The sequence below is a fragment of the Syntrophotaleaceae bacterium genome (assembly GCA_041390365.1).
In the GTDB taxonomy this organism is placed as follows: domain Bacteria; phylum Desulfobacterota; class Desulfuromonadia; order Desulfuromonadales; family Syntrophotaleaceae; genus JAWKQB01.
In genome coordinates, this window is record JAWKQB010000001.1 from 1 (window position 1) to 114,282 (window position 114,282).

Annotated in this window: 105 protein-coding genes, 1 tRNA gene, 1 CRISPR repeat array and 2 riboswitches (1 of these 109 only partly in view); of the genes, 55 read left to right on the forward strand and 51 right to left on the reverse strand. The window is 58.3% G+C overall.

Features of this window, described 5'->3' with window-relative positions; genetic code table 11:
• Position 1 precedes the first annotated feature (1 nt).
• Positions 2-233: a CRISPR direct-repeat array (repeat unit 32 nt; unit sequence GTCGCCCCCCGTGCGGGGGCGTGGATTGAAAC).
• A gap of 337 nt (positions 234-570) precedes the next feature.
• On the reverse strand, positions 571-819 hold the full coding sequence (locus R2940_00005) for a DUF378 domain-containing protein (GenBank protein MEZ4598156.1): 249 nt from the start codon (positions 817-819) through the stop codon (positions 571-573).
• A 221-nt stretch (positions 820-1,040) separates the two neighbouring features.
• On the opposite strand from R2940_00005, the gene R2940_00010 reads away from it, so the two are divergent.
• Entirely contained in the window at positions 1,041-1,289 is a 249-nt protein-coding gene (locus R2940_00010; protein ID MEZ4598157.1) for a hypothetical protein, read from the forward strand.
• A gap of 67 nt (positions 1,290-1,356) precedes the next feature.
• Here R2940_00010 and R2940_00015 read toward each other — a convergent pair whose 3' ends face one another.
• The 4 genes from R2940_00015 to corA form a co-directional block, all read right to left on the reverse strand.
• Positions 1,357-1,983 carry a LysE family translocator gene (locus R2940_00015; GenBank protein ID MEZ4598158.1) on the reverse strand — a complete coding sequence of 209 codons (627 nt, stop codon included), beginning with the start codon at positions 1,981-1,983 and terminating at the stop codon, positions 1,357-1,359.
• Positions 1,984-2,044: 61 nt separating this feature from the next.
• Positions 2,045-2,578 (reverse strand): type 1 glutamine amidotransferase domain-containing protein, encoded by a 534-nt coding sequence (locus tag R2940_00020; protein ID MEZ4598159.1) that lies wholly within the window; start codon positions 2,576-2,578, stop codon positions 2,045-2,047.
• A gap of 130 nt (positions 2,579-2,708) precedes the next feature.
• Positions 2,709-4,199: a deoxyribodipyrimidine photolyase gene (locus R2940_00025; protein ID MEZ4598160.1), complete on the reverse strand. Its 1,491-nt coding sequence runs from the start codon at positions 4,197-4,199 to the stop codon at positions 2,709-2,711.
• 15 nt (positions 4,200-4,214) lie between these two features.
• Positions 4,215-5,312, reverse strand: coding sequence for a magnesium/cobalt transporter CorA (gene corA, locus R2940_00030; protein ID MEZ4598161.1), 1,098 nt, complete (start codon positions 5,310-5,312; stop codon positions 4,215-4,217).
• Between the two features lie 84 nt (positions 5,313-5,396).
• Between corA and R2940_00035 the strand changes: the two genes are divergently transcribed.
• The 5 genes from R2940_00035 to R2940_00055 all read left to right on the forward strand — a co-directional run bounded on the left by R2940_00035 (position 5,397) and on the right by R2940_00055 (position 10,512).
• Complete coding sequence (locus R2940_00035; GenBank protein ID MEZ4598162.1) at positions 5,397-6,344, forward strand: DUF523 and DUF1722 domain-containing protein; 948 nt, start codon at positions 5,397-5,399, stop codon at positions 6,342-6,344.
• Positions 6,345-6,484: 140 nt separating this feature from the next.
• Positions 6,485-7,519 carry a histidine kinase dimerization/phosphoacceptor domain -containing protein gene (locus tag R2940_00040; protein ID MEZ4598163.1) on the forward strand — a complete coding sequence of 345 codons (1,035 nt, stop codon included), beginning with the start codon at positions 6,485-6,487 and terminating at the stop codon, positions 7,517-7,519.
• Positions 7,516-8,826 carry a diguanylate cyclase gene (locus R2940_00045; protein MEZ4598164.1) on the forward strand — a complete coding sequence of 437 codons (1,311 nt, stop codon included), beginning with the start codon at positions 7,516-7,518 and terminating at the stop codon, positions 8,824-8,826. The genes R2940_00040 and R2940_00045 overlap by 4 nt, the downstream gene beginning before the upstream one ends.
• A gap of 171 nt (positions 8,827-8,997) precedes the next feature.
• Positions 8,998-9,624 (forward strand): 4Fe-4S binding protein, encoded by a 627-nt coding sequence (locus R2940_00050; protein MEZ4598165.1) that lies wholly within the window; start codon positions 8,998-9,000, stop codon positions 9,622-9,624.
• Positions 9,625-9,738: 114 nt separating this feature from the next.
• On the forward strand, positions 9,739-10,512 hold the full coding sequence (locus R2940_00055) for a hypothetical protein (protein MEZ4598166.1): 774 nt from the start codon (positions 9,739-9,741) through the stop codon (positions 10,510-10,512).
• A 75-nt stretch (positions 10,513-10,587) separates the two neighbouring features.
• Here R2940_00055 and R2940_00060 read toward each other — a convergent pair.
• Positions 10,588-10,664, reverse strand: a tRNA-Met gene (locus tag R2940_00060).
• Positions 10,665-10,798: 134 nt separating this feature from the next.
• Between R2940_00060 and R2940_00065 the strand changes: the two genes are divergently transcribed.
• Positions 10,799-10,978, forward strand: coding sequence for a hypothetical protein (locus R2940_00065; protein MEZ4598167.1), 180 nt, complete (start codon positions 10,799-10,801; stop codon positions 10,976-10,978).
• A 27-nt stretch (positions 10,979-11,005) separates the two neighbouring features.
• Here the strand turns inward: R2940_00065 and ald are convergent, their stop codons facing one another.
• The 3 genes from ald to R2940_00080 form a co-directional block, all read right to left on the reverse strand.
• Positions 11,006-12,130 (reverse strand): alanine dehydrogenase, encoded by a 1,125-nt coding sequence (ald, locus tag R2940_00070; GenBank protein ID MEZ4598168.1) that lies wholly within the window; start codon positions 12,128-12,130, stop codon positions 11,006-11,008.
• A 47-nt stretch (positions 12,131-12,177) separates the two neighbouring features.
• Positions 12,178-13,785, reverse strand: a complete 1,608-nt coding sequence (serA, locus tag R2940_00075; GenBank protein ID MEZ4598169.1) for a phosphoglycerate dehydrogenase — start codon at positions 13,783-13,785, stop codon at positions 12,178-12,180.
• 132 nt (positions 13,786-13,917) lie between these two features.
• Positions 13,918-14,544: an arylesterase gene (locus R2940_00080; protein ID MEZ4598170.1), complete on the reverse strand. Its 627-nt coding sequence runs from the start codon at positions 14,542-14,544 to the stop codon at positions 13,918-13,920.
• A gap of 280 nt (positions 14,545-14,824) precedes the next feature.
• Here R2940_00080 and R2940_00085 point away from each other — a divergent pair, with 280 nt between their 5' ends.
• From R2940_00085 to R2940_00095, 3 genes are read left to right on the forward strand one after another with little or no spacing between them, the layout of a single operon-like run.
• Positions 14,825-16,702: an ATP-binding cassette domain-containing protein gene (locus tag R2940_00085; protein ID MEZ4598171.1), complete on the forward strand. Its 1,878-nt coding sequence runs from the start codon at positions 14,825-14,827 to the stop codon at positions 16,700-16,702.
• On the forward strand, positions 16,699-17,508 hold the full coding sequence (locus R2940_00090) for a pseudouridine synthase (GenBank protein ID MEZ4598172.1): 810 nt from the start codon (positions 16,699-16,701) through the stop codon (positions 17,506-17,508). Before R2940_00085 ends, R2940_00090 begins: the two co-directional genes overlap by 4 nt.
• A 12-nt stretch (positions 17,509-17,520) precedes the next feature.
• Positions 17,521-17,949, forward strand: a complete 429-nt coding sequence (locus R2940_00095) for a DUF2721 domain-containing protein (protein MEZ4598173.1) — start codon at positions 17,521-17,523, stop codon at positions 17,947-17,949.
• A gap of 7 nt (positions 17,950-17,956) precedes the next feature.
• Here the strand turns inward: R2940_00095 and R2940_00100 are convergent, their stop codons facing one another.
• The 3 genes from R2940_00100 to gap all read right to left on the reverse strand — a co-directional run bounded on the left by R2940_00100 (position 17,957) and on the right by gap (position 19,952).
• Positions 17,957-18,253, reverse strand: coding sequence for an isoamylase early set domain-containing protein (locus R2940_00100; GenBank protein ID MEZ4598174.1), 297 nt, complete (start codon positions 18,251-18,253; stop codon positions 17,957-17,959).
• A 126-nt stretch (positions 18,254-18,379) separates the two neighbouring features.
• Positions 18,380-18,742 carry a sulfite exporter TauE/SafE family protein gene (locus R2940_00105; protein ID MEZ4598175.1) on the reverse strand — a complete coding sequence of 121 codons (363 nt, stop codon included), beginning with the start codon at positions 18,740-18,742 and terminating at the stop codon, positions 18,380-18,382.
• 142 nt (positions 18,743-18,884) lie between these two features.
• Positions 18,885-19,952, reverse strand: a complete 1,068-nt coding sequence (gene gap, locus R2940_00110; GenBank protein MEZ4598176.1) for a type I glyceraldehyde-3-phosphate dehydrogenase — start codon at positions 19,950-19,952, stop codon at positions 18,885-18,887.
• A gap of 358 nt (positions 19,953-20,310) precedes the next feature.
• Between gap and R2940_00115 the strand changes: the two genes are divergently transcribed.
• Positions 20,311-20,718 carry a bacteriohemerythrin gene (locus tag R2940_00115; protein ID MEZ4598177.1) on the forward strand — a complete coding sequence of 136 codons (408 nt, stop codon included), beginning with the start codon at positions 20,311-20,313 and terminating at the stop codon, positions 20,716-20,718.
• Between the two features lie 125 nt (positions 20,719-20,843).
• Positions 20,844-22,886 (forward strand): hypothetical protein, encoded by a 2,043-nt coding sequence (locus tag R2940_00120; protein MEZ4598178.1) that lies wholly within the window; start codon positions 20,844-20,846, stop codon positions 22,884-22,886.
• 50 nt (positions 22,887-22,936) lie between these two features.
• Here R2940_00120 and R2940_00125 read toward each other — a convergent pair whose 3' ends face one another.
• On the reverse strand, positions 22,937-25,474 hold the full coding sequence (locus R2940_00125) for an EAL domain-containing protein (protein ID MEZ4598179.1): 2,538 nt from the start codon (positions 25,472-25,474) through the stop codon (positions 22,937-22,939).
• A 284-nt stretch (positions 25,475-25,758) separates the two neighbouring features.
• A complete protein-coding gene (locus tag R2940_00130; protein MEZ4598180.1) occupies positions 25,759-26,229 on the reverse strand; it encodes a VOC family protein in 471 nt (156 codons plus the stop codon).
• Between the two features lie 206 nt (positions 26,230-26,435).
• Between R2940_00130 and R2940_00135 the strand changes: the two genes are divergently transcribed.
• Genes R2940_00135 through R2940_00145 form a run of 3 tightly spaced genes read left to right on the forward strand, consistent with a single transcriptional unit; the run spans position 26,436 to position 29,624 of the window.
• Positions 26,436-27,611 (forward strand): hypothetical protein, encoded by a 1,176-nt coding sequence (locus R2940_00135; GenBank protein MEZ4598181.1) that lies wholly within the window; start codon positions 26,436-26,438, stop codon positions 27,609-27,611.
• Positions 27,559-28,647: a polysialyltransferase family glycosyltransferase gene (locus tag R2940_00140; protein MEZ4598182.1), complete on the forward strand. Its 1,089-nt coding sequence runs from the start codon at positions 27,559-27,561 to the stop codon at positions 28,645-28,647. Before R2940_00135 ends, R2940_00140 begins: the two co-directional genes overlap by 53 nt.
• An 11-nt stretch (positions 28,648-28,658) precedes the next feature.
• Positions 28,659-29,624: a glycosyltransferase family 2 protein gene (locus tag R2940_00145; GenBank protein MEZ4598183.1), complete on the forward strand. Its 966-nt coding sequence runs from the start codon at positions 28,659-28,661 to the stop codon at positions 29,622-29,624.
• A 235-nt stretch (positions 29,625-29,859) separates the two neighbouring features.
• Here R2940_00145 and R2940_00150 read toward each other — a convergent pair whose 3' ends face one another.
• From R2940_00150 to R2940_00165, 4 genes are all read right to left on the reverse strand, one after another.
• The gene (locus tag R2940_00150; GenBank protein ID MEZ4598184.1) at positions 29,860-31,158 is read right to left on the reverse strand and encodes an ammonium transporter; all 1,299 of its coding nucleotides are present in this window, start codon (positions 31,156-31,158) and stop codon (positions 29,860-29,862) included.
• A 449-nt stretch (positions 31,159-31,607) separates the two neighbouring features.
• Positions 31,608-32,366, reverse strand: coding sequence for a succinate dehydrogenase/fumarate reductase iron-sulfur subunit (locus R2940_00155; protein MEZ4598185.1), 759 nt, complete (start codon positions 32,364-32,366; stop codon positions 31,608-31,610).
• Positions 32,366-34,276: a fumarate reductase/succinate dehydrogenase flavoprotein subunit gene (locus tag R2940_00160; GenBank protein ID MEZ4598186.1), complete on the reverse strand. Its 1,911-nt coding sequence runs from the start codon at positions 34,274-34,276 to the stop codon at positions 32,366-32,368. The genes R2940_00155 and R2940_00160 overlap by 1 nt, the downstream gene beginning before the upstream one ends.
• Before the next feature lie 10 nt (positions 34,277-34,286).
• On the reverse strand, positions 34,287-34,964 hold the full coding sequence (locus tag R2940_00165) for a succinate dehydrogenase cytochrome b subunit (GenBank protein MEZ4598187.1): 678 nt from the start codon (positions 34,962-34,964) through the stop codon (positions 34,287-34,289).
• Positions 34,965-35,354: 390 nt separating this feature from the next.
• Between R2940_00165 and R2940_00170 the strand changes: the two genes are divergently transcribed.
• The 6 genes from R2940_00170 to R2940_00195 are packed head-to-tail and all read left to right on the forward strand — an operon-like array spanning position 35,355 to position 39,508.
• Entirely contained in the window at positions 35,355-36,176 is an 822-nt protein-coding gene (locus R2940_00170; protein MEZ4598188.1) for an MlaE family lipid ABC transporter permease subunit, read from the forward strand.
• 49 nt (positions 36,177-36,225) lie between these two features.
• Positions 36,226-37,026 (forward strand): ATP-binding cassette domain-containing protein, encoded by an 801-nt coding sequence (locus tag R2940_00175; GenBank protein MEZ4598189.1) that lies wholly within the window; start codon positions 36,226-36,228, stop codon positions 37,024-37,026.
• Positions 37,013-37,459 (forward strand): outer membrane lipid asymmetry maintenance protein MlaD, encoded by a 447-nt coding sequence (gene mlaD, locus R2940_00180; protein ID MEZ4598190.1) that lies wholly within the window; start codon positions 37,013-37,015, stop codon positions 37,457-37,459. Before R2940_00175 ends, mlaD begins: the two co-directional genes overlap by 14 nt.
• Before the next feature lie 9 nt (positions 37,460-37,468).
• Positions 37,469-38,335 carry a VacJ family lipoprotein gene (locus tag R2940_00185; GenBank protein ID MEZ4598191.1) on the forward strand — a complete coding sequence of 289 codons (867 nt, stop codon included), beginning with the start codon at positions 37,469-37,471 and terminating at the stop codon, positions 38,333-38,335.
• Between the two features lie 43 nt (positions 38,336-38,378).
• Positions 38,379-39,026, forward strand: a complete 648-nt coding sequence (locus R2940_00190; protein ID MEZ4598192.1) for an ABC transporter substrate-binding protein — start codon at positions 38,379-38,381, stop codon at positions 39,024-39,026.
• Positions 39,023-39,508 carry a cyclic nucleotide-binding domain-containing protein gene (locus tag R2940_00195; GenBank protein MEZ4598193.1) on the forward strand — a complete coding sequence of 162 codons (486 nt, stop codon included), beginning with the start codon at positions 39,023-39,025 and terminating at the stop codon, positions 39,506-39,508. Before R2940_00190 ends, R2940_00195 begins: the two co-directional genes overlap by 4 nt.
• 72 nt (positions 39,509-39,580) lie before the next feature.
• Here R2940_00195 and R2940_00200 read toward each other — a convergent pair whose 3' ends face one another.
• The 19 genes from R2940_00200 to R2940_00290 all read right to left on the reverse strand — a co-directional run bounded on the left by R2940_00200 (position 39,581) and on the right by R2940_00290 (position 62,953).
• Positions 39,581-40,423, reverse strand: a complete 843-nt coding sequence (locus R2940_00200; protein MEZ4598194.1) for an energy transducer TonB — start codon at positions 40,421-40,423, stop codon at positions 39,581-39,583.
• 46 nt (positions 40,424-40,469) lie between these two features.
• The gene (locus R2940_00205) at positions 40,470-42,380 is read right to left on the reverse strand and encodes a TonB-dependent receptor (GenBank protein MEZ4598195.1); all 1,911 of its coding nucleotides are present in this window, start codon (positions 42,378-42,380) and stop codon (positions 40,470-40,472) included.
• Between the two features lie 133 nt (positions 42,381-42,513).
• A riboswitch (cobalamin riboswitch) is annotated at positions 42,514-42,697 on the reverse strand.
• A 104-nt stretch (positions 42,698-42,801) separates the two neighbouring features.
• Positions 42,802-43,026 (reverse strand): MoaD/ThiS family protein, encoded by a 225-nt coding sequence (locus tag R2940_00210; GenBank protein ID MEZ4598196.1) that lies wholly within the window; start codon positions 43,024-43,026, stop codon positions 42,802-42,804.
• A 109-nt stretch (positions 43,027-43,135) separates the two neighbouring features.
• On the reverse strand, positions 43,136-44,866 hold the full coding sequence (locus R2940_00215; protein MEZ4598197.1) for an aldehyde ferredoxin oxidoreductase C-terminal domain-containing protein: 1,731 nt from the start codon (positions 44,864-44,866) through the stop codon (positions 43,136-43,138).
• Between the two features lie 37 nt (positions 44,867-44,903).
• Positions 44,904-45,023, reverse strand: a riboswitch (molybdenum cofactor riboswitch).
• A 249-nt stretch (positions 45,024-45,272) separates the two neighbouring features.
• Positions 45,273-46,286 carry a VWA domain-containing protein gene (locus R2940_00220; GenBank protein ID MEZ4598198.1) on the reverse strand — a complete coding sequence of 338 codons (1,014 nt, stop codon included), beginning with the start codon at positions 46,284-46,286 and terminating at the stop codon, positions 45,273-45,275.
• Positions 46,287-46,294: 8 nt separating this feature from the next.
• The gene (locus R2940_00225) at positions 46,295-47,107 is read right to left on the reverse strand and encodes a hypothetical protein (GenBank protein MEZ4598199.1); all 813 of its coding nucleotides are present in this window, start codon (positions 47,105-47,107) and stop codon (positions 46,295-46,297) included.
• Positions 47,108-47,110: 3 nt separating this feature from the next.
• Entirely contained in the window at positions 47,111-48,223 is a 1,113-nt protein-coding gene (locus R2940_00230) for a VWA domain-containing protein (GenBank protein MEZ4598200.1), read from the reverse strand.
• A 9-nt stretch (positions 48,224-48,232) separates the two neighbouring features.
• Entirely contained in the window at positions 48,233-49,921 is a 1,689-nt protein-coding gene (locus R2940_00235) for a hypothetical protein (protein MEZ4598201.1), read from the reverse strand.
• A 35-nt stretch (positions 49,922-49,956) separates the two neighbouring features.
• On the reverse strand, positions 49,957-50,823 hold the full coding sequence (locus tag R2940_00240) for a DUF58 domain-containing protein (protein MEZ4598202.1): 867 nt from the start codon (positions 50,821-50,823) through the stop codon (positions 49,957-49,959).
• Positions 50,820-51,833 (reverse strand): AAA family ATPase, encoded by a 1,014-nt coding sequence (locus tag R2940_00245; protein MEZ4598203.1) that lies wholly within the window; start codon positions 51,831-51,833, stop codon positions 50,820-50,822. Before R2940_00245 ends, R2940_00240 begins: the two co-directional genes overlap by 4 nt.
• Before the next feature lie 57 nt (positions 51,834-51,890).
• On the reverse strand, positions 51,891-52,955 hold the full coding sequence (locus R2940_00250; protein ID MEZ4598204.1) for an iron ABC transporter permease: 1,065 nt from the start codon (positions 52,953-52,955) through the stop codon (positions 51,891-51,893).
• On the reverse strand, positions 52,948-54,063 hold the full coding sequence (locus R2940_00255) for an ABC transporter substrate-binding protein (GenBank protein MEZ4598205.1): 1,116 nt from the start codon (positions 54,061-54,063) through the stop codon (positions 52,948-52,950). The genes R2940_00250 and R2940_00255 overlap by 8 nt, the downstream gene beginning before the upstream one ends.
• On the reverse strand, positions 54,005-54,781 hold the full coding sequence (locus R2940_00260; GenBank protein ID MEZ4598206.1) for an ABC transporter ATP-binding protein: 777 nt from the start codon (positions 54,779-54,781) through the stop codon (positions 54,005-54,007). Before R2940_00260 ends, R2940_00255 begins: the two co-directional genes overlap by 59 nt.
• Positions 54,778-55,611 (reverse strand): hypothetical protein, encoded by an 834-nt coding sequence (locus tag R2940_00265; protein MEZ4598207.1) that lies wholly within the window; start codon positions 55,609-55,611, stop codon positions 54,778-54,780. Before R2940_00265 ends, R2940_00260 begins: the two co-directional genes overlap by 4 nt.
• Positions 55,608-56,396 (reverse strand): sirohydrochlorin cobaltochelatase, encoded by a 789-nt coding sequence (locus R2940_00270; protein MEZ4598208.1) that lies wholly within the window; start codon positions 56,394-56,396, stop codon positions 55,608-55,610. Before R2940_00270 ends, R2940_00265 begins: the two co-directional genes overlap by 4 nt.
• 224 nt (positions 56,397-56,620) lie before the next feature.
• On the reverse strand, positions 56,621-58,888 hold the full coding sequence (eutB, locus tag R2940_00275) for an ethanolamine ammonia-lyase subunit EutB (GenBank protein MEZ4598209.1): 2,268 nt from the start codon (positions 58,886-58,888) through the stop codon (positions 56,621-56,623).
• 75 nt (positions 58,889-58,963) lie between these two features.
• Complete coding sequence (locus R2940_00280) at positions 58,964-60,103, reverse strand: ABC transporter substrate-binding protein (GenBank protein ID MEZ4598210.1); 1,140 nt, start codon at positions 60,101-60,103, stop codon at positions 58,964-58,966.
• A gap of 83 nt (positions 60,104-60,186) precedes the next feature.
• On the reverse strand, positions 60,187-60,939 hold the full coding sequence (locus R2940_00285; GenBank protein MEZ4598211.1) for a TorF family putative porin: 753 nt from the start codon (positions 60,937-60,939) through the stop codon (positions 60,187-60,189).
• Between the two features lie 316 nt (positions 60,940-61,255).
• Positions 61,256-62,953 carry a DUF4080 domain-containing protein gene (locus R2940_00290; GenBank protein MEZ4598212.1) on the reverse strand — a complete coding sequence of 566 codons (1,698 nt, stop codon included), beginning with the start codon at positions 62,951-62,953 and terminating at the stop codon, positions 61,256-61,258.
• A gap of 173 nt (positions 62,954-63,126) precedes the next feature.
• Here R2940_00290 and R2940_00295 point away from each other — a divergent pair, with 173 nt between their 5' ends.
• The 6 genes from R2940_00295 (at position 63,127) to R2940_00320 (ending at position 69,396) form a co-directional block, all read left to right on the forward strand.
• Complete coding sequence (locus tag R2940_00295; protein MEZ4598213.1) at positions 63,127-64,458, forward strand: radical SAM protein; 1,332 nt, start codon at positions 63,127-63,129, stop codon at positions 64,456-64,458.
• A 141-nt stretch (positions 64,459-64,599) separates the two neighbouring features.
• Positions 64,600-66,066: an ATP-binding protein gene (locus tag R2940_00300; GenBank protein MEZ4598214.1), complete on the forward strand. Its 1,467-nt coding sequence runs from the start codon at positions 64,600-64,602 to the stop codon at positions 66,064-66,066.
• On the forward strand, positions 66,060-66,593 hold the full coding sequence (locus tag R2940_00305; protein ID MEZ4598215.1) for a hypothetical protein: 534 nt from the start codon (positions 66,060-66,062) through the stop codon (positions 66,591-66,593). The genes R2940_00300 and R2940_00305 overlap by 7 nt, the downstream gene beginning before the upstream one ends.
• 4 nt (positions 66,594-66,597) lie before the next feature.
• Positions 66,598-67,965: a sigma 54-interacting transcriptional regulator gene (locus R2940_00310; protein MEZ4598216.1), complete on the forward strand. Its 1,368-nt coding sequence runs from the start codon at positions 66,598-66,600 to the stop codon at positions 67,963-67,965.
• Between the two features lie 409 nt (positions 67,966-68,374).
• Positions 68,375-68,608, forward strand: a complete 234-nt coding sequence (locus tag R2940_00315; GenBank protein ID MEZ4598217.1) for a hypothetical protein — start codon at positions 68,375-68,377, stop codon at positions 68,606-68,608.
• Positions 68,609-68,724: 116 nt separating this feature from the next.
• Positions 68,725-69,396, forward strand: a complete 672-nt coding sequence (locus R2940_00320; GenBank protein MEZ4598218.1) for a TIGR04211 family SH3 domain-containing protein — start codon at positions 68,725-68,727, stop codon at positions 69,394-69,396.
• Positions 69,397-69,507: 111 nt separating this feature from the next.
• On the opposite strand, the gene R2940_00325 is transcribed toward R2940_00320, so the two are convergent.
• Together R2940_00325 and R2940_00330 are read right to left on the reverse strand one after the other, a co-directional pair.
• Entirely contained in the window at positions 69,508-70,086 is a 579-nt protein-coding gene (locus tag R2940_00325; GenBank protein ID MEZ4598219.1) for an ACP phosphodiesterase, read from the reverse strand.
• 39 nt (positions 70,087-70,125) lie between these two features.
• Positions 70,126-71,484: a peptidoglycan DD-metalloendopeptidase family protein gene (locus R2940_00330; protein ID MEZ4598220.1), complete on the reverse strand. Its 1,359-nt coding sequence runs from the start codon at positions 71,482-71,484 to the stop codon at positions 70,126-70,128.
• A 180-nt stretch (positions 71,485-71,664) separates the two neighbouring features.
• On the opposite strand from R2940_00330, the gene R2940_00335 reads away from it, so the two are divergent.
• From R2940_00335 to R2940_00405, 15 genes are all read left to right on the forward strand, one after another.
• A complete protein-coding gene (locus R2940_00335) occupies positions 71,665-72,000 on the forward strand; it encodes a hypothetical protein (protein ID MEZ4598221.1) in 336 nt (111 codons plus the stop codon).
• Between the two features lie 63 nt (positions 72,001-72,063).
• The gene (locus R2940_00340) at positions 72,064-73,200 is read left to right on the forward strand and encodes a M20/M25/M40 family metallo-hydrolase (protein MEZ4598222.1); all 1,137 of its coding nucleotides are present in this window, start codon (positions 72,064-72,066) and stop codon (positions 73,198-73,200) included.
• A gap of 128 nt (positions 73,201-73,328) precedes the next feature.
• Positions 73,329-75,863, forward strand: coding sequence for an ATP-dependent helicase HrpB (gene hrpB / locus R2940_00345; GenBank protein ID MEZ4598223.1), 2,535 nt, complete (start codon positions 73,329-73,331; stop codon positions 75,861-75,863).
• Between the two features lie 69 nt (positions 75,864-75,932).
• Entirely contained in the window at positions 75,933-77,096 is a 1,164-nt protein-coding gene (locus R2940_00350) for an MFS transporter (GenBank protein ID MEZ4598224.1), read from the forward strand.
• Positions 77,097-77,664: 568 nt separating this feature from the next.
• Positions 77,665-79,065, forward strand: coding sequence for an FIST N-terminal domain-containing protein (locus tag R2940_00355; protein ID MEZ4598225.1), 1,401 nt, complete (start codon positions 77,665-77,667; stop codon positions 79,063-79,065).
• A gap of 72 nt (positions 79,066-79,137) precedes the next feature.
• Entirely contained in the window at positions 79,138-79,917 is a 780-nt protein-coding gene (locus R2940_00360) for a DUF4388 domain-containing protein (GenBank protein ID MEZ4598226.1), read from the forward strand.
• Between the two features lie 12 nt (positions 79,918-79,929).
• A complete protein-coding gene (locus tag R2940_00365) occupies positions 79,930-80,445 on the forward strand; it encodes a hypothetical protein (GenBank protein ID MEZ4598227.1) in 516 nt (171 codons plus the stop codon).
• A gap of 18 nt (positions 80,446-80,463) precedes the next feature.
• A complete protein-coding gene (locus R2940_00370) occupies positions 80,464-81,042 on the forward strand; it encodes a hypothetical protein (GenBank protein ID MEZ4598228.1) in 579 nt (192 codons plus the stop codon).
• A gap of 42 nt (positions 81,043-81,084) precedes the next feature.
• The gene (locus tag R2940_00375; protein ID MEZ4598229.1) at positions 81,085-81,900 is read left to right on the forward strand and encodes a ParA family protein; all 816 of its coding nucleotides are present in this window, start codon (positions 81,085-81,087) and stop codon (positions 81,898-81,900) included.
• On the forward strand, positions 81,872-82,465 hold the full coding sequence (locus tag R2940_00380) for a hypothetical protein (GenBank protein ID MEZ4598230.1): 594 nt from the start codon (positions 81,872-81,874) through the stop codon (positions 82,463-82,465). Before R2940_00375 ends, R2940_00380 begins: the two co-directional genes overlap by 29 nt.
• Before the next feature lie 278 nt (positions 82,466-82,743).
• Complete coding sequence (locus R2940_00385; protein MEZ4598231.1) at positions 82,744-83,523, forward strand: inositol monophosphatase family protein; 780 nt, start codon at positions 82,744-82,746, stop codon at positions 83,521-83,523.
• A 155-nt stretch (positions 83,524-83,678) separates the two neighbouring features.
• Positions 83,679-84,647, forward strand: a complete 969-nt coding sequence (locus R2940_00390; protein ID MEZ4598232.1) for a D-2-hydroxyacid dehydrogenase — start codon at positions 83,679-83,681, stop codon at positions 84,645-84,647.
• 213 nt (positions 84,648-84,860) lie between these two features.
• Complete coding sequence (locus R2940_00395; GenBank protein ID MEZ4598233.1) at positions 84,861-85,733, forward strand: tetrahydrofolate dehydrogenase/cyclohydrolase catalytic domain-containing protein; 873 nt, start codon at positions 84,861-84,863, stop codon at positions 85,731-85,733.
• Positions 85,734-85,849: 116 nt separating this feature from the next.
• A complete protein-coding gene (locus tag R2940_00400; protein ID MEZ4598234.1) occupies positions 85,850-87,295 on the forward strand; it encodes an SH3 domain-containing protein in 1,446 nt (481 codons plus the stop codon).
• A gap of 33 nt (positions 87,296-87,328) precedes the next feature.
• The gene (locus tag R2940_00405; GenBank protein MEZ4598235.1) at positions 87,329-87,982 is read left to right on the forward strand and encodes a glutathione S-transferase family protein; all 654 of its coding nucleotides are present in this window, start codon (positions 87,329-87,331) and stop codon (positions 87,980-87,982) included.
• Between the two features lie 10 nt (positions 87,983-87,992).
• Here the strand turns inward: R2940_00405 and mnhG are convergent, their stop codons facing one another.
• From mnhG to mbhE, 7 genes are read right to left on the reverse strand one after another with little or no spacing between them, the layout of a single operon-like run.
• On the reverse strand, positions 87,993-88,367 hold the full coding sequence (gene mnhG, locus R2940_00410) for a monovalent cation/H(+) antiporter subunit G (protein ID MEZ4598236.1): 375 nt from the start codon (positions 88,365-88,367) through the stop codon (positions 87,993-87,995).
• Complete coding sequence (locus tag R2940_00415) at positions 88,364-88,633, reverse strand: monovalent cation/H+ antiporter complex subunit F (GenBank protein MEZ4598237.1); 270 nt, start codon at positions 88,631-88,633, stop codon at positions 88,364-88,366. Before R2940_00415 ends, mnhG begins: the two co-directional genes overlap by 4 nt.
• Positions 88,630-89,112 carry a Na+/H+ antiporter subunit E gene (locus R2940_00420; protein MEZ4598238.1) on the reverse strand — a complete coding sequence of 161 codons (483 nt, stop codon included), beginning with the start codon at positions 89,110-89,112 and terminating at the stop codon, positions 88,630-88,632. The genes R2940_00415 and R2940_00420 overlap by 4 nt, the downstream gene beginning before the upstream one ends.
• Positions 89,109-90,620, reverse strand: a complete 1,512-nt coding sequence (locus tag R2940_00425; GenBank protein ID MEZ4598239.1) for a Na+/H+ antiporter subunit D — start codon at positions 90,618-90,620, stop codon at positions 89,109-89,111. Before R2940_00425 ends, R2940_00420 begins: the two co-directional genes overlap by 4 nt.
• Positions 90,617-90,964, reverse strand: coding sequence for a Na+/H+ antiporter subunit C (locus R2940_00430; protein MEZ4598240.1), 348 nt, complete (start codon positions 90,962-90,964; stop codon positions 90,617-90,619). Before R2940_00430 ends, R2940_00425 begins: the two co-directional genes overlap by 4 nt.
• A gap of 3 nt (positions 90,965-90,967) precedes the next feature.
• Positions 90,968-91,375 carry a Na+/H+ antiporter subunit B gene (locus R2940_00435; GenBank protein MEZ4598241.1) on the reverse strand — a complete coding sequence of 136 codons (408 nt, stop codon included), beginning with the start codon at positions 91,373-91,375 and terminating at the stop codon, positions 90,968-90,970.
• Entirely contained in the window at positions 91,372-93,675 is a 2,304-nt protein-coding gene (gene mbhE / locus R2940_00440; GenBank protein ID MEZ4598242.1) for a hydrogen gas-evolving membrane-bound hydrogenase subunit E, read from the reverse strand. Before mbhE ends, R2940_00435 begins: the two co-directional genes overlap by 4 nt.
• A 408-nt stretch (positions 93,676-94,083) precedes the next feature.
• Between mbhE and R2940_00445 the strand changes: the two genes are divergently transcribed.
• From R2940_00445 to lspA, 3 genes are all read left to right on the forward strand, one after another.
• Positions 94,084-94,251, forward strand: coding sequence for a hydrogen-dependent growth transcriptional repressor (locus tag R2940_00445; GenBank protein MEZ4598243.1), 168 nt, complete (start codon positions 94,084-94,086; stop codon positions 94,249-94,251).
• Between the two features lie 142 nt (positions 94,252-94,393).
• A complete protein-coding gene (gene ileS / locus R2940_00450; GenBank protein ID MEZ4598244.1) occupies positions 94,394-97,177 on the forward strand; it encodes an isoleucine--tRNA ligase in 2,784 nt (927 codons plus the stop codon).
• Entirely contained in the window at positions 97,177-97,674 is a 498-nt protein-coding gene (gene lspA, locus R2940_00455) for a signal peptidase II (protein ID MEZ4598245.1), read from the forward strand. Before ileS ends, lspA begins: the two co-directional genes overlap by 1 nt.
• Positions 97,675-97,760: 86 nt before the next feature.
• On the opposite strand, the gene R2940_00460 is transcribed toward lspA, so the two are convergent.
• A complete protein-coding gene (locus R2940_00460) occupies positions 97,761-98,684 on the reverse strand; it encodes a rhomboid family intramembrane serine protease (GenBank protein MEZ4598246.1) in 924 nt (307 codons plus the stop codon).
• A gap of 128 nt (positions 98,685-98,812) precedes the next feature.
• On the opposite strand from R2940_00460, the gene R2940_00465 reads away from it, so the two are divergent.
• Positions 98,813-99,037, forward strand: a complete 225-nt coding sequence (locus R2940_00465; GenBank protein MEZ4598247.1) for a DUF4911 domain-containing protein — start codon at positions 98,813-98,815, stop codon at positions 99,035-99,037.
• 129 nt (positions 99,038-99,166) lie between these two features.
• Here the strand turns inward: R2940_00465 and R2940_00470 are convergent, their stop codons facing one another.
• Positions 99,167-100,327: a mechanosensitive ion channel family protein gene (locus tag R2940_00470; protein ID MEZ4598248.1), complete on the reverse strand. Its 1,161-nt coding sequence runs from the start codon at positions 100,325-100,327 to the stop codon at positions 99,167-99,169.
• A gap of 135 nt (positions 100,328-100,462) precedes the next feature.
• On the opposite strand from R2940_00470, the gene R2940_00475 reads away from it, so the two are divergent.
• Complete coding sequence (locus tag R2940_00475; protein MEZ4598249.1) at positions 100,463-102,400, forward strand: aconitate hydratase; 1,938 nt, start codon at positions 100,463-100,465, stop codon at positions 102,398-102,400.
• A gap of 73 nt (positions 102,401-102,473) precedes the next feature.
• On the opposite strand, the gene R2940_00480 is transcribed toward R2940_00475, so the two are convergent.
• The gene (locus tag R2940_00480) at positions 102,474-104,204 is read right to left on the reverse strand and encodes an aldehyde ferredoxin oxidoreductase C-terminal domain-containing protein (protein ID MEZ4598250.1); all 1,731 of its coding nucleotides are present in this window, start codon (positions 104,202-104,204) and stop codon (positions 102,474-102,476) included.
• Positions 104,205-104,340: 136 nt separating this feature from the next.
• On the opposite strand from R2940_00480, the gene R2940_00485 reads away from it, so the two are divergent.
• The 7 genes from R2940_00485 to R2940_00515 all read left to right on the forward strand — a co-directional run bounded on the left by R2940_00485 (position 104,341) and on the right by R2940_00515 (position 110,620).
• Positions 104,341-104,487 carry a hypothetical protein gene (locus R2940_00485; protein ID MEZ4598251.1) on the forward strand — a complete coding sequence of 49 codons (147 nt, stop codon included), beginning with the start codon at positions 104,341-104,343 and terminating at the stop codon, positions 104,485-104,487.
• A gap of 266 nt (positions 104,488-104,753) precedes the next feature.
• A complete protein-coding gene (locus R2940_00490) occupies positions 104,754-106,973 on the forward strand; it encodes a lipopolysaccharide kinase InaA family protein (protein MEZ4598252.1) in 2,220 nt (739 codons plus the stop codon).
• Between the two features lie 141 nt (positions 106,974-107,114).
• The gene (locus tag R2940_00495) at positions 107,115-107,519 is read left to right on the forward strand and encodes a PA2779 family protein (GenBank protein ID MEZ4598253.1); all 405 of its coding nucleotides are present in this window, start codon (positions 107,115-107,117) and stop codon (positions 107,517-107,519) included.
• A complete protein-coding gene (locus tag R2940_00500; GenBank protein ID MEZ4598254.1) occupies positions 107,516-108,061 on the forward strand; it encodes a cysteine peptidase family C39 domain-containing protein in 546 nt (181 codons plus the stop codon). Before R2940_00495 ends, R2940_00500 begins: the two co-directional genes overlap by 4 nt.
• The gene (locus tag R2940_00505; GenBank protein ID MEZ4598255.1) at positions 108,058-108,501 is read left to right on the forward strand and encodes a tetratricopeptide repeat protein; all 444 of its coding nucleotides are present in this window, start codon (positions 108,058-108,060) and stop codon (positions 108,499-108,501) included. The genes R2940_00500 and R2940_00505 overlap by 4 nt, the downstream gene beginning before the upstream one ends.
• 95 nt (positions 108,502-108,596) lie before the next feature.
• Entirely contained in the window at positions 108,597-109,211 is a 615-nt protein-coding gene (locus tag R2940_00510) for an NUDIX hydrolase (protein ID MEZ4598256.1), read from the forward strand.
• Between the two features lie 179 nt (positions 109,212-109,390).
• Positions 109,391-110,620: an FprA family A-type flavoprotein gene (locus tag R2940_00515; protein ID MEZ4598257.1), complete on the forward strand. Its 1,230-nt coding sequence runs from the start codon at positions 109,391-109,393 to the stop codon at positions 110,618-110,620.
• A 48-nt stretch (positions 110,621-110,668) separates the two neighbouring features.
• On the opposite strand, the gene R2940_00520 is transcribed toward R2940_00515, so the two are convergent.
• Entirely contained in the window at positions 110,669-111,514 is an 846-nt protein-coding gene (locus tag R2940_00520) for an alpha/beta hydrolase (protein MEZ4598258.1), read from the reverse strand.
• 56 nt (positions 111,515-111,570) lie between these two features.
• Between R2940_00520 and R2940_00525 the strand changes: the two genes are divergently transcribed.
• Positions 111,571-113,397, forward strand: a complete 1,827-nt coding sequence (locus R2940_00525; protein MEZ4598259.1) for a ClcB-like voltage-gated chloride channel protein — start codon at positions 111,571-111,573, stop codon at positions 113,395-113,397.
• An 88-nt stretch (positions 113,398-113,485) separates the two neighbouring features.
• Here R2940_00525 and R2940_00530 read toward each other — a convergent pair whose 3' ends face one another.
• Positions 113,486-114,282, reverse strand: the 3' portion of a protein-coding gene (locus R2940_00530) for a hypothetical protein (GenBank protein ID MEZ4598260.1). The gene runs 394 nt beyond the window's last position; only the last 797 of its 1,191 coding nucleotides appear in the window; the start codon falls outside the window, past its right edge; it ends in the stop codon at positions 113,486-113,488.

The window sequence follows — 114,282 nt, forward strand, 5'->3', positions numbered from 1 at the left end:
CCAGTCGCCCCCCGTGCGGGGGCGTGGATTGAAACACCCAGGTCGACGACACGGTCGGCGGCAGCGTGCAGTCGCCCCCCGTGCGGGGGCGTGGATTGAAACGACCAGGGCGCGGCGTGCCGCCTGATCCGTGATGTCGCCCCCCGTGCGGGGGCGTGGATTGAAACATTGTTGTCTCCTTTATCCGCTCGCGGGTGAGCTGTCGCCCCCCGTGCGGGGGGGTGGATTGAAACCCTTGGGGCCGAGACGGAGATTATTTGGACACCGGTTTGTCGGGACGCTACATTGGCCCCCGTGAGCGCCAGCAAGCACCTGGGACAGCTACCGCCTCAAGCAGTCCCTGAAATGAGGTGAAAAAAGCTTCTTCGTTCTGAAATCGCCCTTTTAATCAACCGCCGGGGGTGGTCAAAATTCGGTGCTCACAGGTGGTCAATTTTCGATTGTCATTTCCTCCAAGTACTAGGTCGCCTCCATGTGGGGTCATAAAGTTTGATTTCATGTAAGACAAAAGCGGGCCTTCGGGCCCGCTTTATTTGAATGACTCCCCTTTGTGCGAGAATATCACCCGTCCTACCGGGCAACCGTTTCGGGATGCCTGGCCGAAGTGAAGTGAGCACACCAGCGATTCTTGATGGCCCTATAGCCGAACAGGTCGTAAAGGGCGCACAAACCGACAATGGAGTAAATGAATCGGCTTCCTACCGCCGTCGGACCGCCGAAAATGGCCGCCACCAGGTCAAACTGGAAAAATCCCACCAGTCCCCAGTTCAGTCCGCCGACTATCAGCAGAATGGTCACGATGGCATCCAGTGTTTTCATGACTCTCTCCTTTAGTTTGCAAATGACACCTGCGTGCGCTTGCGGGTCGTCTCAACCGCTTTTGAAAACGACCCCCCGCGATTTCATTTTACAAAATGGTGAACGCCTGTCAATTTGGATAACTCTTTAATTCTCCGTTGAAAATTAGAATACAGGTCGGGTATTGACATCCTCTGGATGAACGATAAACAAGAGGGAAAAACTATTCGACGGAGGAATTTATGAGCGCTTTGAAGATGGTTCGCAGGGAAGAGGAATCCAGGCAGGAGAAAATGGCGAAAATGATCGAAGACCGGGTGGCCCAAATCCCTTCTGACGCCTTTCTCTGGGCCGCCGGTTTGTCCATTCTCGGCAGCCTGGCCATGAAGGTTACCCAGCGGGATGAAAATGCCCTGTTTATCGGCCAGTGGGCGCCCACTCTGCTTATCCTGGGGCTGTACAGCAAATTCACCAAGCGGCTCATGCGCTAAACCGTTTTGATCCTGTTTTTTCAGCACGCCTGCCTTGTCCTGTCTCGGCGGAGTCGACCTTTTCATTTTACAGTTTTGCCGTGGCGAGCTTGAGGGCAAGGCCTAAAAAAACAAGTCCCGCCAATCGATTCATGATGTGCTGGGTTTTAGGGCTGCGGCTCAGCCAATGACCCAAAGTACCGGCAAGCAGAGACACGCCGCCGAAAACCAGGACTGTCGAGATGATGAAAATTCCACCAAGAACCATCATCTGCAAGGACAGGGGCCCACGGGCGGGATCGGTAAACTGCGGCAGAAAGGCCAGGAAGAAGAGGGAGACCTTGGGGTTGGTCAGGTTCATGAGAATGCCCCGGCGATAGAGCCTGCCCAATCCGGGGTTCCTGTCTTTCTCGCCCTCCAGCCGAAGCGCCGAGGCCCGGAAGGCCTGCCAGGCCAGGTAGAGCAGGTAGCCGGCTCCGAGAATTTTAAGAAAGAGGAAGGCGAGGGGGGAGGCCTGAAAAATGATGGCGACCCCGAGAGCGACCGCTGCGGTGTGAACCGTCAGGCCGGTACAGAGACCCAGGGTCACGGTGAAGCCCGCCGATCGGCCGAAAAGGGCGGACTGGGTCAGGACAAATAGATTGTCCGGTCCCGGCGCGAGGGCCAGTAACAGAGAGGCGAGGAAGAAGGCGGTGATGGTTTCGACAGGAATCATAAGGTCAATCCAGGAGTAGCGCGTGACCTGAGGGGTGAGGGGTACACCTGAAACCTTCCCCCTAGCCCCTGTCTTTCTCGATCAATGCCTCGATAATGGTTCGGCTGAAGGCCGGCAGGTCTTCTGGTTTGCGGGAGGTGATGATGTTGCCGTCCCGCACCACTTCCCGGTCGACATAGCTGGCACCGGCGTTGATCAGATCGTCTTTTATGGCAAAAAAGCAGGTCACCTGGCGGCCCCGCACCAGATCGGCGGAGGCCAGCATCCATCCGCCGTGGCAGATGGCGGCCACGACCTTGCCGGCTTTTCCGGCGTCCCGGACCAGTTCGATCATCTTGTCGTGACGGCGCATATGGTCGGGCGCATAGCCGCCGGGAATGATGACGGCGTCGAAGTCCGCGCCCCGCACTTCATCCATGGATGCGTCGGCCTGGGCAGGATAACCGTGCTTGGACTGGTACCCCTTGCGTTCCGGGCCGACAATCGTCACCTGCGCGCCGGCCTCCCGGAAACGGAGTACGGGATACCACAATTCCAGGTCCTCGTAAATATTTTCGATCAGTACAGCAATCTTTTTCCCCTGCAAAATCATCATCCGGCTCCTTTCGTCAGGTTTTCTTTCAGTATAGCCTTTTGGAGGATGTTCAGAATTGAGCAAGCCTCAGGGTCGGAATTTATCCTGTCTATCCTGTCCATCCCTGTTCAATGAAGATTTTGCTTTATGGTTATTTCAAGGTTTTCTTTGGGTCCTCCGACCCGTACCGCTTCAGATAATTTTTCACCGAAACCTTGCGGGCGGTGTTTTCCGAACTCATGTAACGGATCTTGCCGAATATCGGCCGTTCCGGCCCCCAGGCCCGGTCGAATTGCCCCAGGCACCAGGTGATGCCGCTGTAGCTGTTGGGATCCCGGCCGTCGATGGCGTAGCGGTCATTGAGCTCGATCAGGATGTCCAGGGCCTGCCGGGGGGAGCGGGTCCACTGCAGAATTTTCTTGCCCCATAGCATGCGCAGGTAGTTGTGCAGGCGCCCTTCAGTGAGCAACTGCCTCTGGGCGGCGTTCCAGAGGGGGTCGTGGGTTCGCGCCGACTCCAGCTCCTCCTTGTCGTAAAGAAAGGGACGAGGGTCATCCGCATGGGCGAGGAGGGTTTTTTGGGCCCAGTCGGGCAGGGCGTCGAACCGGTCGTAGTCATCATTGCGGGCACAATGGATGTAGCCGAGTTCGCGCCAGGTCACGAGCTGATCGAGAAAGGCTTCGGTGTTCTCGCCGAGGCCCCACCATCCTCTGCGTTTGCCCTTTTGCTCGGGTGACAGGTCGGCCGGAGACCAGTTGCGGGATTGCAGCAGCTCGGAAACCATCTGGTGGGAACTGATGTGCCCCCAGCGCAGGTACGGGGACAGGCCGCTGGTCACGTCCTGTTCAGGCTGGTTCCGATCTGCGGCGTAACGGGCCAGCTTCTCCTCAAGGAAGTCCTGCCAGAGCTGTTCGGCTGCCTCGCTCCCCCCGGTCTTCTGAACGCGGTCTGGTTTAAGGGCCAGGGGCAGATCCGCGGGGATCCGCCGGCCGGGGTCGAGAAGTCCCGGATCGGCCTGCGGCCAGCGCTGCAGAATCTTTTTGGGGATTGCCCGGGGCGGTGGCAGTTCGATGTCGCGCCAGGGGTCGGCTTCCGGCAGCAGGAACAGGTGTCCCGGCAGCAGCTGCTGCAGGAACCTGCGGAAGGAGTAGGCTCTGGTGAAATCCCGATCCGCGGCCTGCAAAGGCAACAGGCCGTTGCCGTCGACGGCGTCGAGGCGGACCGGCAGGCGCTCGGCCATGTCGTTCAGCTCTTTCCGCATCCAGAGGAGGGGATGATCGTCGGTGATAATCAGGCAGGATGTGCGGGCCAGTTCTTCCATCAGGCCGGCAATCTCCTGCGGCCCCCGCTCCACGAAGGGATAATAAAGGGCCGGTTTATCCCTCAGCCGCCGGGCATTGACGGCCATGCCGTCCAGGGCGAAGTGATGATGGCGGAGGCTTGCCAGCGGTTCGTCGCAGGCCAGGGTTTCGAGGATCAGCAAAGGCTTGGCCAGAACGACAGCCTGATGCAGGGCATGCTGCAAAGCGAAGTTCCATCCGGTGCGCCGCGCGGCCCGCATCCAGTAGAGGATGTAATGACCCCCTTCGGAAATCGGCTGCTGGTTGGCGATGAAGAGCCTTTCGGCGGGTATGGGCTGCATGAAAGCTTCCTTTGGTCACAACCAGTGTTTTTTGCGGAAGTAAAAGAACATGCCGCCGGCCATTGCCAGCATGAACAGCCAGAGCAGAGGGTAGCTCCATCGCCAGTGCAGCTCCGGCATATGCTCGAAGTTCATGCCATAAATGCCGGCGATGAACGTCAGCGGGATGAAGATCGTAGCGATGATGGTGAGTACCTTCATGACCTCGTTCATGCGGTTGCTGATGCTGGACAGATAGAGATCCAGCAGGCCGGAGAGAATGTCGCGGAAGGTTTCCACCGTATCGATGATGTTGATCGTATGGTCATAGACATCCCTCAAAAAGATACCGGTGGTTTCGCTGATCAGGCTGGACTCGCTTCTCTGCAGCCCGTTGATCAGTTCCCGCAGAGGCCAGACGGCTTTGCGCAACAGGATCATCTCCCGCTTGAAGTGATGAATTTTTTCCAGTGTACGCGGCGTTGGCTGCACGACAAGTTCATCCTCGAGCTGTTCAATCTGTTCGCCGATCTGTTCCAGGATGCCGAAATAGCTGTCGACGACGGCATCCAGGAGGGCATAGGCCAGATAATCGGCCCCCATTCTGCGGATGCGTCCCTTGCCGTTGCGCAACCTCTCCCGCACTCCGTCGAAGACATCTCCCGGGCGCTGCTGAAAGGATAGCACCAATTTCTCCGTCAGGATCAGGCTGATCTGCTCGGTGCGAATTCCCGTAGTCTCGTCGAGGTGCAGCATTTTCAGAACCAGGAAAAAATAGGTGTCGAAGTCTTCGGCCTTCGGCCGGTGTTCGGTGTTGGCAATATCTTCCAGTACCAGGGAGTGCAGACCGAAGTCGGTGCCGATTTTTTCCAACACCTCGAGTTGGTGGACGCCGTTCAGGTTGATCCAGGTCGTGGTGGCCGATTTCGTGAAAGCAAGGCATTCCCCGGGATCGCTGATTGTCTGTTCGGTCAGATGCTGAAGGTCGTAATCCATGACCTGGATTCCAACCGGTTCGCTTGGCGCTTCGCCGATGTGGATCAGGGTGCCGGGCGGTCGGCCAGCCTTGTGAGAGGTTTTGGGCAACAGTTTTTTGCGCGATCGATTTTTCTGCTGTTTGACCCCGGGACGCATGAAAAACTCCTGTTTCGTTGGGAATTCGTGAACGTTTTCGGGTACAATTTACCCCATAGGGGTTGTCATAACAAAGGGTTTTCCATGGATAAAATTCGTCTCGGCATCAGTGCCTGCCTCCTGGGACAGCAGGTCAGGTATAACGGGGGCCACCAACTCGATCATTTTTTGCGTGACACCCTCGGTCAATTCGTCGAGTTTGTCCCGGTCTGTCCGGAGGTCGAAATGGGGCTGCCGATACCCCGGGAGACTCTCCGCCTGGTGGGCGATGGTGATTCCCCCCGCCTGGTGTTCTCCCAAAGCGGCGGCGACGTTACCGAACAGATGAAGGAATGGGCTTCCGGGCGATTGGACGAACTGGCCAGGGAGGATCTGTGTGGTTTCGTTTTCAAGGCCAAGTCGCCGAGCAGCGGCATGGAGCGGGTCAAAGTCTATGACCGCAATGGTGTGCCGACCAAAAAAGGGGTGGGCCTGTTCGCTCGCCTGTTCATGGAGCGTTTTCCGCTTCTGCCCGTAGAAGAGGACGGACGATTGCACGACCCGCGGCTGCGGGAAAATTTCATCGAAGGAATTTTCACCTTTCGCCGCTGGCGCAGTCTGCTTTCCGGAGGAGTACAGGTTTCGAGGATAGTCGAATTCCATTCCCGGCACAAATTGCTGTTGATGTCGCACAATATTGAACTGGCCAGGCAGATGGGCAAGCTGGTTGCCCGGGCAGGGCAGGTTCCGCCCGAGGAACTGCTGGAGGCGTACCAGGGGCTATTGATGAAGACGGTCCGTCTGCCGGCCACTCCGGCAAAACATGTCAATGTCCTCATGCACGCCCTGGGTTATTTCAAGCGCCAGCTGACCGCCGATGAAAAGCAGGAAATGCTCGAGCTTCTCGAACGTTATCGGGAAAAGGTCGTACCATTGAGCGTGCCTGTGACCCTGCTCAATCACTATGTAAGAAAATATCGCCCCCCCTACCTGGCGGAGCAGGTCTACCTCCACCCTCATCCCGTCGAACTCCATCTCCGCATGGGATTGTAGGGGCTTATTTTTTACAAGAGAATATTTGTCATTTTCAGATATATTTATTAGAAATGATCGTTTTCGATATGCCATGCCGAGAGGTTTTTAGGTTGAGGAGACAGGCAGGGCACGTCAAGTGGAATAGGGAGGGAAGAAAGTTGCAGGATCTGGAAAAGGGTTTTTGCGAAAACATCTTCCAAAATGCTCCCATGGGCATATTCCGCTCCACTCTGGATGGCCGGTTTGTCCGGGCGAATCCGGCGATGGCTGCCATATTCAAGTACGACTCCCCCGAAGAATTGATAGGGCATGTCAATAAATCCGGTATTGCCGAGGTCCTGTATGAGGAACCCGCCCGAAGAGAGGAAATCCTCCGCGAGATTCTGCAGGATCGGGAATGGAAAACTTTTATAGAACGCATGCGTTGCCGAGACGGCCGGGTGATTCCCTGCTATTTACACCTTCGTTCGGTCCCGACGAAAAATCAAGGTGTGGAGCTGGAAGGATTCGTCGAAGATGACACTGCGCGGACCGTGACGGAAAAGCGCCTTCATGAGTCCCTGGTCGAGAAGGAATTATTGCTGAAGGAGATTCACCATCGGATCAAAAACAGTCTTCAGGTCATATCCAGTTTGCTTTATCTCCAGTCCAGAAAAATCAGCGATCCGGAGATTGTGCAGCATTTTGTAGAAAGCCAGAATCGAATCTATTCCATGGCCCTGGCACATGAACTGCTGTACCGAAACGAAAAGTTGTCCGATGTTCAGCTGCCTGATTACGTCAGGAATCTTGTGCAAAGGATTGAGCAGGCTCTGAAACCGAAAGAAAAACAGGTCAACTGCCGGGTGTCTGTAGTGGAAATCCCTATGGATATCCAACAGGTCATTCCCTGCGGGCTGCTGATCACGGAACTGGTGTCCAATGCCCTGAAACACGGCTTTCCCGGTGACCGCTCCGGGACCGTAAATGTGAGCCTGCTGCATAGGGACGATCGGTTCTGCCTGGAGGTCCGGGACGATGGCATCGGACTGCCGCAGGACCTGGATCTGGACAAGCCGAATTCACTGGGGATGCAACTGGTGAGGGCATTGACGTTACAACTTGACGGTACCCTGGAGCAGGTCAGGGGGAACGGTACCCTTATAAAGGTGGTCTTTCCCGTTCTGTATTCAAAAGGAAGCGTCCGTTTATGAAACCAAGGCTGCTACTGGTAGAAGACGAGGCTTTCATCGCCCTGGAAATCCGAAGCAGACTTCAGGACATGGGCTACGACGTGTGCGATATTTGCGCCCAGGGACGGGACGCCATTCAAAAGGTCGAGGAGCTGAATCCCGACCTGGTGCTGATGGATATCGGGCTGCCGGGAGGGATGAGCGGCATCCAGGCGGCTATAAGGGTGCGTGAGGATTTCGATATTCCGGTTATCTATCTGACCGCTCATGTTGACGAGGAGATCCTGGAACAGGCCAGACGGACGGAACCTTATGGGTATCTGGTCAAGCCCTTTCAGGATCGGGAACTTCGCATCAGTATCGATATGGCTTTGCACAAGCATGCCATGATGCGGCAGATACGGGAAAACGAGGAAAAATTCCGACTGGTTACGGAAAGCATCAATGATGTTTTCTGGCTCAACAGCCTGGACCTGAAAAAGCTGCTCTATGTCAATCCGGCCTACGAGGTCATCTGGGGCAGGAGCTGTGAGAGCCTCTATCGAAATCCTCTATCGTTTCTTGAAATGGTACATTACCAGGATCGGGAGCAGGTCATAGAAGCCCTTTCCGCCAACCCGGAAAGGGGTCTCGAGATCGAATACCGATTGGTCGCCGATGACCGCAGAATCCGTTGGATCAAGGACCGGCGGTTTCCGGTAATGGACCGGCAGGGATACCCATGCCGGCTGGCCGGAATCGCCATGGACATAACCGAACAGAAGGTGGCCCAGGAAAAACTCCTGGAACTCAATCGCCAGCTGGAACGCCAGGCCACCCATGATCCTCTCACCGGATTGCCCAACAGGCGGCTGTTTATCGACCGCCTGGAACAGGCCCTGGCCCACGCCCGGCGTTTTGGAGGAAGGGTCGGTATGCTTTTCATCGACCTGGACGGTTTCAAGCACATCAATGATCAGCTCGGTCATCAGGCGGGAGACCAGACGTTGCAGGAGGTGGCCCGGCGGCTGGGAGGCGTCTTGCGAAAAGTGGATACGGCAGCGCGACTGGGCGGAGACGAATTCGGCGTAGTCCTGCCGGATCTGGTCAAGGGAAAGGATGCTGAAGTCGTAGCCAAAAAAATTTTTGAGGAAATTTCCCGGCCCCTGGAATTTGATTGGGGGACGTGTACGGTGGGTGCCAGTATCGGCATCAGCTTCTTCCCGGAACATGGCTGCTCTGCCGATGATCTCATCGGCATGGCCGACCGGACCATGTACATTGTCAAACAGGAAGGCAAGGGGGGCTGTCGGGTTTTTGCCCCTCAACAGAATTGCGTCAAGCTGTGATCTCCTCCCCGTTCCCCTCCCTTATTTTCTACTTCGCATAGTTCCTGCCGGTGCTTGTATAAAACATCCGATAACCAGCAACGGCTTCTATCCGGGCATCGACCCTATTGACAATATTCAAAAAATAATATAGATAAAAATATAAATTATTTCACTTGAAGGGAGTTGCCTATGGCAAGGGGTTACAAATGGGGGCTGGGCCTGGTGGTGCCCGCGGTTTTGGCTTTGGGATGGAAATACCCCCTGATTGGATTTGTCGTGCCCGTTGTGGTGATATCCGCACTGGTGACCAGCCGTTTCCGGGGCCGCTTCTTTTGCGGCAACTATTGCCCGCGGGGAAGCTTCTTCGATACCTGGCTTTCCCTTTCCGGAAGAAGAAAAAGGTTTCCCAAATTTTTCAGAAGTTTGAAATTACGTATTCCGGTCATGCTCATGCTTTTTGGTTTTATGGCGCTCAGAATCGCACAGGATCCGGGCAACTGGAGGCATTGGGGGCTGGTTTTCTGGCAGATGTGCCTGGTCACCACCATCATCGGCATCAGTCTGGGACTGCTGTTCCGTCCCCGGTCCTGGTGTGCCCTTTGCCCCGTGGGAACCCTGGAGCGACTGATCGGCGGTGGCCGTTCCCCTCTGGCTATCGATTCAACCTGTGTAGCCTGCGGCATCTGTGAATCACGTTGCCCCCTGCAGCTGCCAATTGTACAGGATAGAGTTGCCGGCCGCATAACCGCCCCGGATTGTCTAAAATGCGATGCCTGTCTCGCGGCCTGCCCCAAAAAGGCCATCAGTCATACCTGATGGCCGTGGTCGGGCAATGTTAAATTTTTTTGTTGCTTTCTGGGAAAGGTTTGATTAATCTAAAAACAAAAGAGAATTTTTTTAATTAGAAAATATTCGGTGACGGGAGGTTCCGTGATTGGTGGGATCTTGAAAAAATACTGTTTTTTTCTGGCTATGATGAATCTGCTTCTGGCAGGGAATGTTTCCGCTGCCGGTTTTTTTTCCGCAGATGACGGCATCAGCGGAAAAGAGCTCTGGTACAGTGACGGGTCGGCCGTCGGTACCCGTCTGGTGGCCGATATCAATCCTGGCGCCGAAAAATCTTTGCCCTTTCATGTAAAGTCTGTGCAGCACGGACACCTTTTCTCGGCCAATGACGGCTACCGGGGCTACGAGCTGTGGCGAACCGACGGCACCGAACAGGGAACCTGGCTGGTGCGTGATATCCATGTCGGTTCCGGACATTCCTTTCCCCTTTTCTTTATTCCCTGCGGCAAACTGACCTGCTTCAGTGCGGATGACGGCAACGCGGGGAAGGAGCTATGGGTGACCGACGGCAGCGAAGAAGGGACCCGAATGCTCACGGATATTTTTCCGGGGAGCAGCGGCTCTCGACCCAATCATATGACCCGGGTCGGCGATCGGATGTTTTTCGGAGCTGATGACGGCATCCATGGCTATGAACTCTGGATCACCGACGGTACCGTCGATGGAACCCGCCTGGTCATGGATATCTTTCCCGGAGCGGAAGGCTCTACCCTCACCAAACTGATCGAAGTGGACGGTCAGCTTTATTTCGGGGCGAATGACGGTGAGCATGGACTGGAGCTGTGGGTGAGCGACGGCTCACCGGAAGGTACCCACATGGTTCTTGACATTAATCACGGCCCGCCTTCCTCAATGTGAGACACCGCCGACGGTTCTCGTCCGTTCCGCAAAAAGAAAGGTCCTGCCGGAGCCCGGCAGGACCTTTGTCATTTTTGGTAGCGGGGGCAGGATTTGAACCTGCGACCTTCGGGTTATGAGCCCGACGAGCTACCGAACTGCTCCACCCCGCGTCGAATGGACCGTAAGATTATCCAATCGCCGAAGGATTGTCAAACAGGATTTTTGTCTGGGCTGGTTAAAGCAGATATTGCCGTCGTGAATAGTGGCTGGTACAATGGGGGCCAAAACTTCGGGAGGTCCTTGTTTGGCCAAGCAGAAACAGAAGGAACAGTTCAATCGCTTATGCGTCAGGTGCCTGAGATCCTGCCGTCAGCCGGCCGGTACCCTGCTGGTCAACTGCCCCCGTTTTCTTTCCCGCCCCTTCAAGGTCGAGACCTACCGTTTCGATCAGCTCGATCTGTTCAGGGAAGACCGCAAGAAGTAGCTCTTGGTCCCCCAGCTTTTTCCCCAGTTATTCACAACAGGCCGTCGAAGGTTCAAAGGGCATGTCGAGGGACTCGGCCACTGCTTTGAGACAGACGCCGCCCGCATGGGTATTGAGTCCCCGGCGCAGAACCCCGTCCTCCTGCATGGCGCGCTCCGGCCCCAGATATGCGATTTTGCGGGCATAGGGCAGAGTGCTGTTGGTCAGGGCATAGGTACTTGTGCGACTGACCGCACCCGGCATGTTGGCGACACCGTAATGGAGCACGCCGTGGACCAGGTGAATCGGGGCGTCGTGGGTGGTGGGCCGGGTGGTGGCGATGCAGCCGCCCTGATCCACAGCGACGTCGATAATGACGCTCCCTTCGTTCATTTTGCCTACCAGACTATCGTCCACGAGGACAGGAGTTCGGGCCCCGGCGACCAGAACGGCGCCAACGACCAGATCGGCCCGTCGCACCTCGTCCTCGATATTCTGAGAATTGGCGATGAGGGTCAGGATATGGTTGCCGTAATGGTCATCGAGCAGGGCAAGGCGGGTCGGATCGATATCGAGTACGGTGACGTCCGCACCCATGCCGACGGCGATGCGAACAGCATTGCTTCCCACCGATCCGGCCCCGAGAACCACCACCTTGCCGGGCCGGACTCCAGGCGCTCCAGCCAGAAGGACCCCGCGGCCGCCGTTTTCCTTCTGCAGGTAGTGGGCTCCGATCTGTACCGACATGCGGCCGGCGATTTCGCTCATGGGCTGCAGCAGAATGAGGTGACCGTCGTCGGTCTGTACCGTTTCATAGGCGATGCCGGTGATCTTCCTGTCCAGCAGAACTTGGGTCAGGCCGGGATTCGCCGCCAGGTGCAGGTAGGTAAACAGGGTCTGACCGGGCTGCATCAGGTCGTACTCTTCGATCTGAGGCTCCTTGACCTTGACGATCAACTCCGCCCGGGCATACAGCTCCGAAGCCAAGGAGACCAGCTTTGCTCCGGCCTCCTGATATTGCTCATTGGTCAACCCACTACCGATTCCGGCATCTTGTTCCACCAGCACGGTCCGACCGTCCTCGACCAGGGAGCGAACCCCCGCAGGGGTGATTCCCACCCGGTATTCACGAGGCTTTATTTCCTTGGGAACGCCTACGATCATATTCTCCATCGTTTCATTCCAATCTCGACCGCCATCGGCAACAAGGTTGGGGGCTGTTAATGCAGGGCTGCCGCCTTGACCAGATGCAGGTATTTGATGAAGTTGGCTTCGACCACCTTGCCGATCTCCTCGACCACGTTGGCGGGTACGGGGGAGTCGAGGGAGAGGATGACCATGGCCTCCCCCTGTTTTTCCTGGCGGCCGAGGTTCATGGCGGCGATGTTGATTTCGTGCTCGCCCATGACCTGGCCGATCTTGCCGATCATGCCGGGACGGTCCTTGTAGGTGATGACCAGCATATGCTCTTCGGGCGCAAAATCGACCCGGTAGTCGCGCATCTGAACGATGCGGGGCTGCCCTTCGAAGTGGGTGCCGGCAATATAGCGCCGGATCTGGGGACCTTCGATGCAGATCGATACGGAGTTGGAAAAGGTCGCAGGCTCCGTTTCCTTGACCTCTTCCACGACGATGCCCATGTCGTCGGCGATCAGGGCGGCATTGACCATATTGACGTCCTGTTCGACCTTGTTGTTGAGCAGGGAAGCCAGGCCGCAAACGGTGAGCGGTTTGCAGTCGAGGTTGGCCACTTCCCCCTGATAGGTGAAGGTGATCTTGTTGAGATTTGAATCGGCCAGTTGCGCGACCAGTTCCGCCATGACGTTGACCAGGCTCAGGAACGGGCGCATCCGATCCATCTCGGCGCTGTCGAAACGCGGGATATTGGCGGCATAGACCAGAGGCTGTTCATGCTGGTAGCGGACGATGTCCTTGGCCACATCGATGGCGACATTGATCTGGGCCTCGATGCTGGAGGCGGCGAGATGAGGAATGGAGATCACCTTTTCGTGGGCGATCAGTTTCTTCACCAGTTCGCTTTTGGGCGGTTCCTCGCTCCAGACGTCGATGCCGGCACCGGCAACCTTGCCGCTCTCCAGGGCTTCCAGCAGGGCGGGTTCGTTGATGACCCCTCCGCGGGCGGTGTTGAAGATCAGCACGCCGTTTTTCATCATGGCAAACTGTTCCGCTCCCAAAAGATTGCGGGTTTCCTCGGTGAGGGGAACGTGGGCGGTGATGATGTCGGAGGTTCTGATCAATTCATCCAGAGACACCAGGCGGATGCCGAGATCCTGGGCGCGTTTTTCCGAGACGTAGGGATCCGCGCCGATTACCTCACAGCCGAAGGCCTTCAGGCGTGTGGCCACTCCGCCGCCGATCTTGCTGATCCCGATCACCCCGGCAACCTTGCCCTGCAGTTCGCTGGCCTTGATCGAATTGCGATCCCAGGAGCCGCTTTTCAAACTGTTGTCGGCCTTGGTCAATTTACGGCAGGCGGCCAGGATCAGCGCCATGGTATGCTCGATGACGCTGTTGACGTTGCCGAAGGGGGCGTTGCAGACGATGATGCCCCTTTCGCTGGCGGCCTTGAGATCGACATTGTCGAGCCCCACTCCGGCGCGTGCGACGATTTTGAGGTTTTTGCCTGCTTCCAGCAATTCCCGGTCGGCCTTGGTGGCACTGCGCACGACCAGCCCTTCGTACTGATCGATGACCTTCAGGAGTTCCTCCCGACTCAGGTCGGTTTTCACGTCCAGTTCGATTTTCGGCTCTTTTTCGAGTATCAGCAGGCCTTCCTTGGCCAGTTTCTCAGCTACCAGGATTTTCATGACGGCTCCTTTTTATGTATTGAAATCAAAGCGGAATCGGGATCGGCAAAGAATCTGCGCTGGGAAAAAAACGGTGCAATCATATAAAAATCACTCGGCTTTTTCCAGCTATTTCCTTTCGGGCAGAGATGATCATTTTTGCCCGATGATTCTGGCCAGCGTTTCTGCGAGTCGCCGATACCCGGCGGCATTGGGGTGAATGGCATCGCTTTTTTCAGCGGGTGTCGTCAGGATGTCACGCAGAATACCCTCTTCACAGGGAATGTCGAATTCGGCAGCCAATCCGGGATAAAAAGAAGCTGTGCGCAAAAACAGACCCGGTTGAGGAGCCCCGACCAGCACCACCCGTGCGCGCGCTCCATGAGCGGCTTGGATCATCTGCCGCAGGTTCTCCATGGTTTTTTCGGAATCGAGGCGGCGCAGCAGATCATTGGCTCCATGGCAAAGGATGACCATGTCCGGTCGATGGCGTTCGAGCAGCGAGGGGAGACGCTTCAGCCCCTCGGCGCTGATTTCTCCCGGGATTCCCGCATTGACCACGGTATAGCCGGTCAATTGCGCCAATACGGCCGGATAACTCTCTTCGGGAGCGGCCCCGTAACCGGAGGTCAGGCTGTCGCCGAAGGCGAGGATGACGGCGTCGGGAGCCAGGGCTGGAGTGGCGGCCTGATTTCGGCAAGCCGTAAGGAACAGGGATATAAGAAACAGAGTCGCGAGGAGGATCCGGCTTACGTAAACAGTTCGGCAAAGCTTGTTCATATCGTCCTCAGAAGGGTGATTCATGAAAGATAGGACAATTTTGTCCCTTCCCCGGGGCCCTGTCAAGGCAGGCCCTTTCTATTCCCGGAGCGTTCTGGCATAATCGCCTGAATCCCGGTCCGTGATGATATTATCTGCTCTACTCGTTGTCAGTGAAGCGGGAGCGGAACGGTTGTCGTTGTCGTAATCGTAATCGAAAAGACATATGTATTTGGATTACGGGAAAGCCACGATCACGACAACGACAACGATAACGATAAAAACAACGAAATGGAAACCAATGTTAATAAACCTGCGCGATATCCGGCTGGCCTTCGGCGGGGCTCCGGTGCTGGATGGCGTCAATCTGCAGATCAAAAAAGGGGAGAGGATCTGTCTGCTCGGCCGCAACGGGGCCGGTAAGTCTACCCTTCTCGGCCTGGTATCCGGTGAGCTGCAGCCCGACGCGGGTGCGGTAGAGCGGCGGCAGGGGCTGCGGGTTTCCCGGCTGCCCCAGGAGGTGCCCCGACAGCTGCCGGGAACCGTGTTTGAAGTCGTGGCTGAAGGACTGGGCGAACTCGGCGAACAGCTGAACCGTTTTCATGAGCTCAGTCTTCGCCAGGCTGCGGGAGACCAGGGGGGACTGGACGAACTGCTGCAGGTGCAGCAGGCCATCGACGCCGCGGCCGGGTGGGAGCACCAGCAACGGATCGAGCAGATCATCACCCGCCTCAAGCTGGAGCCGGATGTGTCCGTCTCCGAGCTGTCCGGCGGAGTCAAGCGGCGGGTTCTGCTCGCCCGTGCTCTGGCCGGGGAGCCCGACATCCTGCTGCTCGACGAGCCGACCAACCATCTTGACATCGAATCGATCACCTGGCTCGAGGAATTTTTGCGGAATTCCTCCATGACCCTGCTGTTCGTCACCCATGACCGGTCCTTCCTGCGGGCCCTGGCCTCCCGCATCGTCGAGCTCGATCGCGGCCTGCTCTTCGATTTCGCCTGCGACTACGACAGCTTCCTGCGCCGAAGGGAGGAACAGCTGCAGGCCGAGGAGCAGGCCTGGAACCGGTTCGACCGCAAGCTGGCCGAGGAGGAGGTCTGGATCCGTCAGGGGATCAAGGCCCGCCGGACCCGCAACGAGGGCCGTGTGCGGGCTTTGCTGAAAATGCGGGAGGAGTACCGGCAGCGGCGCCAGCGGACCGGAACCGCCCGCATCCGTCTGGAGGAGGCCCAGCGTTCCGACCGCCTGGTGGCCGAAGTTGAAAACATGAGTTTCAGCTACGGCGTCAAGCCGGTCATAGAGAATTTTTCCACAACCATTATCCGGGGCGACCGCATCGGGATCATCGGCCCCAACGGTGCCGGCAAAACCACCCTGCTCAAACTGCTCCTCGGCGAACTGGCGCCGCAGCAGGGAACGGTTCGCCTGGGGACCAACCTGGAGGTGATCTATTTCGATCAGTTGCGGGAGCAGCTCGATCCGGATCTGACGGTTCAGCAGAACCTCTCCGGCGACCAGGACACGGTTTTGATCGGCGATCGCCCGCGGCATGTGTACGGCTATCTGCGGGATTTTCTGTTCACGCCGGAACGGGCTCGTGCCCCGGTGCGCATTCTTTCCGGCGGCGAGCGCAACCGGCTGCTGCTGGCCAAGCTTTTTTTGCGGCCGGCCAACGTGCTGGTGCTCGACGAACCGACCAACGATCTCGACCTCGAGACCCTCGATCTGCTGGAAGAGCTGCTGGCGGATTATCAGGGGACCCTGTTTCTGGTCAGCCACGATCGGGATTTTCTCGACCGGGTGGTAACCGGCACCCTGGTGTTCGAGGGGAACGGCCGGGTGGCCGAATATGTCGGGGGTTACGAGGACTGGCTGCGTCAGCGGACGGAAACGACGCCGAAACCGGTCGCTGCCGCCAAACCGGTTCGTTCCAAACCGGTGAAGGAACGCCCCCGCAAGCTGACTTTCAAGGAAAAGAGCGAACTGGCCGAGCTTCCGGAACGGATCGAGGCCTTGGAGACGGAGCAGGCCGAGCTGCATGAAAAGCTGGCCGATCCCGATTTTTACCGGGAGCAGGGGGACGCGGTCGGTGAGATCCGGAGCCGGCTGCAGGAACTGGAGGTCGAGCTGGAAGCGGGCTACCTCCGGTGGCAGGAACTGGAGGCCTTGGGCGAATGAACCGACTCGAGGCCCCAAACTTTGATCCTGGAGGGGAAACCATCGAGAGCTGCGGCCAGCTCGAGGTTCTTTATGCCGACGAACATCTGGTAGCGGTCAACAAGCCTGCGGGGCTGCTGGTGCATCGCAGCCCCATCGACCGCCGCGAAACCCGATTCGCCCAGAAGATGCTGAGCGAACAGCTGGGACGGACCGTCTATCCGGTGCACCGGCTCGACAAACCGACGTCCGGGGTTCTGCTGTTCGGTCTTTCCTCGGAAACCGCCCGTAGAATGGGGGAGATTTTCGCCGGAAGGGGGGTCGAAAAAACCTACCTGGCCGTATTGCGGGGGCATATCGAGGACGAGGGGGTGATCGATTACCCCCTCGTCGAAAAAGTGGATCGCCTGGAGCGGCGTCCGGTGGCGGACCGGGATCCCCAGTCCGCCTGCACCGCCTTTCGCCGCCTGGGCACCATCGAGCTTCCGCATCCGGTGGGCCGTTACGCCACCAGCCGCTACTGCCTGGTGGAGGCGCGCCCGCTGACCGGAAGAAGGCATCAGCTGCGAAGGCATTTCAAGCACCTTTTTCATCCGATTGTCGGTGATACCCGTTACGGCGATGCGGACCACAACCGGTTTTTTCGCAGGGAGTTCGACTGCCATCGCCTGCTGCTGGCGGCGGTCGAACTTTCCTTCCCCCATCCCTTTTTTGACCGGCCGGTGACGGTGACGGCACCTCTGTGCGGCCTCTTTGTCCGGCTGCTCGAAAGTTTCGAATGGTGCTCCCTGCTGCCCGCACCTTGGCTCGGACCCCGAATCTGCTGAAGGGAATCCTCCATGGAAATCAACCTCACCACCCCGGCATTGCTTTATCCGGCCATTTCCCTGCTGCTGCTTGCCTATACCAACCGGTTCCTGGCGCTGGCCAGCGTCATCCGTTCCCTCGCCGGCCGCCTGGCGGAATCCGATGACGCGGATGTCCGGCGGCAGCTGACCAATCTTCGCCTCAGGATAAGCCTCATCAAGTGGATGCAGGGACTCGGAATCATCAGCATTCTGCTCTGCATGGTTTCGATGTTCTGCCTGTTTGCCGGGCATGAGCCCTGGGGGCGTTATTCCTTCGGCATCAGTCTGGTGCTGATGATGTTTTCCCTGGGGATCAGTTTCTGGGAAACGTTGCTCTCGGGTGAGGCGCTCAAACATGAGTTGCGGCGGTGTGACCGGGTTCGAAACCAGGGCCAGTCTGACGCCGGTCACCAGACCTGAAAACTTGTCAGACGACGACCACCGAATCTTCACATCCGTAGCAGTTGGGAACATAACCGTCGGCCTGCCAGTCGTTTTCCCAGCGACTGCCGTCGATCAGATAGCGGAAGCGGTAGGACCGGCTGGTCGGCAGCGACAGGGTCAGACTGAAGTCGCCGTTTTTGAGACGTTTCATCGGTTTGGCTTCGGCATCCCAATCGGTGAAATCGCCGCAGAGGAGAGCCGATTCCGCTCCCGTTTCTGCGGGCAGATTGAAGGTTACGCGACAGACCTGACCTGTCTTGGAATAGCTCTTCTTCAACATGTTCTGCTCCTTTGCAAGCAATCGTTGGGGAGAGGCGGCCGCATTAGCGACCTGATGTTTTTCGAAAGCCATTCTAGCAGGTTATTAGAAGTTTTTTTGGCAGGGACTGATTTTTCCCTTTGGGGGCTAGCCGCTGCGTAAAAACAGATAGGTTGCGAGTCCGACAAGGATCAGCGCAAAGATCTTTTTGAAGCTTGCTGTTGAAATGCCTTCGAGCATGCGGGCTCCGATCTGGGCTCCGGCGATGCCGCCGATTCCCAGCAGAATTCCGGTCCGATAGTCGACATTGGCCAGTTTGTTATGAGCCAGCAGGGCGGAGGCCGAAATAATCAGGATGGCCAGAAAAGAGGTGCCGACCGCCCTCTGGGCGGAATAGCCGAGGAACAGCAGCAGCGGCACCATGAGAAAGCCGCCGCCCAGGCCGGAAAAGGAAGCGGCGATGCCGACGAAGGCGCCTCCGAGGAGCAGCAGGGCATATTGAGCGGTCATGTACGGTCTGCCTCCCGATCGATGTGATCTACCTTTTATACTCTCATTGGAGATTTTGGTAAAGGATCGGGGTTTCAGAAAGGAAAGGATTGTTACAGTCCCATAGGACCCATAAGTCTTATGGGTCCTATGGCCTGTCGGGCTACTTGTCCATCTTGATCATGTAGCGCAGCATGTCCACAACCCGGTGGCTGTAACCCCACTCGTTGTCGTACCAGGAAATGAGCTTGAAAAACCGCTTTTCGCCCGGCAGGTTGTTCCCCAGGGTGGCCGACGAGTCATAGATGGATGAAGCTTTTGAGTTGAGAAGGTCGGAGGAAACCAGCTGTTCCTGGGAATATTCCAGGATGCCGGTGAGATAGGACTCGGACGCTTTTTTCATCAGTCCGTCGATCTCTTCAATAGAAGTGTCTTTTGATGTGCGAATGGTCAGATCGACCACGGAAACATCGGGTGTGGGCACCCGGAACGCCATTCCCGTCAATTTCCCCTTGATCTCCGGAATGACCTCACCAACCGCTTTTGCCGCTCCCGTCGAGGACGGGATGATGTTGATGGCGGCGGCCCGTCCGCTGCGCCAGTCCTTTTTTGTCGGACTGTCCACGGTTTCCTGGGTGGCAGTATAGGCATGAATGGTGCTCATCAGGCCCTCTTCAATTCCAATGCCCTCCTTGATCAGCACGTGGACAAGCGGTGCCAGGCAGTTGGTGGTGCAGGAAGCAGTGGAAACCACATGGTCGGTTTTGGGATCGTACTTCTCTTCGTTGACCCCGAGCACGAAGGAGTTCATGGGGCCTTTCCCCGGTGCCGTGATGATCACCTTTTTCGCTCCCCCTTTCAGGTGCAGGGAGGCTTTCTCCATAGACGTGAACTTGCCCGAGGATTCGATCACGTACTCCACCCCCATGGCTTTCCAAGGAAGTTGCTCGGGACTGGGCGGAGCCGACAGGCAGCGGATTTCATCACCATTTATGATCAGAATATCATCCACACTTAGAGCGGGGTCGCTCTTTCTGGTGTCAACCTCCCCGTGGAAACGTCCATGCACCGAATCGTACTTGGTGCGATAGGCGAAATATTTGGCATCGGCGGCAAGATCCACCAGTGCCTTGACCTTCAGCGAGTCCTCGATCTGCCCCTTATCGTATAAAGCAGTCAGTATAAGCCTGCCAATTCGTCCGAATCCGTTGATTGCTACTCCCGTAGCCATGGCTTCCTCCCGTCTGTCCCCGGCCATTGTGAGGCTGCGCATCCAGCCCTGATTATGATCCGGATCGGTTTGCAGTTGTGTCGATACAGATAGCAGCCATTCTACCATCTTTTGGCTGATTTGGCAGAGACCGGCCCGAGGAGCACCGGGACATCAGGAGGCGACTGATTGGTCATCCATCCATCGAAAAAGATCAGGGTTGTGGATCGCTCATCCTACCTTCAGAATCGTTTAAAGGCAAGTCTGGCCATAAAAACCTTAGGCATGGTGTTTGCAAAATTGCTTGGCCAGTGCTGAACATGGACCGGGTTTGTCCAGGTAAGGTTTGGAAAAATAAACGCTTTAGACAGGAGAAAGCATGTCACTGATAGAATGGAGTAGCGACCTGAGTGTCAATATTGCCGAAATCGATGCACAGCACCAGAAACTGATCGCGATGCTCAATGAGCTGAACCAGGCCATGCGGAGAGGGAGTGGCAGGGATATCCTGGGGAAAATCATCAGCGGGCTGATGTCCTATACCGCAACGCATTTCGCAACAGAGGAGAAGTATTTTCAACGCTACGGTTATCCGGCCACCGCGGCTCACGTCCAGGAGCATCGAAATTTTTCCCGCAGAGTGGAGGAGTTCAAGCAGGGGTTCGAGGAAGGCCGGCTCGGTCTTTCGGTTTCAGTAATGAACTTTCTGGGATCCTGGCTGCGAGACCATATTCGAGGCAGCGATAAGGACTATGTCCCTTTTCTGAACAGCAAGGGGCTCAGGTAGAAACCTCCTTTTTGGCATTCAGACCGGTTCTCGGCATTTAAAATCCTTTGTGAAATCTTTTGGATAAACTATTATCTAGTTTTCATCCAACGGGTTGAATTCATTCCTGCAGACAGGGAGGCGGAATGCCTAAAGGCTTTGAACTGCACAGCCGGTTTTTGGGACTGCTGGAAAGGGTGAAAGGGCCCGGCGATCTGGAATTTCAGCTGGAACCTTTTATCGATGAAGAGTGGCAGGTGGCTGTGGCGACCACCGACAAGGATGGTCTGCTGACCATTCTTGCCGGGCTTTTGACCGCGCATGGCGCCGACATTCGATCCGGAGATCTGCTGACTCTGCCTGCTGAACCGGGCAGCCGGCTGCGCAAGATCTGTGATCTGTTTCGGGTGGTCTTATCACCGGGCGCCGATCCGTCTTCCCTTAAAGCCTGTGCCGAAGATCTGCAGCGGTACAATGTGCGCCTGGCTCTTGAAGGCATAGAAGCGGTGCGCGACGCCATCATAGAGCGGGCGGCCGTTCGCTTCGAAGCCCGGTCGGCCGGTCGGGGACGGTTGCTGCCGGTAGAGATCGACATCGACAACGACGCATCGGAGACCGACACGATTCTCCGTATTGTCTCCCGGGATATTCCCGGCTTTCTGTTTGCTTTCGCCAACGCCCTTTCTCTGCTGGAGATCAGCATCGAACGGGCGACCATCCGCACTGAAGGGCCGAATGTGCAGGACACTTTCTGGATTCGCGACCTGCACGGGCGCAAGATCACCGATGAGGATAAACTGCGGGAACTGCGCTTTGCCTGTGCTCTGATCAAGCAGTTCGCTCATTTGCTGCCTTATTCGGCCAATCCCGGTCAGGCCATTCGCCAGTTTCGCGACTTCGCCTCCCGGTTGCTGGCCAAACCGGAACTGGCCGCAGATTTTGCCAGCGTACAGGCGGTGGACACCATGCATACTCTGGCCGAGCTGATGGGTGTCAGCCGTTTCCTCTGGGAGGACTTTCTGCGCATGCAGCATGAAAATCTCTTCCCGCTGATTCGCAATCGGACGGAAATCGAAAAAGAAATCGACAGTGAGTCACTGGAGGCGGAACTTGAGCAGAATTTTGCGGGCTGCGATGATCTCGAGGAAAGGGTTCGGCGGCTCAACGCCTTCAAGGACCGGGAAATGTTCCGCATCGATCTGCGCCACATCACCCGTCTCATCGGCGATGTCAAGTTTGCCCGGGAGCTGAGTTCCCTGAGCGATCTGGTGGTCAGACAGGTGGCCGACCTGTCCCATGCCCGCCTCAAAAGCCGGTTTGGAACCCCCCGGGTTGACGGACGCTCCTGCCCCTGGGCGATATTTGCAGCCGGAAAATATGGAGGCAGGGAGATGGGGTTCGCCTCCGATCTGGAACTACTGTTTGTTTACCAGGAGGAGGGGGAAACCGACGGTGCAAAGACAGCGGCCAACAGCAGCTACTTCGAGGAGTTCGTCCGCACCTTCCTCAGGACCCTGCAGTCGCGGAAGGAGGGGATTTTCGAAATCGATCTGCGGCTTCGCCCTTTTGGCAGCAAAGGCACCCTGGCCAGTTCCCTGGCGGCCTTCGCCGAATATTATGCGACCGACGGCAGGGCCGAGCCTTTCGAGCGGATGGCCATGGTCAAACTGCGGCCGGTGGCCGGGGACGACAAGCTGATGGAGCAGGCGATGGCCATCCGCGATGCTTTTGTCTATTCGGGCCGTCCACTGGATCTGGACAAGGTTCTTAATCTGCGTCGGAGGATGGCCGAGGAATTGGTGGAGCCGGGTAAAATCAACCTGAAGTACAGCACCGGAGCCCTGGTGGATGTCGAATTTTTCATTCAGGCCCAGCAGATTGTCCATGGAGCTGAAAACGCAGGGTTGCGGGTGACCAACACCATGGAAGCCCTGCGGCGCCTGGAGGATGCCGGCCTGGTGAAGGAGGTTCTGGCTGGCGATCTGCGCCGGGCATACCGCTGTTTCCGTCGGGTTATCGACGTGCTGCGGGCGGTACGCGGAAACGCCCGGGACCTGACCCTGCCCGATTTTGCATCCGCCGATTTTCGCTACCTCTCCCGGCGGCTCGATTTTCCCACACCTGAAGAATGTCTGCGCGAAATCCAATGGAGCCGTGAACTGAGCCGCGGCTTGTGGGAACGTATTTAGTATCGGTATCGGTATCGGTATCGGTAGTCGACCCCGACCCCGAATTGCAATCAGGTCTTCAGATAGGCAGTCAAAAAAACCTCCAGCGATTGGGGTTTTCCGAAAAGGTATCCCTGCCCCAAACGGCATCCCAGTTGCTGCAGCAAGGATGACTGGGCTTCCGTTTCGACCCCTTCGGCCACTATGTCCATCTCCAGGGCCTGGCCCACGGAAATGAAAGCCTTCACCAGCCCGGCTTTGCGCGGGTCGCTGTCGATGCCATCGACGAAAGAGCGGTCGATTTTCAGAACGTCCATGGGAAAGCGCCTGAGATAGTTCAGGGCCGAATACCCGGTGCCGAAATCGTCTATGGCGATGGAGATGCCAAGGGCCCGCAAGGTTTCCAGAGTTTTGCGGATTTTCCGGTTGTCATCGATCATCAGGCTTTCGGTGATCTCGAATTCCAGCCATTGGCCCCTGCACCCTGTTTCCCTGAGGATGGTTTTGACTTCCCCGACCAGATCATGCTGCACGAACTGACGGGTCGAAAGGTTGACCGCCACCTTGAAGGGGAAAGAACTGTGTTGGTTGAAGAGGACCGCTTGACGACAGGCGTTTTGCAGGACCCATTGACCAATCGGAATAATCAGTCCGCTCTCCTCGGCAATGGGGACGAACCGGTCCGGCGACAGGATTCCCAGTTGTGGATGACGCCATCGCAGCAGCGCCTCGCCCCCGGTAACCTGGCCGGTTTTCAACAGGACTTTGGGCTGGTAAAGAAGCAGCAGTTCATGATTTGCGCTGGCATAACGCAGGGCGGAGCAGAGGGAAAGCCGCTCGGTTGTGCGGCGGGTGAGTTCGGGAGTATAAAGCTGAAAATTGTTGCGCCCTTGCCGCTTGGCGCTGTACATGGCCGCATCGGCGTAGGCGAACAGCTCGTTCAATTCGCAACTGTCCAGAGGGTAGAAGGCAATCCCGATGCTGCCGGAGATGAACAGCTCCTGGCCGTCTATGAGGAAAGGCAGGGCCAGGTCTTCGAGGATTCGGGAAGCGATATCGGTGGCTTCATCGACGCGGTGAAGGGTCTGCAGGATAGCGAACTCGTCGCCTCCCAAGCGAGCGATTGTGTCCGATTCCCGGACGCAATGGGTTAGCCTTCTGGTCACCTCGCGAAGCAGTTCGTCGCCCGACTTGTGACCGAGGGTGTCGTTGATATCCTTGAAGTGGTCGATGTCAAGCATCAACAGGGCAAATGGCCGCTTGGTGCATTTTGCCTCCGACGCCGCATCCAGAAAACGCCTTTCAAACAGGGCGCGATTGGGAAGGCCGGTCAGAAGATCGGTAAAAGCCAGTCGCTGGGCGAGTTCCCGTTGTTCGACCACGTCGCTGATATCCCGGATGACTGCCAACACCGAATGAACCGCGTCTCCATCTGATTCGGGTTCAAAGCGAACGTGAGTCCAGCTCACGGAACCATCAGGAGAGAGGTGGCGTACCTCCGCTTCCTGGGGGATGCTGGTTTCAAAGACTTTCTTGAGGGCCGAATGGTAGACCTGGAGGTCGAGGGGGCCGCCGCTCAACAGGGAACGTCCAAGCAGCGCCGCCCGGTCCTTGCCGATCAGGCGTGCAAAGGCCGGGTTGACGTACAGGCGGACCAGCCGCCGATCATAGCGGACGATGGCGTCGGGCGAATTTTCCGCCAGGCTGCGGAATTCCTGTTCACGGGCAGACAGAAGGCGTTGGGCGTGAATGCGCTCGGTGATGTCGCGGCACCAGCAGATGATAAGGATGCGATCTCCCATCTCCGTTGGTGTCGAGTGGATTTCGACATCGCGCAGAGTGCCGTCCTTGCGGCGATGGCGGGTTTCAAAGCGGCGTTCTTCATTGAGGTCTCGGTGGCAGTGCCCCATCGCCTCGATCTCGGCTCGACTGAAGTTGGCATCCCAGTCCCATGGGTGCATGCCAAGCATCTCCTCCCGGGAGTACCCGAGGGTCTGGGCAAAGGCAGGATTGACATCGACGGCGGCCAGGCTTTTCCCGTCGAGGACAACGATGCCATCTTTCGATCGCTCCATCAGCAGCTTCCAGTGGCAGACCTCTTCCTGCAATAATTGCAGGCGCAAATTATATTCAGTCACGTCCCTGACCTGGCAGAAAGCGACTGTCCTGCCATTCCATGGAATCCGGGTGTGGCTGACAGCGATGGACAGCAGCTTGCCGTCCTTTCGCCGATAGCAGGTCTCGAAACGGTCCGGCCAGGCATTATCGGCAGATGCCCTTTCAAATTCTTCCCGAGACCAGCCTTCGTCCCAGTCCCGGGCTTTCAAGTCAATTATTTCCCGGCGTGTGTAACCGAGCAATTCGGCAAAGGATGAGTTGGCGTCGATGATTTCGCCGGTTTCGACGTCCAGGATGACAATGCCTTCAACCGAATGCTCCATGAAGGCTGAAGGGAGATCCTCCTTCTTGCGGTTTTCCAGACGGGAAGCCTTTTCGGCTGCAGCGTTAGCGGACTTTTCCGGGGAGAATGACTGCGATGCGGGCGGGGAGGGCCTTGCGTTTTCGAAAGAAGCCGCTAGATCGGTTTTTTCTCTGCCAGGATTTTTCACATCGGCTCCTGCCCGAACAGATAGAAACTCCCCAAAGGGGCAATATCAGGAAATCATGCATAACGCAGCAGGCGGAATGCCACAGCCATCAAACGCGGAATGGTAGAGCTAAAAATGCCAACATCGTGCCAAGCGTTAAGGAATTGCGAGAGTTTCCAGAATGAGGCACAGCATAAATGCAGAATGCTTTAATTCAATGGATTTTTTATCGGTTCTGCCTGGAATTTCTGGGGGTCTCTTTCGTCTCTTTGACGAAAGCCTTTGCTTGTGATGTCAAAATAGTGTCACCTGCTCTCTGTTTTGTCAAAAGACATGCCTTTGTCCGCTAATTCCCGCTGAGCCTGAGATGTTTTTCCCAGATGCTCCAGATTCATTCCGCAAAGAACGTTGGCTGCCTTGGTGAACTGAATATCCTCGTAGACAACGACCTGAATGTGGTTGCCCCAGGGGTCGAGAAAATCGAGACCCCGGCTCGGCAGGATTTCCGCTCCCAGTTTTTCCAGTTGGGCGCGCATTCCCTCCCGGCTGTCGACCACCAGTCCGAAGTGGCGATGCTCATCGGCCTTCTGCGTCCGCCCCTCGGCCAGGGCGAGGAATTGATCGCCCATGTCGAGAAAGGCCATCTTTTCGGACCGGCCCCGCAGCTCGAAATCAAATAAAGCTGCATAAAAGTCTAGAGCTCTTTCCAGGTCGTCCACTTCCAGGGCCACATGATTGATTCCTACCAGCCGGGCTTTGCCGTCGGGTTTTTTCATGATTGCTCCCTTTTGTTTTAGGCTTGGACTTTGTTCTATTTTATCCCCCTATTGTACGAAAGAAACCAGCCCTGCCGTTTCCTGTCTAAAATTCACCCCCCACCAAAAGCTAATGAAGACCTCACCTGCCAGAAACATTTTCGGGCGAAACATGCAACAGTCGACAATCAGGCCATTATCTCCTTGCTTCGAGTGCTTTTGGAATCGTGAAATCTCTCTTTTTTGCCGTCAATCGAAACCAATACCGGTACTTCCGTTTCCTGGCCGCACATTTTCGGGGCGAAGCTTGCGCCGCCCATGCCGGCCGTTGCCTGTTGCCAGCCCTGCCGGCTCTCCGGCACCTGGATCTCGAGGATCTGCCGTCCATCATCGAGCGGAAAATGGCCGAATTGGCAGCCCGCAGACGCGCCCGTCGTTCTTGGAGCCGTTGCCTCTACCGGCATCTGTTCTGGTTTCTTGCGGCCATCAACTGGTTGCGCTACTGGCGGATCATCTCCCGATCGGGGGCCGCGGTGCTGGCTGTCTGGAACGGCTGTTTCTTCCGCCAGTCGATAGCCTGCGCCGTTGCTGAAAAGCTGGGGCTCACCTGCGTCTATTTCGAGAACGGTCTGCTTCCCGAAACGACCACTTTGGATTGCCGAGGGGTCAACTACGCCAATTCGGTTCCCAGGGAACCGGCTTTTTACGCCGCCCTCCCCGATGACGGGCACCTGCCGAAGTTGCTTGTGCCGCGCACCGCTCGAAGGCCGGACAGATTCGCCGCCTCCGAGACGGTTCTTCCCTCCCGATATGTTTTCATTCCATTCCAGATCGACCACGACACACAGATCACCCTCTTTTCCCCCTGGGTCAGGGACATGGAGCACCTGTTTGCCCTTGTCACTGCGGCCTTTGCCGATGAGTCGGCCGGTTTCCACCTGGTCTTTCGGGAGCATCCCTCCTCCTGCAGAGAATATCCCGCAATCTGCCGGGCCATCGAGGGCAATCCGAAACTGCACCTGATGAATCACGTGGCGACCCAGACCCTGATCGAAAACGCTGCGGCGGTTATCGTCGTCAATTCCACGGTCGGAATCGAATCCCTGCTGCATGGGAAAAAGGTCATTGTGCTCGGTCAGGCTTTTTACGCTCTGGAGGGGATTGCCCGGCGTGCCGGAACCGTTGATGAATTGGCTGGCCTGATCCGCGGGATCGATGATTGGCAGGTCGACACGGCTCTGATCAACCGTTTTCTGTATTACCTCTATTATGACTATGCCATCCCCGGCAGTTGGAAAAACCCCGATGTTCAACACGCTGCGGCGGTTGAAGAAAGGCTAGGTTTCTGTCATGGGCAAAAAACCTGCGATTTTCATGGTCTCCACCCCCCTGCACCTGTATAACGCGCTCGCCATCGCCCTGAAACATCGCCACGACTGGCAGTCTCATCTGTGGTTCATCGATCAGAAGGATGAACGAAATCCCTATTTTCAGGTTCTCGAGGCATGGAAGGATCACCCCTTCGCTACCATCAATTACTTTGTTACCAACCTGCCCGCGACCATGGATAAAATCAGGGCGCGCAAAAAAGCCTTCCAAAGAATCGACAAGCTCGTGGCCGATATCCAGCCGCAGGAACTTCTTGTCGGCAATGACCGCCGGATCGAGTTCGTCTATGCCATGAACCACGCCTGCCGCCAAGGCGGACTTGAAGCCTACGGCTCGCTGATCGACGACGGTATCTATTCCTATATCGACCAGCGCAGCCGCTGGTTTCAGGATACGGCTGCGGAACGGCTGGTAAAAAAGATGGTTTACGGGACCTGGTACCAACGGACCCGGTCCATCGGCGGCAGTTCCCTCATCCAGGGGGCCTTTGTCGCCTTTCCGGAATTCGCCAACAGCTACCTGCGCCGCCTCAAGATAGAGGGGATCGAGCTGGATCTGTACCGTTCTCCGGAGATCCGGACCTTTTCGGAAATGATGCTGGAGAGCGGCAATATCGATCGGCAGATGCTGCCCGCCTACGACCTGGTTCTGACCCTGCCTCACGAGTCGCTGCTGCGCCGTTTCCCCAGGTTTCAGAAAACGATTCGGACGCTGGTGGAAAGCGTCCAGCGGGGCGGCAAGCGGGTCGGGATCAAGTATCATCCCCGGCAGAAGGAGGATGATCCCCTGCAGCTCGTATCGGACAGGGAACAGCTCATTCCTCGCACCGTCGCCTTTGAAATCCTCCTGCCCCTGTTGGACAGACCCCTTATCCTGGGCGATGTTTCGACAGTCCTGCTGACCGCCCGCTGGCTCCGCCCGGATCTGAATGTGGTCGCCCTGCAGAACGAGCGGGATGCCCGGCAGCGGAAAATGTCCCGTATACTGACCCACCTGGGGGTGAAAATTACCGGGGATTTCGAAGAGATTCTCTCTTTTCTCCCGGCCTGAAAGGAGTTTTTGTGTTCGGCAAACTTTGGGCCTATTGGCGCCACGCTTTTGATCCCTCCCGCTTCCGGGTCGTCATGACCCTTCTGGTCCGGAACGAGGCCGACATCATCGAGGCCAACATCCGGGCCCATGCAGCCCTGGGCGTCGACGGGTTTGTCGTTATGAACCATCTTTCCAATGACGGTACGCGGGAGATCCTGACCTCGCTGGCCGGGGAATTCGACTTGCAGGTCATCGACCAGCTCGATCCTGCCTACAAGCAGAGCCGGTGGATGACGGAGCTGGCCTGTTTTGCCCGCGACCGGATGGGGGCCGATTGGGTCATCTGCAACGATGCCGACGAATTCTGGCTGCCTTGCCGGGGAGAAAGTCTGAAGGAGCTGATCGCCTTCAAGGGGGTCTGTTTGACCTGCCGGCGCTTCAACATGCTTTTGCAGCGCAATGCCCTGCAGCGGGGGTATCAGTTCCACGACAGCCGGCTGCGGGTTAACAATCCCGTTTTTTACGGAAACGAAAGCATGGTCAGGGACGAGGTAACCGTCGTGCTGTCCAGAATTGCCCCGAAGGTGATCGTCAATCCCCACGGTCTGGTCAAGATCAAGGGCGGCAATCACCGGGCCCTGCACGGGATGAACTGGCTGGATTACAACAGACCCTACGACCGCATTGAAAAGTTCGAGGATATTCGGGTCTTTCACTATCCGATGAGGGGGTTCGAACACTTCGAGCGCAACGTCCGCCGCCGCAGCCTGCTGCTGTCCGACGATTCCCATGTGCGGATGGGAAACCATTACCGCCGCTGGGCGGAAATGCATCGCCTGGGCCGGCTCGAAGAGGAATACGGGCGTTTTCTCCTCGGGGATGAAGATCTGCGGGTGCTGAAGAAGTTCGGCGTGGTGACGGAAGATGATTTTCCCGGAAGGACGATCAAAAAGGCTTTGGGTGAAGAGGCTGTTGCGGAGAGAAAGACCGCCTGACGGCGAACGGCTGGCGCAGGGCAGGGGGCGAAGGAAGAGCCGATCGGAGAGTCGAAAGCGGCTTTCTTTTAAACTGCGTGGCTGGGGGATCAATATTTTGGTGAGGTTTTGGTAATTTTCGGGGGAGGGGAGGTTGCGGCGTCGTTCGGCAAAATGCTGCGCCCCGGCGAGCCGGGGCGCAGCGGTGATGTACCTTAGATGGGTAGGGATTCGCAGCTATGTCCTGCCTGATTAATCAAGGATTCTTGTATCCGGGTATTGGCTTACCATCAAAGCTCTGCAGGTTTTTTTCAGCAGCCTGACCTGGAGGTGCAAAAGATTTGCGGACCAGTTCCTCCGGATAGGCGTGGATGTTGTGAATGGACAAGTCGGGACCGACGAATTCAGCATCGGCCGACATTCGGAAACCGACAATCTTATTGATCAGGAAGTAAATCGCGGTGCCGGTGACCAGGGCATAGCCGACGGCCAGAAGGCTGCCGGCCAACTGCGCGGCAAAGGAAATGCCGCCCATGCCGCCAAAGACGGGGATTCCGAAAATGCCCGCCGAAATACCTCCCCAGGTGCCGATCATCCCGTGCAGCGGCCAGACGCCGAGCACGTCGTCGATGCGGAGTTTCTCCTGTTCCCACTGGAATCCGTAGACGAAAATCAGGGCGCCCATGCCGCCCATGAAAAAGGCCGCCAGGGGGTGGACAAGGTCGGAACCGGCGCAGATGGCGATCAGGCCGGCCAGGGCGCCGTTGTGAAGGAACCCCGGGTCGTTGCGGCTGGCGATCAGGGCGAAGAGCACCCCGCCCACCATGGCCATCAGGGAATTGACCGCCACCAGACCGGAAATGCCGGTCAGCGACTGGGCACTCATGACATTGAAGCCGAACCAACCCACCGCCAGGATCCAGCTTCCCAGGGCCAGGAAAGGGATGTTGCTGATGGGAATGGGCTGGCTTCTTCCGTGTTCATAACGGCCCTTGCGGGAGCCGAGAATCATGACGGCCGGCAAGGCCAGCCAGCCGCCCATGGAGTGGACTACCACACTGCCGGCGAAATCGTGAAAAGGCGCTCCACAGTAATTTTCGAACAGTCCCTGAAGAAATCCACTGTTGCGACCCCAGATGAAGGATTCGAACAGGGGATAGGTTATGGCCACGAAGATCGCCCCTGCCAGGACCTGAGGCCAGAAGCGGGCCCGTTCGGCGATACCGCCGGAAATGATTGCCGGGATGCAGGCGGCGAAGCAGAGCAGGAAGAAGAATCGAACCAGTTCGTACCCCTGCGTGCCGCCCAGCAGGTCGCCGGCGGGATGCAGGAAGTGGCTGCCGTAGGCGAGAGGATACCCGATGAGAAAATAGCAGACCGTAGATACCGACCAGTCGGTGAGAATCTTGGTGAAGGCATTGACCTGACTCTTGCGGGTGACCGTGCCGACTTCCAGAAAGGCGAAGCCGGCATGCATGGCAAAGACCATGACCGCCCCGAGCATCAGAAACAGGACATCCCCGCTGTTGAAAAGGTTTTGAATATTGGTTTCCATAACCACAAATCCTCCTTGGACCGGCTTGACGGCGTCATTGCCGTAAAATAAAGCAAGAGATCGTTTCAAGCCGCATGCCAAGGAGCAAAATTGTTTAAAAACAGGCAGATAGAAAAAATGGAGTAGTATTTGAGCAGGGATTTGCCCAAAAGTTAACCAATGGGGCGCCTATGTTTTATACATTCGCGGAAAAAGGCTGAGCTGGCAGAAAAAGTCCCGATCTTTCGATGAGTTGTCAGGATTCTGTCGTCTGTGATTTTCAAATTTGCAGGCCCGAATTATTGCCAGGGCAGCGGAAACCGGGATTTGATGGCGTAAATTTCAGCAGAGAGGCTGCTTAACGCGCAGGCTTGATTGAGAGTTGAGCCGGGGGGATTGCCTAAAGAATGGACGTGCTGGGTCCGGTCGGAGGGTCGAAGATAGTCCGACCCGTCCGACCGGATGTACACCTATTTTTTGTCTTTACGGACCTGCGGCAAGGCTTTGATCATCTCCCGGTTGAGCATGGCGATGAACTTGACGCTGATCCCTTTGGGACAGGCTGCTTCGCACTCGTAATGATTACTGCAGTTGCCGAAACCCTCCTTGAGCATGGCGTCGGTCATGGCGCACACCCGCTGTGCGGCCTCCGGGCGGCCTTGGGGCAGCTTGGCCAGGTGGGCGACTTTCGAAGCAACGAACAACATCGCCGAGCCGTTGGGGCAGGCCGCGATGCAGGCGCCGCAGCCGATGCAGGCGGCCGCATCCATGGCCGTTTCCACATCAGCCTTTGGGATCAGGATGGTATTGCCGTCGGGGACGCCGCCAGTGCTCACCGAGATATAGCCTCCGGCCTCCATGACCCTCTGCATGGCGGAGCGGTCGACCACAAGATCCTTGATCACGGGAAAGGCCTTGGCCCGCCACGGCTCGATATAGATTTCGTCTCCGTCCTTGAACTGCCGCATGTGCAGCTGGCAGACGGTGGTCAACTGCTGCGGTCCGTGGGCCTGACCGTTGATGACCTGGGAACAGGTGCCGCAGATCCCTTCCCGGCAGTCGTGATCGAAGGCGATCGGTTCCCGGCCTTCCTTGATCAGTCCTTCGTTGACCACGTCCAGCATTTCGAGAAAGGACATGTCGGGACTGATATCCCTTGCTTCCAGCTGCTCCAGCCGGCCCTTGTCCCGGGGGCCTTTCTGGCGCCAGACATAGAGTGTCAGATTCATTACTTGTAGCTCCTTACGGCCAGTTCGATATGTTCAAAGGTCAAAGGTTCCTTGTGGAGCTCGGGAGTTTTGTCCGCCCCCTGGTATTCCCAGGCGGCGACATAGGAGAAATTGGCGTCATCCCGCACCGCTTCGCCGTCGGGACTCTGGTGTTCCACCCGGAAGTGTCCGCCGCAGGACTCCTCGCGATGCAGGGCATCCCGGGCCATCAGTTCGGCAAATTCGAGGAAGTCCGCCACCCGGCCGGCTTTTTCCAGCTCCTGGTTGAAATCCCGACCGGAGCCGGGGACCAGAAGGTTGTTCCAGAATTCATCGCGCAGGGCTGGAATCTGCTCCAGCGCTGTTTTCAGCCCGCCTTCGCTGCGGGCCATGCCCACATTCTCCCACAGGATATGGCCGAGCTCGCGGTGGAATTCGTTGGCCGTTTTGCGGCCTTTGATGCCCAACAGGCGTTCGGTTGCGGCTTCGGTCTGCTCGAGAGACTGGCGGAATTCCGGATCGCCGGCTCCTACCTGGCCGGGAGCGACCCGGGCCAAATAGTCGCTGATGGTGTATGGGATGATGAAATATCCGTCCGCCAGCCCCTGCATCAGGGCGCTGGCCCCCAGCCGGTTGGCGCCATGATCGGAAAAGTTGGCCTCGCCGAGCACGAACAGCCCGGGCAGATTGCTCTGCAGGTTATAGTCGACCCACAGACCGCCCATCGCGTAATGCGGAGCGGGATAGATCCGCATCGGCTGCCGGTAGGCATCTTCCCCGGTGATCCTCTGGTACATGTCGAACAGGTTGCCGTAGCGGGACTGGATATTTTCAACACCGAGGCGATCTATGGCTTCGGCAAAGTCCAGATAGACGCCCCGACCGCTGCCCACGCCGTGGCCGGCATCGCAGACCTCCTTGGCCGCCCTGGAAGCGATGTCGCGGGGTGCTAGATTGCCGAAGCTGGGGTATTTTCGTTCCAGGTAGTAATCCCGCTCGTCTTCGGGGATGTTCGAGGGGGGACGTTTGTCCCCTTTTTTCTTCGGCGCCCAGATGCGGCCGTCGTTGCGCAGAGATTCGCTCATCAGCGTCAGCTTCGACTGGTGATCGCCGGTCACCGGAATGCAGGTCGGATGGATCTGGGTGTAGCAGGGGTTGGCGAAGAAGGCGCCTCTTTTGTGAGCCCGCCAGGCGGCGGTGACGCTGCTCCCCATGGCGTTGGTCGAAAGGTAGAAGACATTGACGTAACCGCCGCTGGCCAGCACCACTGCGTCGGCAGCATGACAGGTGATTTCACCGCTGATCAGGCCCCGGACGGTAATCCCCTTGGCCTTTCCGTCCACCACCACGAGGTCGAGCATTTCCGTGCGCGGATAGACGCGGATCTTGCCCGCCTGGACCTGTCGGCAGAAGGCCTGATAGGCGCCCAGCAGAAGCTGCTGGCCGGTCTGGCCGCGGGCGAAAAAGGTGCGGGCGACCTGGGCGCCGCCGAAGGAGCGGTTTTCGAGGTAGCCGGCGTAATCCCGGGCAAAAGGCACCCCCTGGGCAACGCACTGGTCGATGATCTGGTTGCTGATTTGGGCCAGACGGTAGACATTGGCCTCCCGGGCCCTGAAATCGCCCCCCTTGATGGTGTCGTAAAAGAGCCTGTAGATGCTGTCGCCATCGTTCTGGTAGTTCTTGGCCGCGTTGATCCCCCCCTGGGCGGCAATGCTGTGCGCTCGCCGGGGACTGTCCTGATAGCAGAAGGCATCGACATTGTAACCGAGTTCGGCCAGGGTGGCGGCCGCCGAAGCTCCGGCCAGGCCGGTTCCGACGACGATAACGGTGTATTTGCGCTTGTTGGCCGGGTTGACCAGCTTCAGGTCGTGGAGGTGATTGTCCCACTTGTCCGCAAGGGGGCCCTTGGGGCATTTTCCGTCTAGTATCACGATGAACTCCCTAAATGGTCACGATGCCGATATAGATGAGAACCGGGATGGCGCTGAATCCGAGAGCCAGGATCAGGGCGGTGGCGAGGCCGACGCCGCTCAAAACCGGCAGGGAGCGGTCGTCGTTGGCTCCCAAAGTCTGGAAAGTGCTTCCGATACCGTGCTTGAGATGAAGCCAGAGGGCGGCCATGCCGACCAGGTAAATTATGGTCACGGTCAACTGGCGAAAGCTCAGCACCACCATGCGGAGAACATCGGCGCGGCCGGCCGGATCGACGAAGTGGCTGATCTCCGGGTGGGTGAAGCGGAAGGTGAAATGGAGCAGGTGGTAGACGATGAAGGCGGCCAGGGCCAATCCGGACCAGATCATGGTTCTTCCGGCAAAGGTGGTGCGGCGGGGCTGTCTCTTGGCATAGGCCGTCGGTTTCGCGGCACGATTTTCCAGGGTCAGCCAGATGCCGAGCCAGACATGCACGGCAAACACGGCCAGCAGGCCGGCGCGGAACAACCACAGCAGGGGGCCGAGACTGCGAAGGTGGACGGCGTAGGCATTGATTCCCTCCTCCCCATAGTAGATGGTGAGGTTGCCGAGAAGATGGGCTATAACGAAGCCGACCAGCAGCAGCCCGGTGACTGCCACCAGGAGCTTCCGGCCCACGGAACCGCGAATCAGTCGCATCACTTGCATATCATTTCATCCCTTGCTTTTTCGGCGTTGTCTTAGAAGGTGAAATCGGAAAATACCCTGAAGAATCGGGATTGGCAAGACGCCGTATACTAAACGGATTATAGCGGAATTGCAAAAAAAAACTGCCTGACGCTTATGCCGTGTTTTCTTTGAAACAGAGAGAAAATTCTTTTCCGCCAAAGAATTGCCTGCCCCCTGCGGGCCGGCTGCAGGTCTGCTGGGGTTGAAAAGAAGGTTCCTTTTTGGGGAAAATGTGCTAATATTTCGCGCTTGATCGGAAGGGCCTGGGTTGCTCCTTTTTTTCTCCTGACAGGCTGCTTGCCGACCCGCTTTCTGTTAATGTATTAAGATGCAGAACTATCGAAACGCAGACGGAAAAACGGTGATCCTATGATGAAACCACTGCGGTGGCTTTTAAAGATGGTGGTTTACGGCTGTGAGCGCCTGGGAGACGAGGTGCTGTATTACCTGGAGCAGGCCGGGCGGATGGGAATCTTTCTGTTCACCTGCCTGGTCAGCATCTTCCGTCCGCCCTACAAAATCTTTTCCGCCGTCAAGCAGATCCATTTCATCGGCGCCAAGTCCATTTTTGTCATCCTCTTTACCGGCGCCTTCACCGGAATGGTCCTGGCTCTGCAGGGATATTACACGCTGCGTAAATTCGGTTCCGAAGGGCTGCTCGGCTCGGCAGTCGCCCTCAGTCTGCTGCGGGAACTGGGTCCCGTCATCGCCGCCCTCATGGTGGTAGGTCGGGCCGGTTCGGCGATCTGTGCCGAGATAGGCATCATGCGCAACTCGGAACAGATCGATGCCCTCGAATGCATGGCCATCGACCCGTACCGGTATCTCATGGCACCCAAATTCATTGCAGCCATCATCTCCATGCCCTTGCTGACCTCCATTTTCGACATTGCCGGTATTGCCGGTGGCTATCTGGTCGGGGTCGGCCTGCTGGGGGTCCCCGCAGGCAATTATTTTCAGGAGATGTATCGCGCCGTTTCCTGGACGGATGTGGAGATGGGATTGGTCAAGTCCCTGGTTTTTGGGCTGCTGATCGTCTGGATTGCCGCTTCGAAAGGCTTTTTCCTCCATCTGGAAAGATCCGGCGGGTTCGGCGCGGAGGGCGTCAGCAAGACGACCACCGATGCCGTGGTGCTCTCCTCCGTTGCGATTCTGGTCTGGGATTACCTGATCAGCGCCATCATGCTTTGAGCAGGTGTCCCGCATTTCGGGTTCCAATGTTTATCGGAAAGGTTCCGCCGTGGTAGAACCAAAAGGCAATATCGCTATCGAACTGATCGATCTGGAGCGTTCCTTCGGGCGGCAGAAGGTTCTGGACAAGGTCAATCTGAGGGTGGCCGAGGGGACGACCACGGTCATCGTCGGAGCCAGCGGCCAGGGCAAAAGCGTTATCCTGAAGCACATGCTCGGACTGCTGAAGCCTGACAAGGGTAAGGTTCTGGTGCTCGGCAAGGATCTGGCGAAGCTCGGGAAAAAAGAGCTTAACGAGGTGCGCAAGGACTTTGGCGTGCTTTTCCAGAACGTGGCACTGTTCGATTCGATGAATATCTTTGACAACCTGGCGCTGCCGCTGCGGGAACGTACCGATGCCACCGAGGAGGAGATCCGCGCCAACGTCGAGGAAAAACTGGCCATGATGGATCTTGTGGGGGTCAACGAAAAATATCCCGCCCAGTTGAGCGGCGGCATGAAAAAACGTGCCGGACTTGCCCGCGCCCTGGTCATGAACCCGCGCATTGTCTTTTTCGACGAGCCGACCACCGGTCTCGATGTCACCAAGAGCAACGAAATCTATAGACTTTTCTACGAGACTCAGGCCAAACTGAAGTATACCGCCGTGATCGTCAGCCATGACGTGCCCAAAATATTCAAGCTGGCGGACCGGGTCGCGCTTATATCGGAGGGCAGAATCGAGGGCTGCATGTCCCCCGAAGCCTTTCAGCTTTCGGATAAACCGGTGATCCGGTCGTTCGTCCTAGAAACAATGGGACCCATCTATTCCAGTGAAAAAGAGGAGATAGCCCAACATGAAAAGGCTTAACATAGAATTGGCTGTGGGGGTTTTTCTGGTTGCCGGCTTCGTCTGCTTTGCCTATCTATCCATAAAGCTGGGGGATATCAGACTTTTCGGGGACCCGACCTATCAAGTGTCCGCCCGGTTTCATTCCGTTTCCGGTTTGAAGCAGGGTGATGTGGTGGAAATGGCCGGAGTCCAGGTCGGCAAGGTGAAAGGAATCACCCTCGATCCGCAGGATTATGAGGCGGTCGTCCAGCTCGAGCTGCAAGGGGACGTGCGCCTGCAGGAAGACGCTATCGCCTCCATCCGTACAGCCGGCATCATCGGCAGCAAGTTTATAGACATCACGCCCGGTGGCTTGGAGGATACCATCGAGCCTGGCGGGGAGATATTTGAAACCCAGTCGGCTATCAATCTGGAACAGCTGGTCAGCAAATATATTTTCGAAAAGAAATAGGAGGGATACATGCGGAGCGGCTGGTCGATTTTCTTTCTGTTTCTGCTGCTGACAGGATGCGGTTCGGTTACGGAGCGAAATATCGAGAAACAGGCGGAATCGGCGCTGGTGGCACCCGGCCTGAGTGTCGAAGAACCTGTGGGCCCCATCCGTGATGAACCGACACTCGAAGAAGCGGCTGGGGAAGAGGTTTTTGAAGAGGAACTGACGGCAGAAGCCGGCGAAGAGGATTTCACCGGGGAAGACGTTTTCGACGAAGAGGTGGCAGCGATCGAGGTATACGATCCGATCGAGCCTTTCAACCGCGGCATGTTCTGGGTCAACGACAAACTTTACTTCTACCTCTTCAAACCTGTGGCGCGGGGATTTCGGGTTGTTCCGGAGCCTGCCCGGCAGTCGGTTTCCAACTTCTTTTCCAATCTGGGAACCCCGGTCCGGTTCGTCAATTCACTGCTGCAGCTTAAAATGGCCGATGCCGGAACCGAGTTGGGCCGGCTGGCGATCAATTCCACCATCGGCATCGGCGGATTGTTCGATCCGGCCAAGAAGTGGTTCGATCTCAACCGCAAGGACGAAGACCTGGGGCAAACTCTCGGCAGTTACGGTGTCGGTAACGGCGTATATCTGGTCTGGCCCATTTTCGGTCCCTCCAGCGCCAGGGATACGGTCGGCATGGTGGGGGATTTTTTCCTCGATCCTCTGTATTACATCCAGATGAAACCGGCGGAGCGCATCGGTCTGAACGCGCTGGAACAGGAAACCAGATTGTCCCTGGACAAGGATACCTATGAGGCCATCAAGAGGCAGGCTCTCGACCCGTACATTTACGTTCGCACCAGTTATTATCAGCTTCGGCAGGGAAAAGTGCAAAAATAAACGCGGGGCGGAGAAATTCCGCCATTTTTCCAGGAGTTGAATCATGAAGTGCAAAAAATTGATCATTTTTTCCATATTGATGTTTCTGATTTATCCCACGGTCATTCTGGCCGCTCCCCCTGGACCTACCGAGCAGTTGCGGACCTCTGTGGATAAAATCGTCGAGATTCTGCGGGATAAAAGCCTTTCCCAGGACGCCATCCTGTCGCAGGTCGCCGATCTGGTCAGGGACAAGTTCGATTTTCGAGCCATGTCGCAACGGACCCTGGGGGTCCACTGGAAGGATGCAACAGCCAAGCAGCAGGACCGTTTCGTCGATCTGTTCTCCCAGTTGCTGGAGGATACCTACAGGGGAAGGATCAGGTCATACACCTATGGGGACGAGTACGTGAAATACATCGGCGAGCGGGTTCGCGACGGCCGGGCCGAGGTGGATACCATCATCGTTGCCAACCGTGAAATCCCGGTGTCCTACCGGATGAGACTCAAGGATGGAAAGTGGCTGGTTTACGATGTGATCATCGAAGAGGTCAGTTTGATCAGCAATTACCGGAACAGCTATGCCCAGATCATTCGCAGCGAGGGGTTCGACACCCTTCTGTCGCGAATGGAGGACAAGATAAAGGAACTCCAGGCGACCAACCAGACCCAGGGAGCCGGACTGGCCATGGACAAAGGGATCCGGTCATGAGCCAGACGATCGGGGGCACGATCGAATCAGCCAGCCTGAAAGACCTTCTGCGTAGCGAGGTGCCTCTTTTCAAAAGCCTGAAGCAGCCTGACGCCGATCAACTGCTGCTCTATTTTAAGGGCAAAACGCTGTCGGCCGGGGAGGTCCTTTGGCGGGAAGGGGATGAGATCGAATACCTGGCCTATGTTCTTTCCGGAAAAATAGAGCTTAAAAAAGAAACCGAGTTCAAGGGAAAACAGTTCATCGTCGGACTTCTGACCGCCGGTGCCATGACGGGAGGGCTGACTTTTTTCAATGAAGGAAAAAGCAGCCTGACAGTGGAGGTCCTCGAGGATTGCCTGTTGGCCGTTCTCGAGGGCAAAGATTACCGTCGGCTCGAAGAGGAGCGGCCCGATCTGGCGCTGTTTCTGGTAAAGAACATGCTGATGGCTGTGTCGCTGCGGCTGCAGCGGTCCTACGAGCGATTCGCAGCCATATTCTGAAATTGAAGACCAGTCAAAAAAAAGAGCTGCCTGTGAAGGCAGCTCTTTTTTTTGCTCATCTGCAGCTGAAAATTATCCGGCTTCGGTAAGATCGAAGCGAACCGGCACCTTGACCTGGCCTGGAACAGGATGACCGTTTCGCCGCGCCGGGTTGAAGCGCCATTGATAAACCGCCCGCTGGGCAGCCTCGTCCAAAATTGAGAATCCGGAGGATTTTTCCACCGCGACACGGCGCACACGACCCGAGGCCGATACGTCGATGAGCAGCAAAACTTCCCCCTCCCAGCCCCGCCGTCGCGCGGAGAGGGGGTAGGGGGGCGGGGGATTCGTTCCGTAGGCGAGGGGCGTGCTTACGGCTGAAACGGCGGCACCGCTCGCGCCTTTCGCGCGGTCATCAACCCAGCCGGATCCTGCCGGGCGATCCGTGGCTGCCCGGTCGCCTCCAGAGTCTCCCCTGGCCTGGGAAAGAGATTTTGCATCCAGTGGAACGGATGAAGTTTCTGGCGGTAACGGTTCTTCGACCCTGCGCTCCGGGACCATCGGGGCCGATTTTTCCCTCCTGACCAAAGTTTTTTCCGGCTGTTCCGCTGCTTTTTCCGCTTTTTTCATTGGTTTTTCGGGTGTATCGGAAACATGGGGCGGCGATTGAACCACGGTTTTGGCTCGGGCAGCCGAATTCGGTTTCGGCTGCCCGGTTTCCATCGCCTCGTCCCGACCGGGCCTTGTGTCTTCCTTTGACCCCTTCGAAGGCAGGCCGGTAGAGGTCGCCCTGGTATCTGATCCGGCAACCAGTTCGACAACCAGATAGATGGGACGCGGAGGTACGATCAGGTCCGGTCGCGGTGTCAGCACAAGCAGAGAAATGTGCAGCGCCGAAGACAGCAGAAGCCAGAAAATCCATTTCTGCTCGATCATGACTTTTCCTGACTTCCTCCTTGCCAATTGATCGGAGGAACTGCAATCAAAAGGTGTATTCCGCACCGGCATAGCCGCTAATACCGGGAGTGCCGTATCCCCATACTTCTTCGTAGTCTTCATCAAAAAGATTGTCTGCGCGCCCGAAGATGCGGAAATTATTACTTAACTTGTAAGATGCCGCCAAATTTACAACTGTATAGCTCTCCAACTCTCCAACTTCGAAACCTATAAAATCTTCTCGTTCCCCAACATGGAGGATAGTAATGTTGGCGTCCCCCCGATCTAGGAACTTATAGTTGATATTGACGGAAAACTTATTTCGAGGCCGCCGTAGGAGCTCATCGCCAGTTTCTTTGTCTTTGGTGTCCGTGTAAGTATAGTTAAAATTGAGGATAAGGTTTGTTAGGGGAATAAGATTCAACCCTGCTTCAATACCTTTGGTTTCCGCTTCATTGACATTTCTGTATGTTGTTATAAAGGGAGAAAAGCTGACAATTTCATTGATTATCAAATCCTCAAAGTCGTTTTCAAAATAGGTTAAGCTGACTGAAACTCGGTTATCCCAGAAGGTTTGGTCAATTCCCACATCCCAACCTTTACTTTTCTCGGGATCCAGATCTGGATTGCCAGAAGAGGGGTCATACAGCTGAGCGAGAGAAGGAGCTTTAAAGCCGGTTCCCCAGCTTGCGCGAACTTTAGTCCCTGTTTGGTTAAAAATATAGGTTGACGCGATGCGATATGTAGTGTGGCTGCCGAATTCTTCATGTTCGTCATGTCGGAGGCCAAGTGTGGTAAAAAATGACTCCCACAATTTGATTTGATCTTGCAAATAGTAGCCGGTGGTGTCGGTACTCTCGTCATATTCCTTGGGAATTAATGGGTCCATCCAAGACTGCAAGTCTTTGACGTCCACTTTTTCTTTTTCGTATTCGATTCCAGCGGTCAGGGTATTAGTTTTGTGAAGGTAAAGATTGTTTTGCCAGTCAATCTTGTAAAGGTTGCTTTTGAAGGAACTGCGCACGAAATTGAAAGGCTGAACAGCGTCAATATCGTCTCGTGTATCGCGATCGTAATCTGTTAAGGAAAACCCGATTTTGGGCTCCCAAACCTCGTTTAAGAGCAGAAACCGCGCTTGGGTGCGAAAGGCGAGGGCTTGGTAATCCGATCGGTAGTTTGGGTCGTCACCACCGGGCCCATTGAAGGCATCGAGGTCGGATTCGGCATCTGTGAAGCGTAGAATTACGTCAAGATCGAAGTTTTCTGTGGGTGTCAGGCCAATGCGGGTTGAGGCTGTGAAATTATTGTATCCGTCGCGCTCGTCATTATCATAATCTGTAGCGGCGGCGGAGATTCCGTTAGTGTCTAGATAGGAGGCGAACAGGCTGTAGTTGACCAGATCATTGCCGCCGTTAAGGCCGATTTTTCCCTGGTAGGTTTCATATGATCCGCCTTCGGCAGATACTGTCACACGCGGCTTGCCCTGACCTTTTTTGGTGATGATATTTATGACACCGCCCAAAGCATCCGACCCATAAAGGGTGCTCTCCGGGCCACGAACGATTTCAATACGTTCAATGTTGTCGGTGGTCAGGTTTGCAAAATCAAAAAACCGGCTGGGGGTGCTTGGATCATTGAGTTCTATCCCGTCAAGCAATACCAGGGTGTGCTCTGAGTTGGCGCCGCGCATGAAAACAGACGTTTGTTGCCCCAGGCCGCCCGATTGTACAACATCCACGGCGGGCACTGTTCTTAGTATTTCTAGTACATCGGGTTGCTGCTTTTGCTTAATCTCCTCTTCGGTAATTACCGTTACCGAAGAGGCAACTTCCCTGGCGGGAGTTTCCAGTCGGGTGGCCGTAATCACGACCGGTTCGAGGGTTTGTGGAACTGCTGACCAGGAAAGGCTTGCCGTCGACAGAAGACAAGCCAGGGCCAAAGAAAGGATTCTGCGCATGGGATGCTCTCCTCTTTGTGCCCAGGCAGAGGTGAGCACAAGAGGGGGAGCGGCATGAGGAGGTCAGGGTTTTCGGTTCCCGAACTGCTTCTGGCGTCCACCTTGCCCACCTTCCCAAAAGCCCGGGGAAGATGATGTGGGTTATCCAGCCGGCAGGTCTTCTGGCTCGCGCTTCACTCTCGGGGTCGCCTTCCCGGTTCTGTCAAACCAGTGGCATCCTGACCCTTCGTCAGCGCTTACAGTGGCGGGTCCGCGGGGGAGTCTCACCCCACTTCCCATTTTAAGCCCTTGCGGGCACCGGTGGATATGAGAAATAACTGAGCCGTCAAGGCGCCATAAACGGCCCTTTGATGGCTTTACAACTATGTTAAATCGATGCTTCTGTCAAGGGGGATTCCGATTTTCCCTCTTTTGGGGGAACTCAGCCTCCGCCAACCTTGGGAAAGAGGGAGACGGTGGCCCCGTCGGTCAGAACATGATCCTTATCGACATGACGTCCGTTGATCAAAGCGACTCCGAGTTCGGGTTCGCTGATCTCCAGATCGGCAAGAATATCTTTGATGCTGGTCGCTTCAGGATAGTCTCTGTCGGCTACCTTGAACCGGTTGTCGCGGAAGCCGGCGAACAGTTTTACGGTTATTTTCATAGGGCTCTGATTCCGAGTAAGGATGTCTGCGGGTTGCGCATTTGACAGATAAAGCTGTGGGCACCCTCGGGGTGCCCACAGCTATCTTTCCAGGTGAATCCGGAACTTCTTAGAAGTTCCAGAATTCGTCGATTTCTTCGCCGGTGAAATCCCAGAGCGCGTTGTGGGGCGGAACGGGCTCGTACTCGAAGAATTCGGGGAGACGGTCGTCGGCGTTGGTGAAGCCGGCGGCGTCGTTGAAGGCCTTTTCGGTCTTCAGGATGTACTTGCCGAGGTTCACGACATCGTCACCGGTGAGGCTGATGCCGTAGCGGGCGTTGATCATGTCGATCAGAGCCGGCAGACACTCGGGAATGTCCAGCGCCGGGAAGGCGATGAAGATGCACATACCGGTGCTGTCAACAGCAGCGGTGGCGATGGACAGGTTGCGGGACAGTTCCACCTGGCCATCCTTCTTCAGCGGATCGACGTGGCCGCCGACCTGCAGAATGTTGGTGGCGATGGAGTAACCGGCAGTGTGGTCGGCACCCATGGTCGAGGTGGCGTAGGTGATGCCGATACCCTTGACCGAGCGGGGGTCGTAAGCCGGGATGCCCTGGCCCTTGACCACCGGTACGCGGCGCAGACCGTAGGCCTGGCCAACGGAAGCGGTGCCGTTGCCGAGGATGCGGCCAAGCGGGGTGGCTTTGCCGATTTCCTCGTTCATAACACGCAGGGTTTCTTTGCCGTCACCCCAGGGAATGACGCCGGCTTCCATGGCCACGGCGATCAGCACGGCACCTTCGATGGAGTCGATGCCGATGTTGTCCATGGCGTTGTCGATGCGGGCGCAGTCGTCGAGGCTTTCGATCATGCAGTTGATGCCCAGACCCCAGACGGTTTCGTATTCGAAACCGGAGGTGATGTACTCTTTGTTTTCATCAACATAAACCTGGGAGCACTGGATGATGCAGCCGGCATGGCAGCCGTGCTTGGTGTGACCGCCACGGCTGGAGATCACATCGTGCATGGTTTCGCCGGACACCTTGTCGTGGTGCTCGCAGGAGCCGTACTTGAAGTTCTTGGTCGGCAGACCACCGGCTTCGTTCAGGATGTTGATCAGAACGTTGGTGCCGTAGGTGGGCAGACCTTCGCCGGTAACCGGGTGATCCAGCATCGCCTTGGCGAAAACCTTGGCGGCTGCGCGGAACTTCTCGGGATCGGCGATTTCAACGCGCTTGCCGGCGCTGTCGTCGATGGTGATGCACTTCACGCCCTTGGAGCCCATGACGGCGCCCAGACCGCCGCGGCCGTGGCTGCGGATCTTGTGGTCGGGATCTTTCACGGAGATGTTGGCGGCGGCCATGCGCTCTTCACCAGGAATACCGATGGTGCAGACGCCGATTTTCGGGCCGTATTTCTCTTCCATAGCGGCGATGACGTCGAAGTTCTGCTTGCCTTTGAGAGCGGAAGCATCGTGGAAGGTGACGCCGTCGTTGTTGACATGGAGTTCGTACCACTTGCCTTCAGCGGGCTGGCCTTCGATGATCATGGCCTTGATGCCGAGTTTGGCGAACTGCTGGGCGCTGGTGCCGCCGGCATTGGATTCCTTGATGGTGCCGGTGAGGGGGCTCTTGGCGCCGGCGGACATACGGCCGGACTGGGCGGCGGGGGTGCCGGTCAGCAGGCCGGGAGCGAACACAAGCTTGTTGTTAGGACCCAGGGGATGGCAGGTCGGGGGAACTTCAGCCGCCACGATGGTGGAGGTCAGGCCGCGGCCGCCGAGGCCGGCCCAGGCAGCGGGAACTTCCTCGATCTTGCAGGTCAGGTCCTTCATGTTGACGCGGAAAATTCTGTTCATGTTTTTGTTTCCTCCCAATGGTCTTGCTTTTGGAATGGTTCCGGGGTGTAAATCTCCTTTCCAAAATGGGAGGCGCCGCTGTTTCCAGCGGAACCCGTTGGCCTGTCACCATAAGGACCTTCCCAGTAGGTATCCAGGCTCGGAGATTGGGACTGTGCAAAAAGGATTGAACATCAGCTTTTCAAAGATCTAGAACCGCGTTATATCAAAAGCCCAAAAAATTATCAACACTATTCGTTTCCCGGAACCATGTCTGCTATCGGCCGTCCCGGAGAACTGTTTCTGTAACTTTAATCATGGCCGAATAATGGGGCTTTTCCTAAAAAAGTATATCAGAAAAGGGAATCAGATGAAAAGGAGGGAAAACAGGTTTTTAGTAAAATTTCCTACTACTGGTTGGTTCAGGTCAAAGAAGCCGATATCCCAGGTAGAAGAGCAGTCCGAATACGAGAAAAAGTGGTGAAAGTTCGACCCGCTGCAGCTTTCGGGGAGCTTTCTGTAAGTGTTCGGCATTGACGGCGGCGAGGCGCCCGGGCAGGATCCGGATCAACTCTTCGGCGGAGGTTTCTTCATATCTCCAATACCCTCCGCCTGTGGCCTCGGCAATTTCCCGCAAAGATCTTTCCTCCAGCCGGGTTTGCAGATAGTCGCCCGAGCTGTCGGTGTAGAATCCCTGAATCCCTGGAAGTCCCGGTCGGCGGATCGGCAGGTAAGCGTCCTCGGCCCGGCCGATGCCCACGGTAAATACGGGGATCCGTTGGCCCGTTGCCGCCAGTTCCCTCAGCTCGGAAATACGGTTTTCCGTGTCCTCGCCGTCGGAGATCAAAACGATGCCGCCGACCGGGCTTTCCGCGGACTCGATCATATCCCGTCCGGTCTCCAGTGCGGCCGCCAGATTGCTGCCCGATTCCGTCAATTCGGCCAGGTTTGTATGCCGAACCATGTAGCGTAAAAAACCCTGGTCCCGGGTCGGAGCCGTCACCTCGATGCCGTTTTTGGCGAAAAAGAAGAGTCCGGCTCTTTCCCCTGTCAGTTCCCCGAAAAGTTCTTCAGCGAGGTGGGCGGAAACATCCAGCCGATTGATCGGCACGGCGGAACCGGAAAAACTTTCAGGAGCGGACACATCTTCCGCCAGCATCGATTTGCTGACATCGATGCCGACCGCCACCACCAAGTCCCGCTGTGGATCAGCACCGAGGTACGTCAGCACTCTAGGCGAGGCCAGAGCGGTGACCAGGCTGAGGGTGGCCAGGACAACGGCGAAAATACCGGCTATGGTGCGCCGACGGACCGAGACTGCCGCCTGCCGGCCGAAGGCGTTGGCCAGCAGCATCGCGTGGCGGCCGGCCCCGAGGGTCGGTATCAGGAGGCAGGGGACGAGGAGCAGCAGCCAGAAGAAGCGGGGTTCTGCGAAATCCATGGGCCGTCCTACTTTTCCACCCGGGTTTCCAGGGGAACTCCTGGAGAAAAGCCGGGCACCTCGGGGATGAAGGTCTGCAACTGCTCGCGGATCTCCACGGGATCGGTGGCGGCAAGATCGGACAGTCCCGTTTTGCGCTGCTCGCCGATCCCGACGATCAGTTCCAGATTCCAGCGAGGCAGAATTCGATGCAGGGAGGAAAGACTGACCCGGTCCACCTGCCGGATCGCCAGTTTGTAATCATCCAGGGCATCGGACAGGAACTTGGCGGCTTTCCCGCTGTCCTCCTCGAAATAGAGCTGGCTGTAGGCCAACAGTACGGAGACGTTTCCGCGCAAGTTGTGCACTCGCCAAGACAGAGTCAGGGGAGGGGCCGGCTCCTGCTCCAGCACCCTGGTTGCGTCATCCCGCAGCGCCAGCAGATCCCGGTGGAGAACCTGCAGCAGCTCACCGGCTTGGGCTTGCAGATACCGGTTTTCCAGGGCGGCCGCGACCCGGTCGAACTGACCGATCGCCATCTGCCACTGCCGGTAAAGCTCCAGGTAGTCGGCTTCCGGCAGCTGGAGGCCGAGACGGCTGGCTTCCACGCTCAGATTAGGCTCAGGAGGAGGTCCGTCCTGGCGGAACATGGCAGTCAGGTCCCGGTTCAGATTTTGCAGCTGATGCCGCTCGCCCGCCGCCTGTTGCCAGCCGAGAGTGCCGGCGATGACCAGAAACAGGCCGGCGAGGCCGAGCAGGATAACCAGGGTTAGCGGCCAGTTTCGAAGCGGCCCGGGATGCGACCTTGGGAAAAGCGGTTTTTTTCGTCCCTTGATTATCATGGCCTAGATTCTCCTGTAGCCGGGCAGGGTACGCATCCCGGTGTGGATGAGGATCAACAGCAGGGCCGCGAGAATTAACCAGTTCCGGGTCCAGAGGGGCTGCACGGACACCCGGACCAGCAGGCGGTTGCTTTCCAGATCGTCGATCTCCTTATAGACTTCCCGGACCTGACCGGGATCAAAATCACGGGACAGAGGAAAAATTCTGCCGACGTTCCCATCGCCGCCGGAAAAAGTCATGGCTTCCTCCACCGCCTCGTCCACCTGGCCGCCGACGGCAATGATGTAGAAGCGGATCCCGAGGGTCTTCATCAGAGTGATGAGATTGACCAGGTTCGGCAAGCCGGCCTGTCCGGTATGAGCCCGCAGCCGCGGCTCGATGCGCCCGTCCGTGAACAGGATGACAGCCATGCCGGTACCAAAATCGACCTTTTTCAACTTGGCGGGGACATCCAGCAGGGTTCCCGGTTCGCCGAGAAGGAAGGTCCGCAGATCTGCCAGTTCATCGGGAGTCAGCCGATTCTCCTCCGGAAGCATGGAGAGGAACACCGAGATTGCAAGCCAGACGGCTTCCGAGGCATTGGTGCCGCCCCCGGCCCCCAGCTCCCGGTAGATGCGGGATCTATTCTTGCTACGCACCAGTTCCAGTTTTCTTTTCAGCAGCTCCCGGTCGAAAGTCAGTGGGGAAAGCAGGCGGGCGAAACTGGAAAAGGCCACCAACCCGATATAATCCCCCGGCTGGCGCAGTTCGATAAAGGTTTCCAGCCCGTCAAGAGCCACATCGCCAACGGTCCGGTCCGATTGTCGCCCGGCCTGCCGCATCATGGAGCCGGACAGGTCGAGGGTCAGCATGATCCATTTCGACTCGATGAACTCCTCGACTGTTTTTCGCGCAAAGCCCGGATTGGCGAGAGCGAGGCAGAGCAGGATGAGCGCCACCGAGCAGAGCAAGGTTTCGTAATGTGTCTTCCAAAACCCTGGCTGGATCCCCCGAAGATGATCGCCGACGTTCGGGAAGGGCAGCTTTTTCCTCGCCCGGCTGCTCAGCCAGGGCAGACCGGGCAGCAACAACAGCAGCAGCAGGGCGTAGGGGTATTGCAGCTCGATTTCGGGCATGAAAGGATTCTATCCTTGCCTGGTCGATTCGGTGCGGCCGCTTGCCAGCTTCAATATCAGGTCCTGCGTCCGGTCGAGAAGCGGTTGAACCCGTTCGGCGGCCAGAGGTGCCCCGGCCAGAAGATGGTCGATGTCGCGCAGCACGAGTCCGATCTGATCACGCTCGGCCTCCGTCAGACGGTTTTCCAATCGGCGTAAAAAGAAGGAGTGACTGCCGCCCCGCTCATCGGGAGGAATTCCGGCAATTTCCCCCACATAGTCTTTCAAGTCCATACCAAAGACGGCCCATTCCCAAAGCTCCATGGCCCCCGCATCCTGCCTTGCCCGCGTGAGCAGACGGTTCCGCAATTCTTTGCGTCGCAGGTTTTCCAGTCCGTTTTCTTCCGGAACCTGGCGCCGGTTCAACCGCAACCAGCCGGCTCCGGCGGATGCCAGCAATAGCAGTCCGAGTACGGTCATGAACCGGGCCGTGTTTAGCCTTCCGGTAAGGCCGGGCAAGGACAGGGGCGTGGGCGCGGGGGGGGAGGGAACGCGCAGTTGATAGTTGCCGGGGGTGTCTGGAATCAGCGATGCGATCTGCAATGAAGTGGACGGAGCGCTTACGGAGAGAACCCTGCGATCGGAGCCCTCGTCGCGACTATCCCTGTAATAGACCGGAATCGCGGGCAGGTCGACCTTGCCCGGAGTATAGATCACTAGGGTTCCGGTCAAAGTGATCGGGCTGCGGCTCAGATCGACTCCGGTAAGAGGACGATCGTAATTCACCTCGTACAGATTCCGGAAAATACCGCCCGGTTTCAGGTCCAGATTGGCCAGAGTGGCCGATTCGATCCGGATGCCTTTTCTGAAGCGGATTTCAAGGCGAAAGGGGATCGGGGTGCCGGTCAGGGCACCGTAAGTATCCGTTTTGAACAAAATTGCGACAGGCGGTTCGAGCTTCAGCAGACGGGGAACGGCAGAGACCACTCCGAGATCCTGCGCCAGCATCACGGCAGCCCGCCATGGAGCGCGGCGGCAGGGATCAATCCGCACCAGTACGGTGTCGCCATTTTCCGCTTCGGCAGGTTCCATGGCACCGGCTGCGGCGAGCAGTTGCCGGCGCTCTTCTGCTAGAGTTACCGCCTTCCAGACGACTTCGATGATTTCGGGCGGCCTGTGGAGCTCACCGCCTATGCGCCATACGGGTTGAATGAAGCGGACTTCGGGATCGTTTTCCAGCCGGTCCATCAGGGTGCCAAAGGTCTGGTTGGTCAGCCCCTGTTGCAGCCGGTAGAGAATCTGGGCCGTGGCATCGGGCGACTCGAGCCGATAGTCGAAAAATTCGGCATAACGTTCATCGAAAGGTTTTTCCGCCCCATCCGACCGGTCCGGCTGATCCGGCTGATCCGGCTGATCCGGCTGATCCGGCTGATCCGGCTGGTCCGATGGGTCCGATGGGTCCGATGGGTCCGACTTCTCCTCAAAAGTCACGACCAGCCAGTCGTGGGAAACTTCGGGAACGACCCGCTGGCCTTGCCGATCGAAAAACCAGGGATCGTCGTGAGCGTTGTCCCAGACAAAGTCGAAGCAGGATGGCTCGCTTTCGGGCAGCGTGGCCAGGGGGTCCTGAGCCGGAGCAGTCCCACTCTGAAGCAGGAAAAGCAGCAGCGTCAGAACCTGTATCTTGCGGGCTTTCGATTTTCTGGGACAAGCGGACATGATTGAAATTCCTTTGCTTTCAACAGATCGGGGGGTCATACGCGGGCTGCCAGGCGACGGGCAAACAGCTGGTTGACCTTTTCCTGTACGTTATCGCGACCGACGACGATCACGGTCGAATCGATCCCGGCGGCGGCCAGCTTTGTGATTTTTTCAAACTGCCGGCGACGCATGGCCGCAGCGTATTCTTCCCTGCGGCCGAGGTCCAGATCGAGGGTGGCACCGCTTTCCAGGTCGCGGATGCGCAGCTGTCCGTCGCTGATCTCCGGCAGACGCTCCTCCGCCTGTTCCAGGATCTGCAACGCCAGCATCTCGTGGTTCGGTGTGCGCCCCGCGGCCGCCGCCTCCAGGACACTGCCGAGGCCGTCGATATTGCCATCGAAATCGGACAGGATCGCTCCCAGACAGCCCGGCATCCGTTTGACCAGAAATTCCACAGCGGGTCGGAGATCTGTTCGGCGGCAGCGCACGGTCACGGCTTTGCGCAGGAGGGCGGAAAGCTTGTGAAACTGCCGCGAGGCGGCGCTGGATGCATGATATTCCAGAACCCGGTCGGCGTAAAACAGCAGGCCGCAGGGCTGGTTTTTCTGCAACGCAGCCCACGCCAGACTTTCGGCGATATCCAGTGCCAGAGGCAGCTTCCCACCGAATTTCATGGACGGACTGAGATCGATCAGCAGCATCAGGTTGAAGGCGCTGTCCCGGAGGAACTCGCGGACATACAGTTCTTTCGTGCGAGCGACCGCCTTCCAGTCGATATGGCGATAACTGTCCCCGGGACGATACTTGCGCAACCCCCAGAATTCGTAACCGGTGCCTTTTTCCTGTCCGGACCAGTCCCCCGCCATGGAGTGTCCGGGAGGGAATTTGGGTTGAATGAAAAAGCGGTATCTGGGGTTCATTCGGCTCCCTTCCCGGTGTCCCGGTCATAAGGGGGCGTGGCGGCGATGATGTCCTGCAGCAGCATGCCTGGTGTCACCTTCTCCAAGATGGCCGCGTCGCTGAGAATCATCCGGTGGCCGAGAACCGCTTTCGCACAGGCGTCCACATCTTCAAAGGATACGTACTCCCGCCCCTGCAGAAAGGCGTACCCCTTGCAGAAAGAGATCAGGTGTTCTCCCCCCCGCGGGGAGGCTCCGATCCAGATGTATTTGGCGACTTCGGGCAGGGCTTGCGGGCGGTTCGGGCGGGTGGCCAGGCAGATGCGCAGGATATAGTCGATGACCGGGGAGGTCAGGCGGACATGCCGGGCCACATGATCCCGGATGGCCACAGCTTCGGCCGGTTCCATAAGCTTTGGTACCGATTTCTGCAGTTCGGTGAAGTTGCCGCATTTCTTGGCGAGCAGTTGCGCTTCATCTTCACGGGCGGGATAGGAGATATCGACCTTGGCAATGAAGCGATCGAGCTGGGCCTCCGAAAGCGGGTAGGTGCCGAGTTGCTCGACCGGGTTCATGGTGGCCAGCACCATGAAGGGATCGGGCAGTTGATACTGATCCCGGTCGATGCTGACGGTTTTTTCCTGCATGGCTTCCAGCAGGGCCGACTGGACTTTGGGCGCCGCCCGGTTGATTTCGTCGGCCAGCAGGATGTTGCAGAACACCGGGCCTTCCCGGAAAACGAAATCGCCGGTGGCCTCGTTGTAAACCGTAGTTCCGGTGATGTCGCCGGGGAGCTTGTCGGGGGTGAACTGGATCCGTTTGAATACTCCCCCCATGGTCCGGGCGAAAGTGGCCACTGTCAGGCTTTTGGCCAGGCCGGGAACCCCTTCCAGCAGAATATGGCCGCCGGCCAGCAGGGTGCAGAGGATGGACCGAATCATCTCCTGCTGGCCGATGATCACCTTGCCGATCTCGAGCTCCATGCGCTGAACAAGAGCGCGGTAATGTTCAGTCAAGTCGGGAGAGAGCATGTGATTTTCCTTATGGGTCCTATACGTCCTATGGGTCCTATGAAATCAAAAAACGTCTTAAAAATAGACATGCTTCCTCCGGTCCCGAACGATCAGGTAGAGAAAGAAAGGCCCCCCCAGCAGGGCCGTCAAAACGCCGATGCGCAGGCCGTCTCCGCCCCACATCCGTACAATGCAGTCCGAATAGATCACCAGCGCCCCCCCCAGCAGGCCGGCGGCGGGCATCAGCATGCGGTTGTCGGAACCGACGAAGCTGCGCATCACATGAGGGGCGATCAGGCCGACGAAGCCGATGGCTCCGGCAACGGCGATAGCCCCCCCGGTGAGCATCGCGGCGATGAAGAGCAGGATGTTGCGGGACAGGATGACGTTGACGCCGAGATTGGAGGCGATCTCCTCGCTGAGCATCATGATGTTAAGGTCCCGGGCGAACAAGAGGGACAGCAGCGAGCCGATCAGGGTGATGATCAGGACGATCTGCACATGCTCCCAGGAGCGGTTGGTCAGATCGCCCATGAGCCAGCCGACGATCTTGCGGGCCATTTCGAACTGATCCGTGGACAGGACGATCACAACCGAAGTCATGGCAGTGAAGATGGCATTCAGGGCTATGCCGCCCAGCAGCAGGGTGTAGCGGGAGGTCAACCCGCCGGTGGTGGCCACGAGCAGCACGATGACCATGGAGATGAAGGCGAACAGCACGGCAAAAGACGGGACGGCGTAGATATTGCCGGCCGCCAGACCGAAGTAGATGGCCGTTACCGCCCCGAGGGCGGCTCCCGAACTGGTGCCGATAATGCCCGGGCTGGCCATGGGGTTCTTGAAAATGCCCTGCATGATGGTGCCGGCCCAGCCCAGGGCGAAACCGACCAGGGCTCCCGTCACCGTGCGCGGCAGCCGGCCGTACCAGATGATCGATTCGGCTGCCGCGTCGATCTGGCCTCCGCCGCCGAAGATCCTTGTCGAGAGCACGTCCAGGATATCCTGCAGACCGATAGACCAGGGGCCGAGGCGGATGGACAGAAACATGCCCGCAAGCAGGATGCCCCCGGCAATGAGCAGAGAGATGACGCCGGACAGACGCCTCGTGCGCACAGAAGGTTTTGCGGAAACGTCATTCATACAGCAGACCGGCCATGTAATTGGCGCTCGCGACCAGATACTGGGACGCGCTGAGCAGGTAGACGCTCGGAATCCTGCGGATGTTCCTGTTTTTGACGGCCTTGGCCGAGGCCAGGATTTTTTCGCTGTAGAGCTGCTGGTCGAAGGAGCTCTCCTCGGGAACGATGATCATGTCCGGATCCCATTTGAGAAGGGTTTCGTAATCGACCTGCTTGAAATACCGCACGCCGTTGGCGGAAGCGACATTGACCACTCCGAGCAGCTGACAGAGGGAATCGAAGGTGCTGTTCCGGCCGGCCACATACCCCATGTTGTCGTAGTAGAGCACCTTCAGGGGTTTCTCCCCCCGGCGGGCCTCGGCAAAACTGCGGATGGTCCTGATCTTTTCGTCCATCACCGCCGTCAAGCGCCGGGCGGCGGGTTCTTCGCCGATCAACCGGCCGATGAGCAGGATCTGCTCCTGGATGGAATCCAGATCGTCGAAGAAACCGAGCTGGACCATCGGCATTCCGGCTCTTCTGAGCTGATGCAGAAAGTTTTCATCGGAATAGTAGGTGGTCAGGACCAGGTCCGGACGAGAGCCGATGACGATCTCCGCATCCGCTGTACCGAAAGTCGGCATGCCGTCCGGTATCAGGCCGGCGATGAAGGAAAACTTCGGATTTTTACAGCTTTCATGCACCGTGACGATCCTTTGATGGGGAGCGATGGCCCAAAGGATCTCGGTAATGCCGATCGCCTGGGGGATGATCCGTTTTGGCCGCCTGGACAGAGTCACGGATCGGGTCTCCTCCCGCAGGCTGTCGCCGGCGATATCGTATTCGATGTAGCGATAGCGAACCGTGCGAGGAAATGGATCCGGCCCTTGGGTCGGGATATCCGGAATATTGGTCAGGGCCGCCATCAGACTGTCCATCTCCAGGGGAAAAGACCGTGGGCCCCGGCTGCGCTCTCCGGCCGCTGCCGGCGAAAGCAGGCCCGGCATCAACAGCAGGCAGAAGGCGAAGGCTGCCGCCAGAAGGATCAGCAGCAGGTGCAGCCGCGGCCGGCTATTTATGAAAGAGAAGGGAGATGCCATGGCTCGTTGCGGATTCATCCACGTCGACATCGAAAACCTCCTTGATCCGCTCGGGTGAAAATGCGTCGCTGGTGGTGCCCTGAAAAAAGACCGCGCCGTCTCTCAGCATGGTGATGGTATCGCAGTAGCGCCGTGCCAGGTCCAGGTCGTGAATACAGATCAGGATCGTTTTGCCGTTGCCGCGCAGGGCGGCCAGCAGCTCCAGAATATCCAGCTTGTGCCGGATGTCGAGGGCGCTGATCGGCTCGTCCAGCAGGATGACGGGGGCCTCGGTGGCCAGGGCCCGGGCGATGTTGACCAGTTGGCCCTCGCCGCCGGAGAGTTCGTTGATGAGCCGCTCCCTGAATATCTCAGTTCCGGTCATGGCCAGGGACTCCTCGACGATGTCGAGGTCCCGCTGCCGCAGCCACTGCATTCGGTTGAGATGGGGGTGGCGGCCCATGGCGACGAAATCGAGAACCCTTATGGAAAAATCGACTCGCGTCTCCTGCTGGACCAGGGTCAGAAAGCGGCTCAGCGACTTGCGGGAGAGCTTCCGGTAGTCCCTGCCTTCGATCAGCACCTGTCCCGATCGCGGCTGCCAGATGCGGCAGAGATTTTTCAGCAGGCTCGATTTGCCGCTGCCGTTGGGGCCGATGATGCCGTGAATGCGGCCTGCGGAAAAGCTGCAGGTGATGTCCCGCAGGATCTCTTTTCCGGCAATGTCGAAATGAAGCTGCCGCAGTTGCAGCAGGGGCTGGTCACTCATGAATTGTTTTCCAATTGTTTCTGGTGCAATTTCAGTTTCCAGGCCAGGGGCAGGGCGAATTTGGCGGCAGCGGTCAGTGCTGTGCCGGTCAGCACGATAGTCCACATGATCCCCGCATCCAGATTTTCCAGATACAGGCCGGTGACCAGGGTGGTCCCCCACAGCAGAGTCAGCCCCAGGATCAGTTGAATGTTCTGGCTCATGGCGTGGATGCCCCAGAAATTTTCCGAAATCCGGCTCAGCCGGCCGTGCCGGATCTTGATTTCGATCAGCTTGAACCAGATGCGCCCCTCCACCACCTGCGCGGAACCATCGCAAATATGATGCAGCAGGTAAAGTGCGATCAATAAATATTTGCTGAAAGGCAGGGGGGCGAACAGACCAGTGAAGAAGGGTGGATAACAGAGCACCAGCATGACCGCTCCGATAGCCTGCCCCCCGCCAACCAATGCCAGGGCCCGGACCAATTTTGCCACCTGACGGCTTTCATCGGCAAGACTTTCGAGATAATCGACGAAGACCGAAACCTTGACGCTGCTGATGAAGGTGATCCCGGGGTAGACGTATTTGGTCAGAACTCCCAGCACCGCAGCCACCTTGTACTCCGTTTCCGCCATCGAAAACATGGTATAGAGCACGGCCCCTTCAAGGATGCTCTTACCGACCGTATAGGTCAGATTGCCGATTTCTCCCACCAGGTAAAAGGGGCTCAGTCGCAGGGCGTGGATCCAGAGAGCCGTTTTGTGCAGCACGTTACCCGTCAGGCCCCGGGTTTCCTGCAGGGGACGGTCTCCGCCAGGAATCTTCGGTTGTTTGTCGTATCTGGTCATTCCTGCTTCGCTTCCCGCAAGATTAACGAGGCCAGAGCCTGGTCCAGATGCCGGAAAAAAATATCGAGAATGGCGCTGTTGCAGCCCAGCGGGGGAGCGCAGGTCACCCGGCTTGCTCCGATCCGGTTTTTCCAGGAATCAAAATCGTCGCCCAGCACATCTTTTTCCATATGTTTTCCGGCGGTGAGGGTCATCGGAACAAAATGCACCCGGTTCTGTTCTCCAAGGCGATTGAACTTTTCCGGCCCATCTCCTTCGATCATGCAGGCAACCGATCCGGGAAAGCGTCTTTCCAGGGCCTCGGTCAGGTCGAACCAGGCCTTTTCCATTTCAGGGGAATGGGTGGAGCCGTGCAGGACGAAAACCGTCTGCTGTCCGGGGATGATCTCCGCGGTGAGCGCCGCCAGCACGGCGTCCAGATCGTCCGGCCCCGACAGCAGGGGCAGTCCGCAGGCTGTTTGTAGATCATCCATCGGCATCCGCCTGATGGTGTCGTCTTGCAATCCCGGCAGGATCAGGAGGGGTTGGAAGGCGGCCTGCCGATACCCCAGGAAGGTCAGTTGTGCCGGGACATCCGACAGGTGAAGACAATCTATCCCCCGGCCCTTCAGACCATCAACCACTGTGCGGGAGGTGAAGGCAAGGAGTACCCTGTGACGGGGGTAGCGCCTGCGGGCCCTTGCCAGGATATAATCGAAAACGGTCCGGCCCTCCTCGGAAGCCGTGCCGAAAGCCGCCAGAACGATAGCCGCCGGCGGCCTGATGTCGGATGATTCATCCTTCAATCGGGCGCTCCAAAAAAATATCCCCGAAGCAAAAGCTTCGGGGATACCGGTTGTTCACTGCCCCGTTGCGATATGCCAAGGGCCTGGGGAGTGCCGCATGTCGCAGCTTTCCCCGGTCGGATTGTCAGATGCGTGGCGACATATATCCCGCTTCCACCGCCTCATCTTATAACAGAAGCTCTCATATAAAACCATCCCCCAAAAGGGTGGTTTCTTCAATCCGATTACATCGACTGCAGCAGTCTTACAGTAAATTTTGCCGCCCTTTCCGGAGGCACGCCGGTATCGGCAATGCCGGAGATGACCTTGGTCACGTCGTGGTCTACCGACCCGTCCTTGGCCCAGGTTGCCGGCGGCTCCTTGCTGATGTAGACCGAATAGGCGTGATGCATGGTTCCAGGGCGCTCGCCGATGATGTGAACAACGGCCTTCGGGCGAGGGCCGGGGGTTCGGCTGAACAGCACGTCACCGGCGCGGTAACCGGCGCGAACCCGGCCGCTGACGACCACCAGGTTCTTCTTGGCAACGGAGATGCCGGCTTTCTTCAATTCGGCCCGGAGGGTATTCAGGTACGGCATCAGATGCCCTTCGTCCATGATCGCCTTGGCGTTGAGGCCGTCGGAAATCACGATCTGCACGTCCGGTACCTGCTCGCCCCAGCTGTCCCGCAGTTTTTCCAGGGTGGTCACCGAAGCTTCGCTGAAGCTTTCTCCGGTGACCGGGTGCGCCACGTAATCCTCGCGATCCGCCGATGTGGTCTGGAGGATAACCGCGTCGGGAATGGAGGCCATGAATTCCGGAGTGAACTCAGTCCACAGGCTCACTTTGGCATCGTCATACAGGGCATGAATCCGCCGGTTCAGTGCGGGCTCCAAATCCCAGATGTTTTCGCCGTAGCCGATCGCCAGATCGACGCCCCGGTCCTGGACCCGTTTCACCGCTTCCTGGCCTTCGGCATAGATCTCTTTCTGCGAGCGCTTGTCGCCCTTGGCGAGGCGATACTGATAATAGACCCAGACCGGATCGCCGAAATGCTTGGTCGGTTTTCCATCCTTGTCGATGACCTGGATCTTCTTGAAGAAATTCCACATTCCGTCGTCGACCTTGTAGCCGAACTTTTCCCGCAGACGGACATGGTCCTGGAAGGCAGTGGTCAGGTAGCTGAGCATCGGATCGTTCTTGGTCGGCAGGGCCATCAGGTAGGGGGGATTGGCCGGTGCGATCTGGTTCTGGCACCAGTCGAGGTCGTCGAGAGTGACCGGCATGTGCAGGGTGGAGCAGATATCCAGACCGAGGCAGAGTCCGTGCAGTTTGCCCATGGCGATATCCTCGAGGCAGACCCGTACCAGCTGCTCGCGGGTTTTGAAGACCTCCGGCCCGATGAAGCCGGCCACGTCGTTGACGTGCAGCCACGCACCTTGGCCCTGCTTCTGGACGGCCGCCACCTGCTGCTTGAGGGCACGGGCGAAGCCGTATTTGCGGGATTCGTGAACCACCATGTCGAAGCCCTGGGCCTGACCGTTGGTGAAGTCGGCCCCCTGTCCGGTTTCATGATAGAGGGCGTACTTGCCGGTCCGCATCTTGGCATAGTTCATCATTTTGTCGATGCTGATGTCGAACACCTTGTTGGCACTGTCGACACCGGCCAGACTCTGGAACCAGATGGCCGTGGAGCCGGGGTTGTTCTTTTCGACCTCCGCCTGGATATCGATATGGGACAGCACGCACCAGGGGTTGTACTTGTCGACGTCGAAAGTCTGCATGACGTCTTTGAGCGCCAGCTCGATGCTTTCGACGCTTTTCGGATCGCTGTCGACCGGATTGGTGCCCACCACCAGGTCGCCGACCGCAAAGGAATAGCCGTTGAAGACCTGCCAGACTATGTCTTCGGGATTGTCCGTTGGCGAGTTGGGCTGAATGCGTGCGCTCATATAGCCTTTGGCGCCGATTTTCGATCCTGGCAGCGGGTTGAACACCGTCTGACCGACCCGGATCAGTTCCTCGTTGGACATCAGTTTGACCAGGTTGCCGATGATGTCGCTGTGCAGACCGTCCATGATCGACTTGATTTCAGCTTCCGGTTTGGTCAGGACGAAATTTTTCAGCTCGCCCATGGTCCAGTCTTTGATCTTGGCGTACTGGGCCTGATCGGTGGTGTCGCTGATGAGTTTGTACTGGTTATCGACAAACAGCGGCTTTTCGATCAGGTCTTTGATCCTGGTGTTGGCCAGCAGCTGGCGGGCATTCTCCCGCGAGGCCTCGTTATCCGCCGCCACTCCGATCGCCTCGTCCCCTTCCTTGAAGGCGCTGGCCGCCCCGATCACCTGCCGGTAGAGGGTCTGGTCGAACTTTCCGGCGGTTCTCTGCACATAGGCGAAAACGTCCTCTCCCGGTTTGATGTCCCGAACTGTCACCGCTCCGGCGATGCCGGCGAGAAAGATTCCCGCCAGGCCGGCGACGGCAACGATAAGGATCCTACTTCTTTTACGCATGTTGCACCTCCGTTGTTGGCTGTGGATTTGCGAGGTTCTATACTTAGAGAAGCATTCTCAGGCTCGGGGCAACCGTTACTCCCGGGTCTTTTTCGCTTCTTCCCACATCTCGTTAAAGGCCGTTTCGGTCTCTTCCGACAAGACCCGCCAGAGCGCGACGGAGCGGAAGTATTCCTCATTGCCCACATGGAACATCTCTTTTTCCTGGGGGCTGAGCCGGTCGCCGACTTCGGCGATGACCGGCGAGACCCCCTGGGACTTGACTACGTCGGCCTGGCGTTCCTCGTCCAGCATGAAATTGATCCACTCTTCGGCCAGGGTTTTGGTCATCCCCTGGGCGCCGGCACCGATATACCAGGCATCGATCCAGGCGGTGCCCCCTTCTTTAGGAGTGGCCAGACGCCAGTTGCCCCCCTTCAGGTTGGCCTGCTGGGCGGCGAAGCCCCAGGTGGTGGCGAGGGACAATTCGGGGAATTCATCGGGATTGGCCGCTCCGTCCCACAGGCTTTTGGCATTTTTGGCCAGGGCGTTGAGTTTTTCCTGGACCTTGGCGCGGTCGAGTTTGTTGATGTCGAAGATCTCTTCGTAGCCGTAGCCGAGGGCCAGGGCGGATATCCAGACATTGACCTTCGGGAAGTTGTTGTTGATGGTGTACTGGCCGGCATACTGCGGGTCCCAAAGCACGTTCCAGCTCTCGGGAGCGGCCGCGACCTTGTCCCGGTTGTAGGCCAGTCCGTAGGGGCCGCAGTTGTAAGGCACGCCGTAGCGCACGTCGTTGTGGAAAGGGGTCTGGTCGTTGGCGAACACCGGCATCATTTTCGTGAGGTTGGGAATGTTCTTCACATCGACCGGCTGAAGATACTGGCTGCCCTCCTGGTAGGAGAAGAAGCGTGGAATCTTGGGTAGTTCGATGGGCGGCGAGATAAGGTCCGCGGTGTTGTTCTTCACCGCCAGAAAGAATTCATCCTGATCGGTGGGATTGAAGATCTGCAGCTCCACATCGATTCCGTGCTTGGCCTTGATCATCTCCTTGAAGGCCGCCTCGTAAGGCTTGGCATAGCCGGCCCAGCAGGTGATGCGCAAAATTTCGGGCCCGGCCGCCGCCGGTTCCTCCTTCCGTTTGCAGCCAGCTGTGAACAGAAGCGCCAGAAGGACCGCGCCGAGGGTGACGGCGAGCGATACGTTTTTCATCATGATGTTCCTGTCTGCTTTCATCGACCCCTCCAAGGGGAGATTGCCGGGGGGGATCCTGAAGATCCCCCAAGTCCGGCAACCCCTTGGAGAATCCTGCGGGTTTATCAGAACGTGAAGGTCAGGTTCAGAGCGAAGGCCGTTTCGGTATCGATGATCTCCTTGGCTGCGCTGCTGATGCCGGAGGAGAAGATGCCGATGCCGCTGAGGGTCAGTTGGTCTGTGAGCGCGTAGTCGACACTGGTGCTCAGCTCGTAGTTGTGCCAGCCGGCGTAATCGGCAACGGTGCCGTCGGCATGCTGGTTGTAGGAGACCAGGGCGCCGAGATTGAGCGTGGTTTTTTCCAGCCACTGGCCGAGATCGAAGCTGTGGCTGATGTCCAAGCTGTAGAAAAGGCCGTCCTCTTCAGCGGCATCCCAGTCCCACGATATTTTCAGGTTGGGGGAAAGCATGGTGTTGAGGGTGGCAGTGACGAAGAGCTCGTTGGTGTCTTCGGAGACACCGAATTCTTCATTATCCAGGGAGTACCAGATATTGCCGATACTCATCGAAACCATTTCCCCGACATCGAAGCCATAGGTCAGGATGATGTCGGTTTCATTGAGTTCGCCGCTGCTTTTGGTCGGTCCGCTGGACAACTGCCAGTTGTGCCAGGTGCTCAGGGTCCAGTTGCCCATGGACAGATCGATGCCGCCCTGGATGGTCGGGCGGCCGTCACTGAGATCAAATCCGCGCCAGAGGTATTTGTCCCAGAGTCCGACGTAAACATCACCTTCCACTTCGATTGCGGCTTGAGTCGGGGCGGCGAGAGTGCACCCCAGAATCAAGGCGGCAACAAGCGCTAATCCTGCCTTTTTCATCACTAACCTCCATAGTGCATGGGAACGGGCATCCATCTCCCCACGGCCTCTCCGGGGAAGCCTGCCCGGTAGCTGATGCCGTAATCCCTCCCATGGTTGAAAAAAGGCATGAAAAAGAGTGCTCGCTTTTATCATTAACCAAAATATTTTTGGCCTGCTGCCGGTATTTTCCGTTTCTGCCGCGAATCACATGATTTATCTGTATCGCAAGTATCGAATTTTACAAGAGCAGGTCATTTAAAGAGGGACATTTTATGATAATATTCATTAGTCCTGCTGGTTGTTTGACGTTGTGCCCGATCTTCTAGGGGAGGGGCTATTTAACAGGAAGTTGGCGCACGCGAAGGGGATGCCCGGGGCGGGTGAGGTAGACAAACAGGATGACCTGCCGCTTCCGGAATTGCGGCAGATGACTGAAGACGGCGGCAAAATGCTGGAACTTGACACCCCGGCCCTTGAGGGCTTTGGAGATGCGGAGGACTTTCTCCCGGACTTTTTCCTCCTCCGCCCCGGTGAGACGGGTCTCGAGAAACGGAGGAACCTTGTCCTGCGGAATCCGTTCGACAGCGGCAAGATCGCGGCCGAGTTCCTCCCGGAGGAGCTCCCGGTGCAGTCCCGAAAAACCGGAGCAGGTGAACTGCCAGATCTGCTCAAAAAGTTCGCGCTGGGACAGCAGACGCCGGAAAAGACCCTGTTCCCGCCACCAGGACTCCATCAGCACCAGGCCTTTTGAAAAGGATCCGCAGGTATCGGCCAGACAGGACATGAAGCCGCATAGCCGGCCGGAGTTGCAGGTCAGATCGAGCAGCCGGCTGATCCCCTGCAATCGCTCCAGATTTTGGAAATCGAGATCGGGGGTGGCGAGAACCGAATAAGGAGGATTGGGATCGAAGCGGATACCCAGGTGTTCCGCATCCCGCCGCAGGGGAGACCCGGGGAGCAATTTGACCGGCTCGAGCTGCAGGTGATGGGGCTGCAGGGCGAAGATCCTGTCGACGGAACCGAGAAAATCCTCGAGTCCCTCGCCCGGGAGGCCCGCGATCAGGTCGAGGTGCAGATGGATATTGTTGGCCCGGCGCAGTCGGCGCACATTCTCCTCCAATCGCTCCAGTGCCTCGGGTCGTTTGATGGTTCTCAGGGTTTCGGGCAGGGTGGACTGGACGCCGATTTCGAACTGGAACATTCCGCGGGGGACCTTCTCCAGCAGCTGCAAGGTTTTTTCATCAAGCAGGTGGCCGCCGATTTCAAAATGGAAGCGGGTCGAGCGATTGTTTCTCAGGATGAAATCGAAGATGTGCCGTGCCCGGTCCGCATTGTAGTTGAAGGTTCGGTCCACCAGTTTCACCTGATCGACTTCACGCTGCATCAGCCATCCCAGATCCTGTTCGATGCGCGGCAGTGAATAGGAGCGGACCTCCCGGTCCAGAGCACTCATGCAGAAGGCGCAGCAGTAAGGGCAGCCACGGCTGGTTTCGGCGTAGACGCAACCCCTGCTCAGATCGACAAGATCCCGTTCGAAGGGGGAAGGGATCAAATCCAGGTTCTCCAGCAGGGGTCCGTCGCCATTGTCCCGGACCATCCTGCCATCCCGCCAGGTCAGGCGGGGCACCTCCTCGGGCGTTATGCTGTCTTGCCAGCAGAGGAGCAGGCCGCGTAAGGGGAGTTCCCCCTCGCCGCGGATCAGGGCAGCAATGCCGGGATGGCGCTGCAGCAGTTCAGGACCGTCAAAGGAAACTTCCGGTCCTCCCAGGATGATCCGCAGCTCCGGGCGGACCGTAGTCAGGGCATCGACCAGTTCCAGTGTCTGCCGGCGGTTCCAGAGGTAGACGGAAAAGGCAACCATATCAGGCTTTTCGGCCAGCAGTGCGGCCAGGACCTGTTCCTTCGGCTCGTGAACCGTGAATTCACGGATGACCAGGGCGCCACAGGCAGGTTCGCAGAAGGCGGCCAGAAGGGGCAGGGCCAGACTGGGATGAATGTATTTGCTGTGCAGGGTGGACAGGACGATGCGCATGAAGGACAGCATAATGCAGCCGGACAAACGAAAAAAGCGTTATTTTTCGGGAATTGCTCCCGGAGGGGAGGCTGTGGTATGTTAGGGCGCCCAAAACGCTTTGCCAGCTTCAGATCCCGACACCGCCCCCGCCGCCTCCGATTCAGGGATATATCAGGAAAACAGGACATTGCATGCCTCCAGGCAAAACCATACTGGCCGTTCTGGCCGACGACAGAGGAGAGGTTTTCGAACATCCGGACATGCTCATGCTGGGCATGAACGGGCTGTCCGCCCGCCTGCCCCGCTCCGAAGAACTGATCCCGCTGCCCGAGGGGAGCCGGTTGTTCACTATCCCCGGCACCCCTCCCTTGGGGTACGATCCCGGACAAAAGCGCTCCGTCGCCATCGTCAAACTGCCCCGTCGCCTGGGAGGGGGGCGGGCCCAGGCCGTTTCCGCCTTTCTCACGCCCGGCTTCACCCGCACGCTGCTGCCCGCCGCCGACTATCGGCGCAAGCAGGTGCAGCTGCCCCTCTGGGCCTATACGGCCGTGGGCTGGTGCCTGGAAGAAGAGCGTTTTTATGCTGCGGCGGTCCGGGTCGATCGCAACACCCAGTGGCAGCCGGACCATTTCGACGATCAACAGCTCGACCCCCTGGTGCGAAAAGCCCTGCGGGCCGATCCGGACAACCGGCTGCTGGAACAGCTGGCCCGCTGCGCCGTCGATTATCACTGCTTCGCTGCCAAAAACCTCTTTTTCCGGCGCTGGGAAGCCCCGCTTCCCACCTCGCCGGTGTGCAACGCCCACTGTCTCGGCTGCATCTCCCTGCAGGAGGCGCCTGACTGCTGCCCATCCAGCCAGGAGAGGATCACCTTCGTGCCGACCGTCGACGAACTGGCCGGTATCGCCGTGCCCCATCTGAAAACGGCGGAAAAGGCCATCGTGTCCTTCGGACAGGGGTGCGAGGGCGATCCGATACTCCAGGCCGATACCATCTGCGCCGCAGTTCGTACCATGCGCAGCCGGACCTCCCGGGGGACCATCAATTTCAACAGCAATGCGTCCGATCCGGATGCCGTCGAACGGCTGGCTGAAGCCGGGATAGATTCGATAAGGGTATCGATGAGTTCGGTTCAGGAGCGGTTTTATCGGGCCTACCACCGGCCCTGCGGATTCGGGTTTGCGGATGTCATCGAATCGATCCGCCGCGCTAAAAGGGCCGGGCTGTTCACCATGCTCAATTATCTAATATTTCCCGGTCTCACAGATCGTGCCGACGAGGTCGAGGCCCTGCTCGCCCTGGTGGAAGAAACGGGAGTCGACCTGATTCAGATGCGCAACCTGAGCATCGACCCGGAGCTGTATTGGCGGGCGATGGGATGTGAAGGGGAGGGAATGGGAATGGTCGAAATGATGGCCCGGGTCAAGGCACGGATACCGCGGCTGCAGTACGGCTATTTCAATCGTACCCGTGAAAATTTCTTTCCGGAAGGCTTCGAGCAGGACTGGCCCCTCGCCCCCTGAATTGGCAAATTTCCCCTGCCCTGGTAAGAGGGGGCTTTGGGGAAGGGGGTTTTCGGCTCCATCACCCTCATTCCGTCCCTCTCCCGCCGGGAGGGGGTCAGGCAACCCAGGCAATGAGCCTGATAACCACCAGAGTATTCTATGCAAATCTACCGGCCCAAATCCTTCCTGGCTCTGGTGCTGATCGGCTTTGCCGTCGTGGCCACCCCCCTGCTGCTGGCACTGGTCAACGCAGAATTTTTCATGGGGCGCCTTGCCGACCGGAGCAGTCAGGCCATCTACCGGTCGATCGATGTCATTCAGGCCAGCCGCAGCCTGGTTGAGGACCTGGTCGGATTGGAGCGGCGGGCCCGCCAGTATCAGGTCTTGCGAGAGCCTGAGCTGCTTGGGGATCTGGAGCAGACGCACGAGCGACTCGGGCAGACTCTGGAGCATCTTCTGACCCTTCCGCTGGATGAAGACCAGAAGGATCTTCTGCGAAAAATCCGTCAGGAGGAGGACATTCTTTTCCAGAGCCTGCAGTCTCCCCCCTCCAACGGGGAGGAGGTCGACAGCTTGTGGCTGGAAAAATTTGCCATACTCCACAATCTGGCCCGGCAGATTTACGACAACAGCCAGAAACTGATCGTGCAGGAGGTCGAGGCGGTTCAGGAAGCGACCACCCGCGCAAGAAAAATCCTGATCTGGCTGCCTCCCGCTCTGATCCCCCTGACGGTGGCCTTTGTCGTGGTTTTCACGCTGCTGATTGCCAAGCCGATCCGGCAGATCAATCAGGGGATCAACCGTCTCGGGGAAGGCGATTTCAAGTCGCCGATCCGGGTTTCCGGGCCGAGAGACCTCGAATTTCTCGGCCGTAGGCTCGATTGGCTGCGGCTGCGCCTGGGAGAAGTGGAGCGGGAAAAAAGCAGGTTCGTCGCCCATGTGTCCCATGAGTTGAAGACCCCTCTGGCTTCGATCCGGGAAGGATCACAGCTTTTGGTGGAGGAGGCGGTAGGGCCTCTGAGTGAGCAGCAGCGGGAAGTGGCAGGAATTCTTCAGAAAAACAGCCTGCAGTTGCAGAAACTGATCGACAATCTGCTCGGATTCAGCAGGAGCCAGGCCCGCATCGCCCCGTTCCAGCCGGTCACCGTGGACCTTTGCCGGTTGGCGGAAATGGCCATAGCCGACCATCGGGCGGCGATCATGAAGAAGGATCTCGACCTGGAGCTGATTTTAAATCCGGTTCAACTGCCCGGCGATCCGGAAAGGTTGCGAATCGTGGTGGACAACCTGCTGTCCAATGCCGTAAAGTTCGCACCCCAGGAAGGAAAGATCATTTTGACGACCCGAAGCGAAGGACGATCCGCCATTATCGAGGTGGCCGACAGCGGGCCAGGCATTGCCGAGGAAGAACGGGAAATTATCTATCAGCCTTTTTATCAGGGCCGTACACCCTTTGTCGGGCCGGTGAAGGGAACCGGACTTGGGCTGTCCATCGTGAGGGAATACGTGAGGGATCACGGGGGGAAGGTCGAGCAGGTTTCCAGTTCCCTCGGGGGGGCCTGTTTCCGGGTGTCCCTTCCTCTTGGCGAAGGTCATGAAACATCGAGAAAGGTCGAATCGTGTTGAAAGGAAGATATTGGAAATATGTGGCCGCTCTGTCGCTGGCGGGCGCACTGGTTTTGTCGGCATGCGCCGGATCCCGCTGCTGGAAAGAGCCGGTTCTGCCCTTCATCGAAAGCAAGCCCGATGCATCGGATTTGCTGACCGAGTGCCGGCGAGCGGCTACTCTGTCCAAGGAGGAACAGGAAGTTCTGTTGAAGAAACTCCGCAGCGATTATGAAAAGAAAAAAGATCCTGAAACCCGGTTTCAACTCGTCTGTCTGGCGCTTCAGCCCGACCGGGCCCATCAGGACCGCGTGTGGGCCCGGGATTTGTTGAAAACCTATCTGGCACAGAAAGACACCGAGGAGGACCTGGCCGCTTTGGCCTGGTGGCTCGAAATCCTGGTCAACCGGAATCTGGTTATCCAACAGAAACTGGACGAGGAGCGCAAGCGGGCCGATACCTTGGCAGGAAAATTGAAAGCGCTGGAAAATATCGAAAAAATCATTCGCAAAAGGGAAGAGGGGGGATTGACTCCTCCCACGGAATAGACACATGAAACAGGAAAAAAAATACCGTATCCTGCTGGTGGACGACGATGCCGACCTTCTGCGCCTGTTGTCCATCCGCCTGGGAAACGCCGGCTACGAGGTGCATACCGCAGAAAGCGGCGAGGAAGCGATGGCCCGTTTGTCGGTCGTGCGGCCCCATCTGGTTATTTCCGATCTCTGCATGGAGGGCATGGACGGCATGGCATTGTTCGACGCCGTTCGACAGGTCCACGCTTCCCTGCCGGTGATCATCCTGACTGCTCACGGCTCGATTCCCGACGCTGTGGATGCGACCCGCCGGGGGGTTTTCACCTTTCTGACCAAGCCCCTCGACAGCAAGGATCTGCTCAGGGAGATCGAGCGGGCGCTGAATATCAGCGGCGCCGTCGCCGTTCGTGAGGAAAGCGGACAGGATGAGTCGTGGAAGGGTGACATCATCAGCCAGAGCCCGATCATGGCCGACCTGCTGGACAAGGCCAGGCTGGCTGCGGAGAGCGGTTCGGCCGTCCTGATCCGGGGAGAAAGCGGGACCGGCAAGGAAATGCTGGCCAAGGCCATACATCGTGCCAGTTTCCGGGCCGGCCAACCCTTCGTGGCTGTCAACTGCGGAGCGATACCCGATACCCTTCTCGAATCAGAGCTTTTCGGCCATTCCAAAGGGGCCTTTACCGGTGCTCTCAAGGACTATCCCGGATTGTTCCGCTCCGCCCATGGCGGCACCCTGTTTCTGGATGAAATCGGCGACATGCCCCTCGCACTGCAGGTCAAGCTGCTTCGCGTGTTGCAGGAAAAACGGATGCGTCCGGTCGGCTCGGTGGAGAACATCGAAACCGACGTCCGGATCATTTCCGCCACCCATCGCCGCCTCGAAGAGGAAATTGCTGCCGGGAAGTTCCGCGAGGACCTCTACTACCGGTTGAACGTTGTTTCCCTCGAATTGCCCAGCCTCGCCAATCGACGGGAGGATATCCCCCTGCTTTCTCAACACTTTCTGCGGGAACTGGTCAAAAAGTCAGGGAAAAAGCTGGTCGGTTTCGCCCCTGAAGCCATGGAGCTGCTGCTCAATGCTTCCTGGCCAGGGAACGTCAGGCAGCTTTACAATGTTGTCGAACAGGCTGTAGCCCTGTCGACGACCCCGATTATTTCATTAACGCTGCTTTCCGACGCCATTCATGAAAACAGGGAGAATATTCCGTCCTTTAGCGAAGCCCGGCGCAAGTTTGAACAGGAATACCTTGTGCGCTTGATGAAAATTACCGGCGGCAATGTGACCCATGCCGCCCGCCTTGCCGGCCGCAACCGGACAGAATTCTACAAACTTCTGCGCCGCCACCACATTCTCCCCACCCTTTTCAAGGCCTCAAGCGCCTGAAACAGAATTAACTGTCGCCGATAAGCGACACTTGGTTTCATCCGCGCCCGGCCGCTTTTGGGCATCCGCTGCGCAAACCGTAAATGGTTCATATCGCGAAGATTTTGATCCCTGGGCCAACTTGAAGTCTGCAATTATCGAAAATTTGCTTCGATTTCCTATTTCTCCCGTCACAATTTTGCAACTCCGGCAGACTCCTGAGTCGAACCAGCGTTTGTTCTCGGTCGCCTCAAGGTGACATTTTTTTTGATCCAAGGCTAGGGGATGGCGCAGTTTTCCGTTCCAAGGCTTCAAGTTCCGGATTCCTGTAAATAAATTTGATGGCATGGACATTGCTATATAAATCTCGGTCGTTGCCTGGAAAATTTCCGTTCAGGCGTTATTCATACTGCTGCGGGAGGTTGGTTGGATGTCTACTGTTCCTTATGAAGAAAAAGAAGGTCTCAAGAGTCCTTATCGGACATTGTTGATCCTGTTCTGGGGAATGCTCATGGCCCTTGCGGCTCTGGCAGGACAGATGAGTGGATCCGATGATTTTCTGCCTGGCCAGTCGTCGGTTGCCGCGGGAAACCGCCCCCGCCTGGAAAAGGCTCAGACCCTGCAGGAAAAGCCCGCCCGCACAATGCCCTTTTCAGGGTATTAAATTATCGAGGCTTTCTATATAATCCTGGCTGAAGAGTAAACCACAGAAGATCTTGCGGCTTATAACTTTCTCCCCAAGAATATCCGGATTTGCCCCCGGTAAGGAGGTTCACATCAATGCGTTTGGTTCTGTCCTGCTGTTTTCTGGTCTCGTTGCTGTTTCTCCCGATCAGCCAGTCCCTGGCGGCAACTCAATATGTTTCGGATGAGATTACGATCCTCCTTCGGCGCGGTCCCGGAACGGAATACAAGATTCTCAAGACCCTGCAGACCGGAGCCAGCGTGGAGGTTCTGGAGGAGGGGAGCCAGTACTTTCTTGTCCGGTCTCAGGACGGTACCGAGGGTTATGTGCTGCGTCAGTATCTGACCACGGAACTGCCCAAATCGATGGTCATCGCCCGTTTGAATGAGGAAAAGGAGCGCTTGCAAAGCACTATAGACGACATTAAAAGGGGAGCCGGCACCTGGGTCGATGAGAAACAGGAGCTGCAGCGGCAACTCGTCGAACTGCAGCAATCTTTCGAGAGCGAGAAGAACAAGCGATTGGAGGTAACCCGGAGCTACGAAAGCCTGCAGGCGGGAGCGCGCAACGTGACCGAGCTTGTCAGCGAACGGGATCGGCTGCAGGCGGAAACGGAACGACAAGCCGAGGAATTGAAGAAGCTGCGCCAGGAAAACGAGAGCATGCTGCGCAGGGCCATGGTCAACTGGTTTCTTGCCGGAGCAGGCGTGCTGTTTGTCGGCTGGTTCATGGGCAAGCGGTCCCGCCCGAAAAAGCGCGGCTTCTGACCTGGAAAACTAAGGAAAGACGCATTATCAAAGGGGGACCTCCTTCGGGAGGTCCCCCTTTTTTTAACGGCACCAGGCACAAAGACCGGGCGGGTTTGATCCGGCTGTTTTTTATGAGAGACGTTCGTCCCTGTGCCTGACGGCATCGTCAATGAAGCCGGCAAAATCCAATTCCAGTCCGCGATACTGGCGCATCAGCTCGTGGAAGCCCCTTGCCAGGGGAGTGGGGCGGGACATGCGGGCGTCGATGCGGCACAGAATTCCGTCCAGTGTGGCGGTTTCCCCGGACGCAACCAGCCAGTCGGCGGCCACCATGCGGGGTGCAACCTTCTGCAGGGCGGCGGGCAGAACAGGCCGGTGCTCCGCCAATAGCCGGTAAATCTCCTCAGCGAAGATTTTCAGGGGAATTTTCGAATAAGAGGGCCAGTTTTTGGCCAGAAAGTGGTCATAGACCACGTCAACCATGATGCTCCGAAAATGACGGAAGGACGGGCAGAGTCTCTGCCTGCTGTGACGAAACCTGGCGTTGGTCTGGGCAAAGCGGTCCAGCTGGCGGTGCTGCTCCAGGCCCCGCCGGATTTCGGGGGGATAACGGTCATCCAGCGGGCCTTTGACGAAATCCCCCATCAGGGCGCCGAGCCGGCAGCCGGGTGTGGCGTCGGCGAGGTAGAGGTGAACAAGATGGTTCATGTTTTCAGCACTGGTGCCGCACCTGTTTAAACCCCATCTTCAGTTTTCGACCTTTTCCTCAGGCGCTAACGACTCGATTTCCGCCTGCCTGGCCAGGGCTTTGCGCGTTTCCGGAGCCACCGGGTTTTCCAGCTGTGCCAGCAAGGGTTGGATGGAGGCTTTATAGGCCTTCATGTTGGCCTTCGAAATGGGGGCATCTGGGGTTTTTTTCAGTTTGTTCGGGTTGATGGGCTTGCCGTTCTTGGTCATGCGGAAGCACAGGTGAGGACCGGTCGCCAGGCCGGTGCTGCCCACGTATCCGATGATCTGGCCCTGGGCGACCCTTTTCCCCGTCTTCATGTTTCTGGCAAAGCGGCTCATGTGCAGATAGAGACTTTCGATGCCGTTGGCATGGCGAAGCTTGATGAAGTTGCCGTTGTATTTTGTGTAGCCGCTCCTGATGATGGTGCCGTTGCCGATCGCCTTGATAGGAGTGCCGGTAGGCGCTGCATAGTCGATGGCGGGGTGGGCTTTCCAGGTTTTGGTGATGGGGTGGAAACGGCGCAACGAAAAGCCGGATGAGATGCGGCTGAAGGACAGGGGAGCCCGCAGAAAAGCCTTACGCAGGCTTTTTCCCTTCCTGTCGTAGTAGGCGGCTTTTTGATCCCCATCCTTGTAGAGGAAGGCCTCGAAGGTTTCCCCCTGGTTGGTGAAGGTGGCTGCCAGGATCCGACCATAACCGGCCGGGTTGCCCTCCCGGAAGCGTTTTTCCACCAGAACCTGGAAGCTGTCACCTGGATGTATATCCCGGATGAAATCCACATCCCAGGCGAAGATGTCGGCGAGGTTGATGGCCAGGATCTCACTTTCACCCGTGCCCACGACCGCATCGAAAAGGTTGGACATGATGGTGCCGCTCACCACCTCTTCCCGAGTCGTATAGGGGATCGGCTCCCGTGCCACCTCGAATCCCTCTTCGCCCTGTCTGATAATCAACAGATCGTCTCTGTCGATGTCGTATTCAAGACTTTCGAAAGACCCGCCGAGCAGGGAAAGACGGTAATTCTGCCCCGCACACAATTTGGACAGGGGAAAGACATCTTTGCACTCCTGGCCGAGGTTGTGTATTTCCTGAGGGGTGAACAGGTGGCCAAGCAGGGAAGTAATGGTTTCTCCCGGCTGAATGGCCCCTTCCACCACTTCCCGTCTGATTTCCGGTTCAAGGGCCTGCTCCCTTGCAGGTTCCACGATCTCCGGCGGCTCTTCCATCGTTTCCTGTCGTGGGATCATGAAAAACAGTCCGCCGGCCAGAAGCGAAAAAACCAGAAGCGGCGCTGCAATCCGTCGCAGGGAGAGAGATCGCCTTGCCCGGGGCTGGTTGCTGAGACTGGATTTTTTGGGCTTGAAATCGAAATTCATTTATAACCTCTGAAAAAAATTCAGCCCGGACTATTCATGAATGTTGCTGCGACCGTTATCGGATCGGTCGGGTCAGCCGTTTCCGCTCCCCATTGAATGGGCGCGCTGCGAGTACTTGCTGCGCGAGCCGGAAATGTCCTGTTCCAGCCAGCACGCTTGCCGGTTTCGCAGGGAAACCACATGAATAAACCGGGCTTACCGTTCAGGTCGGACGAATCCGTCCCTGAACCCTCCTCTCATCAAACCGGGGTGATTCTAACAGGCCCACCCTTGCTTTGTCCAGTCGCAATGTTTTTTCTGATGAGCGTTGATTTTGCGCTGGAAAAGGGGATAGAAAACTCTGCCGGGAGGCGCTCTTCCGCGCCGTCAATCGCTTGCTGCCCGGTGCCGGCCAGTGCGAGGGGCAATGCCTTTTCCCGGCTGCCTGCCGGGATCGGCGAAGGTGCTTTTGTCTTTCCGATAAACCAGGATTTTTACGCTGATCCGCTTGCCCTGTTCGGCGGTCATTGCCAATGACCGGAAAATCCATTATCTTTGCTTGTCGTCAAAAGCGCTTCAACAGGAGACAGGATCCGACCGATGATCAACAAGGAACGAATTGCCGGCGAATTTTCGCGGCTGGCCGCCATTTCCAGCCCCGCTTTTCACGAGGGAGCCATATCCCGCTATCTGGCGGAGCGCCTGGAGCGCCTCGGCGGAACAGTCCATTTCGATGATACGGGGGAGAAAATCGGCAGCGAGAGCGGCAATCTGTTTGCATTTTTTCCCCCAAACGGCAAGGACGGAAATCCTTTGCTGTTTTCGGTGCACATGGACACTGTGGGGCCGGCGGAAAACGTCTGTCCGGTCCTGAAGGATGGGGTCTTTACCAGTGCCGGCGAGACGATTCTCGGCGCCGACGACAAGGCGGGAATCGCCGAACTCATTGAGGCTCTGGAAGTCGTCCGGGAGCAGGGCATTGCCCACGGACCGATCGAGGTGGTGATCACGGTCTGCGAGGAGGTCGGACTGCTCGGCGCCAAACATCTGGATTCCCGGCGTCTGAAAGCCAGGCGGGGATTCGCTCTCGACACGCAGGGTGTGGACAGGCTGATCCGTACCGCACCGGCCGCCAACAAGATGCGATTCGAAATCACCGGTCGGGAGTCTCATGCCGGAATCGCGCCGGAAAAAGGTGTTTCTGCCATTGCCGTGGCCGCCAGGGCCATCTCGACCATGCGCCTGGGCCGGATCGACAGCGAAACCACGGCCAATATCGGCACCATTCAGGGCGGCCAGGCAACCAATATCATCCCCAGGAGCGTGGTCATGGAGGGGGAGGCGCGCAGCCACGATCCGGAAAAACTGACCGCCCAGACCGAGCATATGGTTGCCTGCTTCACAGAGGCCGCCCTGCAGTCGGAGCAGGTCATCGACGGGGAAAGAGTGGCCGTGACGGTCCGCAGCGAGGTCCTCAACGACTACCCCCACATGGCGGTCGCGGTCGACAGCCCGGTCGTGCTGCTTGCAGCCAAAGCCGCCGAAAGGCTGGGCAGAATTCTCGACATCAAAGACGGAGGCGGAGGGAGCGACGCCAACATTTTCAACGACTACGGCATCGAAACGGTCATCCTCGGCACCGGCATGACACGGGTCCATTCCGTTGAGGAAAGCGTCTCGGTAGCCGACATGGTCCGGGTGGCGGAACTGCTGGTGGAGATTATTCGGGTGGCTTGAGAGGGGCGCCGATCGGCCGGACCACCAGATACGAGGGCAGACACACAGGTCTGCCCCTACAGGGCCGGGACGTTTATTGTAGGGGCGGACCCGTGTGTCCGCCCGAATCCGTTATATCCAGGAAATTCATGACGTTATCCTTCCCCCCGCTCCCCATCGACCCGCTCCTCCCCGATCTCCGTCAGGCTCTGGCCGACCATAACGCCGTCGTCCTCCAGGCCGAGCCGGGGGCAGGGAAGACCACCCGGGTTCCCCTGGCGCTGATGGCCCAGTCCTGGCTGGCCGGGCAGCGTATCTGGATGCTCGAGCCGCGGCGGCTTGCCGCCGCCCATGCCGCCCGGTACATGGCCCGGCTGCTGGGGGAGCCGGTGGGTGAACGGGTCGGGTACGCGATCCGTTTCGAACGCCGGGTTTCGCCAAGAACCCGCGTCGAGGTCATAACCGAAGGGCTCCTGACCAGGCGTCTGCAGAATGACCCCCTGCTGGAGGGGGTCGGGCTGGTCATTTTCGACGAATTCCATGAGCGTAACCTGCACAGCGATCTGGCCCTCGCCCTCTGTCGGGACATCCAGCAGGGCCTGCGCGAAGATCTCAGGCTGCTGGTCATGTCCGCCACTCTCGATGCCGAGCCCGTCTCGGACCTTTTGGGAGGAGCACCTTTGTTGACCAGCCGGGGACGCAGTTTTCCCGTGGCCGTCCGTTATCTGGAACGGGAGCCGCAAGGCAGGCTCGCCGACTATACGACCGGAGCAATTTTACGGACTCTTGCCGACTCCGAGGGCGACCTGCTGGTTTTTCTGCCCGGTGTCGGGGACATCCGCCGCTGCCAGGAACAGCTGCAGGGAACCGTCGCGGAGGGGGAAACCTTGATCTGCCCTCTCTACGGAGACCTGCCTTTCGACGACCAGCAGAAAGCCCTGCGCCCGGCCGACCGGCGCAAGATCGTGCTGGCCACCAACATCGCCGAAACCAGTCTGACCATCGAGGGAGTCAGGGTGGTGATCGACAGCGGATTCATGCGCCGGCCTCGTTTCGATCCGGCCTCCGGCCTCGAGCGCCTGGAAACGGTGCGGATTTCCCGGGCCAATGCGGAGCAACGGGCAGGGCGCGCGGGCCGATTGGCTCCCGGAATCTGTCTGCGGCTCTGGCCGGAAGCCCGGCAGGGTGAACTTCTCTCTTTTTCTCCTGCCGAGATTCGCAGCGCCGATCTGACCGGACTGGTTCTGGAGCTGGCCCGGTGGGGGACCCCCGATGCCCATCAGCTGGCCTGGCTGGACCCGCCGGCCGAAGGGGTTTTGAAGCAGGGACGGGATCTTCTGGTTCTGCTGGGCGCACTGGATGAAGCCGGACGGATCACTCCCGCGGGGGAAACGATGGCCGCCCTGCCGATCCACCCCCGCCTGGCTGCTCTGTTGCGGGCCGGGGAGAGGCTCGGGCAGGTGGGACTGGCCTGCGATCTGGCGGCCCTGCTGTCTGAGCGGGATCCCCTGGCAGGGCGTGAACAGGCTCCCCATCGCACCCGGTGCGATCTGCTTGAGCGTCTTGAACTCCTGGACGATTGGCGCAGTGGTCGTACGAATTCTGCGGCAGGAGGGAAGGCAGAATCTCTTCGCCCGGTCGAGCGTGCCGCCCGATACTGGCGGGAGCAGTTGGGGGCGGAAAACGCCGGCAGCAGCAGGCCGGCCGACGAAGATATGGTCGGCCGATTGCTGGCGGCCGCCTATCCTGACCGGATCGGGCGAAAAAGGGCGGGCACCCTTGACCGCTATCATTTCAGTGGCGGGCAGGGAGGCCGGATTTCGCCCCGCAGCGGGGTCGGGGAGGCGGATTTTCTGGTGGCGGTCACCATGAGCGGCGGGGATCGGGGGGACGGCTCGATTCAGACCGCCTGTTCCCTCACCCCGGACATTATCGAGCAGGAATTCGGCCCGCGGCTCGTTTGGGACCGAAGGGTGGAGTGGGATCGGGAGCAGGAGCGGGTTGTCGCTCGGGAAGAGCGGAAGCTTGGTGCGCTGATTCTAACCGTACGGCCGGTCATAGCCGGGTCGGGGGAGTCTCTGGCCGCCCTTCTGACGGGTCTTCGTCTTCTGGGTCTCGAAACCCTTGGCTGGAGCGATGCATCCAGGCAGGTGGCGAACAGGATCAAGTTCCTGGCCCGCACTTTTCCCGAACAGGACTGGCCCGATTGCAGCGAAGAGGCCATTCTTGCCGATGTCGAAAATTGGCTGGCACCTTTTCTTGCCGGTGCCCGCAGCCGGGCCGACCTGGAACTCATCGACCCGCTGCCGGCCCTGCTGGGTCGCCTCGACTGGCGCCAGCAGCGGCGGCTGGAAGAGCTTGCCCCGACTCGTCTCAAAGTCCCCAGCGGCCATTTCTGCAATCTGTCATATCCCGGTCAGGGGGCGCCGGTTCTGGCGGTCAAACTGCAGGAGCTTTTCGGATTGGCCGAGACGCCGCGGGTGGCCGGGGGGCGGGTTCCGGTCCTCATTCACCTGCTTTCCCCCGCCCGGCGTCCGGTTGCGGTAACCGCCGACCTGCAGAGCTTCTGGCAGCAAGGCTACCCCGAGGTCAGGAAGGAACTGGCCGGTCGTTATCCCAAGCATCCCTGGCCGCAGGATCCCTGGAAGGCTTTGCCGACCCGTTTCGTCAAACGGAGAAATTGAAGTATCCTTTGCAACAGGAGCCTGCCGGGTTCCCGGCGATCCCTGTTTTCCCTTAAATCGAGGCACGGTGTGGCCCCTCCGAACAGCACTCCCCTCTACAGTTGGCCGTTTTTGTGTATGGCTCTGGGAAATTTTTCCTCAAGCGCCAGCTTCAGCGTGTTTTTTCTCTTTCCGCTGATCATCGAGGATTATGGCGGCTCCGAGGCGGACATCGGGCTGATCATGGGTATCTTCGTTCTTGCCTCCACCCTCTCCCGGCCATGGATTTCGGACATGGTCGATCGTATCGGCCGTAAAAGGAGTTTCACCGTCGGCTCCCTGTTGATGACCCTGCTGCCGTTTTTTTATCCGGCCGGCGATCTGGAGCTGAGCATTATCTATCTGCCCCTGCTGGCGTTGCGCATCGTGCATGGCATCGGCCTGGCTCTCTGTTTTACCGCCGCCTTCACCTATGTGGCCGACATCGTACCCGCTACCCGGTTGAACGAGGGGATCGGCATGTTCGGAATCTCCGGCCTGGTCGGGATAGCGGTCGGCCCTCTGCTGGCCGAAGCGGCTCTCAATCGCTACGGCGCTTCGGGTTTTTTCCTGAGCGCTTCCGCCCTGGCTGTTGTCGGTCTGATATGCCACCTCCCTTTGAGGGAAACCCTGCCGCAAGGATTGGAGGCCGGCAGGATGACCTTCTTCGCCGTGCTGAGGCAGCCAAGAATGCTGCTGGTCACGGCCCTGGCAGTGCTGTTCGGTTTCGGCCTGACAGGTTCCGGGAATTTTGTCGCGCCCCTGGCCGAGCATCGCCACATCTCCTTTGCGTCTCTCTTTTTCATCTCCTATTCCGCCTCGGCTGTTACCATCCGATTGTTCGGCGGCCGGCTGGCCGATCGGGTCGGTGAGCACCGTGTCGTGCCCTATGGGTTCGCCATCGCCGGAGTCGGTCTTTTTGTCCTGGTTCTGGTGACCAATCCGGTTTTACTGGCTCTGGCAGGGCTGGCTGCCGGTGCCGGGCACGGCCTGCTCTTTCCCACACTCAACAGCTGGGCTGTGCGCAGCCAGCCGCCAGCCCTGAGAGGCAAGGTCACCGGCATCTACACCGGGGCACTGGACGGCGGCAATTTCGCCGGCTCCGTCCTGCTGGGTTTTATCGGCGAATGGGCCGGCCTGTCGGTGCTTTTTCTGTGTGCTGGGGCCGCATTGTGGGCAGGACTGCTGGTTCTGAAGGTTTCCCGCCGCGTTTGACCTGAAATATGTCCCTCCACGTACTAATCAATGATGGCGGAACCTTGCCGTAGGCTTTCAGCAACCTCTGTCCCGTCCCCCGCCTATAGATTACACTCATAAAAAGATGTGAATTATTAATCCTGGTATGCAATTTGCAAATCACGTGGATTGAAAAGCCGGTACGGATGAAACGCTGTTTTTTTCCCGTTGTCGTTTCCTCAAATCCCGACCCGCTTTTTAATTGGAAACCCTTGGTACTCTTTCTTCACCTCGCCGGTTTTTAAGGCTTCCAGCCATTTTTAAAACGGTGAATCCAGGGTCATGGCCTTGACACCGATGTTATAACAGGTGGTCAAGACTTTGACGGAAATAATTAATAATTGAAGCTTCATTCTGGGGCGGACGGTTCATTCGGTTCCGCCATCCGATTCGGTTGGAAGAAAGTTCCGATTTAATGAAAAGAGAAAAACCGTTAAAACAATCTTTGGTAGGGCGGAACCAGAATTGGCACCGCTGACCGGAGGCAGATCAACCTTCGGTCTCTGCAAAATTATCAGGTGGAGTGCATTAATCAGGAGGTGTTTTTATGGCTGGTAAAATTCGTCAGATGATCGACACCATCATGGAGCAAAAGGCCAAGGACAACCCTATGATGGAAAGGGTTATCAAGGCCAAGATGATTCTTAAAGGGATCAATCCCGTCCGCTACACGGATCAGTCGGAGGATGACCCGGCCATCATTTCCCAACTCGAGAGCATGATGGCCACCCTGGGCGCTGCCGCGACTCCGTCTTCGACAGCGGCAAGCAGGCCGGCACCCATGCCTGCGGCAGCTCCGGCCGGACCTTCAACGTCTTCCCGGATCAGCAAAAGCGCAAACGCAAGGATCAAGACGGGCTACTCCACCAATCCCTTCACTCCCGCCTGCATTGGGGAAATCCGCAATCAACTGGCGGAAGTGGATCCCTCTCTGGTCATTTTCTTTTCGTCGACCAAACATGCCCCGGCGGTGGTCAGCCGCCAGATGCAGTCCGCTTTTCCAAAAGCGAAAGTCATCGGTTGCTCCACTGCGGGGGAAATTGTCTCCGGCCACATGCTGACCGACTCCATCGTGGCCATGGGGTTTTCTGCCGAAGCCGCCGGCAACTGCGAAATCCAGATTATTGAAAACCCTGCCAGCCGAGAGAGCATCGAGGCAGCCTGTAAAAAATTCGAGTCCCATTTCGGTGAATCCATGGCCGCCATGGATCCTTCGAGCTATGTGGGCATACTGCTGATCGACGGTTTAGCCGGAGCCGAGGAAGGGTTCATGGCGAATCTCGGCGACCTTACCAACGTCAACTTTATCGGCGGCTCCGCCGGCGATGACCTGAAGTTTTCCGGAACCCATCTGTATGCCCAGGGAAAAAGCCATACCGGTGCCGCAGTTATCGCTCTTTTGAAACCCGGCATCCGCTTCTCCTTCATCAAAACCCAGAGTTTCCGTTTGGTCGGAAAAACTCTGCGGGTCACCAAGGCCAACGAGTCCAGCCGCGAGGTGCTGCAGTTCAACGACAAGCCTGCCGTTGAGGCTTATGCCGAGGCCATCGGCGTACCCGTCGGCGAGCTGAGCCAGCGTTTCATGCGCAATCCGATCGGATTGATTATCGAGGGGGAGCCCTACGTCCGCAGTCCTCAGCAGGTGAAGGGCGGGTCCGTTTGCTTCTATTGCGGAGTGAAGGAGGGAATGAAGCTCTCGCTGCTGGAGTCCACGGACATCATCGCCGATACGCGCAATGCCATCGCCCAGGCGGAAAAAGACCTCGGCGGGCTGTCAGCGCTGATCGATTTCGACTGTATTCTGCGGACACTGGCTCTGCGCAATGAGAAATTGACCGGCGAGTACGGAAAACTTTTCGAAAAAGTTCCCACAATCGGTTTCAGCACCTACGGCGAGCAGTATATCGGGCATATCAACCAGACGGCCACCATGCTCGCCTTCGGCTAGAGGAAAATTTGGCATGGATCGATACCGTGCCTAACGTCAACCTGTCTCAATCAACCATGAGGACGGTAAGCCATGTCTGTTCTCTTTGATAAAAAAGATATTCCGGGTGATCCCGGCAATCGCAATCTTCAGGGCAGCCTTTCCCTGACTACGGTCAGCGACCTGCTGCAGTTTCTCGCCGCCAGCGACAAGCGCGGGGGGGTGAAGATCGTTCGTCCGTCGGGAGACGAAGAGGGAACCATCTATTTCGGCAAAGGCAAGGTCCTTTCAGCCGAGTCCGGCGGACGGGCAGGGCTGGAATGCTTTGCCTACCTGCTGACATGGAAGGAAGGGACTTTTCAGTTTCTGCCGGGGGTCATACCTTTGGAGACAACCATCGGTCTGCCCGTTCAGCACGCCATTCTTGAAGCCGTGGTCATGCAGGAGAATCTGACCAACCATTATGCATCGAACAGTCAGCCAGAGAACGAGGAAGGGAGTAGTCACATGGAACAGGGGCCAAGGGAATCAACGGAAGTATTGAACGACCTGCTTGAAATCTCCGGCATCGATGCGGTGGTGGTGGTAGGTCGCGACGGCTTTGTCATCGAATCCGCCGGCAGCAGCGCCCGGGTCAATATCGATGAGCTCGGCGGGTCTCTCGCCCACGCCATCAACAGCATGGAGGAGATGGGCAACGAACTGAACATCAACCGCTTTCAGGACATGTTCATCGAATACGGCCGCGCCGTCATCCTGTGCAAGCCGGTTGGAGACGCCATCGCCGCCATCATCACACCGGACGCCTCGAAGCTGGGGATCATCCGCCACAAGACCAAAAAGCTTTTCCAAGAGCTGAGCCTGTCTTTCTAGGAGGAAACAATAATGCCTCTAAATCTCGATTTTACCTTTGACGATAACACCTATCGCCATTTTCTCAACGGGCACGCGGTGGTCATGCATTCCCACCACTACCTGACCCTCATCACCAAGCTGGCGGAGGATCTGGAAAGCATCGGCGGCCCGCAAATTCTGGCCGACACCGTTGAAGATACCATGCTTGCCCTGTTTCTCGATTACTTTCAGAAAAACGGTATCGGCATTCCCGAGGAAAAAGCGGAGATCTGCCGGGAATATTTCGCCACCTTCGGTCTGGGAAAGATGCATATCGAGGCGCAGGAAAAAGGTGGCGAAGTACAGTTGAGCCGTTCCCATATCGATGAAGGCTGGCTCAAAAAATGGGGAAAACATGAAAAGCCGATCAACCATTTCACCCGCGGCTACGTGGCCGCTGCCTTTGCCGCCATTTTCGACCGCCCCGCCAGGAGTTTTTCGGTCGCTGAAACCGAAAGCATCGCGGCCGGAGGAAGCCAGACTGTTTTCGTCGCCCAGGCGGCATGACAAGGAGGACGGATTATCATGACCGTAATGCGTAATGATGTGGTGAAAGCCCTTGCCAAAGTCAAGGTGCACAGCGATGAGGAGGGATTGATTCCGGAATATGAAGTTCTGGTCAATCTGCTTCCCGTATCCCTTTTGAATACTTTTACCGAGAGAATCCTGGCAGCAGCTCCCGAGCTCAAAGAAGATATCGAGGCCGGGCTCATCAGAGCGGCCTACGAATGCGGCTACCATACCGGTTGCGGCATCATCACCTCGGAAATCTTCAGCGATGTCGTCATGCCGATGGTGACCGAAGGGGCCAAGGATATCCTGCGCGGCGCCTTTGCGGCCTTTACCGCCTGGGGCTGGGCCAAATCGGGTATCGTGCAGCTGAAGGAAGGGGAAAGGATGACGGTCCGCGCCTTCGATTATTACGAGCAGGACAGCAACGGCGAAGGGTTGCGGGCCTATATGCTGCGTGGTCTGAATCAGGCCTTCATGGATCTGGCCTATGCCGATCCCTATCCGGACGGCATGGATACCTTTGTCTGCCGACAAACCAAAGGAATGGAAGTCGGTGATGAATACGGAGAATTTATCGTAACCCGCAAGTGACCGGCGGATCCGATGGACGCATGAATTCCGAATGGTGTTTATATGACTAACATTATTTCCATTGTCAGTGCCAAAGGCGGCACGGGGAAAACCACCGTTTCCCTGAATCTGGCCGTCGCCCTGGCCGAAGCCGGCGATCCGACCCTGCTGATGGATGTCGATCCTCTCGGCGCCATCGGTTTTTCGCTGGCCAGAAGCGACACCGAATGGCGGGGACTGGCGGAACACATCGTTGAGGAGATCCCCATTGACGAGGTGATCATCCAGACCAAGCTGCCCAATCTGTCGATCCTGCCCCGGGGGTGTCTGGATCCTCTCGATATCGATGTTTACGAAAATGTTCTGCGGTGCTCTTCCTCCCTGCAGGATATTCTTACGACGATCGGCAACCGTTACCGTTACATCATCATCGATACCCCTTCGGGGTTGGGGCCTGTGACCCGGGCCGCCCTCGCGGTCAGCAACTATACCCTGCTCCCTTTGCAGGCGGAACCCCTGGCCCTGCGGGCGATATCCCAGACCTTGCGGGTGCTGCAGCATGTGAAGGAGGAAGAAAACGAGAAGCTGGAACTTCTCGGCATTCTTCCAACCATGGTGCAGCTTGACCGGGATGTTTCCTTTTCGGTCATGAATGCCGCCTGGTCTTCCCTGGCGGCGGTCATGGAGACCTACATTTCCCGGGCGGATATCTTTCACTTGGCCAGCGAGAAGGGGTTGCCCGTTTCCTTTCTTCCGGGCAAATATCCTCCGGAAGCCATGCGGTTCGAGCTCTTGGCCGCTGAAATAAAAACCCTTATCCAGAATCTTGGTGGTAGCACGGGAGACGAGGATGACAGACCGCAACGCGAGCTCATATAATCTGCAGGACGCCAAAAAAATACTCGCCACGCTCCTGCCCAAAAACCAGAAAAAGCCTCAGGAGGAAGAACTCCGGGAATCCCACGGCTACGTACGCCTGTCGCAGAAGATCGCGGTACGACCGGACCGGACCCCGATGCCGGAGCCTGCCGTTGCCAAAGAGGAGGCCGGGCTGGACGAACAGCTCCCCATGCCGGAAAAGTTCACTTCCTGGGAAGACTGCATCTCCTGGTGCATGCAGGCAACCCGCGCCGAAGCCGCTTTTGTCGTCGATTCCCAGGGCTTTATCATCGCCGTTCGCGGGCGCGCCCCTTCCCACGGGTTTGAATGCACTGGTGCCGAGCTGGTCTATTCCATGGACCAGTTGGAGCGGATCGATCCCGAAGCCGGAAAGCTGAACTGGATCGACCTCGATTACAACAAGCGCCGGGTCGTGGGCTTCGTCACCCCCCAGGAGGAGGGGGAATATTTCATCATCGGGATGATCAGCCCCGATTCCTCCTATAATACCCGCAGGCACTCGATTTCCCGTCTGATTCTGGCAAGTCTGGGGACGATCAACTAGTGACTGCATGGGGCAACAGGTAACCCGGGAAAGGCCTCACCGCCACGGTCAGTAGCGGTATCGGGGTCGAAAAGGTTTTTTTCGACCCCGATACCGATATCGAATCCGAAAAAACTCCTTTGCAGAATATTTTTCAAAAATTCCGGCCGGCATCGCAAATGCCGGTCTTTTTGTTCCGGGTCCGCAGCAGGAATGGTATGCTATTCACAGCCTTCCCCGACAAGCGGGGGACGTAAGTGTTTGATTCCTGTTGAGGTTGCAATTCTTTGCGAGGTGTCATGGAAGAGCTTCTCAAGACCGCCCGGTCGCTGGCTCTGACGGCCGGCAGTCATATTCGGCAGTCCGCTTGTAATCTGGGACGGGTGGGCTACAAGGGGCGGGCCGATCTGGTCACGGATGTCGATCGACAGGCCGAAGAGATAATCCTCGGAGGCCTTCGGCAAACATATCCGGACCATGCCGTTCTCGCCGAGGAATCAGGAGAAAACCTGGTTCAAAGCGATTTTCGCTGGGTCATAGATCCGATCGACGGAACGACCAATTTCGTTCACGGTTATCCATTCTTCTGCGTTTCAGTTGCTGTCCAGTACCGTCTGGAAACAGTGGCCGCCGTTGTCTACAATCCTGTTCATGAAGAGTTATATACCGCGCTCAAAGGCCGGGGGGCGTGTCTGAACGATCGGCCGATCGCCGTCTCCCAAACCGGCGAACTGGCCAAATCCCTGGTTGCCACCGGCTTCCCCTATCGCCTCGGCGAGAGGTGGCAGCACTCCATGTCCCTTTTTGAAGCCTTCTATCTGAACAGCCATGGGGTTCGGCGCGACGGCGCTGCTGCACTGGACCTCTGTTACGTTGCGGCGGGGCGCTTCGACGGGTTCTGGGAATATGAGCTGAAGCCGTGGGATGTTGCTGCGGGGATTTTGATCGTACAAGAAGCCGGCGGAAAAACGACCGATTTCGAGGCCAACCCCAGCGGCATCGCCGACCGGCAGATTCTGGCCAGCAACTGTGTAATCCATGAAGAAATGCTTCAGGTTATCCAAAGGCATCCGGTTTAGGCAGATACGATGGAATTAAATGCCGGAGCGAACTCGTCATGCCCGAATGATTCTGTCGGGGCATCCATTGATATTAAAGGACTTAAGTCGGGATTCCCGATCTGAACCGCTTCGGGAATGACGTTTTTCTGGCTGTCAAGGAAGGAGGCGAGTTAATGAAAATCGTTGTTCTGGATGGATATGCGTTAAATCCGGGAGACCTGAGCTGGGCCCCGTTGCAGGAACTCGGCGAGCTGAAAGTGTATGACCGCACCCCGCGGGAGCTGGTTTTAGAGCGGGCTGGCGATGCGGATGCCGTGCTTGTCAATAAGGTTGCGCTGAACGCCGAGGTTATCGGGAAGCTCCCCCGTTTGCGTTATATCGGAGTGTTGGCCACCGGTTTCGACGTCGTCGATCTGAAGGCGGCGCGGGACAGAGGCATTCCGGTGACGAATGTTCCCGGTTACAGTACCCGTTCCGTGGCGCAGATGGTCTTCGCTCTGCTGCTGGAGCTGACCCAGCAGGTCGGTCATCACGACCGGCTGGTGCGGGAAGAGGGCCGCTGGAGCGATTGCCCCGATTTCTGTTTCTGGGATCGTCCGCTGCTGGAACTTGACGGCCGGACCATGGGAATCGTCGGCTTCGGACGGATCGGCCGGCAGGTCGCAGCCATCGCCCGGGCTTTCGGCATGAAAGTGGTGGTGCATACGGCTCATCCGGATAAATACCGGGATCTCCCGGAGGGCAGGGCGGTTCGTTTTCTGGAACTCGACTCACTTTTTGCCGAAAGCGACGTGGTGAGTCTGCATTGCCCCCTGTCCGCCAAGACTGAACGGCTCGTCGATGAACGCCGCCTGGGTTTGATGAAACCGAACGCCCTGCTGATCAATGCCGCCAGGGGGCCGCTTCTGGATGAAAAGGCGGTGGCTGATGCTCTTGAGCGGGGCCGCCTCGGCGGCCTGGGTGCCGACGTTCTCGGCAAGGAACCACCCCGCCCCGATAACCTTTTGCTGAAGGCGCCAAAGGTCGTTCTCACCCCCCACATCGCCTGGGCCACACGGGAGGCCCGAACCCGGCTGCTGCACACCGTGGTCGAAAACCTCCGGGCCTTCCAGGAAGGCCGCTCGCTGAACGTGGTCAATTAAAATCGGTCCCGGGTCAAGAAATTCGGTCCCGGGTCCCTGGTCGAAAATCCAAAGAGCAAAGTGCTCAGTCTCAGATCTCTGGTCTCAGTCTTCTGCACCCGGGACTCGGGACTCGAAACTCTGGACTTGTTTATTCACACTTGAATCCCGCTGTGAATCGGTTTAGGCTTAGCAGCCGAAACGGCATGCAGTTTTCTTAGAACAGGAGTAGCGATGTCAGCGAAATTGCTTGAGGGTAAAGTTGTCGCCGAAGCGGTGCTGAAGGATGTGGCGGAGAGGGTGGCAGCCCTGAAGGAGAAGGGCGTTAATCCCGGCCTGGGAACCATCCTGGTCGGTGAAGACGGTCCCAGCATCAGCTATGTCAACAAGAAGCGGGAGACCTGCCGGGCGGTGGGCATCGCATCTTTCCATATCGAGATCCCCGCCACCGCCAGGCAAGCCGACCTCATCGCCGCTGTACGGGATTTCAACGAAAGCCCCGACGTCGACGCCTTCATCATCCAGTATCCTCTGCCCAGGGGATTCGACTTCGGCGAGGCTTTGATGCTGATGGACCCGAACAAGGATGCCGACGGCCTGCATCCCGTCAACCTCGGCCGCCTGGTTCTGCAGGAGCCGGGTCCGGTCCCCTGCACCCCGGCAGGCATCCGGGAGATGCTCAAGCACTACGGCATTTCGGTGGAGGGCAAGGAGATGGTCATCATCGGGCGCGGTCCCACCCTCGGGCGGCCCCTGTCCCTCCTCATGACCCTCAAGCAGCAGTTCGCCAATGCCGCAGTCACAGTGGTTCATTCCGGCATCAAAGATATCGCGGTCTACACCCGCCGGGCCGATATCGTCATTGCCGCAGCCGGCAGTCCGGGCGTCCTCAAGCCGGACATGATCCGGCCTGGTGCGGTAGTGGTCAGCGGCGGCATCAGTTGGGAAGGCCGCAAGCTGCTGCCGGATGTGGACGAGTCCGTCGGCGAAGTGGCGGGCTGGATTACACCACGTCTCGGCGGCGTCGGCCCCACCACTGTCGCCATGCTGTTGCGCAATACCGTCATGGCGGCGGAAAAAAGAAAAAACACCACGCGGACGGAGTAACCCCGTTTTGCGAAAAGCTCAAAACCTGTATAGTGAAGGGACGCAACCCTCGAGGGAAGCGTCCTTTTTTTTGGTTTTATGACTATCAAATGGAAAGCACCAAAGGTGGTTCGAACATGAATAATGACCGCTTGCTTGCGCTTTTGGGGAAATATGGCCAATTTGACTGTTGCGGGGGCCGTTTTGCGTCCAAGGCGAACAAACTCCTGTCAGGCTGCCTGCTGCTCTTAGTGGCGGGCTGCGGGCCACCTGCCACGGCTCCCCTTGGAGAAATTGCCGACCTGCTGGTGTATTCCCAGAATGCCCTACACTACATCGATGCGGCGGCTGCCGATCAACCCTTGCTGGAGCAGGCGCGCCAGCAGGCAGCGGCCGAAAAATTCCTGATCAATTATTTCAGGCCCTGGGACCGGTCACTGAAAGCAAATCCGGCCGATCAGGTTTTTGCTCCCCTGCAGGATCTCCATGAGCGCACCCTTTACCAGGGCAATCTCCTCCCTTACGGCGAAGAGAAGAAACGGAGTCTGGTCGAGCTTTGCGATCGAACCCGGTATCCGAGCATGGACCTGCGGGCCGTCACCCTGCGGGATACGGACCTGCGGGCCCTGCCTACGCAAGAGCCCGGTTTCGCCGACCCCCGACAGGCGGGGGAAGGTTACCCCTTCGATTACTTTCAGTATTCGGCCATCCCCGCCAACACCCCCGTGCGGATCCATCACCGTTCTGCGGATCGTGCCTGGTATCTGATCGAGACCCCCCATGTCACCGGCTGGCTGCCGGCCCTCGATGTCGCCCCCGTCGATGACAAGTTCGTGGAGAGGTTTCGGACCGGCCGCTATGTGACCGTTCTCCGGGATAACGTGGCTCTGCTCGACACCGGCGGTAATTTTCGCCGGAACGCCTCTATCGGAGCCCTGCTCCCCCTGTCCCCGTCCGTTTCGAGCGGGAACCGGCGGGTGCTGATCGGGGTTGCCGACAGTGGCGGAAGGGGGATTGTGGTGGAAGCCGAACTCCCCGGAGAATCGGCCGCACTCTGGCCTCTGCCCGCCACTCAGGAGAACATGGCCGGCCTGATGAATCAGATGATGGGCAAGCCCTACGGCTGGGGGGGCATCGCCGGCAACCGGGACTGTTCCTCGACTCTGCAGGATCTGTTTGCGGCTTTCGGGATCGACCTGCCCCGGAATTCCGCCTGGCAGATGCGGAAAGGCGCCACCGTTTCCCTCGAGGGAATGTCCCCGGAGAGAAAGGAGGAATTGCTGCTGGCCCGGGGAAAACCGTTCCTGACCCTGGTTGGATTGCCGGGGCATGTTATGCTGTATATCGGTCGGCAGGACGATCGGGCAATTGTTTTTCACACCAAATGGGGCATCAGAACCGTTTCCGCCAACGGAAAAGGGCGCCATCTGATCGGCAAAACGGTCATCACTTCGCTCCAGCCGGGCCGTGAATTGCCTGATATCGACCGACCGGAGGGAGATCTGCTGGAGAGGGTCGATGCCATTGCTTTCCCTGCCCGGGACAAAAACCCGGAAAAAATCGCCGAGTCCATCCTCCCTTGAAGCAGACCGTGCCGATTTGCAGGAGGCCGTCAAATGGAAACCATCGAACTGTTCAGCGCCCGGGTCTGCCCCTATGCCCACCGCAGCCGTCTGGCCCTGATGGAAAAGGGTCTGCCCTTCGAGCTGGTGGAAATCGATCTGCGCAACAAGCCAGCCTGGTACAGGGAGATCAACCCCTTTGAATCCGTTCCGGCTCTTCGCCAGGGCAGCTTCCTCCTGCGGGAATCCCTGGTCATCAATGAATATGTCGAAGAGCTGACTCCCGAACCTCCCCTGTTGCCGGCGGTCCCCCGGCAGAGGGCCGAGGCCAGATTGTGGATCAGTTTTGCCGACTCCCGCATGGTTCCTCTGTTCTATCGGCTGCTCAAGGCGCGGGGCGAGGAGGAAAAAGCCACCGCCGGCCGGGATCTGTTGTCGGTTCTCTCCTGTCTCGACGAAGAGTTGCACCGCCGCCAGGGGGGCGGACCCTACTGGGGCGGCAGGTCGGTCTGTCTGACCGATCTTGCCCTCTACCCCTGGTTCGAACGCTGGCCGGTGCTGGAGCATTATCGGGGATGGGCGATTCCCCGGGATATGACGGCTCTTCTCAGCTGGGTCGAGGCGATGAAAGGCCGGGACGCTGTGGTGCGCGGCGGGCAGAGCGCCGAATTCTACATCGGCGAGTATGCGCGCTATGCGGAGGGTTGAACGTTGGGGCTCAACCCTTCTCTTCTTCCTCTGCACCGACGGAAGCCAGGTTGCCCTCTTCGCCATACCGGCCACGCAGTTCGTCCAGGAAAGTCCCCTGCCAGAGTCGAATGCCATCGAGATAGGCGATACGCGCGATGCGATGGGCGGCGATAGGGGTGGTCAGCAAGAGGAAAACGGCCGTTGCCAGGGCACGGGTGGCGATGTCGAGCCGGGCGAAGTACCAGGCAAAGCCGATCAGCAGCAGGACCAGCCCGAGGTTGGCCGACTTGGAGGTGCAGGCCAGGCGCATGAACAGGTCCGGCATGCGCAGTATGCCGATGGCCGCGATCAAAGTGAAGAGGGACCCGCTGACGAGCAGCACGCAAATCAAAACCTCTTTCATACGCCCCCCCGTTTCTCGATATAGTAGGCGAAGCCGATAACGCTCAAAAAGGCGATACCTGCCCAGATGGCCGTCACATCCACCGCCACCGCATGTTTTTCCTCTATTCCCGACACCAGAATGATTCCCGCTATCGAGATGGCGATCAGGTCGAAAGCCACAATCCGGTTACTCAGATCCGGTCCGAGAAACAGGCGGATGAAGGCCAGGGCCATGGCCCCATAGAGCAGGGGAGAGACGATCCAGGTAATGACCAGGCTGATCACTGCAGCAGCTCCTTGATCGGTTTTTCGAACTTGTTTTTGAGGTCTCTTTTGAACTTTTCCGGGTCGTCCACATACATGGCATGGATGTAAAGGGTTTTTCGGTCGTCGGAAACGTCCAGACTGAGGGTTCCCGGAGTCAGGGTGATGACGTTGGCCAGGAAGGTGATCCCCAGGTCGGACTCCAGTTCCAGGGGGATGGCGAGAACCGCCGGTCGCATGTGATGCACGGGGGTGACGACGTCGAAGGCGATGCGCAGGGCGGACAGCAGTATCTCCCACAGGAAAAAGGCGATGAATCTGGATCCGAGAAAAATCTTGTGCAGATAGAAGATCAGCGGCACGCCTTCACCGGTGGGATGCGAGATCCACAGGGCCAGAGATCCGAGAGCGAACCCAAGGAAGAAATTGCCCAGCGAAAAGTTGCCGGTCAGGGCCATCCAGATCAGCGGCAGAAAAACGATCCCCCAGAAACGCTTCATGGCCTTGCTCCCAGTACGGCTTGAATGTACTGTCCGGGATCGAGCAGCTGGGAGGCTGCCTGACCGGCCAGTTCGAACAGAGGTTTAGGCCAGAAGCCGATCCCAAGGGTCAGCAGGGCCAGGGTGATGATCGGGATATAGAGCAGGGCCGCTTCGGGGAAATCCAGTTTTTTCTGGGGTGGCCGGCCTTCGGAATGGTCTATCGGTACCTTGCCCCAAAACGCCTTCGTCCAGATTTTACTCATGGACAAAAGCGTCAGGATGCCGACAAAAAGGGCGGTGGCGCCGATGAGAAAGCGCCCTTCCTGAAAACTGGACCAGATCAGAAACAGTTTGGCCCAGAATCCGCTAAGGGGCGGCAGGCCCGCCAGGGACAGGGCCGATATCAGGAACAGGATGCCCAGCCAGGGAGCCGTGCGAGCCAGCCCGCCCAGCCCGGCCAGCTCCTCGGTGCCTCGCAGGCGCCGGGCAACGCCCCCGACCAGGAACAGGTTGGTTTTGGCGAGAATATTGTGGATCGTGAAAAATATCCCTCCCGCCAGGGCCAGGGGGGCGAAGAGGGCCAGACCCATGATCATATAGCCGATCTGGCTGATGATGTGAAAGGAAAGGATATGCCGGATGTTGTTTTTGGAAACGGCACCGAAGACCCCTGTGACCATGGTCAGCCCGGCCAGCAGCAGGATCAGTTCATGGGTGAAGGAGATGTCCTGGACAAACAGCAGGGTAAAGACCCGGATCAGTGAATAGACCCCTACCTTGGTCTGCAGTCCTGAAAACAGGGCGGTGACGGCGACCGGCGGGGCGTTGTAGGAATCCGGCAGCCAGGCAAAGAAGGGGAACAGGGCCGCCTTGATGCCGAAGGCTACCAGAAAAAGCATGGCGAGTATGGACGAGATGCCGGGATTGCCGAGATTCTGCAGCCGCAGGGCAATATCGGCCATGTTAAGGGTGCCGATCATGCCGTAAAGGATTCCCAGGGCGGTGAGGAAAAAGGCCGAGGCCACCAGGTTGAGCACGACATATTTGATGCCTCCCTGGAGCTGCCCCTTTTCGCCACCCAGACATAACAGAATGAAGGAGGCCATGAGCATGACCTCGTACCAGACATAAAGGTTGAACAGGTCGCCGGCCAGAAAGCAGCCGGCAACCCCCATCAGCAGCATATGCTGAAAGATGTGGAAGCCGTGGCGCTGACGATCCCGATCGATGTCGACCAGAGCGTAACAGGTTGCGCCGGCATTGATAATCGCGGCGATGGCGATCATCAGGGCGCTCAGCATGTCCGCCACAAGGCTGATCCCGAAGGGAGCCGGCCAGTTTCCGGCCTGCAGTACCAGGTAGCCTTGGCTGCGGACCGCTCCCAGCAGGGTCAGGGCTGCATAAAGCTGGGCCGCCGATCCCAGGATCGATAACAATTGCTGCAGCCGGACCGATTTCAGGCAGATCAGGCATAGAACCGATGTGCAGAAAGGGATCAGCAGAGGCAGGGTGATCAGATGCATCATTGATCCGTTGTCCTCATCTCGTCGAGATTATCCACCCCTGCCGTTCCGGCGGCTTGCCGGAAAAGGACCAGGGTGAAGGCCAATACGCCGAAGGCGATGACAATCGCGGTCAACACCAGGGCCTGGGGCAACGGGTCGGCGACAGTTTCAAGGGGTCGGGTCAGGCCTTTTTCGATGAGAGGCGGCTGTCCGCGGGTCAATCCGGCAGCGGTCAAGATCAGCAGGTTGACCGCGTTTGCCAGAATGCTCAGGCCGATGATCACCCGGACGGGAGTCGGCCGCAACATCATGAAAACGCCGGTTGCATACAGTCCGCCCACAACCAGGGCCAGCAGGATTTCCATCAGTCATTCCTCTCCAAGGGCAATCATCATGGCCAGTACGGCCCCCAGAACCACAAGAAAGATCCCGATATCGAACAGCAGCGGGGTGCCGAGTTTGAAAGGGGCGGGTTCGAATATTTCCACCCATCGGGCGGTCAGAAAAGGATCTCCGTCGAAATATCCGGCCAGTCCGCTGCCAATGACCACAAGCAGACCGAGACCGACCAGGCTGCGGGGGTCGATTCGGGCCAGACGGCGTGTTTCCTCAACCCCGAAGGCCAGCAGATACAGGCCGAAGGCCGCGGAGGCGATCAGGCCTCCGATAAAGCCGCCTCCCGGAAGGTTGTGACCCCGCAGCAGCAGAAAAACCGCAAACAGCAGGATCATCGGCATCAGAAAACGGGTGGCGGTGGCCAAAATTAGCGATTTCATCGGTTTTTCCGTTTCTGGGGGGAGAACTTTAAAAGAGCCCAGATCCCCACCCCGGCCATTCCCAGCACGGTGATTTCGCCCAGGGTGTCCAGGGCGCGGAAGTCGACCAGAATGGTATTGACCACGTTTCTTCCAAAGCCTTCGGGAACGCTTCTGTCCAGGAAAAACCCGCTGATGCGTTCGCCCCGTGGTCCTCCCAGAGCCACCAGGGTGAGAATCGTCATCAGCAAGCCGGCAGCTATGGAGACGGCCGCATCCAGCCGCAAGGTCCGCCGATGGACCAGGCGGCTGAAGAGGGGCAGGCGGTGGAAGATCAGGACGAACAGCAGGACCGTCATGGTTTCTATGCTGAACTGGGTCATGGCCACATCGGGCGCGCCGAACATGGCGTAGAGAAGGGCCACGCCGTATCCCACCACCCCCATGGCCAGTATGGCCACCAGACGTTCCCCGGAATGGGCGGTGACCCAGGCGGCAGCCAGAATGATTGCCGAAACGATCAGATCTCCGTATTGCAGGGGTGTGACACGGAATGCGATGGAGAAATCGCCTCGCCCGATCAGAGCAGCCCCGGTGAAAACCGTTGCCGTGATGAAAATCATCAGCAGGTAGTAGCGGAGCCGTCCGTTTTGCAGAAGAGCTGTCTGCCAGCCGGAAAAGGCGAAAGTTTTGGCCAGCAACCGCTCGTAAGCGACTTCGGCTCCATAGCGGGCCAGGCCGGCCCACCTTTCCGTTTTATTCACAAGAAAATCCTTTTGCCTGTAGATCAGATAGCCGCCGACCAGAGTCAGGACGCTGAAGCCGAGAACCGGGGTAAAACCGTGCCATAGAGCGAGTTTCGGGGCCTCGTATCCCGGCAGAAGAGAGCGCAGTGACGGCGTCACCAGCAGACGGTCGGTGGTACCGGCGAAAAGGCCCGCACCCAATCCGATAGTCGCCAGAATCAGGGGGGGCAGCCACTGCCCGGGAGGAACGGGTCCGTGAGGAAGCCGGTCGAACCGGGATGTCCCGAAAAAGGGGCGAAGGCCTGTCAGTGACGATACGGCCACCATCAGCAGACTGGTCAACAGGGCGGCGAGAATGCTCGGGGCCGCCGCCCGGGGGGCGGAGAGCACAACCTCGTAGAACAGTTCCTTGCCGAGAAAGCCGATAAAAGGGATTACTCCCGCCATGGAGAGGACGGCCATCATGACGGCGATGCCGACCAGGGGCATCTGGCGGAAAAGTCCGCCCAGTCCCCTGAGATCTCGGCTGCCCGTTGCATGGTCGATGGCCCCGACCGCCAGGAAAAGGGGCGCTTTGTAGAGGGCATGGGCCACCAGATAGACAATGGCAGCCTCGAGGGAGCGGGGGATGTCGAGGCCGATCAGAAACACCAGGGTACCCAGGGAACTGACGGTGGCATAGGCGAGCAGGCGCTTCAGATCGGTCTGCCGCAGGGCCAGCCAGATGCCTCCCAGCATGGTGAATCCGCCGACGGTTTCCAGCAGGCCGTGCCACAGAGCTGTTTCGCCCAGAATGGGACTCAGGCGGAAAAGCAGATAGATGCCGGCCTTGACCATGGTGGCGGAATGCAGATAGGCGCTCACCGGGGTGGGTGCCTGCATGGCATTGGGCAGCCAGAAATGAAAGGGGAACTGGGCCGATTTGGTGAAGGCGCCCGCGGCCGCCAGCAGCACGATCGGAAGGTACCATGCATGTTCCCGGATCAGGTCGGCCTTTTCCGCCATCAGGCCAAACTCCAGGGTGCCGGCGATCTCTCCCATCAAAAGGAGGGAGGCCAGCAGGGCCAGCCCGCCCAGGCTGGTGACCAGCAGGGCCTGAAGAGCCGAGGCGGGGACCTTCTCGCGCTGGTGGTCGAAGCCGATCAGCAGAAAGGAAGTCAGTGAGGTCAGTTCCCAGAAGACGAAAAGAGTGATCAGATTGGCGGCCAGGACCAGCCCGAGCATGGAGCCCATGAACAGGTACAGGAGAAGAAAAAAACGGCCCAGTTCCTTGTGGCCTGCCAGATAACTGCCGCTGTACAGCATGATCAGGGCGCCGACGCCGGTGATCAGAAGCACAAACACCAGGCTCAGGCCGTCGAGTTGGAAAGTGAGGCCTATGCCGAGTTCCGGAAGCCACGGCCAAGCCTCGGTGAAGGTTCCTCCCCGGGAGACAGCCTCAATCCGGGCCAGAAAATAGATCGTCAGAGCAAGCGGAGGGGCGGCCATCCACCACCCTGACCTGGATCTGAAAATACGGATCAGGCCGGGCGCCAACAGGGCCAGCAGAAAAACCGAACCGACGGCGAATCCCATGGGGAAAGCCCCTCCCTAGGAGCTTGCCGGACTCTGGGAATGGAACGGCGTGCCCCAGGCCAGACAGAAATCATGCTGGTATTGAAAGAAAAACAAGCCTTTCCAGATTTTAATGGATGCCCCGGGACAATGCAAACCCGGGGAGGAAAAAAGGGGACTGACGGAGGAACCACAGGCTGTTGTGTAGCGGTCCGTGGCGGTTTGTGTCTCTTTGTAACTTGAGTTCAAAGGTGCGGGCGGGATGTTACAGTTTGACCCCTTGAGCCAAGTCTTTGAATAATCATGGAAAAGCGGGGTGAAGAGGGGATAGCTCAATTCTGGCAACGGCCTTGCAGAACGAGCAGAGAACACTTTTTGATTTTAGAGGAGGTTTGCGTCCCCTTTCCCTGCCGCCCGGGAGGATCATGCATGGGCAAGACCGTGGATAAGCCTAAGAAATACATTGTTTCCTGCCGTATCAGTCGTCAGGAGATGGAGCAGTTGCAAAGGGTGGCCCGCCAGTCGGGAACCAATATTTCCAGCCTGCTGCGGGAGACCCTGAACTGCCTCGCGGAGCCGGGAGTGACCGGGGAATGATCCCCCATAATGCCTTTTGAACGGCGGCATCATGAGCATGAGGGGCACCTTTCGAGTGCCCCTTTTTTCTTGACTTATCCAGTCATTTTGCTAACGTACTTCCCTTGTTTTCCCCACCTGAAAGCCATCCGGGAGGAGCGCTATGGACTACAAGGATACCCTCAATCTGCCGGTGACCGAATTTCCCATGCGGGGCAATCTGCCCCAGCGGGAGCCGGAGATTCTAAAGAAATGGCAGGCTGAGGGGCTCTACCGGAAACTGGAGGAAGCCGGGGCAGGACTGCCGAATTTCACCCTCCACGACGGACCTCCCTATGCCAATGGACATACCCATATCGGCCACGCCCTGAACAAGATTCTCAAGGATATCGTCCTCAAGAGCCGGCGCATGAAGGGTTTTTACGCTCCCTATGTGCCGGGATGGGATTGCCATGGCCTGCCCATCGAACTAATGGTGGACAAGCAGCTCGGTTCGAAGAAGCGGGACATGAGCAAGGTGGAGGTCCGCAAGGCCTGCCGCCAGTATGCCGAAAAGTGGGTCCAGATCCAGAGCGATGAATTTGAACGCCTTGGCGTCCTCGGCGAATGGGATCGGCCCTACCTGACCATGACCGAGAACTATGAGGCCGCCACCGCCAGGGAACTGGCCCGGTTCGCCGAACGGGGCGGCCTGTTCAAGGGCCGGAAACCGATCCACTGGTGCAGTTCCTGCGTCACCGCCCTGGCCGAGGCCGAGGTGGAATACGCCGATCATACCTCTGCCTCCATCTACGTGAAATTCCCCTACGTCGACGAGCTTCCGCCGGAACTGAAGGAGCTGGACGGGAAGAAGATCTCTTTCGTCATCTGGACCACCACGCCCTGGACCATTCCGGCCAACCTGGCGGTCTGCCTCAACCCGGCTCTTCCCTACGCGGCTGTGGAGACGGCCGGCGAAGTGCTGGTCATGGCCGAAGGGCTGGTGGAGCCGGTCATGAAGGCGGTCGGAGCGGAAAATTACCGGGTGCTGACAACCTTCGAAGCCGGCATCTTCGAGCGCAGGGCCTGCCGTCACCCCTTCTACGACCGGGCCTCCCTGCTCATCCTGGGCGATCACGTCACCCTCGAGGCGGGCACCGGCTGCGTGCATACCGCGCCCGGGCACGGCCAGGACGACTATGTGGTGGGCCTGGCCTACGGCCTGGAGGTCTACAACCCGGTCAACGACTATGGCATCTATCGGGACGACCTGGAGTTTTTCGGCGGCATGAAGGTCGCCGAGGCCAACGGCGCAGTGAACGAAAAACTGCGGGAGGTCGGCGCCCTGCTCAAGGAGGGCAAGGTGTCCCACAGCTATCCCCACTGCTGGCGCTGCAAAAAGCCGATCATCTTCCGCGCCACCGAGCAGTGGTTCATCTCCATGGAGGCCAACGACCTGCGCAAAAAGGCGCTGCAGCACATCAACGACGTGCAGTGGATCCCCCGCTGGGGCCGTGAGCGCATCTACGGCATGATCGAGAACCGTCCCGACTGGTGCATCAGCCGCCAGCGCAGCTGGGGCGTGCCGATCATCATCTTCTACTGCGCCAAGTGCGGCGAGGCGATCACCGACGGCAAGGTCCTGCATCATGTCGCCGATCTCTTCGAGGAGTCGGGCAGCGACCTCTGGTTCGAGAAGGAGGCCGCCGAGCTGGTGCCCCCCGGCACGGTCTGCGGGGCCTGCGGCCACGGAGAATTCACCAAGGAAAGCGATATTCTCGACGTCTGGTTCGATTCGGGGGTGTCCCATGCCGCCGTGCTGGAACATCGGGATTATCTCAACTCTCCGGCCGAGCTCTATCTGGAAGGGAGCGACCAGCATCGCGGCTGGTTCCACTCCAGCCTGCTCGCCTCGGTCGGCACCCGCGGCGTCGCCCCCTACCGGGCCGTGCTCACCCACGGCTTCGTGGTCGACGGCAACGGCAAGAAGATGTCGAAATCGATGGGCAACGTGGTGGCTCCCGACGAAGTCATCAAGAAGTTTGGCGCCGAAATCCTGCGCCTGTGGGTCGCCGCCCAGGATTACCGGGACGACATCCGCATCAGCCAGGAGATCCTGCAGCGTCTGTCCGACGCCTACCGGCGCATCCGCAACACCGCCCGCTACATTCTCGGCAACATCCACGATTTCGACCCGGCCCGGGACAGCGTAGCCGACGGCGAACTGCTGGAAATCGACCGCTGGGCCCTCGGCAAGCTGGAGGAACTGGTCGCCCGGGTCGAGCGGGCCTACGAGGAGTACGAGTTCCACGTTCTGTACCATGCGGTGCACAACTTCTGCAGTGTGGAGATGAGCTCCTTCTACCTCGACGTACTCAAGGACCGCCTCTACGTTTCGCCGAAAAAGGGCCTGGCCCGGCGCAGCGCCCAGACCGCCATGTATCGGATTCTCGATGCCCTGACCCGGCTGATGGCGCCGGTTCTCTCCTTTACCGCCGAGGAGATCTGGGAGCATATGCCCGGTGAAAAGGAGTACAGCGTCCATCTGGCGCGATTCCCCCGCTTCGACAGCAGACTGTTGGACAGTGCTCTGGACGGGCGCTATGACGATCTGCTGGCGGTGCGTTCCGATGTTTCCAAAGCCCTGGAACTGGCCCGCAACGCCAAGCTGATCGGCCATTCCCTCGACGCCCTGGTGATGCTCCAGGCTCCCGAGGGCAAATGGGCCGACCTGCTGCGGAGTTACCGGAACGAACTGGCCACCCTGTTCATCGTGTCCCAGGTGGAACTGGTGGAGCTGGCCGACGATGCCGTGTCGGGAGAGGAGGTTGCGGGCCTGAGAATCAGGATCGAAAAGGCCCGGGGCGAAAAATGCGAGCGGTGCTGGAACTACGCCACCACCATCGGCGAGGACAGGGGTCATCCCTCCATCTGTCATCGCTGCAGTGCAGCACTGGCGGCCGAATAATGGCGGCCCGGTTTCGTCTGCTGGGTGCGGTGGCCGCTTTTGTGGTGCTGCTCGACCAGATCACCAAAATCCATATCGACCGGACCTTTGCCCTCTACGAGTCGCTCCCGGTGGTACCGAACTTCTTCGCCATCACCTATCTGCGCAACAAGGGAGCAGCTTTCGGCATCCTGGCCGACAGTTCCGTTCGGGTACCCTTCTTCATTATCGTGTCCCTGCTGGCGATTGCTGCCATCTTCTGGTACTTTCGGCAACTCCAGCCCGGCCAGACCGGTCAGCAGGTCGGGCTGAGCCTCATTCTCGGCGGAGCGGTGGGTAACCTCATCGACCGGATCCGCCTGGGCGAGGTCATCGACTTTCTCGACGTTCACTGGTACCAGTACCATTGGCCCGCCTTCAACGTGGCCGATTCGGCGATCTGTGTCGGTGTCGGGCTGCTGCTGCTCTGCATGTGGCGGGAGGAGCGGAGGTTGAAGGTGGAGAGGCGTGAGGGGTGAGGAGTGAGGAGTGAAGGCGATCAGACCGATTCGGCTGATCAGTCTGACCCGACCGATCGGTCCTATGAAACCGATCTCCGCCTGCATTACCACATCTCCAAAGCCGCCAGCCACGCCCCCGCCGTGAGCAGCGCCGCTCCGATTCCGGCGAGCGCGTTCAGCTTGGAATCCCCTTTGAGACGCGAAGCGGGCCAGCCGAGGAGGAGGCCGGCGAGGAAACCGAGCAGGTGAGCGCCGATGTCGGTGTTCTCGCCGCCGGTGCCGAGCAGACCCAAAAGGGCGAGAGCCGCGGAGACCGGCAGCAGCCAGCGCTTCAGCAGATGGCGGCGATGACGCAGGGCGCTGCGTGAGGCGAGGATGCCCACGGCGCCGAACACCGCCGTCGAAGCGCCTACCGCCCGGTGCCAATCCGGCTGCAACAGGGCATTGGCGACGTTCCCGAGAAGCCCGCTGACGACCACCAGGGCCCAGCCCCAACCGGCTCCGATCTCCCGGCACAGACGATCAATGAAAAACCCGCCGATGACCAGGTTTCCCAAAAGATGAAGTCCGTCCGCGTGGAGGGTGAGGGATGTGATCGCCCGCCACCACTGTCCCTCCAGGATTTTGCCGGCATCGGCATTGCCCAGTTCCGTCCAGTTGATGGACGCAAACCCGAAGCTTTCAAGGGACAGCCAGGTCAGGTTGTGAAAGATGCCCAGCAATCCCAGGATCGAAAGGGTGAGCAGGGTGTTCTGATGGTGGGGTTCCGGCTCCGGGGGCGGCGGTGGCCAGTTGCGGTTTTCTCTCTCGTACTGTTCCAGCTCGAAAAGGGCCCGCTCCCTCTCTGCGGGCGGCACCGACAGCTGCCAAGCGCGACCTTTGCGTTCGAGACCAAACGGGATGCCGCATGATTCCAGAACCAGCGCCGCCAGCCGGGCCCGGCTGCGGCTCAGAACGGGAGGCAGTTCCGTCCACTGGTCCTGCCCGGATGATGAATCCCCGGTTTTAATGTCGATCGGGTCGGTCATAAGGTTTTTAAGAAAGCGAGTCCTTTCGGGTTCGACGTCGGTATCACGATACCGACCCCAACCCCGACATCGATATCGATATCGATCCGGACGATATCGAACCTGATTCATTTATTTATGGTTTTTGCATGAGCGGACTGTCAAAAAGATATTTCCGTTTGCCGACCCGGCAGATCGGTTACCTGCGTTTTATTCTGGAAAGTTACGACGGACTTGCCTATGTCACCACCCTCGATGCCGCCGGGGGGCTGGTCGAAATCGTCTATCCCTCATCCCGGGGGACCGATGCCGACGGGCTGATCGATGCCCTTGTCGCCGAGCTGGGCATGGTGGAGCGGGAAAATCCCTTCTGACCCTTTCAATTTAGCACTGATCCGCTGTCGAGGCCTAATTCTGCCCTTTCCGCAGGACTCATGGGACGAACCAGACCCACAGGCATGCATTCAATGCCGATTTCGGTTTTTCTGGTAGATTTTAACCTGTTAAGCCGAAGGACCTGCGAATCCGGGATCCCGCACCTCGGTGGCCGCCGTGAGCAGTTCCTGGGCCTCTTCGGGAGAGCGCAGATAGAGGCTGCGGCTGGGGAAGGCGATTTCCATGCCGTGGCCTTCGAGGATTTCCATGATTTTCAGGCAGACATCCTGGCGGGCCTCGAGATATTCCCCCCAAACCGTGGTTCTGGTGAAGCAGTAGACCAAGATGTCGAGGGAGGAGTTGTTGAAGTCGGTAAAATTGACCAGAAAGAATTCCTGGTCGATGGCCGGATGATCGCGCAGCATGGTGCGAATCGCATCAACGGCCCGCCGCATCTGCCCTGGAGTCGTCTCGTAGGTGACGCCCACCGTCAACTTGATACGTCTTTTGGGCATGCGGCTGATATTGTCTACCGACAGATTGGCGATGATGTTGTTCGGAACGGTGATCAGGGTTTTGGCAAAGGTGCGGATTTTGGTGGACCGGAAACCCACCTCCTCGACAATCCCTTCGAGCTCCCCGGCCTTGATCCAGTCGCCGACCTGAAAGGGGCGGTCGAGAATGATCATCATCGAGCCGAAGATGTTGGACAGGGTGTCCTTCGCAGCCAGGGCTACCGCCAGGCCGCCGATACCGAGACTGGCGAGCAGACCGGAAATCGAATATCCCAGGTTCTGGATGGTCAGAATGACCGCCAGGAAGATGACGAAGGCCCGCAGGCTCTTGCGGATGAAGGGGAGCAGATGATCGTCCAGGGTCGATTCGGTTTTGCTCACCCAGCGGGACATGAAGGTTTCGAGCAGGGCCACGAGATTGAACAGGGCCCAGGCGATATCGAAGGTGACCAGGGACTTCAGCAGGGCATAGGCGCCCCGCCGCAGATCGACCGGTTCCGTCGGCAGCTGCAAAATCTGGATGGCGATGAACAGGCCGATGATGACCAGCATGAACTCGGCCGGCCTTTGGATGCCGGCCAGGAACTGATCGTCGTAGGGGCTTTTGGTGCGGGCTGCCATGGGATGGAAGACACGCGTGAAAATATGGTTCAGAACTTTTTTCGCGACCAGTGCGGCCAGCAGCACCAGAAAGGCGCCGGCAAAGTGACTGATGCTGATGCCGAGAAAAGTCTCCTGAAGGATGGCTTCGAGGGTGGCAAAAAATTCATTCATGGTATCCTCTCTAGGCAAGGGGAGGTTTTTTCATAGCAAAAGACTTCAGGCATTGCAAGACATTCGCCTTTTTATCCGAATGTTTCGATCCATGAATTCGTTTTCTTCATCGACTGTCAGAGGAAGGACCATCTCATGCCCAAGACGCTGACCCGCAAGATTCTCGAAAATCATCTGCTCGAAGGGAAACTCGAACCCGGAGAGGAGATTGCCATCCGTATCGATCATACCCTGCTCCAGGATGCGACCGGGACCATGGCCATGCTGGAATTCGAGGCCCTGGGACTGGACCGGGTGCGGGTCGATCTGGCGGCCCAATATGTCGACCACAATCTGCTGCAGACCGACTTCAAGAATGCCGACGACCACCGCTACCTGCGGACGGCATCGGCCCGCTACGGCATCCATTTCAGTCCGCCGGGGAACGGCATATCCCATCAGGCCCATCTGGAAAACTTCGGCCGTCCCGGGCTGACCATGGTCGGCGCCGACAGCCACACCCCCGCCGCCGCCGGCCTCTCTATGCTGGCCATGGGTGCCGGGGGCCTCGACGTGGCCCTGGCCATGGCCGGAAAACCCTACTACCTGCCCTGTCCGAAGGTGCTTGGAGTGAAACTGACCGGAAAGCTGCCCGAATGGGTCAGCGCCAAGGACGTGATCCTGGAGATGCTGCGCCGTTACGACGTCAAGGGCTGCCTGGGTATGGTGGTGGAATACTTCGGGCCCGGGGTGACGACCCTCTCCGTCGAGGACCGGGCGGTGATCGGCAACATGGGCACCGAACTCGGGGCGACCAGCAGCGTCTTCCCCTCCGACGAGCAGACCCGCCGCTATCTGCGGGCCCAGGGCCGGGAAGAGGCCTGGCAGCCGCTGGCGGCGGACGAGGGGGCCGAGTACGATGCCCTTGAGGAGCTCGACCTGTCCACTCTCGAACCCCTCATCGCCTGCCCGTCATCCCCGGGCAACGTCGTCACCGTCCGCGAGGTGGCCGGGACCAAGGTGGATCAGGTCATCATCGGTTCCAGCGCCAACAGCGGCTTCAAGGACCTGATGCGGGTGGTCGGCATCGTCAAGGGGCGCCACAGCGCGCCCTTCACCGATTTTCACGTCAACCCCGGCAGCCGCCAGGTTCTGGAGAACCTGGCCGAGGCCGACGGCATCCTGCCCCTGATGATGACCGGAGCCAAGATTCATCAGTCCGGGTGCCTGGGCTGCATCGGCATGGGGCAGGCCCCCGGCACCGGTCAGGTTTCCCTGCGCACCTTTCCCCGCAATTTTCCGGGCAGATCAGGAACAAAGGACGATCAGGTCTATCTCTGCTCGCCGGAGACCGCCGCCGCCGCGGCTCTCAAAGGGGTGATCACCGATCCTCGCGATCTGGCCAGGGAAATGGACTACCCCTCTTCCGTCATTCCGGAAAAGTTTCTCGTCGACCGCTCCGCCTTCGTCTTTCCATCGGAAGAAGGGATGCGGACCGAGGTCGAGCGGGGCCCCAACATCAAGCCCTTTCCCGAACTTGAAGAACTGCCCGAGACGCTGCGGGCCCAGGTCGTCATCCGGGTGGACGACAACATCTCCACCGACACCATCATGCCCGCGGGGAACAAAGTCCTGCCGCTGCGATCCAATATCGAGGCGATCAGCGAATTCGTCTTCTACCAGATCGCTCCGGATTTCCATGCCCGCTGCCGCGACCTCGGCCGGGTCGCCGTAATCGGCGGCGACAACTACGGCCAGGGTTCCAGCCGGGAACATGCGGCGCTGGCACCCCGCTACCTGGGGGTGCAGGTCAAGCTGGCCAAAAGCTTCGCCCGCATTCACAAAGCCAACCTGTGCAATTTCGGCATCCTGCCCCTGACTTTCAAGGACCCCGCCGATTACGAATGGGTTCGGGAAGGGATGGTTCTGGAGATTCCCGAGGTGCGCCGGCGCATCGCGGTCGGCGACCAGGAACTGCCGGTCGTGATAGACGGCAGGCAGATCATCGCCCTGCTCGACGTATCCGACCGGCAGCGGGAGAGCCTGCTGGCCGGAGGCACCCTGAACAAGGTCCGCAAGGAATTGGTGAGCTGAAACAAAAAAGGGTCACAAACCCGGGGGGCAGGTCCGACAACGGAGATTCGGACTCGGGCTTGCCCCCGGGGATTCAGAAATTCCAGAATTCGTCCAGTTCTTCATCGGTGAAATCCCAGACCACATTGTGGGGCGGGATCGGTTCGTAGGTGAAGAATTCCGGCAGGCGGTCATCGGCCTTGGTCAATCCAGCCTTCTGGTTGAAGGCATGCTCGGTCTTGAGGATGCGCTTACCCATCTCCATAAAATCATCGGGATCTATGGCAATGCCGTATTGTGCATTAATCATTTCGATCAGGGAGGTAAAAGTCTCGGGGATGTCCAGCATGGGAAAGGCGATGAAGATGCACATGCCGGTAGCGTCGACGGCGGCTGTGGCGATCTGCAGGTTGCGGGAGAGTTCCACCTGCCCCGTTTTGCTCAGGGGATCGACGAAGCCACCGACCTTGAGGATGTTGGTGGCGACGCTGTAGCCGGCGGTATGATCCGCCCCCATGGTGCTGGTGGCGTAGGTGACGCCGATGCCCTTGACCGCCCGGGGATCGTAGGCGGGAATGCCCTCGTCCTTGACCACCGGCACCCGTACCAAGCCGAAAGCCTTGCCGACCATGCTGGCGCCGTTGCCGAGGATGCGACCCAGTGGAGTGCCCTTGCCGATTTCGTCGCGCAGCACCCGCTGGCATTCCTTGCCGTCCCCCCAAGGGATCACTCCGGCTTCCATGGCCACGCCCAGCAGCACAGCCGTCTCGATGGAATCGATGCCGATATCGTCCATGATGCGGTCACATTCGGCAATATCGTCAAGGTCCTGGATCAGGCAGTTCGCACCCAACCCCCAGATGGTTTCGTATTCGAAGCCCGCGGTAACGAAATTGCACCGGGCGTCGTGGAAGACCTGGGAGCACTGGATGATGCAGCCCGTATGGCAGCCGTGCTTGGGGCGCCCCTTCCGCTCCATAATGATCTCCCGCATGGTTTCGCCGCTGATTTTGTCGTGGTGGTCGCATTGCCCATAGCGGAAGTTTTTGGTTGGGAGGCCGCCAGCCTCATTGAGAATGTTGATGAGCACGTTGGTGCCGTAGGTCGGCAGCCCCTCCCCGCTGACGGGGTGATCGAGCAGGGCCTTGGCAAAGACTTTCGCCGCGGCGCGGAACTTCTCCTCGTCGGAAATGGGAACTTTGGCCGCACCGGGATCCGCGATGGTGATGCATTTGACCTGCTTCGAACCCATGACGGCCCCCAGGCCGCCTCGACCGTGGCTGCGAATGTGCTGGGTGGGGTCCTTGGCCGAGATGTTCGCGGCGGCCATCCGCATCTCGCCGGCGGGCCCGATGGTCAATACTCCCACTTTCTGGTCGTACCGTTCCAGCATGGCGGCGATGACCGCCCTGTTGCCCTGACCGACCAGGTCATCGGCCGATTCGATGGAGACCCCATCGTCTGTAATATGGAGACGGTACCAATGGTCGGGAGGGGGCTGACCCTCGATGATCAGGGCCTTGATGCCCAGTTTAGCCAGTTGCTGGGCACCGGTGCCTCCGGAATTGCTCTCCTTGATGGTGCCGGTAAGAGGACTTTTGGCGCCGGCTGACAGACGACCGGACTGGGCGGCCATGGTGCCGGACAGCAGGCCGGGGGCAAAGATCAGTTTATTGTTTGGGCCCAGGGGGTGGCAGAGGGGAGGAACCTCTTCGGAGACGATGGTCGAGGTCAGGCCGCGTCCGCCCATACCGACCCACTTCTTGGGCACGTCCTCTTGCCTGACGCTGAGTTCGGTCATGTTGACGCGATAGATCTTGTTCATGATTTTCCTCCGGGACCGGTGATAGCTCCGGTTTGGTCTTTACCTTTATCTTTTTATTATAGCGTAAAAAGAGACGAAAAATCGATGAGTTGTCTCAGGAGGAGAATTTCCTTGGCATCGGGACCTCTCGGCAGGCATGAAAACCTTTTTGGTGGAAACCTGCCTGGTCGATCGCGGTGGTGGATTCAAACCGGATTATTGCGGCGATCACCGGGATCTGCTTCGGTTCCTGGAGAACCTGTTCTTTGCCATCCCCGGCTCAAAAAGTGTGGCACATCCCTGACCGATAGACGGTTGTCACATGCCGACCCTGCCTGGAATTGTTCTCATTGTTCCGGTGCACGGTTTTTGCATGGCATTTCACCCTGTTGTACCCATCTCTGCAGAAGAGTGAGTCATTTCCCTGCAGCATGTTCGCCGGGTGTGCGACTTTTCCATTGTGGGGTTGGAAGAATCGTGGTAATGAACAGCCACCGTATTGATTTTCAGCCCCCGGTCACACCCGTTTCACTTTCCGATTCAATAAGTTTGCATGAGGATTAAAGGGTTTTGAACAGTTGTTGTCAGTTACCCCTGCTTCTGGCTTTTGCCGTCGGGGATGTGATTTGTAACGTTTTCTCCCCCTCCGTCTGGACACGCTTGTGTGATAAGCCGGCTGCTCCCTTCGTTTCCGGAGATTTTTTCGGAATCAACATCGCGTCTTCTGAAGATGAACGGTGCGACGACTACGTCATGGAGCGCCTGCGGGAATTGAACATCAACCAGGTTCGTCTGGCCTTCAGCTATTGCAGCTTTGAAGGGCCGGCGGCCAGGTTTCTTGACAAGCTGATTGAAAACGGCTTTTCGGTTTCTCTGGTGGTGCTGCCATCCTCGGCCGAAGCAGGGAAAATGTTCTCCAATTCCGAGGCGCAGGAGCAGTGGCGCAAATTTGTCGCCGAGGTGCTTCGTCGCTACGCACGGAAGGTGGCGTTTTTCGAAATCGGCAGTACGCCCAACCGCAAAAAATGGTCCGGGTTCCGGCCCTGGAGCTATCTGCGGGCCTGGGAAATCGCCTGCGAGGAGGCCAGACCCTATTCCGTTGTCCTGGCCGGCCCCAATGTTCAGGACTTCGAGCCTTTTTACAACGCGGCTCTGCTTTTCGCCATGCGTCGTACGGCCCGCAGCCCCGAAATTCATACCAACAATCTCTTCGTTGAGAGGGTTGTCGAACCGGAGGCGTATGATCACCGTGTACTGGGGAGGTGGGCGACCGGACTGCTCAAGCTCAATCTGGTCAAAAAAGCCCGTTTTCTGCAGTTCCTCGGACATCGGGCAGGTTGCCGACAGACAATCTCGACCTGCAAGTTCTGGTCGACCAAGCGCCTCCAGAGATGGTCTTCACAACCGCAGGACAAGAAAGTGGATTATCTGGTGCGCTACCTGGTGCTGGCGGCGACCAGCGGGGCTCTTGCCAGGGTGTACTGGGGGCCGATGATCTGCTGGCGCGACGGGTTGATCGATGACCGGGCCGACGGTTATCCCGAAGTCGATCATGCGACATTTTACCACCGGGTGCGCGGCGACATCGAAAACCTTTCCGTCACGCCCGCTTTTTTCGCCCTGGGCTACGTGGCGCGCAGGCTGGGCGGGTCGAGGTGCGACCGGGCCTTCAGCAGTATTCGGGGGCTTAGCCATTTTGCCTTTGTCGGACCGGAAAAAGAGGTGTTCCATGTCTGCTGGTGTCGGGACGGCCAGGCGGTTGGTCTGAAAGACATTTACAGCGCAGACCAGATTGCCAGAGCTGTTTTCACCGACGCCTGTGGAAAAACGATTTCTGCTCCTCCCGCTGTGAACGAACGCCCCCTGTTCATCGATTTTCCCGAACTTGAGAAACAGATGTTTCCGGCGCGGCTGCCGGAAATGAGCCCCTCCGATTCCGGGATCATCTACCTGAGCCTGCCGAAGCTGCAGGGGATTCCCTGGCGCTGCGCCGCCTGGCGCGGCGCCTTTAACCTCAGGCCGGAATGCCCGAATCCCTCCTTTGGAGACGCGTTGAGCCCCGAAAAACTGCCGGACCACACCGAGCTTGTGGTGATGCGGGACCGGCGCAACCGGTTGTGGAATATCGCTCATCCCTCTGACAAGGAGCGGCAGTTGACCGTCAAGCTCAGCCGCCCCCGGGGTCTCAAGCGGCTGACGGACAGGTTCAAGCCCAGCAAGGGCCGACGCCACTGGAATGCCGCCTGCATCATGCTGCAGCGGGGCATCAACACGCCAACTCCCGTCGCATTCTTTGAGCGCCCTTCTCAGAGCAGCATCCGGGAAAGCTACTACATCTGTGACTATGTTCCGGACGCTTTTTCCTCCCGCCACGTCTGCCACGCCTTCAGTCAGGGGCAAAAAGAATACCGGGGGCTGGACAAGCAGCAGTGGTTCGATTTCCTGACCGGGTTCATCTGCAGAATGCACGATGCCGGAGTCCTGCACCGGGACCTTTCTGTCGGCAACCTCATGCTCAAGCAGGAAGAAGATGGCCGGATAACGCCCTTCCTGATCGATATCGGGCGGGCCAGGGTGCAGAAGACTCCGGTGGACAGCTACCGCAGAATCCTCGATCTGATCCGCATCTGCTACAAGCTGGACCGGAGGGACCGAGAGCTGTTCGTGGCTTCCTACGAAAAGTGCAGGGGAAAGGCGCTTCCCTCCCTCTGGCGGCTGGCGGTGCGCTATTACGACTTCAAACAGGGATCGAAAAAATCCCTGAAGAAGAGATTCAGGAAACAGGGCTGAGGACAAGTCAGTCCTCAAAATTTGCCTTTCATTCATCATGCAGTAGGGGTAATAAAATACAGAACGGCAGGCACAGACTTGTGTTGCCACATTTGCGAAAGCCGAATCAGGCCCACTTAAAGTGAAACAGGAGGATAACCCATGCGATCAAACAAACCCTGGATTCTGCACAACCGTATCTGCTGGACCGTGCTGCTGGCTTTCACCTTTCTGGCCATGCTGCCCGTCAACAGCTCCGCCTCCCTGGCGGAAAGCCGTCTCTCCAATGGGGAAACCATTTCCCTGCGTGCCGGGCAGATCGAAAAGATTCGGCAGGCCCTGGAGCAGGAGGTCGTGGCCCAGAGGCTTGCCGATTACGGTCTGACCCCGGAGGAGGTCTCCGCGAAGCTGCCGACTATGAGCGATGAACAGCTCCACCAGCTGGCAGGATTGTCCGATACGTTGGCCGAGGGGGGAATCCTGGGTCTGGTCATCGGGGTGCTGCTGGTCATCCTTCTGGTCGTGGTGATCCTCAAGGTTGCGGATAAGCAGATCATCATCCGATGAGACATCTTTTCCCCTGGCTGCTTCTGCTGATCCTCACCAGCGGGTGCGGACCTTTTCAAGCCCTGAATCGGCAGGGCGGCCGGACAGATTTCCACCAGATTGAAGTTCCCTTTTACCGGCAGGCGGGTCCCTACGATTGCGGACCCGCCGCTCTTGCCTCCCTGCTGGCCCATGGCGGGCGCCCTCTGCCGGCTGAAACCATCGCCCCCGAGGTGGTCACTCCGGCACTCAGGGGCAGTCTTCTCCCCGATCTGGAAAATTTCGCCCGGCGGCAGGGTTTTGCCACCCGCTCGGGTCGAGGGGATCTGGACCTCCTGAGGCAGACGATCCTGCAGGGCAGACCGCTGATCATCCCCCTGGAGATGGGCGTTAAGCCGGTTTCCTATCCTCACTACATCGTGGTCTTCGGCTTCGACGATGACGAGGGCTTTCTGGTGCATGCGGGGGAAAAAAAATCGGTCTTCATCTCCTCTGCAGAACTCGACCGACGGTGGGCGGCCATGAATCGTCTGTTTTTGTACCTGGAGAATTCCCAACCATGAATTTGCGGTTTCTGCTCTGTCTCCTCATTCTGTTTTCGACCGGGTGCAGCATGCCGCGCGTGATCGTGCTCAACGACCCTCTCGATTCACGCCAGCATAACGATCTGGGAGCGGCTTACGAAGCAAGGGGGGAATCCGATTTGGCCTTGCGGGAATACCGGCAGGCCGCCCGCCTCGACAAGACGTGGGATCTGCCGCTCATCAACCAGGGCAACGTACTGGCCGGACTGGAGGATTGGAAGGGCGCCGAGGACAGCTACCGGGACGCTCTGGACCGCAACCCCGAAAATGCGGAGGCGATGAACAACCTGGCCTGGGTCCTGCTCCAACAGGGGCGACGGGACGAGGCCCGGACCCTTGCCGAGCAGGCAATCGATGCTTGTCCCGACAATCCCGCGTTCCGGGATACTCTGAACCGGACAATTCAGGATCCTCCCTGACGCCCTTTCCCCCGGCGAATTCCCGGCCCAGTTGCTCCTTCCTTGCCGGATGGTAAGATTAAAAACCAGCCTGCCATTGCAGAAGGAGTCCGGACATGGCCGAAAACAATGATCCCAAACCCTGGAAACTGCTGCGTACGGAAAAGGGGCCGGAACTGCCTGTTTTCAAGGTGCGCTATGACTGGGTGGAAAACCCCCGCAATGCCGCCCCCCTCAAGGCGGTCGTCCTCGATTTTCCGGACTGGGTGAGCGTCGCCGCCATCACCACGGACAACCGCATCGTCGTGGTACGCCAGTTCCGGTTCGGGGTGTCCCACGTCACCACCGAACTGCCCGCCGGTCTGGTGCATTCAGGTGAATCCCATCAGCAGGCCGCCCGCCGGGAGTTGCGGGAAGAGACCGGTTTTACGTCCTCCGATTGGGTCTATCTTGGCTGGGTCGAGCCGAATCCCGCTTTTCAGAACAACCGGTTGCACCAGTGGCTGGCCCGGGATGCCCGCCTGACCCATCCTGCCGAGCTGGACGAAGGTGAGGACGTGCAGGTCGCCTGTCTGTCCCTGCAGGAGATCGATCAGGACATCAGGTCCGGCCGGATGCGGCATTCCCTCGCCCTGCTGTCCCTCTCCCGGGTCGTTCCTCTCTGGGACGGGTCCTCCCAGGAAAAGACATTTTTCCCGGTGCCGCTGATCCTGGACAGGGAAGACGCCTGATCTGTCGGCGGATACGCAATCGATCCGATGCCACGATGCGGGAATTTCCCCTATGCTCCCGGTGAATGGTCTTGCGGGCGAAAGGCGGGAAAGATATTATGACCGAAACATTCATCTTTCAGGTCTGGTTCTTTTAACGCATCCCGATGGGGATTACGAGAGCGAATAGGAGTCGATGTATGCATGCAAGTGAAGTGACTGATGGAATTTTCTGCCTTTCCGCCAATATCGGATCGAATATCCTTTTTGAAGGGATCTGGCCGCTTCCGGAGGGAGCCTCGATGAACAGCTATGTTGTCAAGGGGCGCGACGTGGCCCTGATCGACGGTGTTTCCGAGACGAGCGGCAATCCCGAAGCACTGTTTTCCCAACTCGACCGTCTCGGCGTAAAGATCGAGGAAATAAGCTACGTCGTGATCAATCATACCGAGCCGGACCATTCCGGCTGGCTCAAGGCGTTTTTGAAACTCAACCCTAAGGCCGAAGTCCTCATCACGGCCAAGGGGCTGGAACTGGCCAAGGCCTTTTTCGGGATGGATCTGCCCTGCCGGGTCATCAAATCGGGAGACAGTGTCGACCTGGGCAACGGAAAGCAGCTGGTCTTCGAGGAGATTCCCAACGTCCACTGGCCCGATACCATGGCCGCCTATGAACCTGCCACCGGCACTCTTTTCTGCTGCGACGCCTTCGGCTCCTTCGGCGCCGTGGAAGAGGGGGCCCTCTACGACGACCAGCTCGATGAGCAGCAGTTGCAAGCTTACGAAGAGGAGGCGCTGCGGTACTACGCCAATATCGTCGCCCGCTTTTCCTCCTCGGTGGTCCGGGCCATCGAAAAGGTCAGGAAGCTCGATGTGCGTATTGTCGCCCCCGGTCACGGCCCGGTCTGGCGCAAAGATCCCGAACGTATCATCCGCCTCTACGAGAAGCTTGCCGCCTATGCCCAGGGACCGGCCAAGGCCCAGGTGACCCTGCTCTGGAGCAGCATGTACGGCAACACGGCCAAGGTGGTCGAGCCCCTGGTACAGGGGCTGGTGGACGAGGGGGTCGCGGTGGTGGTTCACCAGGTGCCTCAGAGTCATGTCAGCAACGTCCTGGCCGCTACCTGGGAATCGACCGGAGTGGTGCTGGCGATGCCGACTTATGAATATAAAATGTTTCCACCCATGGCGACCGTGATCGATGAACTGGGCCGCAAGACGGTGAAAGGCAAGCTCGCCCTGCGGGTGGGCAGTTTCGGCTGGTCGGGTGGCGCCCAGAAGGAACTGGAAGAGATCACCGAACGGCAGAAGATGTCATGGACCTTTTTGGAGCCGGTGGAGTTTCAGGGCAACCCGTCCGAGGAAACTCTGCAGCTGATTCGGCAACGGGCCGGAGAGCTGGCCCGCCAGGTTAAGGAGAAAGCGCTGTAAGATAGTTCAGGGTCCAAGGTCCAAGGACTCGGGACGCGGGACGCGGGACTAGTCTTTGGACCCGGGACCCGGGACCAGGGATTTTATAAACTCCTGCCATTGCCGCCAGTAATCACTGTCGTCGATATAATAGGGATCGTTGTGGTCGGCGCCGGGGATGAGGTAGAGGGACTTGGGTGAAGGCGCTTTTTCCAACAGCTGGCGGGCCATTTCGGGGGGGACGATGGTATCGTCCTCCCCGTGGAACAGCAGCAGCGGAGAACGCAGGCCGCCGATCTTGGCCAGGTTGTCGTAGCGGGAGGAAATGGCCCACCATCCGAGCAGGGCATAGGTCATGGGCTGTAGATGCCATCCCATTTCGGCGACGGAGGTAAAGGCCGATTCCATCACCAGGCCGGCCGGGGGTTCCTCCAGGGCCAGATTCAGGGCCACCGCCGCTCCCAGGGAGCGGCCGAAATAGATCATTTGCTCCGTTTTCCATCCCTGTTTTTTCAGCCAGGCGAGAGCACCGCGCATATCCGCATAGGTGCCTTTCTCCGAAGGGCGGCCTTCACTTCGACCATAGCCGCGATAATCGAAAATGAACACCGGCAGACCCAGACGGTGAAAGCCGGCCAGGTTGTCGATGCGGTGGGACAGATTGCCGGCATTGCCGTGGGCAAAGAGCACCAGCGGTTTACCGCTATCGCCGGGCAGGTACCAGCCGTGCAGAGACACGCCGTCGGAGGCCGGGAACCGGACCTCTTCATAGGTCAGCCCGGCCGCGGCGGGGGTGGCATGCAGAGTTCGATCCGGGAAGAAGATAAAGCGTCTGTCCATGCCTTCAAACCCTTGAACGTTCGCGGCAAGCAGGGGCAGAGAGAGGATGATGAACATTGTCCGCAGGAGGGCCATGTTATCCTCCGAACCGGTATAAAAAGGACTATAACAGCACCGGGGGCGTCGGCAAAATGTTGAAACGGCAAGTCCAAAAATTCCTCGACTGGTTTCGGCGCTGGTGGGCCGCCCCCAGGATCTGGAAGTTCCTGTCCCTCAGAATCCGTCTGGCCTCCACCTATCAGACTCTGGACCGGTACCAGGTGCTGTTTTGGGCGGGGCTCGTCGGAATTGTCGGCGGGCTGTCCTCGGTGCTGTTTCGGGAGATGCTGGACCTTATGGCTCTGGCCATTACCGGCCGCGAGGGGGGGATCGTGGAGATGTATTCCCAACTGTCTCCCTGGCGGCGGCTGGTGACACCCATGCTGGGCGGCATCGCCGCGGGCGGCATCCTCTATTTCGGCGTCAAGGTAAAATCCCGCCAGGAGAGTTCCACCGACTTCATGGAAGCGGTGGTTCTCGGCAGCGGCAACCTCTCCTTCCGGTCCAGCATGGTCAAGATCGGTTCGGCCATGTTTTCAATTGCTTCGGGGGGATCCATCGGCCGGGAAGGGCCCATGGTGCAGCTGTCTTCGATGCTGGCCTCCCTGATCGGCCGGACCCGCCGCTGGACCGTGGCGCAGCGACGGCTGATTCTGGCCTGTGGCGCCTCCGCGGGCATCGCTTCCGCATACAATGCTCCTATCGGAGGAGCCCTTTTCGTGGCCGAAATTGTTGTCGGCTCCATCGCCATGGAAACCTTCGGTCCACTGGTTTTCGCCTCCGTCCTGGCCACCCAGGTGGTGCGATTTCTGGCCGGTGAAGAACCCCTTTACGGTATTCCGTATTTCCGGCTGGATTCCGGTTTCGAACTTTTTTACTACCTGGTGCTCGGACTGCTGGCCGGTCTCGCCGCGCCCTGGTTTCTGCGCGCATTGAGAGGCAGTGAAAAACTTTTTCGCCAGACACGGCTGCCGGTCTATCTGCGGCTTGGGCTGGGAGGGCTGGTGGTCGGTCTTCTCGCCCTCTGGTATCCGCAGGTCTGCGGCAACGGCTTCAGTGTGGTGACGGGCATCCTGCATGAAGAGTGGGTCTGGACGAGTCTGGCGGTTCTGCTGCTGCTGAAGGTGGCGGCCACCTGTGCCAGTTTCGGTTCCGGAGCGGTCGGGGGGGTATTTACTCCCACCCTGTTTGTGGGAGCCAGTATCGGGTACCTGTTTGGACACCTCTGTCAGATCCTCGGCCTCGACTTTGTTCCGGCTCCCGGGGCTTTCGCCTTGACCGGAATGGGGATGATGCTGGCGGCCACCACCCATGCGCCGCTGATGGCGATCATCATCATTTTCGAAATGACCCTCGACTACCAGCTGATCCTGCCCTTGATGCTCGGATGCGTCCTGGCCCATTTTACCGCCCAAAGTATTGAAAGCAGATCCATCTACAGCGCCTCACTCATCCGCAAGGGAGAAGCCTTGTCGAGACGGCAGCTGGCTCTGCTGCGTGTCGGAGGTCTGATGAAAGCGAATCCGGCCTCTGTAAAGCCGAATGCCCCCTTCAGGGAGATCGCCCGGTATTTCATCATGCAGACCTACCGCTTTCTCTATGTGGTTGATGAGGACGGGGTCTATATCGGTGCCGTCAGCCTTCAGGACATCAAGGAATATCTCGGCTCCACCTCCCTGGCCCATCTGGTCATCGCCAAGGACCTGCTGACCGCCGGCCCGCCGGTGGTTCGTTTTTCCGCTTCTCTCGAAGAGGCCCTGGAGAAATTCAGAGAATATCCCGGGGAACGGCTGCCGGTGGTGGCGGATGGCCCGAAGCCCCTGCTGCTGGGCAGCCTAACCAAGACCGATCTGCTGCTGGCCCTGGCTGAGCGCGCTCCGACCGAGAAGGAAGGGTTGGTCGAGGCGGGGCGGGGATAGGCCGGCCTTTTCGGGACCGGTACCCGTATCGGGGCCGGTTGCAAAAAAAATTTTTTTCGGTACCGACCCCGCCCCCGATCCCGAAAATTTATCGCTTGTTCAGATGCCGCACCGCCGCGTCCAGGCCATCCAGGGTCAGGGGAAACATCGGGATGATCCGGCGGAGGATGGAGATGGTTTCGCCATGGGGCCAGAGGGTGGGGGACATGGGGTTGAGCCAGACGGCATGGCGAAAGGTGCGGGCCAGCTGCTTCCACCGCTCGATGCTGGGCTCTTTCTGGCGGTACTCGATGGCGATGTTGCCGTTGACCTCCAGCAACTCCTCGGGCGCCATGCTGGCGTCGCCGACGATGACCAGGCGGGTCTCCGGATCCCGCCGCAGCAGGGATTCGATCGGTTCCGGACTGGTGGCGCGGGCGGCATCGTGCCAGACCCGGCCGGTCACCGTGTTGTGGAAATAGAAGATGTTGAGTTCCTTGAACTGGGCCCGGGCATGGTGGAAAAGGGACTGAACCGTGGCCACATAGGGATCCATCGACCAGCCGCCGTTGTCGATGAGCAGCATCACCTTAAGCCGGTCGGTCAGCCGTCGGTCGAAGAGGATTTCGATCTCTCCAGCGTTGCGCATGGTCTGGTAGATGGTGCGGTCGATGTTGATCGCATCCCGGGGTCCGGTCGGCAGCAGGTGGCGCAGCCGCTTGAGAGCCTCCCCCGTCTGACCGCGAGTGAGGGGGGCGGAACGGGCGTAGTCCCGGTAGCGTCGTTCAAGAGCCACCTTGGTGGCTGACCGGTTGCGGGAAGCGCCGCCGACCCGCATGCCGCCGGGACGGTGTCCCGAATGGCCCACCGGCGATCGGCCTTTGGTACCGATCCAGCGGGAACCGC

What these genes read in the sequence shown, in the direction of transcription:
- R2940_00005 (MEZ4598156.1), bottom strand. Translation starts at nt 819, where the DNA reads ATGAAAACACTGGATGCCATCGTGACCATTCTGCTGATAGTCGGCGGA.
- R2940_00010 (MEZ4598157.1), top strand. Translation starts at nt 1,041, where the DNA reads ATGAGCGCTTTGAAGATGGTTCGCAGGGAAGAGGAATCCAGGCAGGAG.
- R2940_00015 (MEZ4598158.1), bottom strand. Translation starts at nt 1,983, where the DNA reads ATGATTCCTGTCGAAACCATCACCGCCTTCTTCCTCGCCTCTCTGTTA.
- R2940_00020 (MEZ4598159.1), bottom strand. Translation starts at nt 2,578, where the DNA reads ATGATGATTTTGCAGGGGAAAAAGATTGCTGTACTGATCGAAAATATT.
- R2940_00025 (MEZ4598160.1), bottom strand. Translation starts at nt 4,199, where the DNA reads ATGCAGCCCATACCCGCCGAAAGGCTCTTCATCGCCAACCAGCAGCCG.
- corA (MEZ4598161.1), bottom strand. Translation starts at nt 5,312, where the DNA reads ATGCGTCCCGGGGTCAAACAGCAGAAAAATCGATCGCGCAAAAAACTG.
- R2940_00035 (MEZ4598162.1), top strand. Translation starts at nt 5,397, where the DNA reads ATGGATAAAATTCGTCTCGGCATCAGTGCCTGCCTCCTGGGACAGCAG.
- R2940_00045 (MEZ4598164.1), top strand. Translation starts at nt 7,516, where the DNA reads ATGAAACCAAGGCTGCTACTGGTAGAAGACGAGGCTTTCATCGCCCTG.
- R2940_00050 (MEZ4598165.1), top strand. Translation starts at nt 8,998, where the DNA reads ATGGCAAGGGGTTACAAATGGGGGCTGGGCCTGGTGGTGCCCGCGGTT.
- ald (MEZ4598168.1), bottom strand. Translation starts at nt 12,130, where the DNA reads ATGGAGAATATGATCGTAGGCGTTCCCAAGGAAATAAAGCCTCGTGAA.
- serA (MEZ4598169.1), bottom strand. Translation starts at nt 13,785, where the DNA reads ATGAAAATCCTGGTAGCTGAGAAACTGGCCAAGGAAGGCCTGCTGATA.
- R2940_00080 (MEZ4598170.1), bottom strand. Translation starts at nt 14,544, where the DNA reads ATGAACAAGCTTTGCCGAACTGTTTACGTAAGCCGGATCCTCCTCGCG.
- R2940_00085 (MEZ4598171.1), top strand. Translation starts at nt 14,825, where the DNA reads ATGTTAATAAACCTGCGCGATATCCGGCTGGCCTTCGGCGGGGCTCCG.
- R2940_00090 (MEZ4598172.1), top strand. Translation starts at nt 16,699, where the DNA reads ATGAACCGACTCGAGGCCCCAAACTTTGATCCTGGAGGGGAAACCATC.
- R2940_00095 (MEZ4598173.1), top strand. Translation starts at nt 17,521, where the DNA reads ATGGAAATCAACCTCACCACCCCGGCATTGCTTTATCCGGCCATTTCC.
- R2940_00100 (MEZ4598174.1), bottom strand. Translation starts at nt 18,253, where the DNA reads ATGTTGAAGAAGAGCTATTCCAAGACAGGTCAGGTCTGTCGCGTAACC.
- R2940_00105 (MEZ4598175.1), bottom strand. Translation starts at nt 18,742, where the DNA reads ATGACCGCTCAATATGCCCTGCTGCTCCTCGGAGGCGCCTTCGTCGGC.
- gap (MEZ4598176.1), bottom strand. Translation starts at nt 19,952, where the DNA reads ATGGCTACGGGAGTAGCAATCAACGGATTCGGACGAATTGGCAGGCTT.
- R2940_00115 (MEZ4598177.1), top strand. Translation starts at nt 20,311, where the DNA reads ATGTCACTGATAGAATGGAGTAGCGACCTGAGTGTCAATATTGCCGAA.
- R2940_00120 (MEZ4598178.1), top strand. Translation starts at nt 20,844, where the DNA reads ATGCCTAAAGGCTTTGAACTGCACAGCCGGTTTTTGGGACTGCTGGAA.
- R2940_00130 (MEZ4598180.1), bottom strand. Translation starts at nt 26,229, where the DNA reads ATGAAAAAACCCGACGGCAAAGCCCGGCTGGTAGGAATCAATCATGTG.
- R2940_00140 (MEZ4598182.1), top strand. Translation starts at nt 27,559, where the DNA reads ATGGGCAAAAAACCTGCGATTTTCATGGTCTCCACCCCCCTGCACCTG.
- R2940_00150 (MEZ4598184.1), bottom strand. Translation starts at nt 31,158, where the DNA reads ATGGAAACCAATATTCAAAACCTTTTCAACAGCGGGGATGTCCTGTTT.
- R2940_00155 (MEZ4598185.1), bottom strand. Translation starts at nt 32,366, where the DNA reads ATGAATCTGACACTCTATGTCTGGCGCCAGAAAGGCCCCCGGGACAAG.
- R2940_00165 (MEZ4598187.1), bottom strand. Translation starts at nt 34,964, where the DNA reads ATGCAAGTGATGCGACTGATTCGCGGTTCCGTGGGCCGGAAGCTCCTG.
- R2940_00170 (MEZ4598188.1), top strand. Translation starts at nt 35,355, where the DNA reads ATGATGAAACCACTGCGGTGGCTTTTAAAGATGGTGGTTTACGGCTGT.
- mlaD (MEZ4598190.1), top strand. Translation starts at nt 37,013, where the DNA reads ATGAAAAGGCTTAACATAGAATTGGCTGTGGGGGTTTTTCTGGTTGCC.
- R2940_00185 (MEZ4598191.1), top strand. Translation starts at nt 37,469, where the DNA reads ATGCGGAGCGGCTGGTCGATTTTCTTTCTGTTTCTGCTGCTGACAGGA.
- R2940_00190 (MEZ4598192.1), top strand. Translation starts at nt 38,379, where the DNA reads ATGAAGTGCAAAAAATTGATCATTTTTTCCATATTGATGTTTCTGATT.
- R2940_00195 (MEZ4598193.1), top strand. Translation starts at nt 39,023, where the DNA reads ATGAGCCAGACGATCGGGGGCACGATCGAATCAGCCAGCCTGAAAGAC.
- R2940_00200 (MEZ4598194.1), bottom strand. Translation starts at nt 40,423, where the DNA reads ATGATCGAGCAGAAATGGATTTTCTGGCTTCTGCTGTCTTCGGCGCTG.
- R2940_00205 (MEZ4598195.1), bottom strand. Translation starts at nt 42,380, where the DNA reads ATGCGCAGAATCCTTTCTTTGGCCCTGGCTTGTCTTCTGTCGACGGCA.
- R2940_00210 (MEZ4598196.1), bottom strand. Translation starts at nt 43,026, where the DNA reads ATGAAAATAACCGTAAAACTGTTCGCCGGCTTCCGCGACAACCGGTTC.
- R2940_00215 (MEZ4598197.1), bottom strand. Translation starts at nt 44,866, where the DNA reads ATGAACAGAATTTTCCGCGTCAACATGAAGGACCTGACCTGCAAGATC.
- R2940_00220 (MEZ4598198.1), bottom strand. Translation starts at nt 46,286, where the DNA reads ATGGATTTCGCAGAACCCCGCTTCTTCTGGCTGCTGCTCCTCGTCCCC.
- R2940_00225 (MEZ4598199.1), bottom strand. Translation starts at nt 47,107, where the DNA reads ATGATAATCAAGGGACGAAAAAAACCGCTTTTCCCAAGGTCGCATCCC.
- R2940_00230 (MEZ4598200.1), bottom strand. Translation starts at nt 48,223, where the DNA reads ATGCCCGAAATCGAGCTGCAATACCCCTACGCCCTGCTGCTGCTGTTG.
- R2940_00235 (MEZ4598201.1), bottom strand. Translation starts at nt 49,921, where the DNA reads ATGTCCGCTTGTCCCAGAAAATCGAAAGCCCGCAAGATACAGGTTCTG.
- R2940_00240 (MEZ4598202.1), bottom strand. Translation starts at nt 50,823, where the DNA reads ATGAACCCCAGATACCGCTTTTTCATTCAACCCAAATTCCCTCCCGGA.
- R2940_00245 (MEZ4598203.1), bottom strand. Translation starts at nt 51,833, where the DNA reads ATGCTCTCTCCCGACTTGACTGAACATTACCGCGCTCTTGTTCAGCGC.
- R2940_00250 (MEZ4598204.1), bottom strand. Translation starts at nt 52,955, where the DNA reads ATGAATGACGTTTCCGCAAAACCTTCTGTGCGCACGAGGCGTCTGTCC.
- R2940_00255 (MEZ4598205.1), bottom strand. Translation starts at nt 54,063, where the DNA reads ATGTCGACGTGGATGAATCCGCAACGAGCCATGGCATCTCCCTTCTCT.
- R2940_00260 (MEZ4598206.1), bottom strand. Translation starts at nt 54,781, where the DNA reads ATGAGTGACCAGCCCCTGCTGCAACTGCGGCAGCTTCATTTCGACATT.
- R2940_00265 (MEZ4598207.1), bottom strand. Translation starts at nt 55,611, where the DNA reads ATGACCAGATACGACAAACAACCGAAGATTCCTGGCGGAGACCGTCCC.
- eutB (MEZ4598209.1), bottom strand. Translation starts at nt 58,888, where the DNA reads ATGCGTAAAAGAAGTAGGATCCTTATCGTTGCCGTCGCCGGCCTGGCG.
- R2940_00280 (MEZ4598210.1), bottom strand. Translation starts at nt 60,103, where the DNA reads ATGAAAGCAGACAGGAACATCATGATGAAAAACGTATCGCTCGCCGTC.
- R2940_00285 (MEZ4598211.1), bottom strand. Translation starts at nt 60,939, where the DNA reads ATGAAAAAGGCAGGATTAGCGCTTGTTGCCGCCTTGATTCTGGGGTGC.
- R2940_00290 (MEZ4598212.1), bottom strand. Translation starts at nt 62,953, where the DNA reads ATGCGCATCGTCCTGTCCACCCTGCACAGCAAATACATTCATCCCAGT.
- R2940_00295 (MEZ4598213.1), top strand. Translation starts at nt 63,127, where the DNA reads ATGCCTCCAGGCAAAACCATACTGGCCGTTCTGGCCGACGACAGAGGA.
- R2940_00300 (MEZ4598214.1), top strand. Translation starts at nt 64,600, where the DNA reads ATGCAAATCTACCGGCCCAAATCCTTCCTGGCTCTGGTGCTGATCGGC.
- R2940_00310 (MEZ4598216.1), top strand. Translation starts at nt 66,598, where the DNA reads ATGAAACAGGAAAAAAAATACCGTATCCTGCTGGTGGACGACGATGCC.
- R2940_00315 (MEZ4598217.1), top strand. Translation starts at nt 68,375, where the DNA reads ATGTCTACTGTTCCTTATGAAGAAAAAGAAGGTCTCAAGAGTCCTTAT.
- R2940_00320 (MEZ4598218.1), top strand. Translation starts at nt 68,725, where the DNA reads ATGCGTTTGGTTCTGTCCTGCTGTTTTCTGGTCTCGTTGCTGTTTCTC.
- R2940_00325 (MEZ4598219.1), bottom strand. Translation starts at nt 70,086, where the DNA reads ATGAACCATCTTGTTCACCTCTACCTCGCCGACGCCACACCCGGCTGC.
- R2940_00330 (MEZ4598220.1), bottom strand. Translation starts at nt 71,484, where the DNA reads ATGAATTTCGATTTCAAGCCCAAAAAATCCAGTCTCAGCAACCAGCCC.
- R2940_00335 (MEZ4598221.1), top strand. Translation starts at nt 71,665, where the DNA reads ATGAATAAACCGGGCTTACCGTTCAGGTCGGACGAATCCGTCCCTGAA.
- R2940_00340 (MEZ4598222.1), top strand. Translation starts at nt 72,064, where the DNA reads ATGATCAACAAGGAACGAATTGCCGGCGAATTTTCGCGGCTGGCCGCC.
- hrpB (MEZ4598223.1), top strand. Translation starts at nt 73,329, where the DNA reads ATGACGTTATCCTTCCCCCCGCTCCCCATCGACCCGCTCCTCCCCGAT.
- R2940_00355 (MEZ4598225.1), top strand. Translation starts at nt 77,665, where the DNA reads ATGGCTGGTAAAATTCGTCAGATGATCGACACCATCATGGAGCAAAAG.
- R2940_00360 (MEZ4598226.1), top strand. Translation starts at nt 79,138, where the DNA reads ATGTCTGTTCTCTTTGATAAAAAAGATATTCCGGGTGATCCCGGCAAT.
- R2940_00365 (MEZ4598227.1), top strand. Translation starts at nt 79,930, where the DNA reads ATGCCTCTAAATCTCGATTTTACCTTTGACGATAACACCTATCGCCAT.
- R2940_00370 (MEZ4598228.1), top strand. Translation starts at nt 80,464, where the DNA reads ATGACCGTAATGCGTAATGATGTGGTGAAAGCCCTTGCCAAAGTCAAG.
- R2940_00375 (MEZ4598229.1), top strand. Translation starts at nt 81,085, where the DNA reads ATGACTAACATTATTTCCATTGTCAGTGCCAAAGGCGGCACGGGGAAA.
- R2940_00380 (MEZ4598230.1), top strand. Translation starts at nt 81,872, where the DNA reads ATGACAGACCGCAACGCGAGCTCATATAATCTGCAGGACGCCAAAAAA.
- R2940_00385 (MEZ4598231.1), top strand. Translation starts at nt 82,744, where the DNA reads ATGGAAGAGCTTCTCAAGACCGCCCGGTCGCTGGCTCTGACGGCCGGC.
- R2940_00390 (MEZ4598232.1), top strand. Translation starts at nt 83,679, where the DNA reads ATGAAAATCGTTGTTCTGGATGGATATGCGTTAAATCCGGGAGACCTG.
- R2940_00395 (MEZ4598233.1), top strand. Translation starts at nt 84,861, where the DNA reads ATGTCAGCGAAATTGCTTGAGGGTAAAGTTGTCGCCGAAGCGGTGCTG.
- R2940_00400 (MEZ4598234.1), top strand. Translation starts at nt 85,850, where the DNA reads ATGAATAATGACCGCTTGCTTGCGCTTTTGGGGAAATATGGCCAATTT.
- R2940_00405 (MEZ4598235.1), top strand. Translation starts at nt 87,329, where the DNA reads ATGGAAACCATCGAACTGTTCAGCGCCCGGGTCTGCCCCTATGCCCAC.
- mnhG (MEZ4598236.1), bottom strand. Translation starts at nt 88,367, where the DNA reads ATGAAAGAGGTTTTGATTTGCGTGCTGCTCGTCAGCGGGTCCCTCTTC.
- R2940_00420 (MEZ4598238.1), bottom strand. Translation starts at nt 89,112, where the DNA reads ATGAAGCGTTTCTGGGGGATCGTTTTTCTGCCGCTGATCTGGATGGCC.
- R2940_00425 (MEZ4598239.1), bottom strand. Translation starts at nt 90,620, where the DNA reads ATGATGCATCTGATCACCCTGCCTCTGCTGATCCCTTTCTGCACATCG.
- R2940_00430 (MEZ4598240.1), bottom strand. Translation starts at nt 90,964, where the DNA reads ATGGAAATCCTGCTGGCCCTGGTTGTGGGCGGACTGTATGCAACCGGC.
- R2940_00435 (MEZ4598241.1), bottom strand. Translation starts at nt 91,375, where the DNA reads ATGAAATCGCTAATTTTGGCCACCGCCACCCGTTTTCTGATGCCGATG.
- mbhE (MEZ4598242.1), bottom strand. Translation starts at nt 93,675, where the DNA reads ATGGGATTCGCCGTCGGTTCGGTTTTTCTGCTGGCCCTGTTGGCGCCC.
- R2940_00445 (MEZ4598243.1), top strand. Translation starts at nt 94,084, where the DNA reads ATGGGCAAGACCGTGGATAAGCCTAAGAAATACATTGTTTCCTGCCGT.
- ileS (MEZ4598244.1), top strand. Translation starts at nt 94,394, where the DNA reads ATGGACTACAAGGATACCCTCAATCTGCCGGTGACCGAATTTCCCATG.
- lspA (MEZ4598245.1), top strand. Translation starts at nt 97,177, where the DNA reads ATGGCGGCCCGGTTTCGTCTGCTGGGTGCGGTGGCCGCTTTTGTGGTG.
- R2940_00460 (MEZ4598246.1), bottom strand. Translation starts at nt 98,684, where the DNA reads ATGACCGACCCGATCGACATTAAAACCGGGGATTCATCATCCGGGCAG.
- R2940_00465 (MEZ4598247.1), top strand. Translation starts at nt 98,813, where the DNA reads ATGAGCGGACTGTCAAAAAGATATTTCCGTTTGCCGACCCGGCAGATC.
- R2940_00470 (MEZ4598248.1), bottom strand. Translation starts at nt 100,327, where the DNA reads ATGAATGAATTTTTTGCCACCCTCGAAGCCATCCTTCAGGAGACTTTT.
- R2940_00475 (MEZ4598249.1), top strand. Translation starts at nt 100,463, where the DNA reads ATGCCCAAGACGCTGACCCGCAAGATTCTCGAAAATCATCTGCTCGAA.
- R2940_00480 (MEZ4598250.1), bottom strand. Translation starts at nt 104,204, where the DNA reads ATGAACAAGATCTATCGCGTCAACATGACCGAACTCAGCGTCAGGCAA.
- R2940_00485 (MEZ4598251.1), top strand. Translation starts at nt 104,341, where the DNA reads ATGAAAACCTTTTTGGTGGAAACCTGCCTGGTCGATCGCGGTGGTGGA.
- R2940_00495 (MEZ4598253.1), top strand. Translation starts at nt 107,115, where the DNA reads ATGCGATCAAACAAACCCTGGATTCTGCACAACCGTATCTGCTGGACC.
- R2940_00500 (MEZ4598254.1), top strand. Translation starts at nt 107,516, where the DNA reads ATGAGACATCTTTTCCCCTGGCTGCTTCTGCTGATCCTCACCAGCGGG.
- R2940_00505 (MEZ4598255.1), top strand. Translation starts at nt 108,058, where the DNA reads ATGAATTTGCGGTTTCTGCTCTGTCTCCTCATTCTGTTTTCGACCGGG.
- R2940_00510 (MEZ4598256.1), top strand. Translation starts at nt 108,597, where the DNA reads ATGGCCGAAAACAATGATCCCAAACCCTGGAAACTGCTGCGTACGGAA.
- R2940_00515 (MEZ4598257.1), top strand. Translation starts at nt 109,391, where the DNA reads ATGCATGCAAGTGAAGTGACTGATGGAATTTTCTGCCTTTCCGCCAAT.
- R2940_00520 (MEZ4598258.1), bottom strand. Translation starts at nt 111,514, where the DNA reads ATGGCCCTCCTGCGGACAATGTTCATCATCCTCTCTCTGCCCCTGCTT.
- R2940_00525 (MEZ4598259.1), top strand. Translation starts at nt 111,571, where the DNA reads ATGTTGAAACGGCAAGTCCAAAAATTCCTCGACTGGTTTCGGCGCTGG.